Genomic DNA, 110,781 nt, shown 5'->3' on the forward strand with positions numbered 1-110,781 from the left:
TGCGGAAACGGCCAGGACTGGCTGCCGAAATACTGCAGGTTACCGACCTTCAGGCCGACCTCCTCATGGACCTCGCGGTGGATGGTCTGTTCGATGCTTTCGCCGGGCTCGACGAAACCGGCCAAGGCGGTATAGCGCGAGGTCGCGGTGGTGGTGTGGCGCGCCAGCAGGATGCTGTCGCCCTTGCGGATCAGCACCATCATGGCGGGCGAAATGCGCGGGTAGGCCGAGAAGCCGCAGGACGGGCAACGCAGACAGAATTCGGTGGACACCCGCTCTGCCGGCGTACCGCAGACGCCGCAGAACCGGTGCGTGCGCGCCCATTCGGCGATCTGGTAGGCGCGTCCGGCCAGCGCCATGCGCTCGTCATCCAGCACGCCAAAGAGCGAACGCAGCTTCCTGAAGGCGTAGCCCTGCGGCGGTTCCACGCCAGGTTCGACATGCACCGTGCGGCAGGGCGAGCCGGGCATGGCCCAGATCGGCTGCAAGGCCGCGGCCGCCACGCCTATCTGCACGCACAAGGCGGTGTCCGGCAATACGGCGGACGTCTCTTCAACCAGCAACTCATCACGACGGAAAACGAAATTCACACACGCCTCGGCACCATGCATTCGATACGCAATGTTAGAAGAAAAACCGCTGCCGCAATGCGTTTGCGCAAAGATTGAACCCTCAATGATCGACGCTGCGCACGCCTGTTAGGAATAACCCGTAAAGACGCGATTTCGCGCGCCCCGCCGCCGCATAGCAACATAGAATGGCACGGCTTTTCAGCTGCGCGTCATCGCCGCAGCGCTCTCTTTTTCGCAATGCCTATCGGGCACAACCCGGCTTCACCATTCGCAAAGAAGGACCACCCCATGCACAAGAAGATTTCCCTGTTGGCAGGCAGCATCGTCCTGGCGTTCAGCGCCGGCGCCCAGGCTCAAACGAAATGGGATCTGCCCACCGCCTATCCGGCCAGCAACTTCCACGTTGAAAACCTGACCACCTTCGTCAAGGACGTGGACACGCTGTCCGAAGGCAAGCTGAAGATCACGCTGCACAACAACGCCTCGCTGTACAAAGCGCCCGAGATCAAGCGCGCGGTGCAGGGCAACCAGGCGCAGATCGGCGAGATCCTGCTGACCAACTTTGCGAACGAAGATCCGATCTACGAACTGGACGGCCTGCCCTTCCTGGCCACCGGCTATGACGCGTCGTTCAAACTCTATCAAGCGCAGAAGCCCTTCCTCGAAAAGAAGCTCAACGCGCACGGCATGACGCTGCTGTACGCGGTGGCGTGGCCGCCCCAGGGCATCTTCGCCAACAAGGACATCAAGCAGATCAGCGACATGAAGGGCCTGAAGTGGCGCGCCTACAGCCCGGTGACGGCCAAGATCGCCGAACTGGTCGGCGCGCAGCCCGTTACCGTGCAGCAGGCTGAACTGGCCCAGGCCATGGCCACCGGCGTGATCGATTCCTATATGTCCTCGGCCTCCACCGGCTACGACACCAAGACCTACGAGTACATCAAGAAGTTCTACGACACCCAGGCCTGGCTGCCGAAGAACGCCATCATCGTCAACAAGAAGGCGTTCGACGCGCTTGACCCCGCGACCCAGGCCGCCTTGAAGAAGGCCGGCGCGCAAGCCGAAGAGCGCGGCTGGAAGCTGTCGCAGGAAAAGAACAAGTGGTATCAGGCGGAACTGGCCAAGAACGGCATGGAAACCATCCAGCCCACGGTCGAACTGAAGGAAGGCCTGTCCGTGATTGGCAAGCGCATGCTGGACGACTGGCTGAAGAAGGCTGGCGCCGATGGCCAGGCCATGATCGACGCCTACAAGAAGCAGTGATATTTCCATGCGCCGCTTTCTAGATGGTCTTTACGGCGCGGCCGGCCTGCTGGCCGGCCTGTGCACGATCGGCGTCCTGGTGTCGGTGCTGGCCGCGATCATCGCGCGCCAGCTCAGCATGAACATACCCGGCACGGACGCCTATGCCGGGTATTTCATGGCCGCCGCCGGGTTCCTCGCCCTTGCCAGTACGTTCAAGCACGGCGAACACATCCGCGTGACGCTGCTGCTCAATTCTCTCAAGCCCGCCGCAGGCCGCAAGCTGGATATCTTCGCCCTGGCGGTCGGCTGCCTGCTCGCGTCCGCCTTCGCGTTCTTCAGTGTCAAGCTGACCTACGACTCCTGGCAGTTCAACGACATCTCCACGTCCAACGACGCGACGCCGCTCTGGATACCGCAACTCAGCATGGCCGTGGGCACGGTGCTGTTCCTGGTCGCCCTGATCGACGAGCTGATCCGACGCTCACGCGGCCTGTCCGCCGCCACTTCGCAGCAAACCCATGAATGAACTACTCGTCATCACCCTATTGGTCGTCTCGATCTTCGCGCTCCTGGGCTGCGGGGTCTGGGTCGGCCTGACCCTGGCGGGGACCGCCTGGATCGGCATGGAGATCTTCTCCAGCCGGCCCGCGGGCGATGCCATGGCCGTCACCATCTGGGGCGCGTCCTCCAGCTGGACGCTGACCGCCCTGCCGCTTTTCCTGTGGATGGGCGAAATCCTGTTCCGCACGCGGCTGTCCGAAGACCTGTTCAAGGGACTCGCCCCCTGGCTCAACCGCCTGCCCGGGCGGCTGCTGCACACCAACGTGATCGGCTGCGCCATCTTCGCGGCGGTCTCGGGCTCGTCCGCGGCGACCTGCGCCACGGTCGGCAAGATGACCATCCCGGAACTGACGCGCCGCGGCTATCCCGAGGACAAGATCCTGGGTACGCTGTCGGGCGCCGGCACGCTGGGCCTGCTGATCCCGCCGTCCATCATCATGATCGTGTACGGCGTGGCGGCGGACGTGTCCATCGCCAAGCTGTTCATCGCGGGCATCGTGCCGGGCATCCTGCTGGCCCTGCTGTTCATGGGCTACATCGCCTGGTGGGCGATCCGCAATCCCGGCCAGGTGCCGGCGGCCGACCCCGGCCTGTCGCTGCTGGAAAAGCTGTCGCGTTCGCGCCATCTGATCCCGGTGATGCTGCTGATCGGCGCGGTGCTGGGCTCCATCTATACCGGCATCGCCACCGCCACGGAAGCGGCGGCGGTCGGCGTGGTGGGCGCGCTGATCCTGTCTGCGCTGCAGGGATCGCTGAACCGCTCCGCCTTCATGCAATCGCTGCTGGGCGCCACCCGGCTGTACTGCATGATTGCGCTGATCCTGGCGGGTGCGCAGTTCCTGACCCTGGCCATGGGCTATATCGGCCTGCCGCGCGCGCTGGCTGAATGGATCGGGGGGCTGGGCCTGTCGCAGTTCGGGCTCATCATGGCGCTGATGGTGTTCTTCATCGTCCTGGGCTGCTTCCTGGACGGCATCTCCATTGTCGTGCTGACCATGGGCGTGCTGTTGCCCACCGTGCAGGCCGCCGGCATCGATCTGATCTGGTTCGGCATCTTCATCGTGTTCGTTGTGGAAATGGCACAAATCACGCCGCCCGTGGGGTTCAACCTGTTCGTTCTGTCCGGCATGAGCGGCAGGGAACTGCCCTACATCGCGCGCGCCTCGCTGCCGATGTTCTTCCTGATGATCCTGGCGGTGCTGCTGCTCTATGCCGTGCCCGGCATAGCGACGTGGCTGCCGCTGCACATGACGCTATAGCGCGGCGCTGATATGAAAACCCCGTTTCTGAAACGGGGTTTTTTTTGGCCTCCGGTCTCGCCTCCCCCTGTTTTTTCGTGTTGTAAACCAGGGAAAACTCCAAAAAACAACAGGTGCCGCTCACGCCCCAGTTTTTCTAGAATTCCCTGGCGCTGCTACGTTGCAACATTACGGCGTATATGTGCATATGCGGCTATCGCCCGGACCCGCGCTTACCGTAAGCGTCGGTGCGACGGCCCAGCGCCTGACGATCCGCCAGGCGCGAACAGCCGGGCCAAAAGCCCGGCGCCACTAATAAATAGCGCTACCCAGGAGGAGCCCCCAGCATGAAACGCATTCCCCTATCCCTCGCCCTTGCAAGCCTGGGCCTGGCCGCCGGCGCGGCCCACGCCGAAACCAGCGTCACCCTGTACGGCATCGCCGACGTCAGCATCCGCTACCTGAGCACCAGCGCCGGCAGCGTCGGTCAAGACGGCAGCCGCGTGTCGATGGAGAACGGCGCCATATCCAACAGCCGTTGGGGCCTGCGCGGCTCCGAAGACCTGGGCGACGGCAACCGCGCCTTCTTCCGCCTGGAAAACGGCTTCAACATGCAGAACGGCCGCGGCTCGGATCCGTCCAAGACCTTCAGCCGCCTGGCCTACATCGGCCTGGACGGCGGCAACATCGGCGCGCTGACCCTGGGTCTGCAGAACACCCCGATGTTCGACCTGCTGGCCGACTACTTCGACCCGCTGACCGTCGGCAACTACGACCAGAACGCCTGGCTGCCCGCCGCCATGTCGCGCGTGCGCACCAACAACATGACCAAGTACTCCAACACCATTGGAGACCTGGCGTTCGTGCTGTCCTGGGCCAACGGCGACGACTACAAGGACCACAAGGCCGGCCAGCAGTACGGCGCCAGCCTGCGCTACACCGTCGGCAAGCTGGGCCTGGGCGCGGCCTACCAGCAGACTTACGATGGCACGGATTCCGATCTGCGCCAGCGCGTCTGGAACCTGAACGCCTCGTATCAGTTCGACGGCGCCAAGGTCTTCGCCGGCTACTACAACGGCCGCGACGAAACCGGCTGGGTCAACGCCGTGATGGGCGGCAACCAGGCGCCCGGCCTGGACCGCAAGGACAATGGCTACTTCGCCGGCGCCACCTGGCAGGCCACGCCGCGCTGGGCCATCACCGGCGCCGCCTACTACGACCAGAGCAAGAACGTGGTCGAAGACGGCGACAAGGGCAAGCGCTACGCGCTGGTCGCCGTGGCCGAGTACTCGCTGTCCAAGCGCTCGCAGATCTACGGCACGGTCGACTGGAACAAGGTCAACGACGCCGCCAGCGGCGAAATCGCCGGCAAGAGCAGCCAGCTCGGCGCCGCAGTGGGCTTCCGCCACATCTTCTGATGACTGTCCGCGCCAGACGCCTTGCGCGTCCGGCGCGGTTTCGTCACGCTCCCTTCCTTACATCCCCAGATAGGCCTTGCGCACCTCGTCCGAGGCTGCCAGCTCCGCCGCTTCGCCCGACAGCGCCACCCTGCCGCTTTGCATCACGTAGGCGCGCGCCGCGACTTCCAGCGCCTGGGCCATGTTCTGCTCCACCAGCAAGACCGACAGGCCGTCATCGCGGTTCAAGGCCGCCAACGCGTCGAATACCTGTTCCACCAGCAAGGGCGACAGGCCCAGGCTGGGCTCGTCGATCAAGAGCAGGCGCGGTCCGCTCATCAGCGCCCGGCCGATGGCCAGCATCTGGCGCTCGCCGCCCGACATGGTTCCGGCCAGTTGCGTGCGACGCTCCTTCAGGCGCGGGAACAGGGTGTAGACGCGCTCCAGGCGTTCCCCGTACACGCGCTCATCGCGCACGGTGTACGCGCCCAGGCGCAGATTCTGTTCCACGGGCTGGCGCGCGAACACGCGCGCGCCCTCGGGAATCATCGAGATACCCTGCGTCACCAGCCTGTCCGGCGGCGTGCCGGTGATATCCCGGCCTTCGAAAATCACCCGGCCGCTCTTGGGCTTGACGGAGCCGACGATCGCCATCAGGGTGCTGGACTTGCCCGCGCCGTTGGCGCCCAGCAGCGCAGCGATCTCGCCCGGCCTGACCTCCAGCGACAGGCCGCGCACCGCCTGCACGCCGCCGTAGGCCACGCTCAGGTCTTCCACTTTCAGCATCGCATCAGGCACGGTGCTTTCTCCCCAGATAGGCTTCGATCACGGCCGGATTGCGCACGATTTCCTGCGGCGCCCCCTCGGCGATCATCTGGCCGAAGTTCAACACCAGCACCCGGTGCGCCAGCCGCATGACCACCTCCAGCACATGCTCCACGATGATGAGCGTGACGCCCGACGCGTGGATGCCGCGCAGGATCTCGGCCAGGGCGATGGCCTCGGCCGGGTTCAGTCCGCCCGCCACTTCGTCCAGCAGCAGCATGCGCGGCTCGGTGGCCAGCGCCCGGGCCAGTTCGACCCGCTTCTGTCCCGCCACATTGAGCTCGGCCGCCCTGACGTCGGCGCGTTCGGCCAGGCCCACCAGTTCCAGCACGCGGGCCGATTCGCGGCGCGCGTCCTGCAGGCGCGGATGGCGCAGCAGCGCGCCGACCATGGCGTTCTCCAGCACCGTCATCTGCCCGAAGCTGCGCGGGATCTGGTAAGTGCGCACCAGACCCATGGCGGCCACCTGTTCGGGCCGCCGGCCTATCATCGACTGGCCGTCGAAAGTCACCGAGCCGGAGGTGGGCTCATGATGCCCGACCAGGCCGTTGAACAAGGTGCTCTTGCCCGCTCCGTTCGGGCCGATGATGGCGACGATCTCGCCCGCCTCGACCGACAGCGAGATGTCCTTGTTCGCGACCAGCCCGCCGAATTGCTTGGTCAGGTTCTTAACGTCCAGCAGAGCCACGGCGCCTCCTCAATGTCACCAGCCCACCCGGCAGGAACAGCGTGACCAGCAAGATGGCCAGGCCGAAAATCAGCAGATCCAGGCCCAGGCCCGAACTGCCCCACAACACGCGCGTGCCCTCGGACAGCGGTAGCAGCACCGCCGCGCCCAGCCACGGGCCGATCAGCGTGCCGACCCCGCCCAGGATGGTCACCAGCACGACCTGCACCGACATCGTCAGGTTGAACATGGATTCCGGGTCGATGAAGCCCACGTACATGGCAAAGAAGCCGCCCCATACGCCGGTCATGCCCGCCGACATCACGAATGCCAGCATCTTGTAGCGGTCCGCGGGCACGCCCAGGCTGCGCGAGGCCGCCTCGTCGCCGTTGATGGCACGCCAGTAGAAGCCGGTCTTGGAATGCACCAGGAAGAAGGTGGCGCAAAAGGTCAGGAAGGCCAGCCCCACCGCGATCCAGTAGTACGGCACCTTGCTGCGGAACAGCAGCATCCAGGCGGCGTCGCCGATGGGCGCCTCCAGGCCGACCGCGCCGCCCGCCCATTCCCAGTTGATCATCAGCAGCAGGCCGATCTGCAGCAGCGCGATGGTGGCCATGGCGAAGTAATGGCCGGACAGCCGCAGGGTGGGTCCGCCCACCAGCCACGCCAGCGCGGCGCTGATCACCCCGCCCAGCGGGATGCCCAAAAGCGGCGTGAGCTTCAGATGGTGCAGCAGCAGCAAGGTGGTGTAGCCCCCTACCCCCACGAACACGCTATGGCCGAAGGAGATCCGCCCGAGGAAGCCGCCCACCAGGTTCCAGCAGGCGCCCAGCGCGCCGAACATGATGGCCAGCAGCAGCACCTGCAGGGTGAAGGCATCCTTCACAACCAGCGGCACCAGGGCCATCAGGATGGCCGCGACGGCAGCGGCCAGGACCGGCCATTTGGGCACGCCGGCGGACACGGTATCGATCTTGTCTGTCTTGTTCATCTCACCACCGCCCGAACAGGCCGCGCGGCCGATACCAGAGAACCAGGATGAACAGGATGAAGACGCTCACGGTCTTCAACGCTGGGGCGACGAAGTAGCCGGTCATGGCCTCGATGATGCCGATCAGGATCCCCGCGATGAAGGCGCCAGGCAACGACCCGAAGCCGCCCATGCACACCGCCACGAAGGCCAGCAGGCCAAACACCGTGCCCACCGAGGGAAATACGTAGAAGAAGGTGGTCAGCAAGGCGCCGGCCAGGCCGACCGCCGCGCTGCCCAGCATCCAGACCTGGGCGTTGACCCGGTCGGGCGAAATGCCCACCAGCGCCGCCACCTGGCGGTCTTCCGCCACCGCCTGCAGGGCATGGCCCCAGCGCGTGCGGTACACCAGGATGAACAGCGCGACCACCACCACCAGCGCGATCAGGCCCGTCACCACCTGGGGTCGGCCCAGCGAGATGCCGGCAACCGTGACGCTGCCCGACACCAGCGTGTCCGGCAGGCTGCGGTAGTCGGGGCTGAAGGCGATGAAGGCAATCTGGCGCAGCACCAGCCCAAGGCCGAAGGTGGCCAGGATGACCGCCATCGCCGGCCCCTTCTGCAGGCGGCGGATAATGAGGGCATAAGTCAGGAAGCCGACGAAGGCGAGCAGGACCGCCACCAGCGGCGCCGACAGCGTGGGATCGATGTGGCCCAGCGTGTAGAGCCAATAGGCGGCATACATGCCCAGCATCAGGAACTCGCCATGGGCGAAGTTGATGACGTCGGTGATGCCCCAGATCAGCGCCAGCCCCACCGCCACCGCGGCATAGATCAGGCCGTTGAACAGGCCTGCCGAGAGAGCTTCAAACATGGAGTGCTCCTCGCGGCGGGCCCCGCGGCCCGCCGCGTCAGACTATGTTTACTTCCAGGTGAACGGCAGCGTGGGCAGGTTCTTGTCGGTACGGTATTTTTCCGGCCACACGGTCTGGTAGGCCGCGCCCTTGAGTTCCAGGATCAGGCCCGAACCCTTGGTGTTCTGGCCCTTGGCGTCGAACTGCACCCCGGCCCAGGGCATCGCGACCTGCGCCTCGCCCAGATCGGTGGCGGCCAGCGCCTTGCGGATCGCCTCGGGGTCGGTCGAACCGGCCCGGTTGATCGCGTCGGCCAGCACCAGCACGCCCTGCATCGAACGGGCGTTGTTGCCGTTCAGGTCCTTGCCCGTCTTGGCCTTGTACATGTCGTTGATCTTTTTCAGCCCGGCCTTGGATGCCGCCACGTCATTGCCCCAGACGTCGCGCGTCAGCACGCCCTGGACCTGCGGCCCCACCTCCTGCACGAAGCGCGAATCGATGAAGCCCGCGTCGTTGGCCAGGAACACCGGCGGCGCGTACTTGCTTTCGCGCATGGTGCGCACGAACAGCATGGCGTCCGAGGTATAGCTGGCGAAGATCGCCACATCGGGCTTGGCGGCCGCCAGTTTCTGCACTTCCGCCGTCACCGAGGCCGAGCCGGCGCTGTAGGCGATGTTGGCGACCAATTGGCGGTTGTATTGCTTGGCGAACTTTTCGACCGCCTTGTAGGTGTTCACGCCGAAGTCGGTGTTCTCGTACACCACGGCGATCTTGGCGGTCGGCACCGCCTTGATGCCATCCAGGAACTGCATCATGTTCTCGACGAAGGTATCGTCGTTGGGCGAGGTGCGGAAGAACCACTTATAGCCGCGCTCGGTCAGGTCCGGGCTGCTGGATTCGCCATTGACGTAGGGTATGCCGCGCTGCTCGGCGATGCGGCTGGCGGTCTTGGTCACGGCGGACTGGTAGGCGCCGGTCAAGGCCACTACCTTTTCCTGGTCGATCAGGCGTTGGGCGTCGGCCAGGCCCACTTCGGGCTTGCCCTGGGAATCTCCGAACACCACTTCGATCTTGGCGCCGCCCAGCGCCGGCAAGCCGCTGCCCGCTGCCAGCGGTATGCCTTCCAACTCGGGATGAGGATTGTTGATGATCTCGACCGCCAGTTCGACGGCCGCCTTGATTTCAGCCCCGGTGGACGCCAAGGCGCCCGATAGCGGATAGATTGCGCCGATGCGCACGGCCTGTTGCGCTTGCGCGGGAACGGCGCACATCAGCGCCAGGCTCGCGGCGACACCCGCGATGAGCTTCATCTTCATAACTGGACTCCTGGATTGGACCGGCTGGGTGTGAAAGCAATGCATGGCCGCGTTGGCGGCGGCACGAGACCCTCCGGCAAGCCGGAAGGCCCCAGATTCAAAGCGGTTGTCGCCATTTCCCCTTGTCCTTTAATGGATCGTTTTGGTGGCACAACTGGTACTGCAGCGCGAGTAGAGACTTCTAACCGCTACCCGCTTACGCGCTACTGAGAAAGCGGATGGTTGGCGGTCAGAACACCGCCATCCGGCTGTTGATGAGGTCCGTGACCAGCATATGGCCCGGCGCGTGGGTAATGCAGAATTCCGGCTTGACCGCTGCGACCACCGACTGCGGCGTTACGCCGCAAGCCCAGAACACGGGCATTTCCCCTTCACGGATTTCCACCGGATCACCATAGTCCGGGCGGTTGATGTCGGCAATCCCGATCAACGCGGGGTCGCCGATATGCACCGGCGCGCCGTGGACCGAGGGAAAACGCGAGGTGACCTGGATGGCGCGGATGGCGTCCGCCGCCTTCAGGGGACGCATGGACACGACCAACGGACCGCCGAACACGCCCGCGGCATGGGTCGGGACGCTGGTGCGATACATGGGCACGTTGCAGCCCTGCTCGATGTGGCGCACGGGCAAGCCGTTGTCCAGCATCGCTTCCTCGAAGGAGAACGAGCAGCCGATCAGGAACGACACCAGATCGTCGCGCCAGATATCGCGCACATCGGTAGGCTCGGCCACCAGCTCGCCGTTCTTCCATACCCGGTAACGCGGGATGTCGCTGCGGATGTCGATGTCCTGGCCCAGTTCCGGCAAGGCGGGATCGCCGGGTTCGGACATGGCCAGCAAGGGACAGGGCTTGGGATTGCGCTGGCAGAAATGCAGGAAGTCCGCGGCCAGCGCGCGCGGCAGAATGGCGAGGTTGGCCTGGACGTGGCCCGGCGCCAGATTGGCGGTCGGGCCGGTCAGCTTGCCGCTGCGCGCGTCCAGGCGCGCCTGCCGGGCCAATTCGACGCTGGCGCGCGCCGCGGGTTTGGATTGCATGCCTATCCCCTTGATGATGATGCAGGTATTGGGGCATTGCACAGGAACCGCGGGCCAGCGTCCAATCACAAGTTGCGATAGACCCCGATCAAAAATATTTATCAGGGTTATGCCGGATGGCGCAGCGCCTCTTCCCGCGCGATCTGCTGCGCCGCCTCAGCCACCGCGCGCGGAATCTGGCTGTCCGGCCCCTGCATCCAGCAAGCGGTGTAATGCAGCGGCGGCAAGGCCGGCGCCTTCACGTCCAGGATGCGCAATTCGCCCTGCGCCAGCTCCTTGTGCAGGATGACGGGCGCGATGACCGCGGTGCCGATGCCGTCCTGCGCCATCCGCACGATGACGCTGAGCGCGGAGCTGCCGTACATGCGCGGCGCCTCGACGCCCGCCTGCTGCAACAGCTGGCGCACGGCGCGATGCGGATCGGTGGTGGAGGGATAGGTGATCACCGGCCATTCGGCCAGGCGCTTGAGCGCGATCGGCTGGCGTCCGACCTTGAGCTTGGGGCTTGCCACCCAGGACAGCGGGTAATTGCAGAGGTAGAGGTTCTCGATGCGGGGCTCTTCCATCGGCCCCAGCAGAAATGCCAGGTCGATCTGGCGCGAGGCGAGCTGCGTCTTCAGCACCGTGGTCGTATCCACCTGGATCTCGACCATCAGCGCCGGATAGGCGTCGTGCAGATATTCCATCAGGGTTGGCAGCCAGGTATGGACGATGGTTTCCGATACCCCCAGCCGCAGCATGCCGCTCATCACGCTCTTGGCGCGCGCGGCCTCCTGCATGTCGCGCCGCATCTGCAGCATGCGCTCGGCATGCGACAGCAGCTCGCGCCCCTTGCCTGTCAGCTTGATGCCACGCGTGTCGCGGTCGAACAGGCGCACGCCCAGATCGGATTCCAGCGATGCGATGCGCTGGGAAATGGCCGGTTGGGTGGCATTGAGCTTCTCGGCCGCCGCCCGGAAACCGCCCAGGGTGGCGACCCAGAAGAACGTTTCGATATTGCGCAGATCGATCATGGCGGCGGCATCCGGCTATGCAGCCGCCATCTTAGCGCCCAGGACGGACCGGCGGCCACCGCCCGTCCCGGCTGCGCCTCACTGGCCGGCGTAGAGCGCTTCCACCGCCAGGCCGATGCTCAGGATACGGCGGTCCGCGCCGTTGCTGCCCGCGATCATCAGGCCCACAGGCGCCGTGCCGGCGGCATGGCAAGGCAGCGACAGCGCGCAGCCATCCAGGAAATTGATCAGCGTCGGGTTGCGCAGGATCAGGCCGTTGGCGGCGTAATAGGCATCATCGGAGGCCTGCAGGTCGGCCACCGCCGGCGCCACGATGGGCGTGGTCGGCATGATCAGGGCGTCGTAGCCGGCAATGCGGCGGTCCACCGCCGCGACCCAGGCTTCGCGCGCATCCAGCAAGTCCAGGTAGTCGGCCGCGCTCATGTCCTTGCCGCGCATGATGCGCGACACCACGCGCGGGTCATAGCGCTTGCCGGCGCGGGCGATCAGGTCGCGGTGCCAGGCCCAGGCTTCGGCGGCGGTAAAGCCGCCCTTGGCGTTGATGGCGGCCAGTTCGGCGAATTGCGGAATCGCGATCTCTTCGACCAGGGCGCCGGCGGCCTTCAGTCGGCTCACGGCGGCTGCGAAGCTGTCGGCAACATGCTTGTCCATGGCGTCCAGCGCCAGCGTGGTCGGGATGGCCAGGCGCAACCCGCGCAGCACGGCCGCCTCCGGCGCCGGGCCGCCGTCGCCGGACAGGATGGCGTCCAGTTCAGCGCAGCAGCGCACGCTGGCGGCGATGGGGCCGATGGAGTCCAGGTTGGCCGACAGCGGCAGCACGCCTTCCATGGAGACGCGCCAGGCGCTGGGCTTGAAGCCCGTCAGGCCGCAGAGCGCGGCCGGAATGCGCACGGAACCGCCAGTGTCCGAACCGATGGCCGCGGCCGACATGCCGTCGGCAACCGACACCGCGGCGCCCGAGGACGAGCCGCCCGGGATGCGGCCGGTGGCGCGGTCGTAGGGGTTCAGGGGCGTGCCGTAATGGGGATTGATGCCCAGGCCCGAATAGGCGAATTCGGTCATGTTGGTGCGGCCGATGATGACCGCGCCTGCCGCGATCAGACGGCGCACGACTTCAGCGTCGGCGTCGGCCGCCGGTTCGCCTTCACGGGCCACCGAGCCAGCCATCGTGGTTTCGCCTTCGATGTCGAAGAGATCCTTGATGCTGATCGGCAAGCCCTCGATCGCGGAGCGGACGATGCCGGCGGCGCGCAGCGTGTCGGAAGCTTGCGCCTGCGCCAACGCGGATTCGGCGTACAGGCGGGTGAACGCGCGCGCGCCCTCGCCCGCTTGGTCCTGTGCGCGGGCCAGCGCCGCCTGCGTCAGTTCCACGGAGGTGCTGCGGCCCTCTTGCAGGGCCTGGGTCAGATCGTTCAAAGTCGGAACCATAGTCATCCTAGTGCCGTCTTGCGGCTTGAGTGCAAACGGGCGCGCCCGCGGGCGCGCCTGGCGATCGGCGCCTGGGGCCAGAATCAGGCCACCACGGGCAGCGTCTCGACATGATAGCGGTGGCGCAGGCTGCGCTGGCGCCGCGGATCGTGCAATTCCATGGTGAAGTCGGCCGCGGCGCGGATGCCGCCGATCGCGCCCACCGTGCCGCAGGTCATACCCGCGCCGGCCGGCAGCACCGTGGCGCCGCCGGTATAGCCCGCGATCAGGTCCTGCGGCGTGCGCAACGACGCCAGCGGGCCTTCCTGGTACAGCACTTCCACGCCGTTCTCGACGATGTAGGAACGGATGACGAGCTCGTCCCAGTAGTCCGCCACGTCGGCCAGGCGCCAGGCGCTCGTGGCCACGGGCTTGACGCAGACCTGCTTGGACATCGCCACGCTGTAGGTTTCCAGCTTGCGGTCGGTATGGTCGGAGGCGATGCTGACGTACATTTCGCCGTCCACGGAGAACACGAAGGTCTCGACTTCGCCCGAGGAATCCTCGCCCAGGGCCTGCACGGTTTCCCTCTGCGTCAGTTGATTGTCGGCAATGCGGTAGTACAGCGGCACGCTGCTGGGACGCGGCACGCCGATGGCGGCCAGCTCTTCGATGTGATGCTCGATCGCGGCCATGTCGCGGCCGGCCCAGCCGGCGACGATCAGGGTGTTGAACTCCACTTCCACCTGGCGGGGTTGCGAGTCTTCGATCTGGAATACGGCTTTCATGTCTGTCCTGCTGAGAATTAGGGAGTGAAGGACGCGGCGGTTCGCCGCGCCCCGGAACGTCTAGGCAATAAAGGTCAGCCGAATACGCGCGGCAGCCACAGCGCCACGTCCGGCCAGAAGGCCAGCAGCGCCAGCATCACGAACATGGCGGCCACGAACGGCAGGCTGCCGACGATGACCGCGCTCATGGAACCGCTCTTGCGCAGGCTTTGCACCACGAACAGGTTCAGGCCCACCGGAGGCGTGATCAGGGCGGCTTCGACCAGGATGATGATGACGATGCCCAGCCAGATGGGATCGAAACCCAGGCCGATCATGATGGGCGCCACGATGGGGATGGTCGTGATCATCATGGACAGCGTTTCCATGAAGCAGCCCAGCACCAGGTAGAAGATCACCACGATCAGCAGCATCCAGCCGGGCGACAGGCCCAGGCCCGTGATCGACTTGGTCAGCGCATCGGTCAGGCCGGTCGCGGACATGACGAAGTTCAGGAAGCTGGCCGCCACCACGATCAGCATGATCATGGCCGTGGAGCGCATGGTGCCTTCCATGACCTCGCGCAGCATCGACCACGACAGGCGGCGGAACCAGGCCGCCAGGATGAAAGCGCCCAGCACGCCCAGCGCGGCGGCCTCGGTCGGCGTGGCCAGGCCGGCGTAGATGGAACCCACCACCAGGAAGAAGATCCCCATGGGCGGCGCCAGATGCACCAAGCTGGCGAAACGCTGGCCCCAGGTCGCCTGGCTCTTCTTGCCGCCCCAGGACGGCTTGGCGACGCAGGCGATGACCACCGTCAGCATGAACAGCGCGGCCATCGCGAAACCCGGGATGATGCCGGCCAGGTACAGCTTGGGCACCGAGGAGTTCGTCAGCACGCCGTAGATGACCAGGTTGATCGAGGGCGGGATCAGGATGCCCAGCGTGCCGCCGGCGGCCAGGCTGCCCAGGAACAACGGCTCGTTGTAGCCGTACTTGCGGATCTGCGGGATCGCCACGGTGCCCACCGTCGCGGCGGTCGCGACGCTGGAGCCGGAGGTGGCCGAGAACAGCGTCGAGGCGCCGATGTTGGCGTGCATCAGCCCGCCCGGCAGCCACGACAGCCACAGGCTCATCGCGCCATACATGCGTTCGGCGAATCCTGCGCGCAGCAGCACCTCGCCCAGCATGATGAACAGCGGAATCGCCACCAGCAGGAATTCGTTGTTGGTGCTCCAGGAAACTTCGCCGATCGCGCGCGTCAGCGGCAGCATGGAGAACAGCGGGTCCAGGATCAGGCCCAGCACGCCCAGCGCCGCACCCACCGGAATCGACAGGCCGATCAAAACCAGGAGCAGTATCAATGCGGTGGAAATCATGCGGCCTCTCCCTTCACCATGCGCTCGCCGGCGGCGGCTTCCTCGTCGGCCTCTTCCTGCGCCGAACGCACGCCGCAAATGCTTCTGACCAGTTCGATATCACCCGTGACCAGCGCGGCGGAAGCGCGCGCCAGCATCAGCGCGACCGTGACGCACATCCAGGCCAGGCCCAGCGCCCACAGGCCCTGCGGAATCCACAGAGGCGTGGCCAGCGGCGTATTGGCCGCGGACTTCTGCGCCCAGGAGGTCTGCACCACCTCGAACGCGTAATACGTCAGGTACACCATGAAGACCGCCAGGGCCACCATGGAGATCCAGTCCAGCACGGCGGCGACGCGCACCGGCATGTACTGGTAGACCACGTCCACGCGCACGTTGGCGCGCTGCAGCGTGGCGAATGCCAACGCCCAGGAGGTGCTGATGGCGAAGGCATAGCTGGACAGCTCGTCCGCGCCGCCAGTCGTGAAGCCCAGGAACTTGCGGGCCAGCACGTCAAACGAGATCAGCAACACGCTGGCCACCGTCAGCGCGCCGCCGGCCCACACGGCCAAGCGCGAAAAGCTCTCGGCGCGCCGCAATAGCCCGCCCAGCAGGCGGAAGTGTTCAGATTGAGTCATGAGTCAAACCTTTGCAGGGCCAGGCAAGCATCGCCACCCCTGCTATTAGCAAACGATCCCATGGGGATGCCACGAAGCCGGCTATGCCGATCTGCAACAACTCCCCCTATCGGGATGTACCGAAACCAGCTCCACCGGTCCGTAGCACACCGCCCCATCCGGATGCCGCGGATCCGGCTCCGCCGGTCCGCAGGCATGCCCCCCTGGGGGGGAAGCGCGCAGCGCTTCGGGGGGGGGGACTACTTCATAGCGGTCAGGCCCAGCGTCTTGCCGACGGTGGCGTTGAAGTCCTTCACGCACTGGGCCGAGCAGCGCGCGGCCCACTTCGGCAGCACGGCCTCTTCGGTGACCTTCTTCAGCAGCGCGCGGTCAGCGTCCGAGGGCTGGACCAGGACCATCTTGCCCTTGACCGGGAACGGGCAAGCGGCGGCGCCCGTGTTGCAGTCATAGCCTTCCTGGGTCTGGCGCGCGGCGGCGTCCCAGATGTTGTCGACCAGCGTCTTCACATTGGTCTGCAGGAAAGTGCGCACGTTGGGGTCCAGCTTGTCCCAGGCCTTCTGGTTGACGGCGTGGATCTGCTGGTTCCAGTTGATCGGCAGCGCAACCAGGTGGGTCGACACTTCGTACCACTTGGCCGAATAGCCGGACAGCGAACCCGTGATGGCGCAATCCACCACCTTGTTCTGCAGCGCGGGCACCACTTCGCCGAAGGCCATGGTCACGCTGGAGCCGCCCAGCGCTTCGACGAACTCGGCGGTGGTGCGGCTGCTGGTGCGGACCTTCTTGCCCTTGATGTCGGCCAGGCTCTTGATTTCGGCGTTGCAGAACAGCACCTGCGCGGGATACGTGGAAATGCCCAGCAGCTTGACGTTGCTGCCTTCGCCATAGAGCTTGGCGTAGACCGGTTCGAACGCGTCGGTGACGGCGCGCGCGGTCTTGACGTCGGGCGCCAGGCCGGCCAGGTCGATCGCTTCGTTGATGGGGTTGTCGCTGGCGAAGTAGGCGAGCGTGGCGGTGCCGAATTCGACCACGCCCTGAGACATCAGGCGCAGCAATTCGGGGCCCTTCAAGCCCATTTCGTTGAAGCCCTTGATGTCGGCCGTGACCTGGCCCTTGGACAGCTCGGGGATGGTCTTGGTCCAGAACGGCTTTTCGTAATCGTTGTAAGCAGTCAGGTTGCTCAGGCCGCCCACGACTTTCAACTGGGTCTTGGGGAGGTCCTGTGCCTGGACGGCGCCGGCCAACAGGCTGGCGGCGACGGCGGCGAAAACTAGCGACTTCTTCATGGACAAAACTCCTGGCTGGCGGGATGGTATGCCGCGCGCCGGATCCCGTTATCCTGGCGGCGCGCGGTGGCAATCAATGAGTCTGGAGATCAGCCGCGCAGCGGCGCGCATCGCGCCTGCGCGGCATGGCTTGCCGCCCGGTTCCGGGAATGGGACATACGCTGGTTCATGCTTTCCCCCCGCTCTAGCCCGCATTTCTCACAGATAGGAGGCGCATCGCGGCCGGAAATATGAGAAAGTTGTTTTGCGAGAACGACTTAACCATACTCCGGAGGAATCCGCGATGCCGACACAGTGTACCGGACGAAGTCCAGGTGCGGAGCGTATTGAGGGCCGCCAGGTGGCGGTTGATTTCGACGGAGGGCAGATCAGCTCGGATGCGGGCGCGCTGTTGCTGCGCGAGGTCGATCGCACGTTGCGACTGACCGAACGGGTGGCGGCCTGCTTCGAGGATGGGCGCGATCCGGAGCTGATCGAACACACCGTGCACACGCTGGTGATGCAACGGATCGTGGGGATCGCGCTCGGCTACGAGGACCTGAACGACCACGACCAGTTGCGCCGTGACCCGGTGCTGGCTACGCTGGCTGGCAAGCTCAGCGCTCGGCGCAAGGGCTGCGAGCCTCTGGCGGGCAAGTCGACCTTGAACCGGCTCGAACATGCCCCCGACACCAAGGACGGTTCGCGCTATCACAAGATTGCTCACGATCCGGCGGCCTTCGAGTCGCTGTTCGTCGCGTGCTTCATCGAGGCGCACGAGCAGGCACCTGACGAGATCATCCTCGATCTGGACGCCACCGACGACCCGCTGCACGGCCAGCAGGAAGGGCGCTTCTTCCATGGCTACTACGGCGGTTACTGCTACTTGCCGCTGTACATCTTCTGCGGCCGACATCTGCTCGCCGCCAAGCTGCGCCGGGCCAACACGGATGCCTCGGCGGGCAGCATCGATGAACTCGAACGCATCGTCACCCAGATCCGCCGCCACTGGCCGAAGGTGCGCATCGTGCTGCGTGCCGACTCGGGCTTTGCGCGCGATGCCTTGATGAGTTGGTGCGAGGAGACGCACATCGACTTCGTCTTCGGGCTGGCCAAGAACGACCGACTCAAGGCCCAGATCGACACCGAGATGAGCGAGGCGCAGGCCGAATGCACCCAGACCGGCAAGCCCGCACGGCGGTTTCGTGACTTCACCTACCGCACGCTGGACAGCTGGTCGTGCAGCCGACGAGTCGTCGGCAAGGCCGAGCAACTGCCGGGCAAGGCCAATCCGCGCTTCATCGTCACCACCCTGGACGCCCAGCGCTTGCCAGCACGCGAACTGTATGAGGCGCTGTACTGCGCCCGCGGCGAAATGGAGAACCGGATCAAGGAGTGCCAGCTTCATCTGTTCGCCGATCGCACCTCGACGGCGACGATGCGGGCCAATCAGCTGCGGCTGTGGTTCGCCTCCTTTGCCTACGTGATGCTCGAAGCGCTGCGTCGCATTGGGCTGGCCGGCACCGAACTGGCCGATGCCACCTGCGAGAGCCTGCGCCTGAAACTGCTCAAGATCGGCGCACGGGTCAAGATCAGCGTGCGCCGCATCCACGTCAGCATGGCCAGCAGTCATCCGTTCCAGACCACCTGGCGCCTGGCCCAGGCCAGACTCGCCCCCGGCTGATCCGCCACGCCACCATGGCCCTGCTGATCCGATCGCGCTCCCGTTCGCGCGAGGCGGTCTCATGCCCGAACAGCGCCGCTTGCCCCCTCAACGCACCTGGCCGCTCGCAGAACCTCACCCGCCTGCCCTCGATTGGCCGCTCGCGGGCCTGAACCCTCGCGGTCACGGCGACGCGTGAAGCAAAAAGCCGCGCCACCGGGGGCCGAACCGTGAGGGTGTGAGAAATGCGGGCTAGGCATCCAGGCGATCGTTATTGATGTGGCGCCATTGCAGCGTCAGGGGCGCGGAGCGTCCAATCGTATGTTGCGATACGGGGGTATAAATTTTTCTTTGGTCTCGTGCGCCACGCCCCCCGCGTTTCACGCAAACGACGCAATGGCGGGGCTTAGCGGGCAGCCGGGCGCGCCGCAACGCGACCGCGTCGCAAGGCCGCCACGGCCGGCGGCGCGGCCCCTGCTGGGGTAAACACCTAGAGCGGAGTCCCGTCCGCGGCCTGCTCGGCCACCTTCTGCGCCATCTGCGCGATAACGCGGACCGCGTGGCTATCCGGCCCCTGCACCCAGGTGGCCGTGAAGCTCAGTTCCGGCAGGGGATCAGCCTCCACCCGCAAGATGCGCAATTCGCCGCGCGCCAGCTCCTTGCCCAGGAACACCGGCGCGATGACGCTGGTGCCGATGGCGTCCTGCGTCATCCGCACCACCATCGACATCGAGGCGCTGCCGTACATGCGCGGCGAACTCACGCCGGCGCGCGTCAACATATCGCGCACCACGCGGTAAGGCGCGCTGTTGGAGGGATAGGTGATGATGGGCAGCTTGCCTATCCGCTCCAGCGTCAGCGGCTCCGGCCCCAGGTCCAACATCGGGCTCGCCACCCAGGCCAGCGGATAGGTGCATAGCGGCAGATTCTCGACCCGCGCTTCCAGCACCGGCCCCATCAGGAAGGCCAGATCGATCTGCCGCGACATCAGATGCGAGCGCAGCACGTGGGTCGTGTCGACCTCGATTTCCAGCACCAGCGCCGGATAGTTGGAATGGATCAGTTCGATCAGCGTGGGCAGCCAGGTCTGCACGATGGTCTCGGCCACGCCGATGCGCACCGTGCCGCTCATGACGTTTTGCTCGCGCGCGGCTTCGAACATGTCGCGCCGCACCTGCAGCATGCGCTCCGCATGCGACAGCAGTTCATGCCCCTTGGCGGTCAGCTTCACGCCGCGCGCTTCGCGCTCGAACAGGAGCACGCCCAGGTCGGCTTCCAGCGAGGCGATGCGCTGCGACACCGCTGGCTGCGTGGTGTTGAGTTTCTCCGACGCGGCGCGAAAACTGCCCAGCGTGGCCACCCAGAAAAAAGTTTCGATGTTGCGTAGTTCTATCATGAGCCTGTTCCCCCGGCGCGATGAGCGTATCATGGCAGCCGCCCGGTACCTGCAAACCGGCGTTTCAGCCACCAAAGGAGTTTATCGATGACCCCGGCCGATGACGGTCGCACGCGCCGCGCAGCGCCCGCTTCCAGCGGCCCGATGATGGGGGTGCTGTTGCTGGTGCTGTCGATGTGGACGCTGTCGTGCCTGGATGCCAGCGGCAAGTGGGTGATGAATGCGGGCGTGCCGCTGCTGGTGCTGTCGTGGTTCCGCTATGCCGTGCACCTGGCGCTGGTGCTGGCCCTGGTGCTGCCCGCGCGCGGCCTGGGCGTATTCCGCAGCAAGAAGCCGCGCGAACAGATCCTGCGCGGCGGCTCGATGTTCCTGGCCACGCTGATGTTCTTCACCACGCTGAGCTACATCCCGCAGGCCGAGGCCACCGCCATCAACTTCCTGGCGCCGCTGCTGGTGCTGTCGGCAGCGCCCTGGGTCCTGAAGGAACCCGCCCGCCTGTCTCGATTCGTGGCTGCGGGCATCGCCTTCATCGGCGTGATCATCGTGATCCGGCCGGGCGGCGGCCTGGATCCGGTGGGCACGGTGTTCGGCCTGCTCACGGCCTGTTGCTTCGCGGTGCAGTTCATCGCGACGCGGCGCGTGGCAGGCGACGATCCATTCACCTCGCTGATCTGGAGCGGCGCGGTCGGCACGATATGCCTGACCCTGGCCCTGCCCTTCATCCTGCCGCCCGCCCTGCCCGTCCTCGAGGCGCTGGCGCCGCTGGATTGGGTCGTACTGATCTCCACCGGCATCACCGGCGGGCTGGGCCATCTGTTCCAGATCGCCGCCTACCGCCGCGCGCCCGCTTCCACCCTGGCGCCCTTTGTCTACCTGCAGATCATCAGCGCCACCTCGGTCGGCTGGCTGGTCTGGGGCCACTTCCCCGACCCGTTGACCTGGCTGGGCATCGCCATCATCTGCGCCAGCGGCATCGGCATCGGTTTGATCGAATGGCGCCGCAGTCGCGCCCAGGCCGCGCCGCTGGCCCGGGCCGACGCACGCTGAGCCGGCAGCGCGCCGGCGCCTCCTCCCGTACAATGCGGGTCGCTTTTTGCGCTTTCGCGCATGGGCGATCCAGGCATTTCCCCGAATCGAGGCTCCCATGATCATCAAGCCCCGCGTGCGCGGTTTCATCTGCGTCACCACCCATCCGGCCGGCTGCGCCGCCAACGTCCGCAACCAGATCGCCTACACCCGCGCCCAGGGGCCGATAGCTGGCGGGCCGAAACGCGTGCTGGTGCTGGGCGCATCGACCGGCTATGGCCTCGCGGCGCGGATCAGCGCGGCCTTCGGCTGCGGCGCGCAGACGCTGGGCGTGTTCTTCGAGCGGCCGGGCGACGCGGCCAAGGCCGGCACGCCGGGCTGGTACAACACGGCGGAATTCCACGAACAGGCCCATGCCGCCGGCCTTTATGCCAAGAGCATCAACGGCGACGCCTTCTCCGACGAGATCAAGCGCAAGACCATAGACCTCATCAAGCAGGACCTGGGCCAGGTCGACCAGGTGATTTACAGCCTGGCCGCCCCGCGCCGCACGCACCCGAAGACCGGGGAAGTGTTCAATTCGACCCTCAAGCCCATCGGCCAGGCGGTCAACCTGCGCGGCCTGGACACCGACCGCGAAGTGGTCAAGGAATCCGTGCTGGAGCCCGCCACCCAGGCCGAGATCGACGCGACCGTCGCCGTCATGGGCGGCGAAGACTGGCAGATGTGGATCGACGCGCTGCTGGAAGCCGGCGTGCTGGCCGAAGGCGCCAGCACCACGGCGTTCACCTATCTGGGCGAGAAGATCACCCACGACATCTACTGGAACGGTTCCATCGGTGCAGCCAAGAAGGATCTGGACCAGAAGGTGCTGGAGATCCGCGCCAAGCTGGCCGCGCGCGGCGGCGACGCCCGCGTGTCGGTGCTGAAGGCGGTGGTGACGCAGGCCAGCTCGGCGATCCCCATGATGCCGCTGTACCTGTCGCTGCTGTTCAAGACCATGAAGGAAGCCGGCACGCACGAAGGCTGCATCGAACAGGTCTACGGCCTGTACCGCGACAGCCTCTGCGGCCAGACGCCCATCCTGGACCAGGACGGCCGCCTGCGCGCCGACTACAAGGAGCTGGATCCCGAGGTGCAGGCCCGCGTGCAGGCGCTGTGGGGCCAGGTCACCAACGACAACATCTACCAGCTGACCGATTTCGCGGGCTACAAGCAGGACTTCCTGCGCCTGTTCGGCTTCGAGATCGAAGGCGTCGACTATGAAGCCGACACCGATCCGGCCGTGGCAATCCGCGGCCTGGCCTAAGCCCCGGCACTAGCGCGCCATCAGTTCCAGCAGGCGGTCCAGGCCGCCTTCGTCGATCGCGACATTGACCTCCTCGCGCACGGCCGGCTTGGCGCGGTAGCCCACCGACAGGCCCGCCGCGCGCATCATCGGCAGGTCGTTGGCGCCGTCGCCCACGGCGATGGCGCGTTCCGGCCCCACACCCAGCGCCGCGCACACTTCCAGCAGCTTGCGGCGCTTTTCCTCGCCGTCGCAGATATCGCCCCACGCTTGCGGCAGCAGCCTGCCGGTCAAGCGGCCGTCAACGATTTCCAGCACGTTGGCGCGCACGTCGTCCAGCCCCAGACGCACCCGCAGCCGGTCGGTGAAGCAGGTGAAGCCGCCGGTCACCAGCAGGCAGGTCAGGCCCGCGTCCTTGCACGCCGCGATCAACGTTTGCGCGCCTGGATTGATGCGCACACGCTGCTCATAGACCTCGTCCAGCGCCGCTTCCGGCATCCCCGCCAGCAGCGCCACGCGCTCGCGCAGGCTCTGCTTGTAGTCCTTGATCTCGCCGCGCATGGCGGCTTCCGTCAGCGCCGCCACCTCGGCCTTCTTGCCCATCAGGTCCGCCATTTCGTCCAGCGTCTCGATCGAGATCAGCGTGGAATCCATGTCGAAGGCGATGAGCTTGTAGTCCGCGAGCGCAAGGGGAGGCGCAATGCCGCGCCAAAAGAGGCCGGGTATCGTGGAGCTGGAATGCATGAGGAATCCTTGGTCTATGCGGTATGTGAGGGGTCGCGCCTTTGCTCGCGCAACCACTCGATGAACAATAGCGCCGACGCGGCGGCCGGGCCATCCTGGCGGTATAGCGCGTGGATGCCGGCGTTCGGCAGCTGCGGGCCGTCGAACAGCGGGCGCAAGCGATCGGCGCGAATGTCGTCTTCCAGCAGGCACCAGGGCGCCAAGGCGATGCCGAGGTCGTTCATGGCGGCCTGCATGCACAGGAACTGGTGGTCGAACACCGGTCCCGGCAATTGCGCGGGCACGTCCACCTTGGCCAGCGCGAACCAACGCGGCCAGTGGTCCATGCCGCCCGCGATCTTCAGCAGCGGATGCCCCAGGCAATCCGCGGGCGCAGCCAGTCGGTTGCGCTCGATGAAGCGCGGCGACGCCACCGGCACGTGGAAATCGTCCAGGCAGTGCACGCAGGCCAGGTCGGAGTGCGCCATGTAGCCATGGCGGATCAGCACGTCGCTGCCGGTGTCGCCGCCGCGGTCCAGGAACGACCGCCCTTGCGTGGTGAGCTGCACGTCCACGCCCGGATGCCGGGCCTGGAACGCCGACAGGCGCGGAATCAGCCACTTCATGGTCAGGGACGGCGTGGCGCAGACACGCAGCACGCCGCCGTAGGCGGGCGATTTCAGCTTGGCGGTCGCGGCCGCGATGCGCTCCAGGCTGGCCTGGATTTCCGGGAAGTAGGCCTGGGCGCAAGGCAGCAGCGCCACGCCGCGCGCCTCGCGCGCGAACAGAGGCTGCCCCACGTACTCTTCGAGTATGCGGATCTGCTGGCTGACCGCGCTGTGCGTGATGCTCAGTTCGTCGGCGGCCGCGGTGAAGCTGCGCAGGCGCGCCGCGGCTTCGAACACGCGCAAGGCCTTGAGCGGCGGCAGGCTCTGCCCCGCCATTTCAGTTGCGGTCCGCCCGCGCGCCGGCCTGGCGCCGCGTAGTGCTGCTCTTTCCCACGGTTTCCCTTGTCGTCTATTTTCATTGGCGCGGCTTGCGCGCGCCTGTGTCATCCAGCCGCATTCTAGGTGATAGCCCGCGCGCCGACCTCTTAGAAAAACTAACGACTACCCTTAAAAAACACCGCTGGTCGGGCGCGCAGCGCGTTTCTATGATGCCGGCACCCTCAGGCAGGAAGCGAAACATGGCATCAATCACCGTAGACGGCATCGTCAAGACTTTCGGCGGGCAGCAAGTGCTGCGCAATCTGTCGCTGCACATCCCCGACGGCGCGTTCTACACGCTGCTGGGACCCAGCGGCTGCGGCAAGACCACGCTGCTGCGCTGCATTGCGGGCTTCTATGCCCCCGACGGCGGCCGCCTGTTGTTTGACCAGGACGACGTGACCCACGTGTCCGCGCACCGCCGCGACATCGGCATGGTGTTCCAGGACTATGCGCTGTTCCCGGACAAGACGGCTTTCGACAATGTGGCTTACGGCCTGCGCGCCCGCGGCGTGGCGCGCGCCGAGATCACGCGGCGCGTCAACGAAGCGCTGGACAAGGTCGGCCTGCTGGCGCTGGCCGACCGCTATCCCGCGCAGATGAGCGGCGGGCAGCGCCAGCGCGTGGCGCTGGCGCGCGCGCTGGTGATCCGGCCGCGCGTGCTGTTGATGGACGAGCCGCTATCCAACCTGGACGCCAAGATGCGCCTGCAGATGCGCGACGTGATCCTGGACCTGGTGCGCGAGGCCGGCATCACCACCGTATTCGTGACGCACGATCAGGAAGAAGCGCTGGCGATGTCCGACCGCATCGCCATCATGGACCGCGGCGACATCGCCCAGCTGGGCACCCCGGAAGAACTCTACGGCACGCCGGTAAACGCCTACGTGGCGGACTTCATCGGTTCGGCCAACGTGATCCCGGTGCCGGCCCGCAACGGCCAGGCCGGCGCCCCCGCCGGCCATGTGCGCTACGAGATCTGCGGGCTGGGCTTTGACGGCGTGCAAGGCAGCGACCAGCTGGACGGCAAAGGCGTGCTCATCGCCCGCCCTGAAGAGCTGGCCTTGATGGCGCCCGCCCCTTACGTGCCCAATACCTTGCCTGGCAAGGTGCTGCGCCGGCAATACCTGGGCTTCAAGACCGCCTACCGCATCGCGCTGGACAACGGCTCCGAGATCCGCGTCGAGCTGCATGCCGGCAACATGGTGGCGCAGTTCCAGCCCGGCGAAGCCGTACAGGTGCTGATTCCCGCCGACAGCCGCGTCGTCAACGCCTGAGGACGCGCCGATCATGAAAATCAAATGGTGGCCCTGGGGCATCCTGACGGCAATCAGCCTGGCTCTGCTGCTGTTCTTCGTGCTCTATCCGCTGGCCGTGCTGTTCAGCAACAGCGTCACCGGGCAGGATGGCGGCTTCACGCTGGAGGGCTTCAAGGCCCTGCTGGCCGACTCTCAATACATCGAGGCCTTCGGCAATACGCTGATCCTGGGCCTGGCGGTCACGGCATGCACCGTGCTGGTGGGCGTGCCCTTCGCCTACATGGTGGCGCGCTTCGACTTTCCGTTGAAGAACCTGGTGGCGATCCTGCCGGTGCTGACCATCGTGATCCCCGAGATCATCGTGGGCCAGTCCTGGCTGCTGATCCTGGGCAACAACGGCATCCTGACCAACCTGCTGGGCGACGCCGGCATTTCGCTGCCCTCGTTCTACGGCTGGACCGGCATGGTGTTCTCCATGACGCTGGTCTACTACACCTACATCTACCTGGGCGTGCTGGCGGCGCTGCGCGGCTTCGACGGCCAGCTCGAAGAAGCGGGCCTGAGCCTGGGTACGCCGCCGCTCCTGACCAAGCTGCGCGTGCTGGTGCCGGTGCTGCTGCCCGCGGTGCTGGTCAACGCGCTGGTGGTGTTCACGCTGGTGGTGGGCAACTTCGCGCTGGCCATGCTGCTGGGCAGCCGCGTGCCGCTGCTGTCGGTCATGACTTACAACACCTTCGTCAGCGAAATGGGCGGCAGCCCGACGCTGCAGAGCGCGATGTCGGTCGTGTCCATCGCCATCGTCGCCATCGTGCTGTTCTTCCAGAAGCGCGTGGTCGAACGCAAGGTCTACACCATGACGCAGGGACGCGCGCCGGCCGCTACCCGCGTGCGCTCGTGGACCGCCCTGCTCTATACCAGCGGCGTGGGCCTGATCATCTTCATTTCGCTGCTGCCGCTGATCGTGGTCTTCATCGCCGCCTTCACCAAGACCAGCGGCCCGGTCATGCAATGGGGCCAATGGTCGCTGGCCAGCATGCAGCGCGCGCTGCATGGCGCGCCGGAGCCCATCCTGAACTCGCTCAAGTTCGCCTCGCTGGCCACGGTGCTGGGCGTGGCCTTCGCGGTGCTGGTCAGCTACCTGACGATCAAGAAGCGCAGCGCGTCCACCCAGGTGCTGGACTACATCGTGGTGCTGCCCCTGACCATTTCGGGCACGGTGCTGGGCATCGCGCTGGTGCAGACCTTCAATACCGGCTGGCTGGTGCTGGCGGGTACGTCGGGGATCATGGTGCTGTGCTACACGGTGCGGCGCCTGCCCTTCGCGGTGCGCAACGCTTCGTCGGTGCTGTTCAACATTCCCGAGTCGATCGAGGAAGCCTCGATCAGCCTGGGCGTGTCGCCGCTCATGACCTTCTTCAAGGTGATCCTGCCCGCCATGAAGGCGTCCATCATCTCGGCAGCCATCCTGATGTGGCTCACCACCATCTCCGAGCTGTCGGCTTCCATCGTCGCCTACAGCGGCGGCCTGGAGACCATGCCCATCGCCATCTTCCGCCAGGTCGACGGCGGCAGGCTGGGCATGGCGTCGGCCTACGGCGCGGCGCTGGTCACGGTCATCGTGCTGCCCATCATCGTGTCGGTCAAGGCGTTCCGCATCAAGCTGTTCTCCGGTAAATAACCCACTCGCACAGAGGCTAACCATGCAATTCAAGCACCTACTTCAGTACAGCGTCCTGGCCGCCGCCCTGACCGCCGGCGCCGCCCAGGCCCAGAATGTCGTGCTCTATTCGTCCAACAACACGGAGACGATCGAAACCGCCCTGGACGCGGTGAAGCAGAAGTCGCCGAAATTGAACGTGCAGCCCGTCACCGGCGGCACCGGCACGATGATGAAGCGCATCGAGGCCGAAGCGCAGAACCCGCGCGGCGACCTGTTCTGGAGCGGCGGCTTCGGCACGCTGGGCGCTTACCGCCAGCACCTGCAGCCCTACCGTCCGGCCGACCTGGACAAGATCCCCACCGAATTCCGCGGTCCGGACGATCTGTGGGTGGGCACCAACGTGCACGTCATGGTGATGATGGTCAACGAGCGCCAGCTCAAGGGCCTGCCCGCGCCGGCCACCTGGTCCGACTTGATGCAGCCGCAATGGAAGAACAAGTTCGCCATCACCGACCCGTCCAAGAGCGGCACGGCCTACATGCTGGTGTACGGCCTCTTCAAGCAATTCGGCCAGGAAGGGCTGGACAAGATCGCCGCCAACGCGGTGGTCACCGCATCCTCCGGCACCACCTACAAGGGCGTGGCCGCGGGCGAGTATGCCGTGGGCATGACGCTGGAGTACGCCGCCCAGGAATACGTGGCCGGCGGCCAGAAGGAGATCAAGCTGGTCTACCCGACCGAGGGCAGCTACCTGGCGCCGGAAGGCATGTTCATCATCAAGGGCGCGAAGAACATGGATGCCGCCAAGGCACTGTACGACGGCCTCTTGAGCAAGGAGTCGCAAGAAGCCCAGCTAGTGAAGAACTTCCGCCGCCCGACGCGCACGGACGTGGCCGTGGCCAGCCTGACCACCCTGCCCGACCTGAAGACCATCAAGATCTTCCCGGTCAGTCAGGATGCCGCTGCGAAGGAATATGAGGCAGTGGTCGCCGCCTGGAACCAGGCCGTCGCGAAATCCAAGTAAGAGGGTAAGGCCCTCACGCCGCACCCCTCCGGGGCTCGCAACCCCCGAAGGTGCTGGTCCAACTTGGGAAGCCCGGCGGTGGGCCGGCGGCGTCAGACGCCGTTGACCATCCGCCCCGCCGCCAGCACCAGCTGACGCCCGCAACGGGCGGCCAGCTGCGGATCGTGGGTCACCAGCACCAGCGTGGTGCCGTGCTCGCGATGCAGGTCGAACATCAGATCGATGACCGTCACGCCGGTGGCAGCGTCCAGACTGCCGGTGGGCTCGTCCGCGAACAGCAGGTCCGGCTGCACCACGAAGGCCCGCGCGAGCGATACGCGCTGCTGCTCGCCGCCCGACAAGGTGCGCGGATAGTGATGCAGGCGCTTGCCCAGCCCCACCCGTTCCAGCATGGCCTGCGCCGCGTCGCGGGCGGATTGCCCGGCCAGTTCCAGCGGCAGCATCACGTTTTCCAGCGCCGTCAGGTTGGGCAGCAGCTGGAATGACTGGAACACGAAACCCACATGATTGGCGCGCAGGCGGGCGCGGCCATCCTCGTCCAGCGAGAACAGGTCCTGCCCGGCCAGGCGCACGCTGCCCGCGCTGGGAACATCCAGGCCCGCCAGCAGTCCCAACAGGGTGGACTTGCCCGACCCCGAACTGCCAGTGATGGCCACGGCGCTGCCCGCCTCGACCGTAAAATCGATACCTTCCAGGATGGAGAGCGTGCCGCCGGCATCGGCCACCTGCTTGCCCAGCCCTTTCACCTCGATCGAATTCTTGTTATCCATGCGCCTATTTTCCCGTCTGCTACTCATGACCGCCATGGCGACCGCCGTCGTGGCGCCCGCCCACGCTCAGACCGCCGCCGCGGCCCAGGGTTCCGCGCCCCGCACGGTGTTGGTCCTGGGCGACAGCCTGTCGGCCGAATACGGCATCAAGCGCGGCACCGGCTGGGTGCCGCTGCTTTCAGCCCGCGTAGCGGAACAATACCCCAAGTACCAGGTCGTCAATGCCAGCATCAGCGGCGACACCACCAGCGGCGGCGTGGCCCGCCTGCCTGCATTGCTGCGCCAGCACGCGCCGGCCGTGGTGGTGCTGGAGCTGGGTTCGAACGACGCGCTGCGGGGCCTGCCCCTGAACATGACCGAGCAGAACCTGCGCACCATGGCCCAGGCCGCCCGCAAGGCCGACGCGCAGGTCCTGATCGTCGGCATGCAGATCCCGCCGAATTACGGCCGGGACTACACCCAGCGCTTCGCGCAGGTCTTCCCCACGGTCGCCAAAGACGAAAACGCCCGGCTCGTGCCCTTCCTGATGGAAGGTATCGCAACGAACCGGGCGATGTTCCAGGCTGACGGCATCCATCCAAACGAGGATGCCCAACCTTTGCTACTGGACAACGTGTGGCCGACGCTGCGGCCACTGTTGAACTGACGCTGTTGAGCCGAGTCTGGCTGATCAGCCGGCTGCCGGCTGATCGCCGCGGATGACCGCGGCGGCGGCGGGCAGCACCTGCACCTTGTACTCTTCGCGCAGCATGCGCAGCATGGCTTCGTTTTCGGCCTGGCCCCAAGCGCCGGACAACTGCTGCGCCAGGCGCTCCTTGTCGGCCGGATCGACCGTGCCGGCCTCGACCTTTTCCAGGCGCGCCAGCGTGTAGTCCGAACCCGATTGCACACCGGCGTAGGCCGGCAGCGTGGCGGCGGGCAGGCGCATGACGGCGTCCAGTACCGGACGCGGCAGATCCTTGGGATCCTGGCGCGACACGACCACCGGCGCGCCGAAACCTTCCGGCGCGGCCGCGGGGTTGGCGCGGTCGGCGGCCAGCGCGGCTTCGCCGGCCTTCTTGGCGGCTTCGGCCGAACGCTCGTCCAGCAGCTTGGCGCGGATGGTGTCCGAGACCTTGTCCAGCGGCGGCACGTGGGCCGGCTCGACGGCGGCCACGCGCAGGGCCAGCATGGTGTCGGGCGAGAGTTCGATCACGCCGGAGTTCTGCTTTTCACGCAGCACGTCGGGCGAAAACAGCACCTGGCGCACGCGCGGGTTGTCCAGCAGCGCGGCGTCGGGGCCGGCTGCGGCCGAGCCCGGGCCGGCCTTGTCGGCGGGCAGCAGGCCTTCGCGGGTCACGCCGGAAGCGGTGCGCAGCTTCAGGCCGACGGTGTCGGCGGCGGGCTGCAGGCTGTCGCGCTGGTCATAGACCTGCTTGTTCAGCTGGCTGGCCATTTCCGAGAAACGCACGGCGGCGAGCTGCTTGCGGACTTCGGCGGTGATCTGGTCCTTGACCTCGGCCAGCGGCTTGATGGCGGCGGGCTGGATTTCGGTGACCTTGACCACGTGCAGGCCGGACGGGGTTTCGATCACGCCAGACACCTGGTCCTTGGCTTGGCCGAAGATTGCCTTTTCCAGCGGACCGGTCAGCATGCCGGGCGCGAGCCAGCCCAGGTCGCCGCCATTGGAAACCGAGCCCGCGTCCTGCGAGTTCTTGCGCGCGAGTTCGGCGAACTGCGCCGGATCGGCGGCGGCCTGCTTGGCGAGGTCTTCGGCCTTGGCACGGGCAGCCTTGCGGGCGTCTTCCGACGCGCCGGGAGCCAGGTTGATCATGATGTGGCTGGCGCGGCGGCGTTCAGGCTGGCCGAAGCGGTTCTTGTTCTGCTCGTAGTAGGACGCGAGATCCTCGTCCTTGACCTGCACGCCTTGCGTGGCGGCGGCCTCGTCCAGCACCAGGTACTGGACCTGGACCTGTTCGGGAATCTGCAGCTGCTGCTTGTTGGCGTCGTACCAGGCCTGGATATCGGCCGGGCTGACGGTGACTTGCGAGCGGTAGTCGGCGGCGGCGAAGCGGCGCAGTTGCACCGTGCGCTGCTGCGTCAACGCCGTTTCCAGCGCGGCCACGACCTCGCCGGGCGCGCGGGCCGACTGGCCAACGGGCTCCAGCACGCGCGCGACCGCCAGGTCGCGGCGCAGGCCGGCTTCGAACGAGGTCGGCGACATGCCTTGCGCAGCCAGCACCTGGCGATAGCGCTCGGGCGAGAAGCGGCCGTTGTCCTGGACTTCCGGAATCGCGGCAATGGTGTTGCGCAGCGTTTCGTCGGACACCGAGAAACGGTTGTCGACCGCGACGTTGGCCAGCAGACGCTGATTGATCAGCTGGTTGAGCAGGCCTTCGCGCAGTGCCGGCGTGTCGATGACGGCCGGATCGAACTGGGCGCCCAGGCGCTGGCGGAACTGCTCCAGCTGGTTGCGGTGCGCTTGATCGAACTCGGCCCGCGACACGGGCTGGCCATTGACCGTGGCCAATTCAGGCTCGGCGCGCATGAAGCTGTCATAGCCTTGAATACCGACCAGGAAGAAGGACGGCACAATCAGAAGCAGCAGGATGAACTGCATCCAGCGCCGATGGCTGCGAATAAATTCGAACATGGAATCCCTGTTGCCGCACCCCAGGCGCACGCCCGAAGCCGCAAGAAAACGCATAAAAAAAGGCGAACCAGATTCGCCCTGTTCCCATACCGGTCAATACCGGATCAGCGGGCGGATTTTACCATTTCTCACTCGCCGCGCAGCCTAGGGATCTTTCGAATGCCATCCGTGGCTGCCCTCCGGGTTCGGCGGCACGAAACCGGGGACCGAGTCAACCCGGGGAAGCACCATTTCCAGCCCCTTGCGTCCCTCGTATCGTGGCCTGTCAGGGTAAGCCCGCATTACCGCTGACGCCGCGTCCCCAAAGGATGTGGCCCCTTCCACGCACGCTCAGAGGTACACACTGATGCCGTACACATCTCCCCGCCTGCAACTCCTGCGCACCTGCATCACCCTGGCCTTCGTCGGCGCCGCCCCCGCCGCGCTGGCCGCGCCCGTCGCCGCTGTCCACGAAGCCGCCCAAGCCCAGCAGCAAGGCATGCTGGACACCATGCGCGACCTGGTCGGCATCGAGTCGGGCAGCAAGGACGTCGAAGGCGTTGAGCGCATCGCCGTCCTGATCCGCGACCGGCTCAAGGCGCTGGGCGGGACCGTCGAGATCATCCAGCCCGCCGACGTGTTCCGCCTGGACGACACGCCGGAAAAGGTCGGCCCCATGGTCCATGCGGAATTCAAGGGCAAAGGCCAGAAGAAGATCATGCTGATCGCCCACATGGACACCGTCTACCGCAACGGCATGCTCAAGGACCAGCCCTTCCGCATCGACGGCGACAAGGCCTACGGCCTGGGCATCGCCGACGACAAGCATGGCGTGGCCGCCATCATCCATACCCTGACCCTGCTGCAGAAGCTGGGCTTCGAGGACTACGGCACCATTACCGTGCTGATCAACGGCGACGAGGAAATCAGCTCGCCCGGCGCGCGCAGCACCATCACCCGCCTGGGCGCCGACCAGGACGCGGTGTTCTCGTTCGAAGGCGGCGGCGCGGAAGCGCGCCTGACGCTGGCCACCAGCGGCATCGGCGCGGCCTACCTGACCGTGCAGGGCAAGACCTCGCATGCGGGCGCGCGCCCCGAAGGCGGCGTCAACGCCCTGTATGAACTGGCCCATCAGCTGCTGCAATTGGACAAGCTGTCCAAGCCCGAGGAAGGCTTGAAGCTGAACTGGACCGTGGCCCAGGCCGGCACCAACCGCAACGTCATTCCGGGCCAGGCCTCCGCCCAGGCCGACGCCCGCGCGCTGCGCGTCTCCGACTTCGACGCGCTGTCGCGCACCCTGGAAGAGCGCATACAGAAGAAGCTGTTGCCCGAATCCAAGGTCAGCGTGAAATTCGAGGTGCGCCGCCCGCCCCTGGAAGCCACGCCCGCCTCGCGCGCCCTGGCCCAGCACGGCGTGCAGATCTATAAGGAAATGGACCTGCCCATGAAGGTCGTGGACCGCGCCAGCGGCGGCGGCACCGACGCCGCCTTTGCAGCGCTGAAGGCGCGCGGCCCGGTGATCGAAGGCATGGGCCTGAGCGGCTTCGGCGCGCATTCCAACGACGCCGAGTACATCCAGATCAACAGCATCGTGCCGCGCCTGTACCTCGCGGCGCGGATGATCATGGACGTGTCGCAGGACAAGGCGCCCATGAAATAGGCCTATGGACCCGCCGCGGCGTTCTCGCGCGCCGCGGCATGGCCGAAACCGGCGTGCAGAAGGAGTATCCTTGCAACCCTGACCAAAAGAACCCGAAGCAACACCCAAATGAGCGCAAAACTCCCCTCCTGGCCCTACTCCCGTTACATCGCGCACCGCGGCGGCGGCCGTCTGGCCCCGGAGAACACCCTGGCCGCCATGCGCGTGGGCGCCGAGCACGGCTTCACGATGTTCGAATACGACGTCAAGCTAAGCAGCGACAACGTGCTGGTGCTGATGCACGACGACGACGTGGATCGCACTTCCAACGGCCGGGGCCCCGCTGCCACCAAGACCTACGCCGAGCTTGCCCAGCTGGATTTCGGCAGCTGGCATTCAGCCGCCTACGCTGGCGAGCCGCTGCCCACCTTCGCCGCCGTCGCCCGCTACACGGTGGCCAACGGCATCGCCAGCAATGTCGAGATCAAGCCCTGCCCGGGCCGCGAAGCCGAGACCGGCCGCGCCGTGGCGCTGGCTGCGCGCCAGCTGTGGCAAGGCGCGGCCGAACCGCCGCTCCTGTCCTCGTTCGCGGAAGAAGCGCTGCAGGCCGCCCTGGAGACCGCGCCCGAATTGCCGCGCGCGCTGCTGGTGGAGAAGGTGCCCGCCGACTGGCGCGAACGCCTGGCCAAGTACGAGTGCGTGGCCCTGAACATCAATCAGAAGGACGCCACCCCTGAGCTGATCGATGCCGTGCATGCCGCCGGCTACCGTATCGCCGCCTGGACCGTCAACGACCCGGAGCGCGCCCGCCTGCTGCTCGACTGGGGCATCGACGGCATTTTCACCGACGAGCTGGCCGCGATCCGGCCCGCCGCCTGAGGCAGAACGCCCGTGTTCAGTTACCGCCACGCCTTTCACGCCGGCAACCACGCCGACGTGCTCAAGCACGCCATCCTGATCCACACCCTGGATTACTTCAATAAAAAGGACGCGCCCTACTGGGTCATCGATACCCACGCCGGCGCCGGGCTCTACAGCCTGGATAGCGATTGGGCCGCCAAGACCTCCGAGTTCGCCGACGGCATCGGCCGCCTCTGGGAAGCCGAAGACCTGCCTCCCATCCTGGCCGAGTACGTCGCCCGGATCCGCGGCTACAACACCAACGGCCGCCTCAGGCGCTATCCCGGCTCGCCCTGGCTGGCGCTGGACGCAATGCGTCCGTCCGACCGCCTGCGCCTGTTCGAGATGCACCCGACCGAGATCGACACGCTGGTCGGCAACCTGGAACACCAGGGGCGCGCCGCGCAGCGCCAGACCACGATCTACGGCGACGACGGTTTCGAAGGCGTCAAGGCGCTGCTGCCGCCGCCCACGCGCCGCGGCATGGTGCTGATCGATCCTTCGTACGAAGACAAGAACGACTACCGCCGCACGTTCGTCACCATCAAGGAATGCATCAAGCGCTTCGCCACCGGCACCTATGCCGTCTGGTACCCGCTGGTGCAACGCCGTGAAGCTGGCGAAATGGCCCGCCACCTGGAAAACCTCAAGGTCAAGAGCTGGCTGCATGCGACGCTGACCGTCAAGAAGGCGACCATCGACGGCTACGGCCTGCATGGCAGCGGCATGTTCCTGATCAATCCGCCCTGGACGCTGCACGACGCACTGAAGCAGGCCATGCCGTATCTGGCCCGCACGCTGGGGCAGGACGAGCGGGCTGGATTCACGCTGCAGTTCCGCGAGAATCCGTTCCCGGTGCCGAAGAAGCAGTCGGACGACTGATCCGGCGCACAAGCAAAAAGGCCACGATGTTTCGTGGCCTTTTTGTTGGGGTCGCGCAGGATGCCTGGGGCGTTCAGGCGGTCTCGCTCTGCGGCTCTTCGCGCTGCAGCGCTTCCTGCGCCCGGGCCAGCTTGGCCGCCGCATCGCGCAGCGCGGTGCGCAGGCCTTCCTCGATCACGGGATGATAGAACGGCATTTCCAGCATGCGCGCCACGGTCAGCTCCTGCTGCACGGCCCAGGCCAGCAGGTGGCCGATGTGCTCGGCGCTGGGACCGACCATTTCGGCGCCCAGGAAGCGGCCCGTTTCGATGTCGGCATAGACGTGCAGCATGCCGCGGTTCTTCAGCATGACGCGCGAGCGGCCCTGGTCGCTGAAGTCCACTTCGCCGATCACGAAGGTGCCCGGCACCAGCCGTGCGTGGCCCTGCCCGGCCATGGCGATCTGCGGGTCCGAGAACACCACCGCCAGCGGCGCGCGGCGCAGGCCCTTGCGCACTTCGGGGTAGCGGGCCGCGTTTTCGCCGGCGATGCGGCCTTCGTCGGCGGCCTCGTGCAGCAGCGGCGCGTCGGCGTTGGCGTCGCCCGCGATGAAGATGGGCGCATTGCCCGCCTGCATGGTTTCGCGGTCGAATACCGGCACGCCATGCTTATCCAGTTGCAGCGAGGTGTTTTCCAGGCCCAGTCCGTCCACGTTGGCGCGGCGGCCGGTAGCCACCAGCGCGTAGTCGAAGCGTTCGGTGCGTTCGGTATTGTCCAGCGCCACGTAGCGCACTTCCACTTCGTCGCCGACCCGGGTCGTTTCCAGCACGCGGGCGTCCGGATCCAGATAGAACTCGCGCTGGAAGATCTTGCGCGCCGTATTGCGCACCTGCGGATCGCTGATGCCGGCCAGGCTGCCGCTGACGCCGAACACGCGCACCTCCACGCCCAGGCGCGCCAGCGCCTGGCCCAGCTCCAGGCCAATCACGCCGGGACCGAACACGGCGACGCGGCCTGGCAGATCATCCCAGGCGAACACGTCGTCGTTCAGCACCAGTCGGTCGCCCAGCGCACGGAACGGCGGCGGCACCGAGGGCCGCGACCCGGTGGCGATCACCACGCGGGATGCATGCACCTCGGTATGCTCGTCCACCTGCAGCACCGTGTCCGACACGAAGCGCGCATAGCCGCGCAGCTTGTCTTCGGCGGGAATGCTCTCCACGCCTTCCAGCACAAAGCCGACAAAGCGGTCGCGCTCGCGCTTGACGCGGTCCATCACTTCGGCGCCATCGACCGTGATCTCGCCGCCCACGTGCACGCCGAACGGCTCGGTGTGAGCCGCGTTGTGGGCCGCTTCGGCGGCAGCGATCAGCAGCTTGGACGGCATGCAGCCGACGCGGGCGCAGGTCGTGCCGTACGGGCCGCCTTCGATCAGCACCGCGCGCAGCCCCGCGGCGCGGGCGGCGCGGTAGGCGGCCAGGCCGGCCGTGCCGGCGCCGATGACAGCAATATCGGTATGCAGAGTTTTCATGACTGGGTATCCCCCGATGTGGCGTGGAGCAGGAATTCAAAGGCGGGTTCCGCCTTTTTTCGCACCCTCTGGACGTGGGCAGTCCCGCAGCGCCCGAGGGGCCGCGCGCAAAGGTGCGTAAAAAGGGAAACTTGTGACGGGAGCAGCAGGCGGCGGACCGCCGCTGCGCCCTGCCCGGCCCCAGGGCAGACCCGGGGCCGGTAGCGTTGCAGACGCTTAGGCGAAGTGCGCCTTCAGGTCTTCCAGGCCGCCGATCAGCGCGCCGTTGATGAACACCTGCGGGGCGGTACCCTTGCCCGAGACGGCGCCGATCACGCGGCCACGGACCTTGTTTTCCAGCGGGATCTCGATCGGGGCGTAACCCTTGGCATCCAGCAGCGCCTTGGCTTCCACGCAGAACGGGCAGCCCGGCTTGGAGAACACGACCACCTGGTCGGGCTTCTTGGCCGACGGGGCGAAGTGCGCCAGCATGGTGTCGGCGTCCGACACTTCAAACGGGTCGCCTTCCTTTTCCGGCTCGATGAACATCTTCTGGACCACGCCGTCCTTGACCAGCATGGAGTAGCGCCAGCTGCGCTTGCCGAAGCCCAGGTCGCTCTTGTCGACCAGCATGCCCATGCCTTCGGTGAACTCGCCGTTGCCGTCGGGCAGCAGCGTGATGTTGGCCGATTCCTGATCCTTGGCCCATTCGTTCATGACGAAGGTGTCGTTGACCGACACGCAGACGATGCTGTCCACGCCGGCGGCGAAGAAGGCGGGAGCCAGTTCGTTGTAGCGCGGCAGGTGGGTCGACGAGCAGGTCGGCGTGAAGGCGCCGGGCAGGGAAAAGACCACGACGGTCTTGTTCTTGAACAGGTCGTCGGACGTGACCTTCTTCCAGGTGTTGTCCTCACGGACCGGGAACGTTACGTTCGGAACACGTTGGCCTTCGCGGTTTTGCAGCATTCAAATCTCTCCTTGGGGTAGCGGGGTTGTTTGATTAACCACCATGGAAAGAATGATAAATCCTTACTATCAATTATTCAAATTTAATAAATTCAATGAATCAATAGATTTTGGCAATGAATAAATAGCTAGCGCGAGGTCGAACCTATCATAGCCCGGCCTCGCGCCTGGAGGCATTACACCGGCAGCGGCTGGTAGCCGGCGTCGCGGATCGCGTCCTCGATCTTGCCGGCGTCATCGGCCCCGGTCACGGTCACGCGGTGGGTGGGCAAATCGATTGTGACAGTCGCGCCCGGCGCCGCCTGGTTCACCGCCGCCGTGATGGTCTTGGCGCAATGGCCGCAGGTCATGTCAGCCACTTGGAACTCGATGCTCATAGTTATCTCCATAGGATTCAAGGGTGATGGACTGCGTTTCGTCCACCATGGAAAACAGCTTAAACCTTCCTATGATGGCAAGGTCAAGCGTAGAATCGCACTCAGGCTACACAGGAGCAGAGCAATGAATATCGGAGAGGCATCCAAGAGTTCGGGCATTTCCGCCAAGATGATCCGTTACTACGAAAGCATCGGCCTGATCAGCCCTGCCGGACGCACGGATTCCGGCTACCGCGTGTACAGCGAACACGATCTGCATACGCTGCACTTTGTGCGCCGCGCGCGCGACCTGGGTTTCTCGGTGGAACAGATGAACGAGCTGCTGGCGCTGTGGAAGGACCGCAGCCGCGCCAGCGCCGACGTCAAGCGCATCGCGCTGGAACACGTGCAGGAACTGGAGCGCAAGGCCGAGGCGCTGCGCGACATGGCGGCGACCCTGAAGCATCTGGCCGAGCACTGCCAGGGCAATGATCGGCCGGACTGCCCGATACTGGAAGGCCTGGGCTGCAAGCACTGAAGCGGCCCAGGCCTCGCGGCCATCAGTCCTGGGCTTCGGCCGCGACCTTGGCGTGATAGGCGTCGGTGGCCGCCTGCTTGGCGGCCGCCTTCTCGGCGGCGGCCGCGGCCTTGGCCTCTTCCGCGGCGGCCGCTTCCGCCGCCGCCTGGATGGCGCGCTGGCGGGCCCGTTCCCGCACGACCTGGATGCCCTCGGCGTCCAGCGATTCGAACACCGCGATGGACTCCACATGGCCCGTGTGCGGGAACATGTTGATCACGCCCGCGCTCTTCAACACGTAGCCGCCTTCATGCACCATGATGGCCGCGTCGCGCGCCAGCGTGGCCGGGTTACAGGACACGTAGACAATGCGCACGGGACGCTCGTGCGCCTCCAGCTGCGACAGGGCCTGCGCCACGGCATGCGCGCCTTCGCGCGGCGGATCGATCAGCATACGGTCGAAATAGCCCAGGCCGCGCAGCCATTCCACGTCCACCTCGAACAGGTTCAGGGTGGCGAAGCTGGTGCGATCGCCCAGGCCATGGCGCGATGCCGCGTCGAAAGCGCGGTCGGTCAGCGCCTTGCTGCCTTCCACGCCCACGGCTTCCCTGCCCTGCGTCGCCAGCGGCAGCGTGAAGTTGCCCAGCCCGCAGAACAGATCCGCCACGCGGTCGGTCGGCTGCACTTCAAGCAGCTTCAGGGCGCGCGACACCATGGCGCGGTTGATGGCGTGGTTGACCTGAGTGAAATCGGTGGGCCGGTACGGCATGCGCAGGCCGAATTCCGGCATGGTGTAGGCCAGCGTGTCGCCGTGCTCGCGCTCCAGCGGGTGCACGGTTTCCGGACCCTTGGACTGCAGCCACCATTGCACGTTGTGCTTGGCGGCGAAGGCGCGCAGGATGGCGATGTCGCCGTCGGTCAACGGCAGCAAATGGCGCAGGACCAGCGCGGTGACGCCCTCGCCCAGCGACACTTCGATCTGCGGCATGCGGTCCGGCGCGGACATGGAACCGATCATTTCGCGCAGGGGGATCAGCAGGTCGCTCACGTGGCGCGGCAGCACATGGCATTCGCGCATGTCGGCCACGTAGCTGCTCTTGCGCTCATGGAAGCCGACCAGCACGCCGCCCTTCTTGGGCACCACGCGCACCGACAGGCGGGCGCGGTAACGGTAGCCCCAGGTCGGGCCTTGCAGCGGCGCCAGGATGCGCGCCGGACGCAATTTGCCGACGTGCCAGAAAGTATCTTCCAGCGAACGCTGCTTGATCGCCACCTGCGTGCTGGGCTCCAGATGCTGCATGGCGCAGCCGCCACAGACGCCGAAATGCGGGCAACGCGGCGTCACCCGCTGCGACGAGGGCCGCAGCACCTCGTCCACGCGCGCGATCTCGTAGGACGGCTTGCGGCGCAGCGTAACCGTGGTGACCCGTTCGCCCGGCAAGGCGCCTTCCACGAAGACGACTTTCCCGTCGCGGCGGGCGATACCCCTGGCTTCCAGGTCCAGGGATTCAATACTCAAAACGTCAGACATCTCACGCAGTCCAGAAGAATTACACGCAACCCGCTATTGTAAAAGGACTGCGGCCATTCCTGGAAATGGCCATGCGGGGCCGGAACGGCCTTCCGATGAAAAAAGGGCTTGCCGCGGACGGCGGACGCCGCCAATCCTTGGCAAGCCCAAAAGCCGGCGCTGCCAGGCGCCGCCACGGATATCGGTCAGAAGGAACGCGCCACCGAGAAAACCGCGCCCAGGCGGCCCGAGGGATGGCCGTACTTGGTCGGCAGCCAGTTGTCCTTGGTCGCGCCCACCGCGGCCAGGCCCAGGATCCAGCCCTTCAGGTCCTTGGTCACGCCGAGCTTGTAGTCGACGTAATGGCCGATGGAATCGCCGTCCATATTGGTCTGGTTCTTGAGCTTCTGGTAGCCCAGGTGGCCGACCAGGCCCCAACCGTCGCCCAGATCGAAATTGGCCGTGCCGTCCAGATACCAGGTGCCCTTGCTGTCCGGCGTGCTGAAGAAGTCGCTGGGCGTGTAGGAGTACTTGAGGCTGTAGTTGCCGTAGGACGCGCCCAGATAGAGGTCGGTGTTGTTGTAGTTTCCGCCCTTCGGCGAGCTGGAACCGGGGTAGTAGTAATGCAGCACGCCCGCGTCCAGCGTGAAGCCGCCGCCCACGTCGCCCTTCCAGCCGCCATAGAAATCCATTTCCAGGTTGCCGTCGGTGAAGACGAAATCGGACACGTTCGAGTTCCAGTTGCCCAGATAGAAGCCGGAACTGTGGGTCAGGTCAAAGCCCAGCTGCACGGCAGGCCGGAAGTCGGTCTGCGAGTAGCCGCGGAAACGGTAGTCGCTGACGATGGCGGCGTTGCCGCTGAGCGAGAATCCGCCGCCCAGATCGGTGGGTTCGGCCTGCGCCGTCGCGGCGAAACAAGCGGCGAGCGCAAAGGGCACGGCTAGCAACGTCTTCTTCATGGTGCGGAGTCCTGATCGGATTTGTCGAGTGGGCGGATGGCCGAGGCGCATCCCAAGGACCGGCGGTGCAGCGTTTGAAACCGGTTCCTACTCCACAAAGCAATGTCCGTGCCAGGTCTGGCGCAGGCCGATACGGCGGCGCATGCGGCGCTGGCGGCACCCGCCCCGCACCAGAACAGTGCGGACGCGAGCGCCGGCGCACGCCCCTATGCGTCAAAACGGGGAACCCGCTGCGGATCGGCTCGCATGGCGGGCCGCCGCTAGCCACCATCCGGGACGCCAAATGAAAAACCCCGGCACGCGGTCGCGTGTCCGGGGTTGCTGGCGTGGGTCGGCCAGGACGGCCGGCCACACGGCTTAGTTGGCGGCAGGCTTGGCCGGTGCGGCGGCGGCAGGCGCTTCAGCCTTGCCCTTGCCGTGGCGTCCTTCCATGCGGGCATGGCGCTCCTGCATGCGATCCTGGCGTTCCTTGACGAACTTGGTCACCTGGCCGCGCTGGGTGTCATTCAGGCTGTCCCAGACCGCAAGCCATTGGTCGCGCACCTGCTTGGCCTGGGGGCCGAAGGCATCACGCGATTTTTCGGACTGCTCGACCAGCGCGCGGGGATCCAGCTTGCCGCTGTCCAGCTGCGCCTTCAGCAGGTCATGACGCTTGTCGCCAGAGGCGCGCATGGCTTCGTGCAGGCTGCGTTGGCCGTCCTGCGCGCTCTTGAACAAGGCCTGCTGCTTGTCGTCCAGCTTCAGCTCGGCGACCTGGGCCTTGGTCACGGGACCCAGGCCGGGAATGAAGAGGCCGTCGCGCATGCCTTTGTGGAAGCCGCCACGCTGGCCATCGTGCATGGCGGCGGGACCGCCGTCAGCGGGAGGAGGAGGCGCAGCCATGACGGAGCCGGCCACCAGGCCGCCCGTCGCGGCGACAAATGCAAGAGCGGCCAAATTGGAGCGGATAGCGAATCGGGACATGTAGGTCTCCTGAAAGTGAAGAAAGCGAGGCCATTGTGCGACTGGCCCGGTTTCATCCAGGTTTCGCTGGCGCAAGCAATGTTTCAGTCGATTGCGCAGGCGCCAGACGCAAGAACGGGGCCGCACGGGCCCCGTTCGATCCTGTCCGCCGGGAGGACGGATCCTCCGGCCAAGACACCGCTCAGTTGGCGTCCCAGGCCGCCATGTATTCCTTCCAGTGCGGCGCATCGCTGGCGCTGAGGGTGTCCCGCACCAAGGCGATTTCCGTTTCGTAGGAAGTGCGGTCGAGCTCGCCGCGCAGGAAGCGGAAACGGCAATACACCAGCCAGGTGTTGACCACGTCGGTTTCGCAATAGGCCCGCACCTCGTCGGCGCGGCCCTGGCTCCAGGCTTCCCACACCTTGCTGCCGTCCATGCCCAGCTTGCCCGGAAAACCGCAAAGCTTGGCGAGTTCGTCCAGCGGCGCGTTGGCGCGGCCGTTGTACTTGGCCAGCAGGTCCATCAGGTCGAGGTGCCGGGAGTGATAGCGCGAGATGTAGTTGTTGAACTTGAAGTCGCGGTCTTCCTCGCCCATGTCCCAGTAACGCGGCGCGGGTACGCCCTGGATCAGGCTACGGTAATGCAGCACCGGCAGGTCGAAGCCGGAACCGTTCCAGCTCACGAGCTTGGGCGTGTAGCGCTCGATGGTCTTGAAGAAACCCGCCAGCAAGGCTGCCTCGGGATCGTCGGGCTGGCCCAGGGTCTTGACGCGAAAGCCCTGGTCGTCGCGGAACACGCAGCCCACCACCGCCACCTTGTGCAGATGCAGCGGCAGGAAATCATGGCCCACGGCCTCGCGGCGCGCGGTCAGGGCGCGTTCGACCACTTCCTGGTCGGGAACGTCAGCCCCCCAGCCGTTGAGCTTGCGCAGCCCCTCGGCGTCGGGGATGGTTTCCAGGTCGAAGACGAGAGTCGGCGTCATCGGGCGGGCAGATACTGCATGGGATCCACCGGCTGGCCTTGGCGGCGGATTTCGAAGTGCAGGCGCGGCGAGGTGGTATCGCTTTGGCCGAGTTCGGCGATCTTGGCGCCGCGCTTGACGTTCTGGCCCGTCTTCACCAGCACCGCGCGGTTGTGCGCGTAGGCGGTGATGAAACCGTTCTGGTGCTCGACGATGATCAGGTTGCCCAGGCCGCGCACACCGTTGCCGCTGTACTTGACCAGCCCGTCCGCGGCGGCGGTGACCGGATCGCCCAGCGCGCCGGCGATGTCGATGCCCTTGCTGCTGTTGTTGAAGCCCTGCACGATCTGGCCGCTGGCAGGCCAGGCCCAATTGATGACGGCCGCGTCGGCCGCGCGCGTGGCGGGCTTGGTTTCGACCGGCGCCGTGGGTGGCGGCGTGGTGGTTTCAGTGGTGGGCGGCGGCAGGGTTTCCGGCTGGTCCAGCGGACGCGGCTGCGGCTTGGTGCCCGCGACCGGCGCGGTCTGCGCCCCGCCGCTGGCGCTGCCGGACATCTTCAGGACCTGGCCGACCGAGATCTGGTTGGGATCGCTGAGGTTGTTCCAACGCTTGACGTTCTCGACATCCACATTGTTGGCGCGGGCGATCTTGTAGAGCGTGTCGCCCGGTTTCACCACATAGGTGCCGCCGGTCTGGGTGGCCGGCGCGGGTTGCCCGCCGGTCATGTCGACCACCGGAGCGCGAGTACCTTTGGAAGCGCAGCCAGCCAGGATGGACAGGCTGAGAGCCCCCGCGATGAAGAGCGGGCGGCGCAGGCGCGTCATGGACGCGCCCAGGGTGATATCGGTCAGTTGCAACTGCCCGTTGAGCATACGTTTCTCCTGTTTGCTCAAGATTGTATTCCGGCCCGTAGCGGCACAAAGCGCACGGCCTCTAATTCAGTGCGTTTCCAGCTGGCCGCGCCTGTGCGTTCGATAAGAACCAGGCGCTGGTTGGCGCCCCCTTCCGGAGCGATCAGGCGGCCACCCGGCGCGAGCTGCGAGAGCAGCGCCTGCGGGATGGCAAGGCCAGCGGCAGCCACAACGATAGCATCGAACGGCGCCACGCCGGGCAGACCCAGCATGCCGTCGCCGTAGATCAAGCGGATCCTGGTGGTGAGCCGCAAGGCGCGCAGATGTTCGCGCGCAAGTTCATACAGTCCGCGGATGCGTTCGATGGAGTGAACCTCGCGCACGAACTGCGCGAGTACCGCCGCCTGGTAGCCGCAACCCGCGCCGACTTCCAGCACGCGGGTGGGCGTGCGGTCGTCGCAGGCGGCGGCGATCATGCGCGCCACCACCCAGGGCTGGGAGATGGTTTGCGAATGGCCGATGGGCAGCGCGGCGTCTTCGTAAGCGCGGCTGGCCAGCGCCTCGTCGACGAACAGATGACGCGGCACCGCGCCCATGGCGTTGAGCACGCGTTCGTCGGTGATGCCCTGCGCGCGCAGGCGCTCGACCATGGCCTGGCGCAGGCGGTCCGAGTTCAGGCCCAGATTGCTGCCCGATGCGGGCGTGGGCGCCTGGGTCTGGCGTTGCAGCGTGGCTGCAGAAATGCGGGTGTTGCTGTTGGCGGGCGTGACGCCGGGACTGAGCCGGCCCGAGTCGTAGCGCACCGGACCGGTACGCCCGGGTACGGGCTGGGTCACGTCCGGCTGGCTTACGCGTTTACGCATAGCGGCTCCGCCCAGGTCCGGATCTCGTCGAGCTGGCTGTGCTGGGTCAGGTCCAGGCGCAGCGGCGTGACCGACACCGTGCCCTGCTCGACGGCATGAAAGTCCGTACCCGGCGTGGCGTCGGCAGCCAGGCCCACGGGTCCGATCCAATAGACCGTATCGCCATATGGCGTGGTGGTGCGCACCACCGGCTGCGAAGGATGGCGCTTGCCCAGGCGCGTGACCGCGAAGCCGTGCATGTCTTCGAAGCGGCGGCTGGGGATATTGACGTTCAGCAGCACCGGCGCGGCCAGCGGCTGGGCCAGGTGGCGCTCGACCACCAGGCGCGCGGCGCGCGCGGCGGAATCGATGTGCGCCCAGCCCTTCTCGGCCAGCGAGAACGCGATGGCCGGGATGCCGAACAGATAGCCTTCGCTGGCGGCCGCCACGGTGCCCGAATACAGGGTGTCGTCGCCCATGTTGGCGCCGTTGTTGATGCCGGACACGACCAGGTCGGGCCGGGTATCCATCAGGCCGGTGAGCGCCACGTGCACGCAGTCGGACGGGGTGCCGTTGACGGCGATGAAGCCGTTGGAGGCGGTGCGCACCGACAGAGGCCGGTTCAGCGTCAGCGAGTTGGACGCGCCGCTATGGTTGGTCTCGGGCGCGACAACGGTGAGATCGCCCAGGCCTTGCAGCGCGTCAACCAGCGCCTCGAGCCCAGGGGCCGAATAACCATCATCGTTCGAAACCAGAATTCGCATTGTGCATCCGAAAGAAAATAAAACGCGGGTGAACGCGTCGGATTGTACCGTCCGCGGCCGGCATCCGTGCGATCGGCTGGCAGACGGGGGCCGCCGCCCCGCTCGATAACCCGTAGCCGGACCCGGCCCCGGGCGCGGTAGAATCCGCAGCCATTACGGCAACAACACAACAACAACGGACCCTCTCTCCATGGCGATAAACGACCCCTCCCTGGTCTTCAGCGCTGCGCTCATCCTGCTGGCCTACCTGATCGGCTCCGTGCCGTTCGCGGTGGTCGTCAGCAAGCTCATGGGCCTGCAAGACCCCCGCAGCTACGGCTCCAAGAACCCGGGCGCCACCAACGTGCTGCGCACCGGGAACAAGACCGCCGCCGCGCTGACGCTGCTGGGCGACGCCGCCAAGGGATGGTTCGCAATCTGGCTGGCCGAAAAGCTGGCTCCCGGGATCTCCCCCGTCGCGCTGGCGCTGGTGGCGCTGGCCGCCTTCCTGGGCCATCTGTACCCGATATTCCTGCGCTTCAAGGGCGGCAAGGGCGTGGCCACCGCGCTGGGCGTGCTGGTGGCGATCCAGCCCTGGCTGGCGGTCGCCACGGCGGCCACCTGGCTCATCGTCGCGGTATTCTTCCGCTATTCGTCCCTGGCTTCGCTGGTGGCGGCCTTCTTCGCCCCTGTCTACTACGTGTTCGGCTCTGGCCTGGCCTGGTATGCGCAGCCGTCCATGGGCGTGGCGCTGGCGGCCATCGGCGTGCTGTTGTTCTACCGCCACCGCGCCAATATCACGCGCCTGGTCCAGGGCACGGAAAGCCGCATCGGCGGCGGCAAGAAGAAATAAGCGCGAAACGAATGCGCTTCGGGGCGGCCGGCAAGGCCGCCCTTTTCATTTTCAGGCGATGTCGGCCAGGTCCCAGCGCGGCTTCACAGTGAAGCTGTGCGCGTCCGGATCCAGGGTCGCCAGGCCCGCCTTGACCCGCTCGGCGGCCGCAAAGGCGATCATGGCGCCGTTGTCGGTGCACAGTTCCAGGGGCGGGAAATAGGCGCGCGCCTTGAGCGGCTTGAGCGCCGCGTCCAGCTTGGCGCGCAGCAGCTGGTTGGCGCCCACGCCCCCGGCCACCACCAGGCGCTTCAGGCCAGTCTGCTTCAGCGCCTTGATGGCCTTGGCCGCCAGCACTTCCACGATCGCCGCCTGCGTGGCCGCGGCCAGGTCGGCGCGGGTCTGTTCGTCCAGACCGCCCGCGGCCTCGGCGGCCTTGACGCGGGTCAGCACCGCCGTCTTCAGGCCACTGAAACTGAAATCCAGGTCGCCGCTGTGCAGCATGGGCCGCGGCAGATCGAAACGCGCGGCATCGCCGCTGGCGGCCAGCCGGGACAGCGCCGGCCCGCCCGGATAGCCCAGGCCCATCAGCTTGGCGGACTTGTCGAAGGCCTCGCCCGCGGCGTCGTCCAGCGTTTCGCCCAGCAATTCATAGCGTCCCACCCCGTCCACGCGCATCAGCTGCGTGTGTCCGCCGGACACCAGCAAGGCCACGAAGGGAAATTCCGGTCGCGGATCCGCCAGCATCGGCGACAGCAGATGGCCTTCCAGGTGATGGATGCCGATGGCGGGCAGATGGCGCGACCAGGCGAATGACTGCGCGACGCTGGCGCCCACCAGCAAGGCGCCGGCCAGGCCGGGGCCGGCCGTATAGGCCACGGCGCCGACATCCGACATTTGCAGGCCCGCGTCCTCGAGGACCTGGCGGGTCAGCGGCACGACGCGGCGGATATGGTCGCGCGAGGCGAGTTCCGGCACCACGCCCCCGTATTCCTGGTGCATGGCGATCTGGGTATGCAGCGCGTGCGCGAGCAGGCCCCGTTCCGTACAGACGGCTGCGACGCCGGTTTCGTCGCAGGAGCTTTCAAAGCCGAGAATAATCATGGCGGCAGAGTTTACAACTGATGCGAAAATACGCCCTTTCATGAAAAACCGGCGGGCAACCCGGCCCGCCCACAACAACCCGCAATCCTGCAAACACATTGGGGACTCGAATGCTCGAGAAGCTATTCAAGCTGCGTGAACACGGCACGACAGCGCGTACGGAACTGGTCGCCGGCCTGACGACCTTCCTGACGATGTCGTACATCATCTTCGTCAATCCGGACATCCTGTCGTCGACGGGCATGGACCGCGATGCCGTGTTCGTCGCCACCTGCCTGGCCGCCGCGCTGGGCTCGCTGGTGATGGCGCTGATCGCCAACTGGCCGATCGGCATGGCGCCGGGCATGGGCCTGAACGCCTTCTTCGCATTCACCGTGGTCAAGACCATGGGCTACACCTGGGAGCAGGCGCTGGGCGCCGTGTTCATCTCGGGCGTGATCTTCCTGTTCCTGACGTTCTCGGGCATCCGGGTCTGGCTGGTCAAGGGCATTCCGCATTCGCTGCGCAGCGCCATCGCCGCCGGCATCGGGCTGTTCCTTGCCATTATCGCGCTATCCAGCGCCAACATCGTGGTCGCGCATCCCGCCACCAAGGTCACGCTGGGCGACCTGACCCAGCCGGGCCCGCTGTTCGCCATCCTGGGCTTTTTCATCATCGCCGCGCTGGATGCGCTGCGCGTGCGCGGCGCGATCCTGATCGGCATCCTGGTGGTCACGGTGCTGTCGATGGCGCTGGGCTACAACGAATTCAAGGGCATCTTCGCCGCCCCGCCCAGCCTGGCGCCCACGCTGATGAAGCTGGACATCCTGGGCGCGCTGCACAGCGGCTTCGTGCACGTGATCCTGGTGTTCGTGCTGGTCGAAGTGTTCGACGCCACCGGCACGCTGGTGGGCGTGGCCAAGCGCGCGGGCCTGATGCCCGAGAACCGCCCCAACCGCCTGGGCCGCGCGCTCTTTGCCGACAGCAGCGCCATCGTGGCCGGTTCGATGCTGGGCACCAGCAGCACCACCGCCTACGTGGAAAGCGCCTCGGGCGTGCAGGCCGGCGGCCGTACCGGCATGACCGCCCTGGTCGTCGCGGTGCTGTTCCTGGCTGCGCTGTTCATTTCGCCGCTGGCCGGCGCCGTGCCGGCCTACGCCACCGCGCCCGCCCTGCTCTACGTGGCCGGCCTGATGATGCGCGAACTGATCGACATCGACTGGAACGACGTCTGCGAAGCCACGCCGGCAGCGCTGACCGCGCTGGTCATGCCGTTCACGTACTCGATCGCCAACGGCATCGCCTTCGGCTTCATCAGCTACGTGGTGCTGAAGACGGCCACCGGCAAGATCCGCGACGTGCATCCCGCGACCTGGCTGGTCGCCGCGCTGTTCGTGATCCGCTACGCCTTCTTCCCAGGCTAGGCCAGGCCGCCAAAGCCGCCCTACAGAGCGGGCCAATCGCAGGAATAGCGGAAATCAATCAACCCGCCGCACCATAAGGTTGCTGGCGGGTCCGCTTGATTTCACCGATACACTCCCCATGTATAACGGCATATGGAGTCCGCCTTGCGCCTTACCCGCTTTGTTTCCGCCCCGCTGTCCTGTTCCACCGTGTACACGGAGGTTTCCGCATGAGCAGCCTGGCACGCATCCCTTTTTCCGTACTGGACCTGGCCCCGATTGTGCAGGGCCGCGACGCGGCTGACGCCTTCCGCAACACGGTTGCGGTCGCGCAGCACGTGGAACGCCTGGGCTACAAACGCTTCTGGCTGGCGGAACACCACAACATCAACGGCGTGGCCAGCAGCGCCACGGCGGTGCTGATCGGCCACGTGGCCTCGCACACCAGCACCCTGCGCGTGGGCTCGGGCGGCGTCATGCTGCCCAACCATGCTCCGCTGATCATCGCCGAGCAGTTCGGCACGCTGGAAACGCTTTACCCTGGCCGCATCGACCTGGGTCTGGGCCGCGCACCCGGCAGCGACGGCGCCACGCAGCACGCCTTGCGCCGCGGTCCGCGCAGCGGCTTGGAATTCCCTGCGCTGGTCGAAGAATTGCGCGGCTTCCTGGCGCCTTCGCGCCCCGGGCAACCGGTGCGCGCGATTCCCGGCGAAGGCCTGGACATTCCGATCTGGCTGCTGGGTTCCAGCGATTTCAGCGCGCGGCTCGCCGCGGAGCTGGGGCTGCCCTTCTCCTTCGCGGGGCATTTCTCGCCTGAAGGCATGGCCGCCATGCGCCTGTACCGCCATTTGTTCAAGCCGTCGGCAACGCTGGCGCGGCCCTACGCCATGATAGGCGTGCCGGTCGTGGCCGCCGAAACCGATGAGGCCGCCAGGCGCCAGGCCACCACCCAGCAGCTGAAATTCCTGTCGCTGGTGCGCGGCAACCGCCTGCAGCTGCAGCCGCCCGTCGACAGCATGGACGGCCTGTGGAACGAATGGGAGCGCGAGGCGGTCCATCAAAGACTGGGCGCCGCGATCGTGGGCGGCCCGGATACCGTCCGGCGCGAACTGGAAGCGCTGGTCGCCGAGACCGAGGCCGACGAAGTCATGATCGTCTCGGATTTCTACGATATCGCCGACCGCCTGCGCTCCTTCGAGATCGTCGCGTCGTTGAAAAACGGCGCCCCGGCAAGCACCGCGGCCTGAGGGCCGCAGCCCGCGCCCCTGGCGCCAACCATTGCGACGCGGCCATTACCCGCTCTACTATCGTTCTAAAGCACCGAACGCCGCCGCAACGCCCCATCGGGTCCGGGACGGGCATACCCCGGGCCTCTGAGACCGCTTTTTACGCCGCTCGCCGGCAAGGATTCAAAATGAGTATTGTTGAACTCACCAAAGACAGCTTCCAGGAAGCCATCACCCCCGACGGTACGCTGATCGTCGATTTCTGGGCGCCGTGGTGCGGCCCCTGCCGCGGTTTCGCGCCGGTCTTCGAGCAGGCCGCCACCGAGCATCCCGACGTCACCTTCGCCAAGGTCAATACCGACGTGGAACAGGAACTGGCCGGCGCACTGGGCATCCGCTCGATCCCGACCCTGATGGTCTTCCGCGAGAAGGTCCTGCTGTTCTCGCAACCGGGCGCCCTGTCGGGCGGCCAGCTCAATGAGCTGCTCGCCAAGATCAAGGAAGTGGACATGGAAAAGGTCCATCAGGAAATCGCGGCTGCCCAGAACGGACAGGACGCCTGAAAACTCTACGCTGGCCCGTGCCCCCTGGGATCAGGACTCGACTTCCCAGGCCGCACGGCCGCGCGTGATGTTGGCGGCGGTCACTTCCAGGTCCGCCACCGCTGCGCGCGGCACGGTGAACCGTAGCGCAACCCCTTCTTCGTTGAAATCTTCTTGCAGGATGGCCGCGCCGGCCTGAGCCAGGCGCGACTTCAGCAACGCCAGTTCGCCAAAGCCGCAAGCGCAGGCGACGGTTGCAAGATCCACGATCTCGGTCCGGTCCCCAAGCCGCAGGCAGTTGGCCGCGCAGCCCCCGTAGGCGCGCACCAGTCCGCCTGCGCCGAGCTTGATGCCCCCGTACCAGCGCACTACCAGCACCGCCACGCGATCCATGTCCTGGCCTTCAATGGCTTGCAGGATGGGACGGCCAGCCGTGCCTCCCGGTTCGCCGTCGTCATTGAAGCGGTATTCCTGGCCGATGCGGTAGGCCCAGCAGTTGTGGGTCGCTTCCGCGTCGCTGTGCTGGGCAAAGAAGCGCATGGCTTCGTCCACGCCGGACACAGGCGCCGCATACGCGACGAAGCGGCTTTTCTTGATGTCTTCCTGGTAGGTGCAAGGGGCGGTCAGCGTGTGCGTCATGACCGGCATTGTATGTGCCGGCAGCCCCTAGCCGTGGCAGTCAGGGACTTCCTGATCGAGGTACACGTCGAAGGCCACATCGCGCGCCCACTTCGCGGTCATGGCCTTCCAGGCGCCCGCGTGATCCCAGGCGCGCATTTCCTGGCTCAGCCAGTTGCGGCCGGCGGAGTCGGCGGCCGGCAGCAGCCACACGCGTTCGCGCCGGGCGCCATCGGCCGCCAGCGTCGAGGAAAATTTCTTCCATTCCGGAAAGCGCACCAGCGGCTCCCAGACCGCGTCGTCGACCAGGCCAATGTCGCAGCTGCCTTCGCGCACGGCGACCAGCGCATCGGACGGCACGCGGTAGGTGCGCACCACGGCGCCCCAGCTTTCGGCCAAGGCGCGGGAAGCGGTTGCGGCCTCGGCCATGCAGACGCTGCGGCCGCGCACGTCGGCGGGCCGGCGCAGGCTGGTATCGCTGCGGATCACGGCCTTGGGACGCGCGGCATAGCCCGTGGCTTGCGTCGCGACGGTGTCCGGTTGGGCCGACTCGCCGTCGGCCAGGACCAGATCGACCTGTCCCGCCGCCAGCGCGGCAGCGGCCTGCTCCTGCGGCAATTGCACCAGGCGCACCGGCAGTCCGAGGCTCTGCCCCACTCTGTCCGTCATTGCCGCGTCCAGGCCGTCCGGCGTGCGGATCTTGGCGCCGGCCGCAGGCGGCGGCGCCAGGTAAGGCACGCCCACCACCAGCTCGCCGCGCGCCCGAGCCGCCGCGAAGGCGTCGGACTGCGCCTGTGCGAAACCCGATGCAACCAGGCAAGCGCCGAGGACCAACAGACGGATGCGGCCGATCATGCGGAACTCCTGTCGCCCTTAAACGTACTGATAGCGCAGCAGGCGGTGCTTGAGGTTTTCAAGCACGAACTGATCGATCAGCGCGGCCAGCACGGCAATGACCAGGATGTTGGTCATGACGCCGGTCATGTCGGCGATTTCGCCAGAATAGGCCAGCGAACGGCCCAGCCCCTTGCCGAAGCCGATCAGCATTTCCGCCGAGATCAGCGCGCGCCAGGCATTGCCGAAGGCGAGCTGCGCACCGGTGATGAGCTCGGGCATGACGGCCGGCAGGTAGACCCGCTTGACCAGGCCCCAGCGCGTGGCGCCCATCACGCGCGCCGCCGACACGTGCACGCGCTGCACGGATTCGGTGGCGTTCATGACGCTGAGCGCGGCCGGGAAGAAGGCCGACAGGGCCACCACCACGATGATCGGCGTATTGCCGAAGCCCATCACGATCAGGAACAGCGGCACCCAGGCGATCGACGGAATCGACTGCAGGATGACGATGGCGCTGCGCAGCACTTCGCGAAAGAAGAACAGCACCGCCGCCACCAGGCCGAAGCCGATGCCGGCCGCCAGCGCCAGGCCGTAGCCCGCGCCCAGCCGTCCCAGCGTGCCCAAGAGGCTCTGGTGGAAGGACTGCTTGCCCAGGTCTTCGACCAAGCGCTCGACCACGGCGGGCACGCCCGGCATCAGGAAGTCCGGCAGCGCGAACGCCGCCAGTTGCCACAAGGCCAGGATGAACAACACGCCCAGAACACCCGCGAAGTGTTTGCGGGCGCCGGTGACTCGGGTAGATGCGCTCAAAGCTTGCGAGCCTCTTGCCAGGACAGGTCGACGATGCTGGAGACGTCATACGGCTTGCCGTCGCGCGTCTTCAGCGAACCCTGGGCCTGCAGGATGTCGGCGATTTCCTGCATGCGGCGGGTGTCCTTGTCGGTCAGCTTGGGCGTGAAGACCTGCGTGCCGATGGCCTCGGCGATGACGGTTTCGCGCGGCAGCTCGCCACGGGTCAAGGTCTTCAAGGTGGGCTCGGCGATGAAGTACGACGCGATCAGCTTGGAAGCCTGCGCGGGTTCCTTCTGCAGCAGCTGGATGGCCTGGTTCTGCGCATCCAGCGCCTTCCAGACGTCGTCCTTGCGCTTGGCCAGCGTTTCGCCGGAGGTGATCACCACCATGCACGGGAACGGCCAGGCCTGACCGACTTCATAGATCTGCTTGACCGGCGCCACCAGCTGCGCAATGCGGTCGTAGGGTTCGAACAGGAAGGCCGCGTCCACGCGCTTGCCCACCAGCGACTGGACCGCCACGGCCGGGCTTACGCCCATGACGTTGACGTCGTCCGCGCCCAGGTTGCCCTGCTTGAGCACCACTCCCTTCAGGACCACGTCGGCGGTGCTGCCTTCGGCCTGGGAAGCCAGGGTCTTGCCCTTCAGCCCCGCGATGTCCTTGATGCCGGAGTCTTCACGCACGATCAGCGAGTGGTAGCCCTGCTGCGCACCGCCCACCACCTTCAGGTCCGCGCCCTTGGAAGCCCAGGCCACCGCGTTGGTGAAGCCCAGCACGCCAATGTCCAGCTGGCCGCCGACAATCGCCTTGATCAGGTCGGTGCCCGACTTGAACTCGATCAGTTCGGAATCCAGGCCGGCCTTTTTGTAATAGCCGCCCTCTTGCGCGACGATGGCTTGCGCATCGTCCATCACGCGCAGATAGCCCACGCGGAATTTCTCGGCCGCCATCGCGGGGGCCGCCGCCAGCAGCGCCGCGGCCAGCGGCAGGGACAGCCATTGCTTCAGTTTCATGGGAAGTGCTCCAAGGTATGCAGAGCCGGCCGGCGCGCACGCGCCGCCAGCAAGAATCCAGAGATCCGGGGGGTCAGGCCGCCAGGGCCAGGTCGGCGTGTTCGCCGGAACCGTCCACCGCGATGCCGAGCAGGCGCAGGATCTCGCGCTTCTCGGCCGCCAGGCCGGACAGGTCATGGGTCTTTTCGCGGTGCGCGAGATTGAACTCGCGCAGCACGCGGGCCGGGCGCGGGCTGAAGACGATGATGCGGTCGGCCAGGAACAAGGCCTCGTCCACGTCGTGGGTCACCAGCAGCACGGTGGGCTTTTCCTGGGCGATGAGCTGGCGCAGCACATCCTGCAGGCTCAGGCGGGTCAGCGCGTCCAGCGCGCCGAAGGGCTCGTCCATCAGCATGGTCTGCGGCTGCGCGATGAAGGCACGCGCCAGGGCGGCGCGTTGGCGCATGCCGCCGGACACCTGATGGGGGTAATAGTGTTCGAAGCCGGCCAGGCTGACGCGCGCCAGCCACTGGCGCGCGGCTTCGCGGGCGCGGGATTTGGGCGTGTTCTGGAATTCCAGCGCCAGCGCCACGTTGTCCTCCAGCGTCAGCCAGGGGTACAGCGCGTGCTCCTGGAACACCAGGGTACGGCTGGGATGGGGGCCGGCGACCGCCTTGCCGTCGGCCAGGACGCTGCCTTCGGTGGGCTTTTCCAGGCCGGCCGCCAGATGCAGCAAGGTCGACTTGCCGCAGCCCGACGGGCCTACCAGGGCGACCAGTTCACCGGTCTTGATTTCGCTGGTAAAGCCGTCCACCACCGGCAGTTCGCCGAAGTGCTTGTGGACATGGTCGAAGGTCAGATTCATGGAACGTATCGTGGCAGGCCAAAAACGAGCCTCCAATCTAACAATTCGTTATATGAATCCAAACTATCAATATTGAATGTCTTAACTTCTTTTCGTAATAAAGAACCCATCCACGGCATTCTGCCGCGACTGGCTACAAGCGCTAAACGGCCGCCCTGATTCCGCCGACGATACTCAATTCGAATCGATAACGCGAAAAACGATATTGGACCCACGCCCCTCCGGTCATTAAGGTGGATCCCGGACATAACGGGGCCCACCCCGATCGGAGCGACATGGAGCGAGACAACACCGCCGCCGCGCAACCGCGCGGCGCGCTATCCCATCTGAAGATCCTGGACCTGACGCGCGTGCTGGCCGGCCCATGGGCGACGCAGACGCTGGCCGACATGGGCGCGGACGTCATCAAGGTGGAGCGTCCCGCGCACGGCGACGACACGCGCGGCTGGGGGCCTCCATTCCTGACCGGCGCCGACGGCGCGGAGACCCGGGACTCGTCCTACTTCCTGAGCGCCAATCGCGGCAAGCGGTCCATTACCGTGGACATCGCCACGGCCGAAGGCCAGGCGCTCATCGCGGAACTGGCGAAGGACTCCGACGTGCTGGTCGAGAACTACAAGGTCGGCACGCTGGCGCGCTATGGACTGGACTACGACAGCCTGCGCGCCATCAATCCGCGCCTGATCTATTGCTCGATCACCGGCTTCGGCCAGGACGGACCCTACGCGCCGCTGCCGGGTTACGACTTCGTGTTCCAGGGCATGGGTGGGTTGATGAGCATCACCGGCGACCCCGCCGGCGAGCCGATGAAATCCGGCATCGCCATCACGGATCTGCTGACCGGCGTCTACGCCAGCACGGCGATTCTTGCCGCGGTCGAGCACCGCCACGTCAGCGGCGTCGGGCAGTACATCGACATGTCGCTGCTGGACTGCGTGATCACGATCTCGTCCTACCAGGCCATCAATTATTTCCTGTCCGGGCGGGTGCCCCAGCGCATGGGCAATGCCCATTCCAACATGGTTCCGTACCAGGTGTTCGCCTGCAAGGAAGGCTCGGTCATCGTCGCGGTCGGCAACGACGGCCAGTACCGCGCTCTCTGCGGCGCCATCGGCCGCGCCGACCTGGCCGCCGACGAACGCTACGCCACGGCCGGCGGGCGCAACCGGAACCGCGACACGCTGATACCCCCGATCGCCGAGGCGATGCTGGCGCGCACCATGCAGGAATGGGTGCAGATACTGCAGGCGGCGAACGTGCCCTGCGGGCCCATCTACAACATCGAACAGGTATTCCAGGATCCGCACGTGCGCCATCGCGGCATGCGGCTCTCGCTGCCCCATGCCGCCGGCGTGGACACCCCGGCCGTGGCCAATCCCATCCGCATGCGCGACACGCCCATCCGCTACGGCCGCGCCGCCCCCACCCTGGGCCAGCACACCGACGACGTGCTAAGCGAACGGCTAGGCCTGGACCAGACCCGCATCGCGGAGCTGAAAGGCCGCGGAATCATCTGACCCAGCCGCCGGGCAGGCGGCCACGACAACAACCCAGGAGACACCACCATGCGCATCACCACCGCCGCAGTCTGCGGCGCCTTGACCCTGGCTGCCCTTGTGGCCGCCCCCGCATCGGCCCAGGATGCGCCCGTCCGCTTCATCGTGCCTTACCCGCCGGGCGGCGCCGCCGACCAGATCGCGCGCCTGGTGGCGCAGGAAATGAGCAAGGGCGGCGGCGCGACCATCATCGTGGAGAACAAGCCCGGCGCGGCCGGCATGATCGCCGCCGATTACGTCGCCCGCGCCAAGCCCGACGGCAAGACCTTCTTCGTCGGCTCCAACGCCCCGCTGGTGGTGAACCAGGCGCTCTACGCGAAGATGACCTACGACCCGGCCAAGGACTTCGTCCCGGTCTCGGGCATGGCCAAATCACCGCTCTTGCTGGTGGTCCGTCATGACCTGCCGGCGCGCGACGTCAAGGCCTTGATAGCCCTGGGCAAGCAATCCCCCGGCAAGCTGACCATGGGCTCCGCCGGCACCGGCAATATCACCTATCTTGCCGGCGAATACGCCGTCAGCAAGTTGGGCTTCCAGGTCACGCACGTGCCGTACCAGGGCAGCGCGCCCGCCATCGTCGGCCTGATGGGCAGCAGCACCGACATGATGTTCGACGCCCTGCCCTCCAGCATGACGCAGGCGCAGGCTGGCAAGATCCGCCCCTTCGCCGTGCTCGACGACAAGCGCTTCGCCGGCCTGCCCGACGTGCCTACCGCCGGCGAACTGGGCTATCCCGGCATCGATGCCAGCGCCTGGTTCGGCCTGGTTGCGCCCGCCGGCACGCAGGCCGCCGTGGTCGACCAGATGAACCGCGGCGTCAACCAGGCGCTCGCGCAGCCGGAACTGCAGCGCAAGCTCACCAGTATTGGAGCCGTGGCCATGCCGGGCAACGCCCAGGTGTTCGCCGCCTTCGTCCAGGCCGAGCGCGACCGCTGGCTGCCGGTCGCCCGCGACCTGGGCCTGAAGGCCCAGTAAAGAGGCCGCCATGATCACCTTGGACTCCATCGAGGCGCTGCGCGCCTTCTCCGGACAGCCTCCCGCGCTGACTCCCTGGCAGACGGTCGACCAGGACACCATCAACCGCTTCGGCCTGGCCACCGGCGACACGCAGTGGATCCATATGGACCCGCAGCGCGCGCAGGCCGAATCGCCCTACGGCGCGGCCATCGCCCACGGCTTGCTGACGCTCTCGCTGCTGCCCAGCCTGTATGCGTCGGCGATGCGCTTTCCGAACCGCAGGCTGGCGGTGAACTACGGTTTTGACCGCGTGCGCTTCACCCAGGCGGTCAAGGCCGGCGCTCGCGTGCGCGGCGCGTTTGCGCTGACTTCCGTCGACGAACTGCCGGACGGCCAGGCCCGGCTGGCGTGGGACGTGCGCATCGATATCGACGGCGAGCAAAGGCCCGCGCTGGTCGCGCGCTGGCTCACGCAGATCGCCTATCACACAGGCAAGGAGCAGGCATGACACTGAAGATCACCCGCCACGGCGCCACCGCCGTGCTGGCCATGGACCGCCCCGACCAGCGCAACGCGCTCAGCCTGGAAATGCGCGAGGCGTTCGCGCGCGCCCTCCCGGAACTGCGCGAGGATGACGGCATCAAGGCCGTCATCCTGACGGGATCGGGCGGGCATTTCTGCGCCGGCGGCGACATCAAGTCCATCGCGCAGGCGCACGCCCAGAGCCTGGACGCCTTCGAGGGGCGCGCGCGCATCCGCAAGATCCACCAGTGGTACGACGCGTTGGTGGACCTGGAAAAACCCGTCATCAGCGCGGTGGAGGGCGTGGCTTTCGGCGCCGGCTTGTCACTGGCGCTGTGCGCGGACTACGCCATCGCGCGGCGCGGCGCCACTTTCTGCGCGGTGTTCGCCCGCCTCGGCTATGTGCCCGACATGCTGGGCATGTATCTGTTGCCGCGCGCCGTCGGCCTGGCGCGCGCCAAGGAGCTGGTGTTCACGGCCCGGGTCTGCGACGCCGAGGAAGCGCTGGAACTGGGACTGGTGCAAGCGCTTTGCGACGGCGATCCGCTGGAACAGGCGCTGGCCATGGCCGAACGCTTTCACAACGCTCCGACGCAGGCGCTGGGCCTGGCCAAGACCATCATGAACCGGACCTTCGAGTCCAGCCGCGAAGACATCTACACGCAGGAAGCCATGGCCCAGGCCATCTGCCGCGACAGCGCCTTCCACCGCGAAGCCGCCCGGCGTTTCGTGGAAAAACTGCCCCCCGCCTACAAATGGGACTGAACGACATGCCCACGCCAACCCAAACCGCCGAACCGGGCCCGCAGGCCCGCTACGAGGCCTATCTGAATGAAGGCCGTTTCATGCTGCAGCGCGACCGCGCCAGCGGCGAATTTTTCTTCTATCCGCGCGTGGCCGCGCCGCGCAGCGGCTCGCGCGATCTGGAATGGGCCGCCCCGAGCGGCCTGGGGCGCATCTACGCCGCCACCGTCATCCATCCCCGGCCGCCCGAAGCGCCCTACGGCGTGGTGCTGGTAGACCTGGACGAAGGGCCGCGGCTGATGTCACGGGTGGACGGCATTCCGGCGCAGGAGGTGCGCGTCGGCGCCCGGGTGCGCGCCCGCGTCGTCCAGGAGGCCGGATGCGGCGTGCTGGTGTTCGAACCCGTGGCGGAGCAAGCATGACCCAAGATCGTTTCCCGCGCGGCAAGTCCGCCATCGTCGCCGCCGCCACCTATGGCATCGGCCAGACCCCGGGCATGAGTTCGATGGACCTGGCGGTCCAGGCCAGTCTTGCGGCACTGGACCAGGCGGGGCTGCGCCCGGACCAGGTCGATGGCCTCTTCATCGGCCTGCCCGATGACTTCATGTCCGGCCTGGGCTTTGCCGAGTACCTGGGCATCTCGCCGCGCCTGACCGAGAACAACCGCACCGGCGGATCGTCTTTCCTGACGCACGCCATGTGGGCCGCGCTGGCCCTGGAAGCGGGGCAATGCGACGTGGCGCTGATCGCCTACGGCAGCAATCAGCGCAGCGGCGCGGGCAAGCTGGTGAGCTCCATGCGCCCTGCCCCCAACGAAGCGCCCTACCGGCTGGCGCGTCCGGTGGGCGCGTATGCGCTGGCGGCTTCGCGCTACGGCCACCAATACGGCCTGAAGCGCGAACAGCTGGGCGCGGTGGCCATCGCCGCCCGCCAATGGGCCATGCTCAATCCCGAAGCCTACATGCGCGAACCCCTGGACATGGCGCAGTACCTGTCGGCCCGCATGGTGGCCGAACCCTTGAGCGTGCGCGACTGCTGCCTGGTCACCGACGGCGCCGCCGCCGTGGTGATGACCCGCGCCGACCGGGCCCGCGACCACTGCGCCCGGCCCGCCTACCTGCTGGGCGCGGCCGCGGCCACCGACCACCGCGAGATCACCAACATGCCCGACCTAACGGTGACGGCCGCCACGCGCAGCGGCGCGCGCGCCTTCGCCCAGGCCGGCGTGCGCCCGCAGGACATCGATGTACTGGAGCTGTACGACGCCTTCACCATCAACCCCATCCTGTTCCTCGAGGACCTGGGCTTCTGCGCCAAGGGCGAAGGCGCGGCCTTCGTCGAAGGCGGCCGCATCGCGCCGGGCGGCGAGCTGCCCGTCAATACCAACGGCGGCGGCCTGTCCTGCGTGCATCCCGGCATGTACGGCCTGTTCACCATGGTCGAAGCCTACGTGCAGCTGGCCGGCCTGGGCGGCGCGCGCCAGGTGCCGGGAGCCAGCCTGGCGCTGGCGCACGGCAACGGCGGCGAACTCTCCAGCCAGGCCACGCTGATCCTGGGCACGGCCGAAACGCTTTGAACTCCACAAGGAAAACCATGAACCACACTGCTTTTCTGCTGGACCAGCGCAGCATCATCGTAACGGGCGCCGCCCAGGGCATAGGGCGCGCCATCAGCGAATTGGCCATGCAATTGGGCGCGCGCGTGACCGCCGTCGACATGAACGCCGACGCGCTCGCCGCGTTTGAGCGCGAGGCGCCGCAAGGCCAGCTGCTGACCCTGGCCGGCGACGTGTCGGACCCGGCATTCGCGGCCTTGGCGGTCGAGCGCGCGGCGCAGCATTACGGCGCGGTCGACGGCCTGGTAAACAACGCGGGCGTCACGCGCACTGCAATGATAGAAAAAATGACCCAGGAAGCCTGGCAAAAGGTGATCGACGTGCACCTGACCGGATCCTTCCAGTTCCTGCAGGCCGTCGGCCGCCACATGCTGGCGGCGGCGCGCGAAACGGGCAAGCCGGGCGGCTCCATCGTCAACATCACCTCGGACGCGGGCCGCCGCGGCACCATAGGCCAGATCAACTACGCCGCGGCCAAGTCGGGCGTGCTGGGCCTGACGATGAGCGCGGCGCGCGAATGGGGCAAGTATGGGATACGCGTCAACACCATCGGCTTCGGCGTGGTGGAAACGCCCATGACGGAGACCATACGGGGGGACAAGTTCCGCGACACCTATCTGTCGCAGATCCCGCTGGGCCGCTTTGGCCAGCCTGGGGAGGTGGCGTGGCCGGTGTGCTTCCTGCTGTCGGATGCCGCCTCGTACATGACGGGACAGCACCTCTATGCCAATGGCGGCATGACCATAGGCATGTAAGGCGGATGCGGAACCGCGGCCAGGGTCTTCCGGCCGCGGTCTGCACCGGCCTCAGCCGTCGATGCCGCGCGAGCTCAGGTAGTCGTCGTAGCCGCCGCGGTAGTCGACGATCTCGCCCGAGGGCAGGATCTCGATCACGCGCGTGGCCAGGCCGGACACGAACTCGCGGTCGTGCGACACGAACACCAGCGTGCCTTCGTACTTTTCCAGCGCGAACTGCAGCGACTCGATCGATTCCATGTCCAGGTGGTTGGTGGGCTCGTCGAGCAGCATGACGTTGTGCCGGCCCAGCATCAGGCGGCCGAAGGTCATGCGGTTCTTTTCGCCGCCGGACAGCACCTTGGGCGCCTTGGGCAGATCGTCCGCCGAGAACAGCAGGCGGCCCAGCACGGAGCGGATCGACTGGTCGTCGTCGCCCGGCTGGCGATGGTCGCCCATCCAGTCCAGCAGGTTGATGTCGGTCTGCAGGAACTGGTCGGACACGTCCTGCGCCATGTAGCCCAGGTCGGCGTTTTCGGACCACTTCACTTCGCCCGAATCCGGCTGCAGATCGGTTGCCAGCAGGCGCAGCAGGGTCGTCTTACCCACGCCGTTGGCGCCGATGATGGCGATCTTTTCGCCCGCGTCGACCATGGCCGAGAACTTGCGGATGACGGGCGCGTCGTAGGCCTTGGACAGGTTTTCGACGGTAACCGCCAGGCGGTGCATGACCTTGTTCTGCTCGAAGCGGATGTACGGGTTCTGGCGCGACGAGGGCTTGACCACGACCTGGTCGGCCTTGATGCGGTCGATCTGTTTCAGGCGCGAGGTGGCCTGGCGCGACTTGGACTTGTTGGCGGCGAAGCGGCGCACGAAGTCCTGCAATTCGGCGACGCGTTCCTTGGCCTTGGCGTTGTTGGCCACCAGGCGCTCGCGGGCCTGGGTCGAGGCCAGCATGTAGTCGTCGTAGTTGCCCGGATAAATGCGGATCTCGCCGTAGTCCACGTCGGCCATGTGCGTGCACACCTGGTTCAGGAAGTGGCGGTCGTGGCTGATGATGATCATCGTGCTCTGGTAGCTGTTGAGCACGTTCTCCAGCCAACGGATGGTATTGATGTCCAGGTTGTTGGTCGGTTCGTCCAGCAGCAGCACGTCCGGGTTCGAGAACAGGGCCTGCGCCAGCAGCACGCGCAGCTTCCAGCCCGGCGCCACTTCGCGCATGGGCAGGTTGTGCTGGTCGACGGCGATTTCCAGGCCCAGCAGCAGTTCGCCGGCGCGGGCTTCGGCGGTGTAGCCGTCGTACTCGGCGAACTTGGCCTCCAGGTCGGCCGCGCGCATGTAGTCGTCTTCGGTCGCTTCCGGATTGGCGTAGATGGCGTCGCGCTCGGACATGGCGGCCCACATCTCGGTGTGGCCCATCATGACCACGTCCAGCACGCGCAGGTCTTCAAACGCGAACTGATCCTGGCGCAACTTGCCCAGGCGCACGCCCGGCTCCAGCGACACGTTGCCCGCCGAGGGTTCCAGGTCGCCGCCGATGATCTTCATGAAGGTCGACTTGCCGGAACCATTGGCCCCGATCAACCCGTAGCGGTTGCCTTCCCCGAACTTGACGCTGACGTTCTCGAAAAGGGGTTTGGGACCGAACTGGATGGTGAGATTGGCGGTGGAGATCACGGTATGTTTGAGTCTTTTGGCGTCCGGGGACGCATGCGGAGAAACCCGATAGTGTACCAAGCATCCGTGAATCGCATCCAGGCGCGGCAGAGCGCCGCCTGAAGCATCTGGAAATGCAGCATGCCATTTAATGTCATAACGTAAACATTTGTATTAATTGGGGTACTATTGCGGGTGACTCAGCGCCTACCGCCGCCAGGCCCGTCAGGCGGTTGCAACCCAGCTCCCCCGCTACGTGGCAGACGCCAACCACTCCTCCGAGAAAGTCGAGCTTTCCTATGGCCGGTCGCTGATCGTGGCGGCCATCGTGGCGATCGTGATGCTGTGGGCGACGCCCCGGCTCACCCCCAGTTCCGACCTGCTCACCTATGCGGCGGCCCGGCTCCAGGCCCGGCTGGTCGGGGGCCATTACGACATTGCGCGCCGCAACGACACCACGGTCGTCCTGATCGACGACGATTCCCTGGACCAGCAGAAAGGCGCCTGGCCCGTGCCTTACCGGACCCATGCGCGCTGGCTGCGCAACATCGGCCTGATCCACAAGCCCAAGGCCATCTTCCTGGACATCACCTTCGGGCGCGAGCGCGACGATCCGACCCTGCCCGAGCTGGCCGCCGCCCTGTGCGAACTGCGCGACGCCAACATCCCGGTGTTTCTGGCCGCGCTGCCCGATGCGCAGGGCGACCTGCGCCTGCGTTCGGGCCTGGAGGCGCCCGCGGGCGAGAAGCCGTGCTTCACCATGGTCGACGTGCGCTACACCCCCAGCAAGGTGGACCGGCTGGTATGGAGCTACCCGCTCTGGTCGGGCGAACATGCGCGCAGCGCGGCGCTGGCCATCGCCCAGGACGCGGCCGGCGTATCCATCACGCCCACCCGCGACGCCATGGCCTTGACCTGGGGCGTCGACAACCTGAACCAGCGCCGCTTCAGCATGGAATGCCGGCAGGCCCGCGGCGGTTATGTGGAAATGCTGCCGTCCTATGTGCGCAGCCTGCTGGGCGACCCGAACGCCGCCCAGCCCATCTGCCCGTACACGCGCGCGCTGACCCTGTCCGAATTGCGCGCGCCGGATGCCGACGGCGCCCGTCTGGCCGACATGCTCACGGGCCGCTACGTCATGATCGGCGCCGCGCTCAGCGGCTTCAACGACACCGTGCTGTCGCCGGTGCATGACGCCATTCCCGGCGTATTCATGCACGCCATGGCCCTCGACAATCTGCTGACCTATCAGGACGACTACAAGCGCGCCCTCGAATGGGAGATCTGGCCGCCCAATGTCCTGTGGCTGCTGGGCATCCCCGTCGTCATGCTGGCCCATTTCCTGCATTGGCTGGCGCAATGGCTGCGCGGCAATACGCGGCTGGGCGGCCGGCTGCTGGCCCCGCCCGCCGAATGGCGGCTGTTTGCCGACGCGCCGACCCTGCCGTTGCCGCCCGCCGCGCACGCTGGCGGCGGCTGGAAGGCCAAGGCCGGGCGCCTGTCCGCCCTGCTGCGCGACCGCGCCGCGCGCCTGTGGCTGGCGCGCTGGCTGGCATCCAAGCTCTGCGTCGCAACGTTGTTGCTGCTGCGCAAGGCTGCCGCCATCGTCCTGTCCTCGCTCATCGTGCTGTACATCGTGCTGCTTGCGCAGCGCTGGCTAAACGTGGGCACTCTGCCCATCGTCGACCTGGCGATCATGGCCCTGGCCGCGCACTGGCTCGGCTGGACCAATCGCGCCACCGCCTTTCTTTTTGGCAAACCGGATGCCGCTTCCGCGCCGGCGTCCCCGACACCCGCGCGGGAGCCATCGGCTACCCGCCCGCAACAGGAGTAGAAACGCATGCCCAAGCCCTCCTCCCTGATCACCGCGCTGGCCGCGGCCGCCCTGGCGCTGACTGGCGCAAGCGCCGCGGCGGCCGACGCCATCGTCGGCCTGAACCTCAAGCCCGTGCCGCTGTACGCCAAGTCGGACGGCGGCGCGCCCGCGGCCAAGTCCGACGGCCAGGGCATGCCCTGGCCCGTGCTCGAAGAAGCCAATGAGTTCTACCACGTCAAGATCGACGGCAAGGACTACTGGGTGGACAGCATGCACGTGCGCATCGCGCGCGGTTCCGCCGCGCAATGCGGGCCGGTGATCAAGGGCGTGCCGCCGCCCACCGGCTCGACCGCGGGTGCGGGCGAGAACGTCTGCCGCTGAGCCGCCCATGCGATCCTCCCACATCCTGCGCATGGCCGCCGTCTCTGGCGCGCTGCTGCTGAGCGCCTGCTCCACGCTTCCCGGAGGCAAGGGTTTTTCGGTCACGGCCGGCCAATTGCCCCCGCCCCCCGCCGACCGCCAATGGCCCGACGCCAGCCTGGACGCGCGCAACCAGCGCGCCCAGGGCATGGGCCTGGTCGCCATGCCGGAGATGGAAACCTACCTGAACGGCCTGCTTGGCCGGATCAAGAACGCCGCGGGCGTGCCCGGCTGGCCGGGCGCGGTCCACGTGACCTCGTCATCGGCGCTGGAAGCCTACAGCACCGGCGCGGGCAACATCTACCTGTCCATGGGCTGGCTGGCCTCGGCGGAATCCGAGGACGAGATCGTCGCCATCCTGTCCCATGAATTCGGCCACATCTACCTCGACTACCACCAGATGGAATCGGTCAATGCCGCGGGCGACCAGGTCGCGACGCTGGCGGCCGTGGGCGTGGCGCTGGCTCGCAAGGCCGGCAGCGCCACTGGCTGGAGCCCCGTGGACAGCGTGATCGCTTCGTATACGCTGGGCAAGAACATGCTGGTGCCGGCCTGGGGCCGGCAGCAGGAGGAAAACGCCGACCGCTTCGGCGCCACCGTCAGCCTGGAACTGGGCTACTCATATACCCAAGGCTTCAAGGCGTTCCTGGAACGCCAGGCCACCTGGGAAGCCGAGAACGCCAAGGTCCAGGCCGAAGCGCGCCAGCGCATGCTCGAGCAGATCAAACAGGCGGCGGCCGACAACACCCGCAAGCAAGAGGCGGCCAAGGGCAACAACATCGCCCCCCTGACCGAGATGCAGGCCTCGCTGAATTCTGGAGTGGCCGGGGCCAGCGAAGGTTTGCGCACCGGCCTGGACGACATCTGGAAGAAGCTGACCGTCAGCCATCCCGACACCGGCGCGCGCCTGGCTGCGTTGACCGAACAGGTCATGCCCTTGATGGCGGGCAAGCCTCGGCCCCCGGCGGCAGCGGCGCCCTGGAACAAGGCCCGCGCGCAACGCCGCACGGCCGCGCTGCTGAAGAACTACCAGACCGCGGCCGAGGCGCAGCAGGCCTTGCAGGCCCAGGACTACCCGCGCGCCCGCAAGCTCGCGGCCCAGGCCGCATCTGGCCCCAGCGCCACGCACGCCCTGCCCTTGCTGACCTTGAGCATGGCGCAGGCGGAATCCGGCGCGCGCGGGTCCGCCCTGCTGGACCGCAATCTGGCGTCGGAACAGGACCGCGCCTGGCAGGTGTATGTGTTGCGCGCCAACAATCTGCTGGGCGCGGGTCAATCCGGGCCGGCCGCCAGGATCATGGGCCAGGGCTTCGAGTACTTCCGCGGTTCGGCGCTGGCATGGCCTGAAGCCATCCGTTTCTACGGCCAGACCCAGGGCTGGGATCAGGCGCGCAAGCTGGCGCAGGAATGCGCGTCGCGCTTCGCAAGCTATGCCGGGGAATGCAGCAAGGCGGCCCAGTCGCCCGCCGAGCAGGCCGAGGCCAAACGGCGCAGCGAGCAGAAAGCGCAATCGCTGGTCGACAGGCTGTTCAAGTAGCAATGAGAAAGGGGCGCTCGGCGCCCCTTTTCTTTTTTAATGCGTGTGTTCGTCCAGCACCAGGTGCGCCATGCCCTTTTCGGTGGCCAGGCCCACCTTCTGCCCGATGGGCAGCGTCGCCTTGGTGGCGACATGGCCATATGGCAGCCCCGTCACCACCGGCACCTTGACCGTCTTGCGCAGCCAAGCCACCACTTCGTGCAGGTCGTAGCCGTTGTCGTGCGGCGCCAGTTTGTAGTCCGTGAAGCGGCCCAGCACGATGGCTTTTTGCTTGCCCAGGATGCCGGCCTGCGCCAGCTGGATCAGCATGCGTTCGATGCGGTAAGGATGCTCGGCCACGTCTTCCAGGAACAGGATGCCGCCGCGCACCTTGGGCATGTAGGGCGTGCCCAGCAAGGACGTCAGCATGGCCAGGTTGCCGCCCCACAGGATGCCGCGGCAATCCACCGCATCGGCGTCCTGGGTTTCGAAGCTGAGGATTTCCAGCTCGCCGCGCATGATCTCGCCGAACAGGGCTTCGGTCAGGTCGTCGACCTTCTTGCCGCCGAAGTCGTAGACCGCCGAGGCGCCGGTATAGCTGACCGCGCCGGTCTGCGCCAGCAGGCCCAGGTTGAAGGCGGTGAAGTCGCTCATGCCGACGAAACGCTTGCCGCTGTCGGCCATGGCCTTCCAGTCGATGGCAGGCAGCAGCCGGCCCATGCCGTAGCCGCCGCGCGTCACCATGACGATGGGCAGCTTCTGCTTGGCGGCGCGCGTCAGGCTGGCCAGGCGCTGCGCATCGGTGCCGGCAAAGCGCTGGTGCTGCGCGTAGGCGGTACGGTCCACGGCGGTCTTGAAGCCCTGCTGCTGCAGCCTTTCGCGCGCCAGCTCGACGGCGGCCGGATCGCGCACCGCGGAAGACGGCGAGATCAGGTAGATGCCGCGGGCGTCGGGCAGCGCGTGGGCGTGGCTGTGGTCATGGCCACAGTCTTCATCACATTCGTGGCCTGCATGACCATGATCGTGGTTATGGTCATGGTCGTGCGCGGCGGCCGCTTTCGCGCCGCGCGCCTTGGCGCCTTGGGATTTGCTCATGCTGCGGATTCCTTGCTGCGGCGTTCGCGGAAGAACCGGCGCAGCAGATCGCCGCAAGGTTCCGCCAGCACGCCGCCGGTGACTGAGGTGTGATGATTGAGTTTGGGGACCGAGCCCACGTCCAGCACGCTGCCGCAGGCGCCGGTCTTGGGGTCGTAGGCGCCGAACACGACGCGCGCGAGCCGCGCATGCAGCATCGCGCCGATGCACATGACGCAAGGCTCCAGCGTGACGTACACGGTGATGCCCGGCAGACGGTAGTTTTCCAGCGCGCGCGCGGCGCCGCGCAAGGCGACGATCTCGGCGTGGGCGGTGGGATCGTGGTCGATGATGGTGCGGTTGTAGCCGCGTCCCAGGATGTCGCCCTGTGCCGACACCACCAGCGCGCCCACCGGCACCTCGCCGATGTCATAGGCGGCCTGGGCCTCTTGCAGCGCGAGTTCCATGAAGCTGGCGTCCTGCGCGGTCCAGGGTTGGACCGCCGCCATCGGGATAGCCTCAACCACGGTACACCCGGGACTTCAGTGCGATGCGGCCGGCCAGGCTGGTCACGGCCTCTTCCAGCCACTGGTAGAGTTCGGCGTGCTCGTCGTAGCGGGCCTGGTTCAGGTTGGACACCCGGCCCTCTTCGATGAAGCCCCAGGCCCGACTGCGCTTGTCGCGATGCTTGGGGTCCCACACGCCGAAGGCGAAGCCGCCGGCGCGGCGGATCAGCGAAAAGCACGGGATGTCGGTGTAGCCGTCGCCGACGAACACCATCTGGTCGAACGGCACCCGCAAGCGGTCCTCGGGCACCTTGCGGTTGACCTCGAAGGGCTTGTTGCGGAAATCGCGGCCGATGATGCCTTTCTGGATGTGGAACAGGTAGCGGGTCTTGTCGGTAAAGCTGACGATGCGGCGCGGAAACGCGATGCCGCCATCCGCGCCGTAAATGAATTCGGACGCCCAGATCTCGGTGAACTCGTGCGCGATGGGAGTGGACCGGACCACGTCGCCGATACCGCTGGAAATCAGGTAGAACTCCAGCTGCACTTGCGGCTGTTCGGCCCGCACCGCGGCGCGCAGCCGCTGGAACAGCGTGGGCACGCCGTCGTGCAGTTCCAGCCGGGCGCCCCAGTCCTTCAGGCGCTGCTGCGTGATGAGGCCGTGCTTGCCCGATTGCGACAGCTGGATCATCTGGTACAGGTAGGCGGGCACGGGGTCCCAGTCCTGCTGCGAGAGCAGCGGATCGACCTCATCCTTCCAGAAGGATGCCGTGTCCACGCCCATGCTTTCCAGGAAGCCGGACGTGCTGTCCGAGGCCAGCGTGTCGTCGAAGTCGAAAATCAGGGCGATGACGTCGGACATGTATATGCGTGAAAAAGGGGCGACAGCCGCCATTTTGCCTGAATGTGGCGGCGGCTGCGCCCCTGGAGGTCCGAGCGGGGCCGCCCTGGCGGCCCTTGTTCCGGCTGTCGCTTACTGGCGTACCGGCGAGGTCATGGGCGCCCCGGGCGCCGGCGCCATGCCCGGCGCGCCGGCCGCGGGCGGCACGGTGTCGGCCGGCACCTGGATCACGGTTTCACGCAGCACGCCCCCGCCCTGCACGCTGCCGCGCACATTGGTGGGCGAGGTCATCTGCGTCACGCAGTCCTGGCGCGATGCGGCTGGCAGGCGGTTGCAGCGGTCCAGCATGTTCTGCTGCAGCTGGTCGTTGCTGCCGTCCTTGAGGTTGTTGCGGCCGCTTTCCTGGCGCGCCGCGCCGGCTTCGCGCATGCAGGCGGCCTGGTCCTGGCCGGTGGCGCCGCTCTTGCATGCCGCCACATCCTGCTGATACTGGGACTGAGCTGAGCCGCGGCCGGTCGCATCAGCCGCGTGGACCGCTCCCGCGGCCAACATCAGGCCAGCGGCACAAAGCGTCGCCGCGAGGCGTTTGACATGCATGGGTCGTGTAGTCATGGTCAGCTCCTTGAAGTTGATTGAACCGTTACCCACTATCCCACGATGACGCTTCCGCTACATGTCCAGCGACGTGAAATCGTAAGACTACGTTTCAATTGACGCGACGCAACATACCCTGCCTGTCGCCTTAGCTAGCGTCGCGCTCGGCGTCGGCCTTGCTGAGGCGATTGCGGTAGGTTGCGGCGCGCATGAGCAGCATGGCGGTCACGGGCGAAGACACGATCAGCAGCAGCGTGATGATGACTTCATGAAACACAGGCCGCGACGACAGCGCCGAAAACACCAGGATCGACGCCGCCAGCACGCAACCGCAACCCATGGTGTTGCCCAAGGTAGGCGCATGGATGCGGGCATAAAAGGTACGGAAGCGCAGCAGGCCGGCCGAACCGGTCAGGGCAAGCAGGCCGCCGAACACCAGCAGGACGCTGGCCGGTATGGTGGCCCACAGCGGGATCTGGGCGTCGATCATGGCTCGATCACCTCGCCGCGCAGCAGGAAGCGCGCCATGGCGGTGGAGCCCACGAAGCCGAACAAGGCGATCAGCAGCGCAATGTCGAAATACACGGAGGTGCCGGAGCGGATGCCGAACACCAGCATGGTCAGCATGCCGTTGATGTACAGCGTGTCCAGGGCCAGCACGCGGTCCTGCGCGGTGGGACCGCGCAGCAGCCGGATGGCGGCGAAGACCATGCCCAGCGCAAAGCAGAGCAAGGCGAAGGACGCCGCCCAATAAAGTATGTTGTTCATTCGAAAATCTCCTTCAGCGGGCGCTCGTAGCGTTCCTGGACCAGCTTGATCCAGTCGCCTTCGTTCTGCAGGTCCAGCACGTGCAGCTTCAGGCAATGGTCGTCGGTCAGGTCCACCCAGACGGTGCCCGGCGTGTACGTGACGATGCAGGCCAGCATCGCCAGGCCGTGCGGGTCGCGCATGGTCAGCGGGATCATGATGAACCCGGGCGAAAAGTCATTGCGGCGCGGATTCAGGATCAGCCGCGCCACGGCGATATTGGATTTGATGATGTCCGCGGTCACGTGCAGGAACAGCGGGACCGCCTTCCACAGGCGGCGCGGCTTGGCCTTCAGCGGCCGCAGGCGGGAGGCGGCCCAGGTGAACCAGAGCGCCAGCGCGATGCCCAGCGCGATCTGGCCCGCGGACGCGCTCTGGTTGAGCACCAGCCACAGGACGAACAGGTAGACGGGCAGGAACAGGAAGTAGAGACGGCGCATCAGCTTCCTCCCTTGAGGCCGCGCACGGTCTGCGCGGACATGACGGCGTCGATGTAGGACTTGGGCTGGTCCAGCGACCGCGCCGCATCGTCCAGATAGGCCGACACGGGGCCGGCGCCGGCCGCCAGGCCCACGCACAGCAGCAACAGCACCGCCACGGGCCCGGCTTCGATCAAGCGCAGGCGCGGCGTGCTGCGGTCATCGCTGGCCCAGAACACCCGGATGCCGGTGCGGCCCAGGCCGATGAGGCCGGCCAGCCCCGACAGCAGCACCGCGGCCACCAATATCCATGCGTCCATGGGCACGGCCGACTCGTTGGCGGCCGACACCGCCGCTGACAGCAGCGACAGCTTGGCGACGAAGCCCGACAGCGGCGGCAGGCCGGTCACCAGCAAGGCGCAGGAAATGAAGGCCAGGCCCAGGAAGGCCATGGCCGCGGGAATGGCCACGCCCACCACGTCGTCGGAACGGTTGAGCGAGGCCGGATCGTCCAGGTCGAACGCGTCCAGGGTCACCGCCAGCACGTTGGCGCCGAAGCTGCGGGTGCGCTCGATGAGTTCGGCCAAGAGGAAGAACGCGCCCGTGGTCAGCACGGAGCTGAGCAGGTAGAACAGCGCCGGTCCCGTCAGCGTCACGCCCGGCATGCCCAGCGCGGTCAGCAGCGTGCCAGCCGATACGATCACGCAGTAACCGACCATCTTTTCCAGCTGCTGGGTCGCCAGGAGTCCCAGGGCGCCGAACAGCAGCGTGGCCAGCCCCGCCGCGAACATCCAGTCCAGGCTGAAGGCCGCCGGCGCGCCGGTGGGCAGCAGCAAGGAGCCGATGCGCAGCAGTGCGTAGATGCCGACCTTGGTCATGATGGAGAACATGGCCGCGATCGGCGCGCCGGCCGAGCCGTAGCCCTTGACCAGCCAGAAGTTCAGCGGCCAGGCGCCCGCCTTGACCAGGAAGGCCACGCCCAGGATGGCTGCGCCCGCCTCGAACAGCATGCGGTCCGCGCCCGCCAGGTTGCCGGCGCGCACCGCCAGGTCCGCCATGTTCAGCGTGCCGGTCACGCCGTAGATCAGCGCGATGCTGATCAGCAGCAGGAACGAGGCCACCAGGTTGACCGCGATGTACTGCAGGCCGGCGCTGACGCGCGCCACGCCCGAGCCGTGCAGCAACAGGCCATAGGACGCGGCCAGCAGCACCTCGAAGAATACGAAGAGGTTGAACAGGTCGCCCGTCAGGAACGCGCCGTTCAGGCCCATCAGCAGGAACTGGAACAACGAATGGAAATGCACACCGGCGCGGTCCCAGCGCGCCAGCGCATAGACCAAGGTAGCCAGTCCCAGCACCGCGGTCAGGGTCAGCATCACCGCGGCCAGGCGGTCGACCACCAGCACGATGCCGAAAGGCGCGGGCCAGTCGCCCACCAGATAGACCCCGACCCCATCGGGCCAGACGCCGGGGACGCCGCCGCCCGCCACCACCAGCAGCGCGATGGCGGCGGCCAGTTGGCCCAGGGTCGAAACCAGCGCAATGGCGCCGCGGGTATAGCGGCGGGTATCCGCCAGCAGAAGCATCGCCGCGCCCGCCGCGAGCGGCGTGATGATGGGCAATACGGGCAGGTGTTGCAGCCAAAAATTCAAGATTGGGACTCCCGTCCATCAACGTGGTCGGTACCCGTGAGGCCACGCGAGGCCAGCAGCACAACCAGGAACAGCGCGGTGGTGGCGAAGCCGATCACGATGGCCGTCAGCACCAGCGCCTGCGGCAGCGGATCCGCATACCAGGAAGGATCATGGGCCACCGCCGGATCGACCACGGGCGGACGGCCCGAGGTCAGCCGGCCCATGCCGAAGATGAACAGGTTCACCGCATAGGAAACCAGCGACAGGCCCATGATGAACTGGAAGGTCCGCGGCCGCAGCAGCAGCCAGACGCCCGAGCCAGCCAAGATACCGATAGCGATGGCGTATATCAATTCCATCAGGCTTCCCCTGTTTGTGCGGCGGCCGCCTGGATTTCGGCGGCGGCCTTGCGTTGCGCGCGCAGCGATTGGTGAGCCAGCGCCACCAGCACCAGCACGGTGGATCCCACGACCAGCATGTAGACGCCCAGGTCGAACAGCAGCACGCTGGACAGGTGCACGTGGCCGATCAGCGGCAACGCCAGATCCCAGGACAGCGCCGCCAGGAAGGGCTTGTAGGCCAGCCACGCGGTCACCGCCGCGGCGCCGGCGAACAATAGGCCCAGGCCGATCCAATGCTGCGGGTTGAGCCGGCTGCGCGACTCCACCCAGTACACGCCGCCGACCATGTATTGCAGGATGACCGCGGTGGCGAAGATCAATCCGCCGACGAAGCCGCCGCCCGGCTCGTTGTGGCCGCGCAGCAGGAAGTACACGGAAATCAGCGCGGCGGTGGGCAGCAAGAGGCGCACCAGCACGGTGGGCACCATCATGGAACCGGCGGGCACCAGCGACTTGATGTCCGGCGCGTCGGGCACGCCGCCATCCTGGTCGAGCTGCTGGCGCGGCAGGTCCGCGCTTTCGGCGGCCGGACGGAAGCGGCGCAGCAGCGCGTAGACGGTCAGCGCCACGATGCCGAGCACCGTGATTTCGCCAAAGGTATCGAAGCCGCGGAAGTCCACCAGGATCACGTTGACCACATTGGTGCCGCCGCCGTCCGGCAGCGCGCGGTCGACGAAGTACGAAGAAATGGTGTCGCCCTGCGGCCGCACCAGCACCGCGTAGGCCAGCGCGGCCATGCCGGTGCCGGCGGCGCCCGCCAGCAGCAGGTCGCGCAGGCGGCGTCCGCGGGCCCGCAGCGTGACCTTCAGGCTTTCGTCTTCATCCTGCGCGATGCGCCGCGGCAGCCAGCGCAGGCCCAGCAGCAACAGCACCAGGGTCACGACTTCGACCGACAACTGGGTCAGCGCCAGGTCGGGCGCCGAGAACCAGACGAAGGTCAGGCAGGTGATCAGCCCCGCGCCGCCGGCCAGCGCCAGCGACGCCAGGCGGTGATACTTGGCCTGGAAGGCGGCGGCCAGCGCGCAGCCCGCGCCCACCAGCCACAGCAGCGCGAAGGCCGGATCGATCGGCGTCATGCGGCCGGCGCCATCCAGCCAGCCGCCCGCGCGCAGCGGCAGCCAGGCCACGAACAGCGTGCCCAGCACGATCAGCAGCATCTGCACCTGCAGGCGCGACGACGCCAGCCAGCGCAGCAGCCAGGCAGCGGCCACGCTGGAGCCGTCCAGCAGCGCCTCGAAGCTGCGGCGGCCGTCCAGGCGGTAGATGAACGGCACCCGGCCCGGATTGGCGCGCTGGTGGGCGCGCAGGGCCAGATAGAGCAGGATGCCGGCCGTGGTCGCAACCAGGCTCATGACCAGGGGCAGGTTCAGGCCGTGCCAGACGGCCAGGCTGTACTCGGGCATGTCCTGCCCCAGGATGCTCTGGGCCGCGGTCGCCAGGAACGGGCCGACCGTCAGGCCTGGCACCACGCCCACCAGCAGGCAGATCGCCACCAGCAGCGCGCTGGGGAACAGCATCCAGCGCGGCGGCTCGTGCGGGGCGCGCGGCAGGTCGGTGGCCGGCGGGCCGAAGAACACTTGCAGGATGAAGCGCAGCGAATAGGCCACGCTGAACGCACCCGCGATGGTGGCCACCAGCGGCAGGCCGATCTCGGTGATGCGGTCGCCGCTGACGAAGGTGGTCTCGGCGAAGAACATTTCCTTGGACAGGAAGCCATTGAGCAGCGGCACCCCCGCCATCGAGGCGGCCGCCACCATGGCCAGCGTGGCGGTGATCGGCATGGCCTTGTAGAGGCCGGACAAACGGCTCAGGTCGCGCGTGCCGGTCTCGTGATCCACAATGCCCGCCGCCATGAACAGCGAGGCCTTGAAGGTGGCGTGGTTGATCATGTGGAAGATGGCGGCCACCAGGGCCAGCGTGCTGTTCAGGCCCAGCAGCAGCGTGATCAGCCCCAGATGGCTGATGGTGGAGTACGCCAGCACCCCTTTCATGTCCTGCTGGAAGATGGCGGCATAGGCGCCCAGCACCAGCGTGATCAGCCCCGCCCCGCCGATGATCCAGAACCATTCGTCGGTGCCCGACAGCACCGGCCAGAAACGCGCCAGCAGGAACACCCCGGCCTTCACCATGGTGGCCGAGTGCAGGTACGCGGATACCGGCGTGGGCGCCGCCATGGCATTGGGCAGCCAGAAATGGAAGGGAAACTGGGCGCTCTTGGTCAGCGCGCCCAGCGCCACCAGGATCAGGACGGCCGGATACCAGGGATCGGCCCGCACCAGGTCGCCCGCGGCCAGCACCCGGTCCAGGTCATAGCTGCCGACGATATGGCCCAGGATGAGCACCCCGGCCAGGAGGCACAGCCCGCCCCCGCCCGTGACCGTCAACGCCATGCGCGCGCCGCGGCGCGCGTCCAGGCGGTGATGCCAGTAGGCGATCAGCATGAAGGACGCCAGGCTGGTCATTTCCCAGAACATGACCAGCTGGATCAGGTTGCCCGACAGCACCACGCCCAGCATGGCGGCCATGAAGGCCTGGAAGAAGGAGAAAAAGCGCGGCACCGGATCTTCCGGCGACATGTAATAGCGCGCATACAGCACCACCAGCGCGCCCATGCCGGAGACGATCAGCGCGAACAGCCAGGCGTAGCCGTCCATGCGCAGGGTGAACTGCAGGCCCAGCGCGGGCGCCCAGGGCATGTCGAAGCGGACCACGCCGCCGTTGGCGACGTCCGGATAGAGGCTGATGACCAGCACCACACAGACCAGTGCGATGAGGCCCGCCAGCCACGCCTCGGCATTGCGGGCGTTGGATGGCAGAAGCGCGGCGCACAGGCTGCCGGCGAACGGCAGAGCGAGGATCAGGATCAGCGACATGGCGTTCCGAGAGTGTCCGGGCCCCCTCCCGCCAGCGCAAGGCAGCGAAAGACGAACAGACCGGGGATTGAAAAACGGACGGAACCCTGGCCCGGTGCGTCGCTGCACTACACGTTGCCCCGCGGGGGACATCAACCAACGCCATTGAACGGCGCAGACAGAAACAAACGCAATAGCTTTCTTGCAAGACCGGCCAAGAATCTCATACGAAAAATATCAGATTCTTGTAAGTTATGCAGAGATTTATGTGTTTACGATGCGGATGACGGCAAGATCGATGCGCAATCCTTGCGCAATTGAAATATTCCCGAAGCTGTTCATATCTTTGTCAGCATTGGATTTTTTGGTCTATTCCCGTCTTCTTCGGGCAACGGCGCCATAAAAAAATAACCCTGGACAAGCCAGGGTCTATCCGGGTTGACCGGCGGAAATTTACTGTGTGGAATGGCGCCCACGAGGCTCCGCCAAGCCAGCATCCCGGCGCGGCAGGCTTCACCGACGCCGGCCCAAGAAGCCGGCCGGGTCGGAAATTCAAATAATCTGGAGAAGACTCTTGACCATGCTGTCCCAAGCCAAGGCCGTCCTGGCCGCCGCCATCGCCGGCCTCTGCCTCACCACCGCCGCGCAAGCAGCCGACCCCTACCCCAACAAGCCCATCCGCCTGATCGTACCTTTCGCCGCGGGCGGCACTACCGACATCGTGGCGCGCATCGTCGCCGAAGGCCTGACCCGTGAGCTCGGCCAGGCCGTGGTGGTCGAAAACCGCGGCGGCGGCGGCGGCTCGATCGGCGCCGACGCCGTGGCGCGCTCCACGCCTGACGGCTACACCCTGGGCGTGGCCACCGTCAGCACCATGGCCACCAACCCGGCCACCAACCCCAAGAACCCGTACAACCCGTTGAAGGACTTCGTCCCCATCACCAATATGGTGAACGTCCCCAACGTGCTGACGGTGAACCCGGCGGTGCCGGCCAAGACCCTGGCCGAATTCATCGCCCTGCTCAAGGCCAATCCCGGCAAGTACGCTTACGCATCCTCGGGCGCGGGCGGCATCGGCCACCTGGACGGCGAACTCTTCAAGTCGCTGACCAAGACGGATATGGTGCATGTGCCTTACCGCGGTTCGGGCCCGGCCCTCAACGACGTGATCGCCGGCCAGGTCAACGCCCAGTTCGACAACCTGCCCTCGTCCATGCCCCACATCCAGGCCGGCAAGCTGCGCGCCCTGGCCGTGGCCGCGCCCAAGCGCCTGCCGGCGCTTCCGGACGTGCCGACCTTCTCCGAAGGCGGCCTGCCGGAAATGGATAACATGGCCTGGTACGGCCTGGTCGCGCCCGCCGGCACGCCGCAGGCCGTGATCGACCGCATCCATGACGCCACCGTCAAGGCGCTCAAGGATCCGAAGATCGTGCAGCGCCTGGCCGACGGCGGCTCGCTGGTGGACGGCAACACGCCCGCCGAATACGCCGCCCAGATCAAGCGCGAGCTGGAACTGCGCCAGCGCATCGCCAAGGAACGCAACATCCAGTCGACCAACTGATCGTTAGCGGACAACGCGCCGGCCCAGTCCGGCGCCCCGAGGCCGGCCTGTTTCCCAGGCCGGTTTTTTTTCGCTTCTTCCACCGCCATCGTTCCAAGGGCCGCGCTTGACTGCAATCGTCCCGGTGGTAGCATGTGCGACCGTGCGATCCCATCTTTCTCCCCCTCCCTGCGCCGCCTGCGCGCTTTGCGCCCTGCGCTCGACCCTGTTGAGCTCGCAGGAAGTCGCCGCGCGCTCCGCCTACGCCCGCTCCAAGCCCGGCTAATCGCCCGCTTTCCCCCTTTCTGATTCCTGCACCGGCCCGCCGCCGGCTGCCTGCGCACATCCGCGCATCCGGCAGCCTTGCTGCCGGCCGGCGGACGCCCTGCCGCGTGGCCGGGCTCCGCGTCTCGTCCCTCTATCCGCAACGCCAACGGAGGCTTGCGGCCAGGCCACGCACCGACCTATTCCAAGCGCCATGCAACTCACCAAGAACTTCGTCAAAGCCAAGAACCCCTGCGCGGGCGGCTACAAATGGTTCATCCGCGACCACAACGGCCAGGGAGACTACCAGGCCGTGCTTGACGCCTTGGTCGCTGACGGCCGCGTCAGCGACGCCTGCTGGCTGCTGGACCAGTTCGGCCCCACCGACGCGGTGCTGCGGCTGGATTCGGTCGATGCCAATGCCATCGTCTTCGCCGGCACGCTGGAAGTGCGCATGGGCATCAACGTGGACAGCGTGGTGCGCGCCGGCCGCAGCATCGTCACCGGCGGCGGCATCCGCGCCGGCGAAACCATCCAGGCGGGCGAAAACATCACCGCCAGCGCCAACATCGCCTGCGGCGGCAATCTGCGCGCGGGCGGCGACGTCAGCGCCGACTGGGGCATCGAAACCGCGACGCGCCTGGATTGCGGCGGCAACGTGCGCGCCAAATGGGACATCTGCGCCGGCCAGGACCTGGCCGTGACCGGCCACCTGCATGCCGGACAGGACATCCAGACGCAAGGCTCCATCAAATGCGGCCAGGGCATCAAGGCCGGCGGCGACGTGCGCGCCGAAAAGGAAATCGACGCCGCCTGCGGCATCCAGGCCGGCGGCTCCATCCAGTGCGGCGAGCACCTTGCTTCCGGCTGGGGCCTGATCGCCGGCGAGGACATCCGCGCCGAAGGCGCGATCCGGGCAGGCGAAGGCGTACAGGCCGAAGGCGTGATCGAAGCCGGCGCGGGCCACGGCATCTACGCCGGCCTGAGCGTCCGCCTGGACGCCTGGGCCGCCTGCGCGCGGGTCGTCGCGCAGAGCCGGCCCGAGCAATTGGTCAGCGGGCATTGGGACGGCCAGGACAGCGCCGTCTACGCATAGCGGCAGCCCCGGCGCAGCCAGGGCGCAATGCCGCCTATTCCGGCTTGATGTTCGCTTCCTGCATGCGGCGGCCCCAGGTGCCCAGCTGCGCCTCGACGAACGCCTGCTGTTGCGCCTGCGTGTTCGGCGCGGCCGTCATGCCCAGGGTGGCGAACTTCTGCTGTACCTCGGGACGCGCCAGCGCCTCGTTCACCGCCTTGTTCAAGCGCTCCAGGATCGGCTGGGGGATGCCGGCGGGACCGGCCAGGCCCACCCACACCACCAGGTCGAAATCCTGATATCCCGTTTCGGCAAAGGTCGGCACATCCGGCAGGTCCGCCAGCCGGCGCTCGGTGCTGATGGCCAGCGCCCGCAGCTTGCCGCCGCGCAGCAGCGGCGTCGCGACCGACAGGTCCGCCATCACGTAATCGACCTGCCCGCCCGCCAGGTCCGTCAGCGCCGGGGGCTGGCTCTTGTACGGCACGCCTTCCGCGCGCACGCCGGCAATGCGGTTGAACGCCGCCGCGCCGACCTGCCCGCCCGGGGAACCGTAGCCGTAGTTCAAGGAGCCCGAGGCCGCTTTCTTCACGAACGTGGCCAAGTCCTTGTACGGACCATCCGCGCGAACCAGCAGCAGCATGGGCATGGTGGTCAAGCGCGACACGTGGCTGAAGTCCTTCTGCGCATCGTAGGGCAGCTTCTTGAACAGCCCCGGATTGATCGAGTTCAACGAACTGCTGGAGATCGTCAGCGTGTAGCCATCGCCCGGAGAACGCACCGCGTATTCGGTGCCTATCAGGCCTTGGGCGCCGGGCTTGTTCTCGACGATGACGTTGGCGTTCAAATCGCGGCGCAGTTCTTCCGCGATGATGCGGGCGCTGGTGTCGGTGGCGCTTCCCGGCGAGAAGGCCGCGACGATCTTGATGGGTTTGTCGCCCGGATAGGGTTCGGCCTGCGCCGCGCCCTGCGCGGACAGGCTCAGCAAGGCGCACGTCAACAGCGCGAATCGAATCGTTTTCATGGGTGTAGTCTCCTGGTTTTATGGGTACTGCCTGGTTTGCCTTACCGCTCTGACGGCGGTGTCGTGGCATTCATTTCGCCCAGGCGCGGCGGGCCTCGGTGTATGGCCGCCGGCGTGCCGGACAGCTTTATCGGTATGCCCGGGCCGTGATAATCGTCGCGTCGGACCACCATCTCGCGATGTTCGGTATGGGCGGCCGCGGCCACCGATGCCATGTCCAGGATCGGTGCGGCGGGCACGTTCTGCGCCAGCAACTGCTTGCCGAACGCCTCGCCATCGACCTGCGCGAACGCCTGGGCCAGCGCCGCATCCACGGCTTCGCGGTTGACGACTCTTTGCCCGTTGGACTTATAGCGCTCGTCCTGCGCCATGCCGGCAATGCCCAGCTGCGCGCACAGCTTGGTGAAGAGGCGATCGTTGGCGACCGCGATGAACAAGGGGCAGGTCCGGGTCTGGTAGACGTTGTAGGGCACGATGTTGGGATGCCCGTTGCCGCTGGGCCGCGGCGTATTGCCCGACGCCAGGTAATTGGCCAGGAACGGATGCGCCACCGACACGGCGGAATCGTAGAGGCACACGTCCGCCATCTGCCCGCGCCCCGTGCGGTGCCGGGCCTGCAGGGCCAACAGCACGGCAATCGCGGCGTTCATGCCGGTAGTGAGGTCCACCACCGGCACGCCCAGCCTCAGGGGTTCGCCGCCCGCCTCGCCGTTGATGCTGAGCAGGCCGGCCATGGATTGCACGGCGGCGTCGTAGCCTGGCAATTCGCCCAGCGGGCCATCGTCGCCGAAACCCGTGATGCGGCAATGCACCAGCCGCGGAAAGCGCTCGGTGATGGCGGATGGTTCGGCCACGCCCCAACTGCGCAGCGTGCTGGCCTTGAAGTTTTCGATCAGCACGTCGGCCGTTTCCAGCAATTGCCAGAACGTCTCCCGTCCGGCCTCGCTGTTCAAGTCCAGCACCATGCTGCGCTTGTTGCGGTTCACGGCGCGGAAATAGGCCGAACTGCCATCCACGAACGGCGGGCCGAAGCCGCGGCATTCGTCGCCTTCCGGCGACTCGATCTTGATCACGTCGGCGCCGTGGTCGCCCAGCATCTGGCCGCAGAATGGCCCTGCCAGGACGCGCGACGCGTCGATGACGCGCAGGCCGGCGAGCGCGCCGCCGGCATCGCTGCTATGCATAGTCTGTCTCCTTCGAATCCAAGGTCAGGCCGAAGCGCGGGCGATCAGCCAGTTGAATTCCCTGCCCTGCGCGCCCGCCTGCGTGCTCATGCGCAGCGCAAGCCGGTGGTTGTGCGCATCCAGCGCGCCTTCCAGCAGGCCGTTCCAGGCTTGCGCCACGCAAGGGTGCGCATCGGCCACGGCGTCCATCAGGTTCCAGCCTTTTTGCGTCACGCGCACGCCTTCCGGCGTTTCGCTCAACTCGCACGCGTCGCCCTGCGCTTGCGCCAGCGCCGCCATGAAGCGCCCGAACTGCAGCGCGGAGCCATCCTGCTCCACGCCCAGCGCCCGCGCCGTCTCGTGATAGAACTGCATGCCTATCATTCGTCCGGTCAGGTGCAATAGCCCGGTCGCTTCCTCCGGCCCCCACAGGTTCACCGCCACGGGCAAGGCGCTGCGCACGTACTCCATGGCGTAGTTGCGGCCGGCCTTGGCCAGGCGCGTCGCGGGCCAATCCACGGTGGGCAGCGTCGGCGCGGCCGCGGCGTCGAAATCGGGCGCGTCCTCATTGCGGCTAAAGCGCAGGCGTTCGTGCGGCTGCAGGTCGCGGTCGTATTCGTAGTAGTAGCCCTCCAGTCCCGACTGGCCGTCGACCGCCTGCTTGGTACACACGAAACCCAGCCGCGGATTGTTGAGCGACACGCCGTTCTGCGCATGCCAGCCCGCCAGCATGGCGCGCGACACCTCCGACGGTATCGCGCACAGCGCGGTGCCCGACCAGATCCAGCGCGGCGCGGAATAGCGTATCCAGGCCTTGCGGTCGGACTCGTGCATGTACTGCACCGCCACGCCGCCGATATGGTTGGACAGATAGTGGTACTGAGCCGCCGCGACCGCGGGCGGCAGATGTGCGATGCCCAGCTTCTTCAGGCCTGGCAGGAAGCGCTCGTTGCGCTGGCGGCAGAAGATCTCGTAGACCAGTTCAGCCGCGCGCGCCGTGCCGCGGCGCGTCACGGCCGACAGGACGATGCCGGTGAAGAACGCGTGATACCACTCGGAAACCGCGCGCCAGCCGCGTTCCTCGGATTGCATTTCATGCATGGCCATTCACTCCAGTAGGAACCGCCACGGAACCGGGCAGCAGGGATTGCATGGACGCGACGGCGAAATCCGCAATGTCGCGCGCAATGGCCTCGCGATCCGCGTCGGATTCCCCGGCCCTGGGGCGATACCACATGGTGGTCCAGTTCAAGGCGCCCAGCAGCGGCTTGACCTGCAAGGCCGGCGGGCCTCGCCGGAAGTCTCCGGTCGCCATGCCCGCCTCGACCACACTGCGGAACAGCGACTCGTAGCGGTCGCGCTGCCGCACCAGTTCTTCCAGTTCGGCGCGCTGGCCCGCCGTGGTGCGTCCGGCCAGGTGCAGTTCGACGCCCTGCACGGTGACGCGCTGGTATGGCAGATGCGCCATCATCAGATGCGTGTGGGCATGGGCCATGTTCCAGAGCCGCTGGGGCGGCGACGCGGCGGCGTCCTCGGCCAGCGGCGTCACCGTGTCCAGGTTCAACTGCATCGCGCGCCGGTGCACGGCGAAGAACAGGTCGGTCTTGCTGCGGTAGTAGTAATAGACGCTGCCTTTCGTGACGCCGATCAGGTCGGCGACCGAATCGATCGTCGTCGCCGCGAATCCCATCTCGGTGAAGGCATGCGCGGCCGCGTCCAGCAACTCCACTTGCCGCAGCGGCATCTCGTCATAAGGAATGGCAGTCTTGGCTTTCATGCGAACTCCCGGCGCTGCGCCGCGGCGCCTGCGCTTTTCTTGATGGCGCGGGCCAGGACCACGCGCTGGATTTCGGAGGTGCCTTCGTAGATTTCGGTGATGCGCTGGTCCCGGTAGCAGCGTTCCACCGCGCTCGGCTTCACGTAGCCGCGCCCGGCCAGGATCTGCATCGCGTCGTCCACCACGCTGTGCGAGGTTTCGCTGGCCAGCAGCTTGGCCATCGCGCCCAGCGTGCCGATGTCCTGCCCGGCGTCGTAGGCTCGCGCCGCCTCGTAGGTCATCATCCGCGACGACGACAACGCGGTGGCGGCGTCGGCCAACTTGAAGCCCACGCCCTGGTGGTCGATGATGCTGCGCCCGAAAGTCTGGCGCCCCACCGCGAAGTCCCGCGCCTCGGCATAGCTGCACAGGGCGATGCCATTGGCCTGGGCAGCCACCACCACGCGGCCGATGCTCAGGGTCGCCAAGGCGAGCTTCAGCCCTTCTCCCAGCGTTCCGACCACGCTCTCCGCGCCGACCCAGGTGTCCAGTTTCAGGTTGGTGGTGGTGGTGCCGCGTATGCCCATCTTGTCTTCGTAGTGGTCCACCACCACGCCGCTGGCATCGCGGTCGACCACGAACGCGCTGATGTTGTTGCGCGCGCCAGGCTCGCCTGTACGGGCGAACACGATGAAATGGCGCGAATGCCCGCCATTGCCCAGCCAGCATTTTTCACCCCGGATGCGCCACCCGTCGCCTTCAGGCACGGCAGTGGTCAACAGGGCTGCCGCATCCGAACCCGCGCCGCGCTCGCTCAGGGCAAAGTTGACCGCGTGGCCGTCCCGCGCCAAGCCGCCCAGCAGCACCATCTTCTGTTCGGCGGAGCCTCCCAGGATGACCGGAAACGCGCCCAGCGACAGCGCCGCCAGGATGGCGGCCGTGGAGGCGCAGCCCTGCGCCACGGCTTCCACCACCGCCACCAGCGAGGTCAGCGATGCCCCTGCGCCACCGTATTCGGCCGGGATGAAGAGTCCCGAGATTCCGCTTTCCCGCAACGGCGCCAGATGCTCCACGGGATAGCGCTGTTCCCGGTCTATGGCGGCGGCGGCCGGCGCAAACGCCTGCGCGGTCAAGTCTGCGGCCTTGTCGCGCCAGGCGCTTGCTTGCGGGTCGAGCGAGGGATTCCAGATCACGGACATCATTGTCTCCAGCAACATACTAACGAGTATTTAATCGACTGAATGAGAACATACTACTTGGTATTTTTCTCCGATACCCAGGGAAAACCCGCAACACGAGGAGTTGTCCCGCGGGTGCACCGAAGTCCGCCCGCGGGGTCATGCCTCAATAGGCAACAGTCAGGTCTGCGCCGCTTTCGCCGCCGGCGCCGGACTGCGCAACACCAGCATCAGCCCAAGCAGGATCGCCGCCATCCCGCCCAGACTCAACGCCGACAACCGGTTGCCCAGGATGACGTAATCCAGCGCCGCCGTGCCGGCCGGAACCAGATAGAACAAGCTGGTGACGTTGACCAGGTTGCCGGCCTGGATCATGCGGTAGAACAGCAGGGTCGCGCCCACCGAAATCACCAGGCCCATCCAGATCAGCGGCAGGATGAAGCCTGTCACCCACTCCACCCGGATGGGCTGGAACGGCACGAACAGCAGGCACAGCGCCAGGCTGACCAGGTACTGCAGCGGCATGACGTCCATGGGCGTCTGGCGCACGCGCTTCTGCAGCATGGCGCCGCTGGTCATGCAGAGCAGCGCGGCCAGCGCGTAGACCATGCCGGCCGCGGAGAAGCGCGCCATGCCTATGCTCTGGTAGACCACCATCACCAGCCCGCACAAGGCTAGGCCGAGGCCCGCCAGGCGCGGCAATGAATAGCGCCTTTCCATCACGGCCAGCGTCAGGATGGGCTGCGCGCCCAGCAGCGTGGCCAGCACGCCGGGCGTGATGCCGTGGTCCAGCGCCAGCAGATAGCAGATGGAATAGCCGCCGATGAGCAGCAGGCCCGTGGCCGCCACCGTCAGGCGCGTGCCCGGCGCTGGCAGCCAACGCCGCCGCCACGCGCACAACAGCAGCAGCACGGCCAACGCCAGGATGAAACGCAACAGCAGGAAGCCGAAGGCGGAGGCATGGGACAGCCCCCATTTGGCGAAAATCGCGCCGCCGCTCCACAGCAGCACGAACAAGGAAGTGGAGCCATAGGAGGTCCACGCGGATCTATCGAAAGACATGAGGTTTCTACCTGTCGGGGTATGAACAGGCTCCAGCCCCGCCCGCGCGAGCGGGCATAGGCATGCGCTAGACGGATGCAATACGCATCAGGACGTCTGGCGCAGCTTTATTGAAAAGAGGACTGGAGTCGCGTTGCGGACGGCGTCAGCCGACGACGACCGCGCAAGGCGGGTAAGCGCCCGAGACCACGCCGCAAGGCGGCGCGACCGGCGGCGATACCACCGTGGACACGACAGGAGAAAAACCGGGGGAAACTGCGGAGCGCCGGGACAGCACACGCGCACGCGTATCCGCTGCGCAGGCAGCGGATGCGAAATCGGCGAAGGACGTGTGGTCAGGCATGGGGCGTAGCCTACCGGCTGCGCGCGGCGCGGTCAAGCGATGCGCCGCTGCTCCACGCCCATGTCGCGCCATGCTTCGCCATGGCAGGTGAACATCAGGATCTGATGCCGCGTGGCCGCGTCGAATAGCGCGCGCTTCATGAAGTCGCGCCGCATGTCGTCCGTGTGGACCAGCGCGTCGTCGAGCAGCAGCAGCGTCGGCCGCCCTGCTTCGCGCAGCAGGTCGGCATAGGCGAAGCGGGCCAGGATGCCCAGCTGTTCACGCGTGCCGAAGCTGAGCGCGGACAGCTGGTCCTCGCCACCGGCGCGGCGTAACGCCATGGGCAACAAGGCATCGTCCAGCCGCAGGTCGGCTTCGGGGAACAGCAGCGCCAGGTAGTGGTTCAACCGGCGCGCCAGCGGCGCCTGCAGGCGTTGCGTGGCCGCGGCGCGCTTGTCCGCCAGCAGCTTTTGCAGGAGTTCCAGCGCAGCGGCGCGGCGAGCGAAGTCGGCGCGCCGCCGTTCCAGGCGTTCGCAGGCGGCCTCGGCCTCGGACAGGCGTTCGCCCAGCCCCTGGGCGCCCGCCTGGTCCAGTTTGCCTTGCAACTGCAGGATTTCGCCGTGGCGCTTGTGCTGCGCCTCGCGCTCGATGGCGGCGGACTTCTCGTAGCGCTGCACATCCTGTTCGACCAGTTCGGGGCGGTGGCCAGCCAATGCCGCCTGCGCGTCGCGCACGCGGCGCTCCAGCTCGTCGTGGCTGCTGCGCGCTTCGGCAAGCCGGCCCGCGCGGGCCTGCCGTTGCGCTGCGCGCTCCGGTGATTGAAGCTCGGCATTGCGCGCCGCCGCCTGGTTTTCCAGCAATTGGGCGCGCGCGCCGTCGGTATCCATGGCGCGCTGCGCGGCGGCCAGCGCGGTTTCGGCCTGCGCCGCAACCGTCTCGGCTTCACGCAGGGACTGCAGCGCCGCGGGCAAATCGCCGCCGTCCGCTGCGGGCGCAGCCGGCAGCTTGTCCAGTCGTTCCTGCAATTGCGCGCGGCGCGCCAGCGCGTCATCACGCTGGCCCCGCAACACGTCCACGCCCTTGGGCGCATGGATGCCCAGCGTCTTGCGCATGCCTTCCAGTTCGCGCAGCAAGGCGCCGTAGCGGGCATGGCGTTGCTCGGCCTGCGCCAGGCTTTCGACGTCCAGGCGTTGCAGCAAGGCCGCGCTGGCCGCCCGGGCCGCGTCGATTTCGCGCTTGAGCGCGGGCAGGTCCTTGCCGCCCGGTTCGATGCGCAAGCGCCCGACGCCCGGCAGTTCCAGTTCGGCGGCTGCCGTCAGCAAGACCTCGTCGGCGCCGCTCAGCATCCGGCCGTCCAACAGCGCCCGGCCGCCCGCTTCCAGCTGATAGGACAGGCGCGTGGCGCTGGCCTGCTGCTGCAATTGCAGATTGGCCAGTTCGCGTTCGCGCTTGCGCAAGGCTTCCATGTCGGCGTCGGCGATTTCGAGACGCATGGTCTCGGCCTTGAGCGCGGAACCCTGCTCGATCAATGCGGTGACTTCATTCAATGCGCCGTCCAGGCGTTCGATCTCCGCGCCCAGCTGGACCAGTTGATGCTCCAGGTCGCGCCGGTCGGCCACGGCCTGCACCGCGGTGACGCGCTGGCGCGCTGCGTCCATCGCGGCGGCATGCGCCTGGCGCTGCTGTTGGGCTCGCGCCAGCGGTTCGCGCGCGGCCTCGACCCGGGCGCGCGCGGCGCGGGCCTCGTGGACCAGGGCTTGCAGTTCGGCCTCGTCCTGCTGGTCGCGCCGGACCTGGTCCTGCAACAGCGCCAGCGTCTGCGCGGCCTGCGCCTGTTCGCGGCGCAGACCGTCGAAGGCTTCGCGCTCCTTGGCCAGCGCGGCCAGGCGCGCGCGCGCTTCGGCCGCCTTGGCCTCGAAGTCCTTCCAGGGTTCGCCGGCCTGGGCGCGCTCGTGGTCGCGACGCAATTCGGCCAGGCGGTCCACGTCGGCGTTCAGTTGCGCCATGGCCTGCGCGCATTCGTCGCGTTCGGCCGCGGCGCGCGCCAGCGCGTCCTCCGCTTCCTTGTAGGCGCCCTTGGGGCGGCCATTGCGCGCGTCCAGCAGCGCGCCGCGCTCAGCGGCCACGCGCTCGTAGAGGCGGTCGCCATCGCCCGAAGCCAGTTCGCCGGACAGTTGCGTCAGAGCTTCGCGCAGATGCGCGCCCGCATGGCCGGCCGCTTCCTGCAGGTTCTGGCCGTCGCCCTGCTGGATCCACAACAGGCCGGGTATGCCCGCCAGGTCCGGCTTGCTCTGGCCGCGTCCCGGCAATTCAAAGCCCAGCAAGGCGGCCAGCGCGTTTTCGGCTTCTTCGCCGTCCAGGCGCTGCGCGCCGCCATCGATCAGCAGTTCGCAGCGGGCGCGCGACAGGAATTGCTTCTTCAGGACGTAGCTGTGCCCGGCATGCGTGAATTCCAGTTCCACGCTGGGCCGCGCGCCGGACTCGCCGTGCGGCGCCAGGTCGGCGACCTTGCTGGTGCTGTAGCGTTCGAGAAAGGCGGAACGGATGGCCGCGGCCACGGTGCTCTTGCCGGCTTCGTTCGGGCCCACGAACAGGTTCAGGCCATCCTGCAGACCCTCCAGCGCCATGGGCTGGCGGAACTTGCGGAATTCTTCCAGGGCGATGCGCGACAGCTTCATTTGGCGGCTCCCGGCGCGGCGCTTTCGCGTTGGAACCGCAGCAGCAGCCGCAATGCCTCGCCAGCGACCGCGGATTGGTCCGGATCGGCCTGCAGCGCCTGCAATTGCGCCGCGACTTCACCCACGTAGCCGCTGGCGCGCAGTTCAGCCAGGTCGGCTTCGTCCGGTTCCAGCATGAGGCCGGACAGGTCCGGCAACAGCGCGCGCACTTGCGCTGCGGCCTGGTCCACGGCGCGTTGCAGCGCCTCCCAGGTTTCCATGTTGACGTGCCCCTGCACTTCCAGCCGCAGGACATCTTCCGCACGCAGCGCTGCCATGCGCGCCGCCAGCGCCTGCGCGTCCGAGGGCAGGCTCAGCGTTTCCGTCCAGGCCGACCAGCGGTACTTGCCCGTGGCCAGCCGCTCGACGGCGGGCGTGGCGCCCGGCGCCTCGATGCGCACATGCAGCGCGTACCCGGGCTCGTTGCCGCGAAAGCGGTCCTGCTCCGGCGTGCCGGCATACCAGGTACGCTCGTCAATGGACAGGCAGCCGTGCCAGTCGCCCAGCGCCAGGTAGTCCAGGCGCGCGCACGCCGCACGGTCCGGGGCGATGGGATTGGTGGCGTCTATGGTGTCCGGCAGGCGGCCCGCCACGCTGCCGTGCGCCAGGCCCACGCGGATGCGGCCGGCTTCGGTTTCCAGCGCGTCGAAGGCCTGGGTCACGTCGTCGTAGGTATGGCGTTGCGTCAGGGGCGCGGCCAGCACGGCGAGATTGATCGCCGCCAGATCGACCACGCCAGTGCGCAGCGGCACATGCACGTTGGATGGAATGCAGCCCAGCTGCATCGCCCGGCTCCAGACGCTGTCGGCCAGCGCGGCGTCATGGTTGCCGGCGATCATGACCCAAGGCCCGGCGTAAGCGGCCATGGCCGCGAACAGCCGGCGTATCGTGCGGTCCGACACGCCCTGCGTGTCGAACACGTCGCCCGCCACCAGCACGGCGTCCACGCCGCGTTCGGCCGCCAGCGCGGCGATGCGGGCCACGACGTCGAAGCGCGCCTCGGCCAGCATGGCGGCGTCGTCGGTTTCAAACTGGCCGTATTGTCGGCCGATCTGCCAGTCGGCGGTGTGCAGGAAATGGGTCATGCGCGGAATTGTAAGAGCAAGACCCCTGCCGCGGCTCCTCTCAGGATGACAAAGCCAGCACCGGCAGAACCTGCGCCAGCGTCAAGGGCTCGGTTTGCAGCATCAGCCTGTCTCCCTGCGTCTCTGCGTCCGCCTCGGCGTCGCGCAGGGGATCGGCGGGCAGCAGATAGTGGCGCAGCACCGCGTCGGCAAGCAGCAGGCGGCGCGCATCCACCCCGGGCTGGCAGCTCTCCCAGGCCATGAACACCGCCGCCGATGCGTAATAGAGTGCGGATGCCGCGCGGCGCACCTGCGCCTCATGCTGTTCGTCCGTCCCGACGGCCTGGGCCAGGCTGACGGCGCGGCGCAGGCAGTCCCGCGCCGTTGCGCGCCAGGCGCGGGGCAAGGCGGACGCCTCCTCCAGCTTGCTCTCCAGCAAGGCCGACAAGGCCTCGTGCGCCCGATCCTTGCGCACGGCGCGCTGGATCGCGTCGAGCGCGTTGATGTTGCTGGTTCCCTCCCATAGCACGCCTATGTGCGCGTCTCGCACCAGCCGGGCATTGACGAAGTCTTCGATGTAGCCGTTGCCACCGCGTATCTCCATCGCGCCCGTTGCCACGGCGATGTTGTCCCGGCACGTGCGCAGCTTGAGCAGCGGCGTCAGCAGCCGCAGCGCCTGGGCGGCGTGCGCAGCGCCCTCCTGCGCCCGCCGCATGATGTCGGCCGTGGCCATGACCATGGACAACGCCGCTTCCGTCGGCGTCAGCAGTTTCAACAACTGGCGGCGCAGCAGCGGATAGCCGATGACATCGCGTCCGAACGCCCGCCGATGGCGCGCGGCCAGCATGGCCTCGTTGAGGCAGCGCCGCATCATTGCCGCCGCGCACACGCCGTGCGACAAACGCGACAGGTTGACCTGCTCCATCATGTGCTTGAGTCCCTGGTCCGCCTCCCCCACCAGGTACGCCTGGGCGCCTTCCAGGCGAATCTCGCCGCTGGCCATCGAGCGCGTGCCCAGCTTGTCCTTCAGCCGGACGATGCGATAGGCATTGCGGCTGCCGTCTTCCAGGCGCCGCGGCATCGCAAACAGAGCCAAGCCGCGCGTGCCCGCCGACGCGCCTTCGGGACGGGCCAACAGCAAGGCGATGTCCGCGTCGGTGTGCGAGCAGAACCATTTTTCCCCGTACAGGCGCCAGATCCCGTCAGTCTGGCGGGCCACGGTTTCCAGGGCACCCACGTCGGACCCCCCAGTCTTCTCCGTCATGAATTGCGTTCCCTTCCAGAGCGCGGCCGGGTCGCTGGACAGCATGCGCGGCAGCAGCTTTTCCTTCAGGGCGGGGCTGCCGAATTTCCTGATCAGATGGATCGAGGTATCGGATACGCTGATCGGACACATCTGGCCGAACTCGGCCTGGACAAACAAGTATTGCAGCGCATACTTCGCCACCGGCGGCAGCGGCGCATCACAGCCCAGCACGCCGGCGCGATGGCTCATGGCATGGAACTGGAAATCCGCGAACGCGATATGTTCCATCTCCTGGTAGGCCGGGTGGTACTCGATCCAGTCTTCGTCCTCGCCCCAGCGCGTGCGCGCGTGCAGCACTGGCGGATACTTGTCCGCCACGGTTGCCAAGGCATTGAGGCGCCCCCCCGCCAATTGCCCCATGCGCTGGAACTGCGGCAGGAGCTGCGCATGCGCGGCAGCGGGCAGGTACAGCCTCAGCAGGTCCTGCAGACCCCGATCCAGCGCGTAGAAATCCAGGCCTGCGCAGTCGGGCGCGAGGAAATGGGAGCTCTGCGAAGAGCGCTCTGGACGCGGGCGTACGTATTCATCGTATCTGGCTGAAAATGACATGGACAGCTCCTGAAGGTCGTGGACGGACGCCGCGCCTGATGCGGCGCGCGGGCATGCGTCGGCAATGGAAAATCAGATGACGCCGGCAGCGCGCAAATGCGTCAGCGCGGCATCCGAGTAGCCAAGACGCTGCGTCAGCACGTCTCTTGTGTGCTCGCCCAACACGGGCGGACCCGCGGCATGGTCCAGCGGCGTCGCCGAAAACCGCATGGGGCTGGCGATGCCCGGGCAGGTGCCGCCCGTCGACAAGGGCAAATCCACGCGCAGGCCGCGGTGCACGACCTGCGGATCGGTGAAGGTCTCGGAGTAGGTGTTGATCGGTCCGCTGGGCACCCCCGCAAGTTCCAGCCGCTGCTGCCACGCCTCGCTGGTATCCGTCTTCATGATTTCAGCCAGCAGGGGCAACAGCGTGTCGCGATGGGTCAGACGCCCGCTGACCTTGGCATAGCGCGGGTCTTGCGCCAGGTCCGGCCGCTGGATCTCCTGGCAATAGGCCGCGAACTGGCTGTCGTTGCCCACGGCCACGATCAAGCGTCCATCCCGTGTGTCGAACACCTGGTATGGCACTGCGTTGGCGTGCGCGTTGCCATAGCGCTTGGGCGCCTTGCCGGACACCAGGTAGTTCACGGCGGGGTTGCTGCCGAACGCCAGCACGCAGTCCAGCAAGGCCATGTCTATGTGCTGCCCCTGCCCGCTGCGTTCGCGCCAGGCCAAGGCGGCCGCAATCGCCAGGCTGGCGTACATGCCCGTGGTGATGTCCGCCACGGCAACCCCTACTTTCTGCGGCCCTGCGCCGGGCAGGCCATCGGCCTCGCCGGTGACGCTCATCAAGCCGCCCATGCCCTGAAAAATGAAGTCGTACCCCGGCCGGTGACGATACGGCCCGGTCTGCCCGAATCCCGTGATCGAGCAATAGACCAGCGCGGGGTTGTCGGCGCGCAGGTCTTCATAACTCAATCCATAGCGCGCCAGGGTGCCGACCTTGTAGTTTTCCACCAGCACGTCCGAGTCCGCCGCCAGCCGGCGGACGATGTCCTGGCCTTCGGCGGTGGAAATGTCCACCGTCACGGATTTCTTGCCGCGATTGGTCGACGCGTAGTAGCCCGAATCCTCGCGCGGCCGCTCTCCCGCATCAGGCATCCAGGGCGGCCCCCAGCCGCGGGTATCGTCGCCAGCGCCAGGGCGTTCGATCTTGATCACGTCCGCGCCCAGGTCGGCAAGGTTCTGCGTGCACCAGGGCCCTGCCAGCACGCGGGTCAGGTCGAGCACGCGAATATGGGATAAAGGTTTGATTGCCATGTGTCTTGAGCCTCGATGCCGATGCGGCGCTTTAATCGATGCGGATGTCCGCGTCCTTGATGACCTGCCCATAGCGCGCGCTTTCCTCGCGCATGTAGGCGCTGAAGGCGTCGCCGAAGTACCCCACCGGCTCTCCCCCGGTGCGCAGCAGGGCTTCGCGCACGTCGGCCTGGGTCATGATCTGTTCGATGGCGCCGCTCAGCGACTTGACGATGGCCGGCGGCGTGCCCGATGGCGCCAGGATGCCGACCCACGCGGACATCCTCATATCCGGGTAGCCCAGTTCCGCCGTGGTCGGCAATTGCGGCAGCACCGCGGAGCGCTTGTCGCTCATGACGGCCAGCGCGGTCAGCTTGCCGGCCTGGATCTGCGGCAAGCCCGTGAATGCGGGTTCGAACGTGACGGAGACTTCGCCGCCCATCACCGCCGCCTTGGCAGGCGCGCTGCCCTTGTACGGCACATGCAGGAGATTGACGCTGGCCCGGGATCGCAGCATCTCGCCGGCCAGGTGCGCCGTCGAGCCAGCGCCGTACGAGGCATAACTGAACTCGCCCGGCTTGGCCTGGGCCAGGCCCACAAACTGCGCCAGCGTCTGCGCCGGGACCTTCGGGTTGACGACGATGACGCTGGGCGTGCTGGCCACCAGCGCAATCGGCGCAAAGCTCTTGACCGCGTCATACGGCAATTTCGGGTACAGCCAGGGATTGATTGTCAGCGTGGTGTTGGTTGCCGCCAGCAAGGTGTAGCCGTCGGGCTTGGCGTTGGCCACCATCTCCGCGCCGATGATGGTGGCGGCGCCCGCGCGGTTTTCCACGATCACCGGCTGGCCCAGCCGTTCGCCAAGCTTCTGGCCGATGACGCGCGCCACTACGTCGGTCATGCCGCCGGCCGAGTACGGCACGATCAGACGGATGGGCATGCGGGGATAGTCCTGCGCTTTTGCGGCGCTGGCGGCAAGCAATGCGCTGGCGGCCAGCGCGATGAGGCTAGGGATACGCACGAGAGTCTCCTTGGGGGATCGATCGCGGGTCTGTGCCCGGATTCATTGCCGCATGTCGCCGCGGTGAAACCCATTATTGGCAACGTGATTATTCTCGTCCAATATATTTTTTTGTGCTATTCATACAGATATTGGATCAATCTTTTCCAGCCTGTCAGAGTCCCCTAGTCCGCGAGCCTCTCCATGGATCTGCGTCAACTCCGCTACTTCGTGGCCGTCGCCGAGGAGCTGCATTTCGGCAGGGCCGCCAAGCGCCTGTCCATCAGCCAGCCTCCCCTCAGCTTCAACATCCGCCAGCTGGAATCCTCGCTAGGCATGGAACTGCTGCGGCGCACCACGCGCGAAGTGGCGCTGACCGAGGCCGGCAAGGTGATCTATAGGGAAGCGTTGAAACTGCTGGCGCTGGCGCGCGACGCCGAGGAACAGGCGCGCCGCGCCGCCAATGGCGAAGCCGGCGCCGTGCATATCGGATTCGTGGGCTCGTCGTTCCTGACACGGCTGGCGTCCGACGTCCGGGCCTTCTGCGTGGCGCGGCCGGACGTCGAGGTGGTGCTGTACGAACTCAGCAGCTACGAACAAATCGACGCGCTGCTGCGCGGCCAGATCGATATCGGGATCGTGCATCCCCGGGTGATGCCATCCGGCGTCGCGTCACGCGTACTGCACCGCGAGGACTTCGTCTGCCTGCTGCCGGCAACGCATCCCCTGGCCGGACTCCAGACGATAGCCGCGCAGCAGTTGCAACACGACGACTTCGTGCTGTTTCCCCGGGATTTCTCGCCGGGCTACTACGACAAGATACTGGCGCTTTGCCTGCAGGCCGGCTTCACGCCGCATATCCGCCACAAGGTCCGCAACATGCTGACGATCGCCACCCTGGTATCGCATGAATTCGGCGTGTCGCTGGTTCCAGCTTCGCTGGGAAAGGTGCAATTGCCGAATCTGGTTTGCCGTCCCCTGACGCATGCGTCGACCCCGTCGGATCTGCGCGGCATCTGGCGTCACGATGAAACGCAGCCCGCCGTGCTGGCCATGCTGGAGCAATTGGCGCAAGCGCAGCAGCCGTGAAGACAGCGGCCCCGCCGGCGTTCTGCGCTGGCGGGGCCGCTGCAGGCCAGGCTTGCGGCCTGGGCCGAGGTGAGGAAACAGTAATCAGGCGCTCTTGCCGTCCAGCACCAGCGACTGGCTGGGCGCCGCCTTGCGGTCGTAGCGCGACAGGTCCAGGCCATCGGTGCGGATGGCGGGACGCTGGCCCATGACCTGGTCGGCCACCAGCTTGCCCGAGCCGCAGGCCATGGTCCAGCCCAGCGTGCCGTGGCCGGTGTTCAGGTACAGGTTGCCGTAGCGGGTCGCGCCGACCACCGGGGTGCCGTCCGGCGTCATGGGACGCAGGCCAGTCCAGAACTCGGCCTGGGCCACGTGGCCGCTGCCCGGGAACAGGTCGTTGACGACCAGCTCCAGCGTCTTGCGGCGGGCCTCCTTCAGGCGCAGATCGAAGCCCGCGATCTCGGCCATGCCGCCCACGCGGATGCGCTGGTCGAAACGCGTCACGGCGATCTTGTAGGTTTCATCCAGGATGGTCGAAACCGGCGCGGCCGATTCGTCCGCCATGGGGATGGTCAGCGAATAACCCTTGAGCGGATACACCGGCAGGTCCAGGTCCAGCGGCTTGAGGAAATCGCGCGTGTAGCTGCCGAAGGCGGCGACATAGCGGTCGGCGGTCAGCACTTCATTGCCCACGCGCACGCCGGTGATCTGGCCGCCGGCCGTGTTCAGGCCCGACACCGTCTGGCCGAAACGGAACTCCACGCCCAGACCCTTGGCCAATTCGGCCAGGCGCGTCGTGAACAGCTGGCAGTCGCCGGTTTCGTCATTGGGCAGGCGCAGGCCGCCGCTCAGCTTGTGCAGCGAGCGCGCCAGGGCGGGTTCGGCCGTCACCAGGCGATTGCGGTCCAGCAGTTCGTAGGGCACGCCCACTTCTTCCAGCACCGCGATGTCGCGGCGGGCGGCTTCCAGCTGGGCCTCGGTGCGGAACAGCTGCAGCGTGCCGCGGGTGCGCTCTTCGTAGTGGATGCCGGTGGACTGGCGCAGTTCGCGCAGGCAATCGCGGCTGTACTCGGACAGGCGCAGCATGCGCTCCTTGTTCACCGCGTAGCGTTCGGCCGAACAGTTGGCCAGCATGGACGCCATCCATTTCAGCTGGAACAGGCTGCCGTCCAGGCGGATCGCCAGCGGGGCATGCTTCTGGAACAGCCACTTGATGGCCTTCAGCGGAATGCCGGGCGCGGCCCAGGGCGTGGAATAACCCGGCGAAACCTGTCCGGCGTTGGCGTAGCTGGTCTCCTGCGCCGCCGAAGGCTGGCGGTCCAGCACCGTGACTTTGGCGCCCTGGAGGGCCAGATAATAGGCGGTGGTGGTGCCGATGACGCCGCTGCCGAGGACGATGACGTGCATGATTCTTTCCGGTGATTGGTTTTGTTCAGGAATTTCGGTAGTCTATGGGCCTCTTAGCAGTGAAAAGCACTGAAGATTTTGCTTTGCCAGTGCTTTTTCCCGGCCACCTCCTATTTTTCGATCGCCAAAAGTGAAATGCGCGAGCTAGACCGTATCGACCTGAAAATCCTGGATATCCTGCAGCGGGAAGGCCGCATTTCCGTGACCGAACTGGCCGACCGGATCAGCCTGTCCGCCACCCCCTGCTCCGACCGCGTCAAGCGCATGGAGCGCGAAGGCGTCATCACGGGTTACCATGCGCGCGTCAATCCGGCTGCGCTGGGCAAGAACCTGCTGGTCTTCCTGGAGATCAAACTGTCGGCCAAGTCCGGCGACGTGTTCGACAAGGTCAAGAAAGAACTGCTGTACGTGCCCGAAGTCATGGAATGCCATCTGGTATCCGGCGACTTCGACTATCTGGTCAAGGCCCGCCTGACCGAAATGAACGAATACCGCCGTCTCCTCGGCGAAATCCTCAAGCGCCTACCCGCGTCCGCCGAATCTCGCAGCTACGTGGTCATGGAGGAGATCAAGGAGACGCTGTACCTGCCCGTGGACCGCTAGGCGCGCGCCGCTTCCGCTGGCCGCACGCCGATTGTTACCGGTCGGGTCCGCGCTGGCTGCTATGCTGGCGGCCCCTCGGCGCGTGCCTTTGCCGCATAATCCGACCCTAATTTATTTGCCTATGTCTATGACCCGTCTCTACAAGTACTTCTTCCGCGGACTGATCACGGTCCTGCCGCTGGCCCTGACGATCTACCTGCTCTACATCTTCCTGGCGTGGACCGAAGCCGTGGCGCTGACCTTCCTGCGCCCCTTCATCGGCGGGTTCTACGTGCCGGGCATGGGCCTGGCGCTGGGCATCCTCGGCATCCTGGCCATCGGCTACCTCGTATCCAAGGAACGCGTGCAGCGCGTGCTGGTGCTGCTGGAAATGCCGTTCACCAACCTGCCGGTGGTCAAGAGCATCTATTCGTCGCTGAAGAGTTTCGCGGACTATTTCTCCCCCAGTTCCAAGAACACCGCCCAGCAGGTCGTGATCCTGCGCGTGCCTGGCCAACAGCTGGAGCTGGTCGGCCTGGTCACGCGCCGCAACATGGAAGGCTTGCCCGAAGGCTTCAGCCAGGGCGAGCGCGTGGCCGTGTACCTGCCGATGGGCTACATGATCGGCGGCTATACCGTGTTCGTGCCGCAGGAATGGGTCCAGCCCATCCAGATGTCGGTCGAGGAAGCCATGCGTTCGTCCCTGATCGCCTGGATGGCTCGCGCCGAAACCACCAACAACCGTCCCGCCGTGCAGGAGCCTCCCGCCCCCGCGCAGGACGGCGCCAACGGCGGCGGCCAGGCCTGAGCGCCCCGCCCTCACCTCTCTACCAAACTCTCGCTATGCCCATCATCGAATTCACGCTGGCCGAAGGCAGCCCCTATATTGAAGTGAACCAGCTGCTCAAGGCCACCGGCGTGTGCGACAGCGGCGGCGCGGGCAAGATGCTGGTGGCCGAAGGCCACGTCAGCGTGGGCGGCGTGGTCGAAAGCCGCAAGACGGCCAAGATCCGCGCCGGCCAGATCGTGACCTGCGGCGACGTGCGCATCGTCGTGCGCGGCCCCGACGCTGGCGGCCAGGACGCCTGAAGCCATTACAACCCGCCCGACCGCGAGCCGCCATGAAACTCAAGATGTCCCAGAACTCCATTTTTGCCGTGCTGCTGCGTTCGCCCTGGTGGATGAGCGCCGGCGTGGCCGTGCTGCTGTCGGCCGCCGGCTTTGCCGCGCTGCCGCTGGAGTACGCCGCGATGGGCGTGTTCGCGGCGGTGCCGTTCGCGGTCATCGCCATCATGGCGGCCTACAAGCAATTGCGCGCGCCCTCGGGCGCGCGGGTGCAGGCCGTGGCCGAAGCCGCCGCCGGCATGTCCTGGGCGGATTTTTCCAAAACCGTCGAAGCGGGCTTTCGCCGCGACGGCTGTGAAGTGCAACGCCTGCAACTGCCCGGCGCCGATTTCGCGCTGACCAAGGACGGCCACGTCGCGCTGGTCAGCGCCAAGCGCTGGAAAGCCGCGCGCGTCGGCGTCGAACCGCTGCGCGAGCTGCAGGCCGCGCGCGAAAAGCGCGGGGCGCGCGAAGCGATATACATCGCGCTTGGCGAGGTCTCGGACAATGCGCTGCAATACGCCAAGTCGCAGGGCGTGTCGCTGATGACGGCGCCCGAACTGGCCAAGCTGCTGCGCGACCTCAAGCCCTGAGCCGGGTGCGGCCATGAGCTACCGCGTGCTTGCAGACCTTGTGCTGGCCGTGCATGGCCTCTTTGTTGCCTTCGTGGTGTTCGGCGGACTGCTGGCGCTGTGGAAGCGCTGGATCGCCTACCTGCACCTGCCGGCGCTGGCCTGGGGCGCGCTGGTGATAGGCATGGGCTGGATCTGCCCGCTGACGCCGCTGGAGATTTCGCTGCGCCAGCAGGCCGGCCAGCAAGGCTATGGCGGCGGCTTCATCGAACACTACGTACTGGCGCTGATCTACCCCGAAGGCATCACTCGCGGCACGCAGATCGTGCTGGCGGCCTTGCTGATCGTGGGCAACGTCATCGTCTACGCGCTGTGGGCGCGGTGCGGCCGGCGCCAGCCGGCCTAGTCTACCGTTTACAAGGCCCGGGCGATCACCAGGCGCTGGATGTCGCTGGTGCCCTCGTAGATCTGGCAGACGCGCACGTCGCGATAGATGCGCTCGACCGGAAAATCCTTCAGATAGCCGTAGCCGCCCAGCGTCTGGATGGCGGCGGAGCAGACCTTTTCGGCCATCTCGGAGGCGAACAGCTTGGCCATGGACGCTTCCGTCAGCGCCGGCCTGCCGGCTTCGCGCAAGGCTGCCGCATGCAGCACCATCTGGCGCGCCGCATGGATCTGCGTGGCCATGTCGGCCAGGCGGAACGCGACCGCCTGATGCTCCATGATGGGTTTGCCGAAGGCCTGCCGGTCGCGCGCATAGTCACGCGCGCACTCGTAGGCCGCGCGCGCCATGCCCACGGATTGGGACGCGATGCCGATGCGCCCGCCCTCCAGGTTGGACAGGGCGATCTTGTAGCCCTCGCCCTCCGCGCCCAGCCGGCAGGCCGCCGGAATGCGCATGTCCTCGAACGCGATCTGGCAGGTGTCGGAAGCATGCTGGCCCAGCTTGTCTTCCACCCTCAGCACCTTGTAGCCCGGAGTATCGGTAGGCACGATGAAGGCCGAGATGCCGCGCTTGCCGGCATCCGGGTCGGTCACGGCGAACACGATCACGACCTGGCCGCTGCGCCCCGACGTGATGAACTGCTTGGCGCCATTCAGGATGTAGTCGTCGCCATCGCGGCGCGCCCGGGTGTGCAGGCTGCTGGCGTCCGAGCCCGCCTGCGGCTCGGTCAGCGCAAATCCGCCGATATGCTCGCCCGTTGCCAGCGGACGCAGGAACTGTTCTTTCTGCGCGTCGGTGCCGAACTTCAGGATGGGCATGCAGGCGACCGAATTGTGCACGCTCATGATGGTGGAGCAGGCGCCATTGCCAGCCGCGATTTCCTCCAGCGCGACGGCGTACGAGATATACCCGCTGTCGTTGCCGTCCCAGGCTTCGGGCACCAGCATGCCGAAAAAGCCCAGCTGCGCCATTTCGGCGATGGCGTCGGCGGGATAGTGATGCTCGCGGTCCCAGCGTTCCGAGTTGGGCGCCAGGCGCTCCTGCGCGAAGCGGCGCGCCATTTCCTGGACGCTGAGCTGTTCTTCCGTCAAAAGCATGCTTGTCTCTCCTGGATGCGGTGGCGGCCGACGCGCGGCCTGCTCTGCTCTGTTCTGCGGTTCGGCCCACCTTGGGGCGACCGTTAGATCGCCAGAATACACCGGGCCGGCAAACGCGGGACGCCGCTGCGCGGCCTATTCCCGCGGCGCGTCCTGCTCGGAACGCTGACGCGCCGGACCGCTGGCGCGGCTCAGGTTGTAGGCGGTATTGACCAGCCCGATGTGCGAGAACCCTTGCGGGAAGTTGCCCACCAGGCGGCGCCGGGCCACGTCGTATTCCTCGGCCAGCAGGCCCAGGTCGTTGCGCAGCCCCAGCAGCCGCTCGAACAGGCGTTCGGCGTCATCGATGCGCCCCTGCATGACGTAGGCGTCGGCCAGCCAGAAGCTGCAGGCCAGGAACACCCCTTCGTCGCCCGGCAAGCCGTCGCTGGCATGCTGGTTGGAATAGCGCAGCAGCAGGCCGTCGCGCAGCAGTTCGCGCTCGATAGCGCGCACCGTGCCAGTGACGCGCGGATCGTCCGCGGGCAGGAAACCCACCTGGGGGATGAGCAGCAGGCTGGCATCCAGCTCGTCCGACCCATAGCTCTGCACGAAGCTGCCGCGGGCCTGGTTGTAGCCATGCTTGCAGATGTCCGCCCGGATGCGGTCGGCCAGGCGCTGCCATTCATCGCGCGGCCCGCGCAGGCCGAAGCGATCGCAGGATTGCACCGCGCGGTCGAAGGCCACCCAGCACATCAAGCGCGAATGCGTGAAGGCGCGGCGCTCGCCCCGCACTTCCCAGATGCCGTGGTCCAGATCCTGCCAACGGCGCTTCAACGGCTCCAGCAGCACGTTCTGCAGGCGCCAGGCCTCGGCCAGCGGCGCCAGGTCCGCGGCGCGCGCCGCATACAGGGTTTCGATCAGCTCGCCATAGACGTCCAGCTGGCTCTGGCCGGCGGCGCCGTTGCCGCGGCGCACCGGCAGGCTGCCCTCATAGCCCGGCAGCCAGGGGATTTCAAGTTCGGGCAGCCAGCGTTCGCCGGCGATGCCGTACATGATCTGCAACTGGTCGGGATGCCCGGCCACTGCGCGCAACAGCCATTGGCGCCAGGCCTCGGCCTCCTCTCGGTAGCCTGCATTGAGCAAGGCGTACAAGGTCAGCGCCGAATCGCGCAGCCAGCAGTGCCGGTAGTCCCAGTTGCGGCTGCCGCCCAGGGCTTCCGGCAGCGAGGTCGTGGGCGCGGCGATGATGCCGCCGGTCGGGTGAAAGGTCAGCAGCTTCAAGGTAATCAGCGAGCGCACCACGGCGTCGCGGCCTTCCTCGCTGCCCTCCCAGCGGCAGCGCTTGGCCCATTCCTGCCACCAGGAAATGGTGCGGTCCATGCTTTCCACGCGGTCCGGCACGAAATGCGGGGTGCGGTGCGAACGGTGGTAAGACAGCGTGAACGGCACCACCCGGCCCGGATGCACGGTGAAGCGCGCCGTGGTGGTGAGTTCGTGCCCGGCCAGGTCCACCGGCGTGTGCAGCTCGACCGCGTCGGGGCCCGCGATGGCGCTCAGGCCATAGTCACGCCGGCGCACCCAGGGCACGGCCTGCCCATAGTTGAAGCGTAGCTCCATCTCCATGTCCATCTGCACGTGTCCGGATTCGCCGCGCACGATGCGCACCACGTCGGCGCGCTCGTCGTCGTCGCTCAAGGGCATGAAGTCGTACAGCAGCGCCGTGCCCGAGCCGGTTTCGTAGCGCGTTTCCAGCACCGCGGTATCCGGCACGTAGCGGCGCGATACCGTGCAGTTCCGTGCGTGCGGCGCGATGCGCCAGCGTCCATGCCGTTCATCGCCCAGCAGCGCCGCGAAGCAGGCGGGCGAATCGAAATGCGGCAGGCACAGCCAATCGATGGAGCCGTCGCGCGCCACCAGCGCGGCGGACAGCATATTGCCGATCAGGCCATAGTCTTCCAGGGGCTTGGACATGGCCTAGCCCGCGCCACGGAATTCGGGATACAGCGTCATGCCGCCGTCGACGAACAGGGTCGTGCCGGTGACGTAATCGGACGCGTCGCTGGCCAGCCACACGGCGGCCTGCGCCACGTCTTCGGGTTCGCCGATGCGGCCGTAGGGAATCAGCTGCAACAGCCTGGCCAGGCTTTCCGGCGTATCCCAGGCCGGCTGGTTGATGGCTGTGCGTATGGCGCCCGGCGCAATCGAATTGACGCGTATCCGGGCCGGCGCCAGCTCCTGCGCCAGCGATTTCATCAGCATCGACACGCCACCCTTGGATGCCGCGTAGTTCACCTGGAAGGCCCAGGGTATGGCCTCGTGCACGGAACTGATGAAAACGATGTTGCCCGCCGCCAGCCTCTGCCGCGCCGGGTCGACCGGTTGCGACTGGAACTGCCGCGCAGCGGCGCGCGCACATAGGAACTGTCCCGTCAGGTTCACGTCGATGACGCGCTGCCAGTCGGCCAGCGTCATGTCCGCAATCGGCGCGGGATGTTCTATGCCCGCGTTGTTGACCAGGATGTCCAGCCGCCCGTAATGCTGCAGCGCCTGCGCAAACAGGTGCTCCACCTCGGACTCCTTGCTGATGTCGGCGGCCGCGGTGACGGCCGAACCGCCCTGCCGCTGGATCGCTTCGGCGACGGCCGCGGCCCGCCCCTGCGAATCGCCGCCCGCGCGATGATTCACCACCACCTGCGCGCCAGCAGCCGCCAGCCCGATCGCGATGGCCCGGCCGATGCCGGAGGATGCGCCTGTCACCACGGCCACCCGGCCGCGCAGTTCGCTCGCGTGATGCATGCCTGCCTCCCTGGCGGCCGCTACCCGTCGAGCCCGGCCGCCGCGTGTGGAAAGTCCAGGGTAGTCCTGCGCGACGGTTCCATGCAAGCCGCTGCGCAGCGTGCATAATGCCCACCCATATGCCCATGCTTCCTGGAGACGCCGTGCTGGATCCGATACTTGCAGAACTGTCGACCACCCTGCCCGAGGCCAAGTCGGTCGAACAGCTGACGCGCCCGCTGCTGGACATGCTGGGCGCGGTGACCGGGCTGGAATCCACCTACCTCACGTCCATCGACCTGAAGGCCGATCTCCAGCGCATCCGCTACGCGCGCAACGCCGGAACACTGCAAATCCCCGAAGGCCTGTCCGTGCCCTGGGACGACACGCTGTGCAAACGCGCGCTGGACGAAGGCCGCATGTGCACCAGCGACGTCTCCAGCTGCTGGCCGGATTCCGACGCCGCCCGGCAACTGGGCATCCAAACCTATCTGAGCGCGCCGGTGCGCACGGATGAGGGCGTGCTGTTCGGCACCCTGTGCGCCGCCAGCGCCACGCAGCACCGGATCGAGCCGCAGGCCGAATCGGTGCTGAAACTGTTCTCCAGCGTGATCGCCCGCTTCCTGGAACGCGAAATGCTGATGGAACAGCTGCATGCCGCCAACGTCCAGCTCATGTCGTATGCGCTGACCGACGCGCTGACCGGCCTGCCCAACCGCCGCGCGCTCTACGAGGCGCTGGACCGTCTGCAGGCGCGCGCCATCCGCGAAGGCGGCAGCGTGCTGGTGGGCGTGATCGACCTGGACGGTTTCAAGGGCATCAACGACGTCTATGGCCACCAGCAAGGCGATGTGTTCCTGCAGGAAGTGTCGCGCCGCATCTCCGCGGCGCTGCGCGGTTCGGACATGCTGGGTCGCATGGGCGGCGACGAATTCGTGCTGATCGGCCCCGGCCCGGCCCTGGCTGCGGGCGACGGCCCCCATGGCGTGCACGCGCCGCGCGGCGATGCCGAGGAAGCCGCCCGTTCCCTGGAAGAGCGCGCCACCGCCGCCACCGTGGGCCGCTACCAGCTCGGCGACGCAACCGTCCCGTACGAAGGCGCCAGCGTCGGCGTGGTGGCGCTGGACCCGCGCGGCCTGGACGCCGAAGCCGCCGTGCGCCTGGCCGACACTCGCATGTATGAAGTCAAGCGCGCGCGCAAGGCGGCGCGGGTCATACACTGACGGGCAAAAAAAGGACCCGGCGCATTGCCGGGTCCGGGCCGTCTGCGGCGTTCGGCCGGCTTACCTCACCTTGCCCTGCTTCCACGCATCGAGCAGCTTCTCATAGGCGATCGTCTCGCCCTTGGGCTTTTCGTTGGCCAGTTTCTTCCACGGCGCATGCTGGTCCGACAGCCACTTGCTGGGGTCGCTCTTGGGGTTGAGCTTGGGCGCGCACTGCGCCATGCCGGCCCGCTCCAGCCGCGCCATGACCTGATCCATTTCATTGGCCAGGTTGTCCATGGCGGCCTGCGGGGTCTTTTCGCCGGTGACCGCGGTGGCGACGTTCTTCCACCACAGCTGCGCCAGCTTGGGATAGTCAGGCACGTTGTTGCCGGTGGGCGTCCACGCCACGCGCGCCGGGCTGCGGTAGAACTCGATCAGGCCGCCGTAGTTCGCCGCGTTCTTGGTGAAGAACTCGCTGTTGATGTCGCTGTCGCGGATGAAGGTCAGGCCGGTGATGGACTTCTTCAGCGACACCGACTTGGACGTGACGAACTGCGCGTACAGCCAGGCCGCCGCCATCTTGTCCGGGTTGGTGGACTTGAAGAAGGTCCACGAGCCCACGTCCTGGTAGCCGTTCTGCATGCCGTCCTTCCAGTACGGGCCGTAGGGCGACGGGGCCATGCGCCACTTCGGCGTGCCATCATCGTTGACCACCGGCAGGCCCTTCTTGGTCATGTCGGCGGTGAAGGCCGTGTACCAGAAGATCTGCTGCGCGATCTGTCCCTGGGCGGGCACCGGGCCGGATTCCGAGAAGGTCATGCCCATGGCCTGCTGCGGCGCATACTTCTTCATCCAGTCCACGTACTTGGTCAGGGCATAGACCGCGGCCGGACTGTTGGTGGCGCCGCCGCGCGCCACCGACGCGCCGACCGGCGTGCACTTGTCGTCCGCCACGCGGATGCCCCACTCGTCCACCGGCATGCCGTTGGGCAGGCCCTTGTCGGCGGCGCCGGCCATGGACAGCCACGCGTCGGTGAAGCGCCAGCCCAGCGACGGGTCCTTCTTGCCGTAGTCCATGTGGCCATAGACCTTCTTGCCGTCCAGTTCCTTGACGTCGTTGGAGAAGAAGTCGGCGATGTCTTCATAGGCGGACCAATTGGTGGGCACGCCCAGCTCGTAGCCGTACTTGGCCTTGAACTTGTCCTTCAGGTCCTGCCGCGCGAACCAGTCGGCGCGGAACCAGTAGACGTTGGCGAACTGCTGGTCCGGCAGCTGGTAGAGCTTGCCGTCTGGCGCGGTGGTGAACTTGGTGCCGATGAAGTCCTTCAGGTCCAGGTTGGGATTGGTCCATTCCTTGCCCGCGCCGGCCATGTAGTCGGACAGGGGCAGGATGGCGCCGTAGCGGTAGTGCGTGCCGATCAGGTCGGAATCCGAAATCCAGCCGTCGTAGATGGATTTTCCGGACTGCATCGAGGTCTGCAGCTTCTCGACCACGTCGCCTTCCTGGATCAGGTCGTGGTTGACCTTGATGCCGGTGATCTCCGAAAAAGCCTTGGCCAGCGTCTTGGACTCGTACTCGTGCGTGGTGATGGTTTCCGACACCACGCTGATCTCGTTCACTCCCTTGGCCTTGAGCTTGGCGGCGGCCTCGATGAACCATTTCATCTCGGCCATCTGCTGGTCCTTGGACAGCGATGAAGGTTGGAACTCCGAATCGACCCACTTCTTCGCTTCCGGTTCGCCAGCCCAGGCCGCCGAAGTCCCGATCAGGGCGATGGCGGCTGCCATGGCGTGCATGCGCAATTTCATGACCTGTCTCCTCGATAAGTCTTCCCCATCGTTTGCTGCGGACCGCTGGCCGGGGAAGACGCTGGCCGATAGTCCTTACCAACCGCTTGAATACGCGAAGGGTCTGACGCCCCTCTTCAGCCTTTCCTCATGACGAATGCCAGCAGCAGCATGGACGCGATGAAACTGATCCAAACCGATGGCGGCTCGTCCAGCGAAAACCATTCCGCTGCCTTTTGGCCTAACCCCAGGAACGCCAGATTGAGCCAGGCCGCGGCCATCAGGCCGATGAAAAGCCGGTCGCCGCGCGTGGTGCGCAGGGGCAGGAAGCCCTTGCGCTCGGCCGTGGGCGATTTCAGTTCCCACACCGTCATGCCGACCAGCATCAGCACGATGCAGGAAAAGAACACGGCGACGGGAGTGGTCCATACCATCCAGCTGAACATGAGCGCGCTCTCCTTGCCTCTACACCCGGCCCATCGCGAAGCCCTTCGCGATGTAATGCCGCACGAACCAGATGACGATGCCGCCCGGCACGATGGTCAGCACGCCCGCCGCGGCCAGCACGCCCCAGTCCATGCCGGAAGCCGACACGGTGCGGGTCATGGTGGCGACGATGGGCTTGGCGTTGACCGAGGTCAGCGTGCGCGCCAGCAGCAGCTCCACCCAGCTGAACATGAAGCAGAAAAATGCCGCCACGCCCACGCCCGACTTGATCAGCGGCAGGAAGATCGTCAGGAAAAAGCGCGGGAAGGAATAGCCGTCGACATAGGCGGTCTCGTCGATCTCGCGCGGCACGCCGGACATGAAGCCCTCCAGGATCCAGACCGCCAGCGGCACGTTGAACACCAGGTGCGCAAGCGCCACGGCCAGGTGCGTGTCCATCAGGCCGAAGGAGCTATAGAGCTGGAAGAACGGCAGCAGGAACACCGCGGGCGGCGTCATGCGGTTGGTCAGCAGCCAGAAGAACACGTGCTTGTCGCCGATGAAGCGGTAGCGCGAAAAGGCGTAGGCCGCCGGCAGCGCCACGGCCAGGGAAATCACCGTGTTGATGACCACGTAGATCAGCGAATTGATGTAGCCGGAGTACCAGGCCGGGTCGGTGAAGATGGTTCGATAGTGCTCGAAGGTGAAGTCGCGCGGCCACAGCGTCAGGGTGCTGACGATCTCCGTGTTCGTCTTGAACGACATGTTCAGCATCCAGTACAGCGGCAGGATGGCGAAGATCAGGTACAGGGTCAGGAAGACGCCGCGCCAGCGGGAATTTTTCTCACGCATTTGCGCGCTCCTCGTCAAAGCCGCCAGTGGTTCCGGCGCGCTGCATCCAGTTGTAGAGGATGAAGCACAAGAGCAGGATGATCAGGAAATAGATGATGGAGAACGCGGCCGCCGGCCCCAGGTCGAACTGGCCCACCGCCTTCTGCGTCAGGTACTGCGACAGGAAGGTGGTGGCGTTGCCCGGCCCGCCGCCCGTCAGTACGAAGGGCTCGGTGTAGATCATGAAGCTGTCCATGAAGCGCAGCAGCACCGCGATCATGAGTACGCCGCGCATCTTGGGCAGCTGGATGTAGCGGAACACCGCCAGGCGCGAGGCGCCGTCGATGCGGGCAGCCTGGTAATAGGCGTCCGGTATGGCGCGCAAGCCCGCGTAGCACAGCAGCGCCACCAGCGGCGTCCAGTGCCATACGTCCATGATCAGCACCGTGACCCAGGCGTCGAAGTCGTTGCCGGTGTAGTTGTAGTCCACGCCCAACCACGACAGCGTGGCCCCCAGCAGGCCGATGTCGGTGCGCCCGAACACCTGCCAGATGGTGCCCACCACGTTCCAGGGGATCAGCAGCGACAGCGCGATGATCACCAGCACCGCGGAAGCGCGCCAACCGCTGGCGGGCATGGACAGGGCCAGCAGTATGCCCAGCGGGATCTCGATGGCCAGCACGGCCAGAGAAAAGCCGATCTGGCGGAACAGCGCGCCATGCAGTTCTTCATCCTGCAGCACGGCGGCGTACCACTCGGTGCCGACGAAGACGCGGCGCTCGGGCGAGATGATGTCCTGCACCGAATAGTTGACGATGGTCATCAGCGGCAGGATGGCCGAGAACGCCACGCACAGCACCACGGGCAAGACCAGGAACCAGGCCCGGTGATCTATGGGTTTCATCGGATCAGCTCCTCGTCGCGGTAAAAGCAGGTGTGCGGATTCAGTACCGACAGCCAGACCGTGCCGCCGGCCGCGGCCGGGACGATGTTGCTGGCCAGCCGGGCGCGCACCGGCGCGCCCTCGAAGTCCGCCACCAGCAGCGTGTAGGTGCCCACGTCCTGCACCCGCTCCACGCGCATGGCCACGGCGCCGGGCGCGCCCGGCTCGGTGATGCGCAAGTATTCCGGCCGCACGCCCAGCTTCACGGGACCCGCGCCGTCCAGCTTTGCCGCCATCTCCGCCGGCAGCCCGGCGACGCGGCTCTTGCCCACTTCCAACCCGCCGTCGCGCCATTGCGCCGGCAGGAAGTTCATGCCCGGCGAGCCGATGAAATGGCCCACGAAGGTATGCGCCGGCCGCTGGAACAAGTCATCCGCGGTCCCGACCTGCACCGCCCTGCCGCGCGCCATCACCATGACCTCGTCGGCAAAGGTCAGCGCCTCGGTCTGGTCGTGCGTCACGTAGATCAGCGTCAGCTTGAACTCGTGGTGGATTTCCTTGAGCTTGCGCCGCAACTCCCACTTGAGCTGCGGGTCGATCACGGTCAGCGGCTCGTCGAACAGGATGGCCGACACGTCGCTGCGCACCAGACCGCGCCCCAGCGAAATCTTCTGCTTGGCGTCGGCGGTCAGGCCGCTGGCGCGCCGGTCCAGCACATGCGACATCTCCAGCATCTCGGCGATGCGCCCGACGCGTTCGCCGATGAGCTTGGGCGCCATGCCGCGGTTGCGCAGCGGAAACGCCAGGTTCTCGGCCACGGTCATGGTGTCGTACACCACCGGAAACTGGAATACCTGGGCGATGTTGCGCGCCTGCGGGGTCTTGTCCGTGACGTCCTGGCCGTCGAACAGGATGCGCCCGTGCGACGGCCGCAGCAGGCCCGACACGCAATTGAGCAGCGTGGTCTTGCCGCAACCGGACGGCCCCAGCAAGGCGTAGGCCCCGCCGTCCTTGAAGGTGAAGGAAAGCGGCAGCAGCGCATAGTCCTCGTCGGTCTTGGGGTCTGCAACGTAGGAATGGGACAGGTCCAGCTCGATCTGCGCCATCAGGCCGCCTCCCCCGCGCCCGCCGGCTGCCGCGGCGCCGCCAGCAGCGCGCCGCCCGCGCCGAAGGCGTAGGTCTGCGCCGGATCGAAATAGAACTGCACGCGGTGGTCCAGCGTATAGCGGTGGACCCCGGGCAATTGCGCCACCACGTCGCCCGCCTCCGTCTGGGCGTGCACGAAGGTGTCGGACCCGGAGATCTCGGCCAGCTTCACCACCCCGGGCAGCACGATGTGGCCAGGCCGCGGCTCGACATCGAGGGCGCCGGCGCGCAGGCCGGCGGTAATCTCCGTATCGGCGCCTTGCGGCAGCGCCCGTTCCACCGCCAGGTCTCCGTGCAGCACGAAGCCGGACGCCGTGCGGCGCGCGGCAAACAGATTCATGGGCGGATCGCTGAAGGCGCGGGCCACGCGGATGGAATTGGGGCGGTGAAAGACCTCGGCCGTGGGACCGTATTGCAGCAGTTCGCCCGCATCCAGCACCGCGGTGTGGCCGCCCAGCAACAGGGCCTCGCCCGGCTCGGTAGTGGCATAGACCACCGTGGAGCGTCCTTCGGCGAACAACTCGGAAAGTTCGTCGCGCAGTTCCTCGCGCAGCTTGTAGTCCAGGTTCACCAGGGGCTCGTCCAGCAGGATGAGCGGCGCGTCCTTGGCCAGCGCCCGGGCCAGCGCCACCCGCTGCTGCTGCCCGCCGGACAGCTCCGAGGGATAGCGTTCCAGCAGATGATCGATGTGCAGCCGCGCCGCCATGGCGCGGACTTTTTCGCCGATGTCCGCCGCCCCGCGCAGCTTGAGCGGCGAAGCGATGTTGTCGTAGACCGACATGGAGGGGTAATTGATGAACTGCTGGTAGACCATGGCGACATTGCGCTGGCGCACTGGCACGCCGGTCACGTCGGCGCCGTCGACCAGCACGCGGCCTTCGGTGGGCCGGTCCAGCCCGGCCATGATGCGCATCAGCGAGGTCTTGCCCGCCAGGGTGGCCCCCAGCAATACCGTCATGGCGCCCTCGACGGGGGCCAGGCTCATGGGATACAGGTGCGTCTGCGAGCCGGCCCGCAAACCTACCCTGTCCAAGTTCAGCTGCATCTGGTCTCCTCTACCTACTTATACGTCCCTGTTTTTTACGGCGGACTTCGGTATTCGGTACAGCGGCTCGGCCTGCATTCAAGCGAACAGCAGGATGAGCATACTCTTTCAGATAGCTTTCGTTTATTGTGCGTTTTACTCAAGAAGCGAACAAAAAACAATCTTGCGGCGCGGCATTATTTTTCGCTTTTGTTGTTTTACTATACGAACATGACACTGAACCCCAGACAGAGCGCCTTGATCGAAATGGTGCGGGCCCAAGGCTCGGCCTCGATCGAGGAGCTCGCCAAACGCTTTGACGTCACGCTGCAGACCGTGCGGCGCGACGTCAATATTCTTTCCGAAGCGGGCCTGCTGTCGCGCTTTCACGGCGGCGTGCGCATCGAAGCGTCCACCATCGAGAACATCGCCTACCGCAAACGCCAGGGCCTGCACGCCGCCGGCAAGCAGCGCATCGCCGAGGCCGTGGCGCGCGCCGTGCCCGACGGCTGTTCGCTGATCCTGAACATCGGCACCACCACCGAAGCGATTGCGCGCGCCCTGCTGCGCCATCGCGGCCTGCGCGTCATCACCAACAACCTGCACGTCGCCGACATCCTCTCGGACAACCCGGATTGCGAAGTCATCGTGGCCGGCGGCGTGGTGCGTTCGCGCGACCGCGGCATCGTCGGCGAAGCCACCATGGACTTCATCCGCCAGTTCAAGGTCGACATCGGCCTGATCGGCATCTCCGGCATCGAGGCCGACGGCACGCTGCGCGATTACGACTTCCGCGAAGTGCGCGTGGCGCGGACCATCATCGAACAGTCCCGCGAAGTCTGGCTTGCCGCCGACAGCAGCAAATTCAAGCGCCAGGCCATGGTGGAACTGGCGCACATCTCGCAAATCGACCGCTTCTTCACCGACGCGCATCCGCAAGAGCCGCTGGCGCAAGTCCTGCTGGACGCGGGCGTGCGCTGCGACGTCGCGGCCGCCCCGAATACCTTGAAGCAAACACCTTGAATCCCATGAACCAACCGCTAGCCTCCGTCGCCCCGCCCGACCGCAACCGCCTCCTGAACACGCTGGACAACACGCACTCCTGGGACGTGATCGTCATTGGCGGCGGCGCCACCGGCCTGGGCACGGCCGTCGATGCCGCCTCGCGCGGCTATCGCACCCTGCTGATCGAAGGCGCGGACTTCGCCAAGGGCACGTCCAGCAAGGCCACCAAGCTGGTGCACGGCGGCGTCCGCTATCTGGCGCAGGGCAACGTCAGCCTGGTGCGCGAAGCGCTGCACGAACGCGGCCTGCTCAACCGCAACGCGCCGCACCTGGTGTGGCCGCTGGGATTCGTGGTGCCGGCCTACAACCTGTTCGACCAGCCCTTCTACGGCATCGGCCTGAAGATGTACGACATGCTGGCCGGCAAGCTGAACCTGGCGCCCAGCCGCTGGCTGTCGCGCCGCGACACGCTGGCCAACGCGCCGACGCTGGCCGAGAACGTGCAGGGCAAGAATCTCAAAGGCGGCGTGCTGTATTACGACGGCCAGTTCGACGATGCGCGCCTGGCGATGAGCCTGATGCGCACGCTGTTCGACCTGGGCGGCACCGCGGTGAACTACATGCGCGCCACCGGCCTGACCATGACGGGCGGCAAGGTCGACGGCGTTACCGTGCAGGATGCGATCGGCGGCGCCAGCTTCACGCTGCGCGCGCGCTGCGTGGTCAACGCCACCGGCGTATGGGTGGACGCGGTGCGGCGCATGGAAGACAAGAACGCGCAGACCATGGTCGCGCCCAGCCAGGGCGTGCACCTGACCTTGCCGCAGGATTTCCTGCCGGGCAAGCGCGCCATCCTGATTCCCAAGACCGACGACGGCCGCGTGCTGTTCGTGGTGCCATGGAACGGCCACACCATCGTCGGCACCACCGATACGCCGCGCGACGATCTGCCGCTGGATCCGCAAGCGGGCGCGCAGGACGTGGATTTCATCCTGAGCACCGCGGCGCGCTATCTCAGCCGCAAGCCTACGCGCGACGACGTCACCAGCGTCTGGGCCGGACTGCGTCCGCTGGTCAAGGCCACCGGCGAAGCCTCCACCAAGTCCTTGTCGCGCGAGCACACCATCCTGGTATCCAAGGCCGGACTGGTAACCGTCACCGGCGGCAAGTGGACCACCTACCGCCGCATGGCGCAGGACG

106 protein-coding genes (2 of these 106 only partly in view) are annotated in these 110,781 nt (G+C 66.7%); 40 read left to right on the forward strand and 66 right to left on the reverse strand.

What is annotated here, in order from left to right; translation table 11 throughout:
- On the reverse strand, positions 1-590 hold the 5' portion of the coding sequence (gene nudC / locus ACM1PE_RS12600) for an NAD(+) diphosphatase (protein WP_059376162.1). 181 nt of this gene lie to the left of the window's left edge; the window shows 590 of its 771 coding nt (coding positions 1-590); it begins with the start codon at positions 588-590; the stop codon falls past the left edge of the window.
- Positions 591-860: 270 nt separating this feature from the next.
- On the opposite strand from nudC, the gene ACM1PE_RS12605 reads away from it, so the two are divergent.
- From ACM1PE_RS12605 to ACM1PE_RS12620, 4 genes are all read left to right on the forward strand, one after another.
- Positions 861-1,835, forward strand: coding sequence for a TRAP transporter substrate-binding protein (locus ACM1PE_RS12605; protein WP_059375768.1), 975 nt, complete (start codon positions 861-863; stop codon positions 1,833-1,835).
- A gap of 7 nt (positions 1,836-1,842) precedes the next feature.
- Complete coding sequence (locus ACM1PE_RS12610) at positions 1,843-2,343, forward strand: TRAP transporter small permease (RefSeq protein ID WP_013394009.1); 501 nt, start codon at positions 1,843-1,845, stop codon at positions 2,341-2,343.
- Positions 2,336-3,637, forward strand: a complete 1,302-nt coding sequence (locus tag ACM1PE_RS12615; protein WP_059375756.1) for a TRAP transporter large permease — start codon at positions 2,336-2,338, stop codon at positions 3,635-3,637. Before ACM1PE_RS12610 ends, ACM1PE_RS12615 begins: the two co-directional genes overlap by 8 nt.
- Before the next feature lie 326 nt (positions 3,638-3,963).
- Complete coding sequence (locus ACM1PE_RS12620) at positions 3,964-5,034, forward strand: porin (RefSeq protein WP_059375752.1); 1,071 nt, start codon at positions 3,964-3,966, stop codon at positions 5,032-5,034.
- A 57-nt stretch (positions 5,035-5,091) separates the two neighbouring features.
- Here the strand turns inward: ACM1PE_RS12620 and ACM1PE_RS12625 are convergent, their stop codons facing one another.
- The 12 genes from ACM1PE_RS12625 to ACM1PE_RS12680 form a co-directional block, all read right to left on the reverse strand.
- The gene (locus ACM1PE_RS12625; protein WP_059375749.1) at positions 5,092-5,799 is read right to left on the reverse strand and encodes an ABC transporter ATP-binding protein; all 708 of its coding nucleotides are present in this window, start codon (positions 5,797-5,799) and stop codon (positions 5,092-5,094) included.
- 4 nt (positions 5,800-5,803) lie between these two features.
- Positions 5,804-6,526 (reverse strand): ABC transporter ATP-binding protein, encoded by a 723-nt coding sequence (locus tag ACM1PE_RS12630; RefSeq protein ID WP_306632595.1) that lies wholly within the window; start codon positions 6,524-6,526, stop codon positions 5,804-5,806.
- Positions 6,507-7,496, reverse strand: a complete 990-nt coding sequence (locus tag ACM1PE_RS12635; protein ID WP_118932040.1) for a branched-chain amino acid ABC transporter permease — start codon at positions 7,494-7,496, stop codon at positions 6,507-6,509. Before ACM1PE_RS12635 ends, ACM1PE_RS12630 begins: the two co-directional genes overlap by 20 nt.
- A 1-nt stretch (position 7,497) precedes the next feature.
- Positions 7,498-8,349, reverse strand: coding sequence for a branched-chain amino acid ABC transporter permease (locus ACM1PE_RS12640; RefSeq protein WP_054454041.1), 852 nt, complete (start codon positions 8,347-8,349; stop codon positions 7,498-7,500).
- 48 nt (positions 8,350-8,397) lie between these two features.
- Positions 8,398-9,645 carry an ABC transporter substrate-binding protein gene (locus ACM1PE_RS12645; RefSeq protein WP_059375741.1) on the reverse strand — a complete coding sequence of 416 codons (1,248 nt, stop codon included), beginning with the start codon at positions 9,643-9,645 and terminating at the stop codon, positions 8,398-8,400.
- Positions 9,646-9,874: 229 nt separating this feature from the next.
- Positions 9,875-10,681 (reverse strand): putative hydro-lyase, encoded by an 807-nt coding sequence (locus tag ACM1PE_RS12650; protein ID WP_059376159.1) that lies wholly within the window; start codon positions 10,679-10,681, stop codon positions 9,875-9,877.
- A 107-nt stretch (positions 10,682-10,788) separates the two neighbouring features.
- Positions 10,789-11,694 (reverse strand): LysR family transcriptional regulator, encoded by a 906-nt coding sequence (locus ACM1PE_RS12655; protein WP_059375739.1) that lies wholly within the window; start codon positions 11,692-11,694, stop codon positions 10,789-10,791.
- A gap of 78 nt (positions 11,695-11,772) precedes the next feature.
- On the reverse strand, positions 11,773-13,122 hold the full coding sequence (locus ACM1PE_RS12660; RefSeq protein ID WP_419343465.1) for an amidase: 1,350 nt from the start codon (positions 13,120-13,122) through the stop codon (positions 11,773-11,775).
- An 83-nt stretch (positions 13,123-13,205) separates the two neighbouring features.
- Positions 13,206-13,889, reverse strand: a complete 684-nt coding sequence (locus tag ACM1PE_RS12665) for a DUF2848 domain-containing protein (RefSeq protein ID WP_419343466.1) — start codon at positions 13,887-13,889, stop codon at positions 13,206-13,208.
- A gap of 74 nt (positions 13,890-13,963) precedes the next feature.
- Positions 13,964-15,247 carry a TRAP transporter large permease gene (locus ACM1PE_RS12670; protein ID WP_419343467.1) on the reverse strand — a complete coding sequence of 428 codons (1,284 nt, stop codon included), beginning with the start codon at positions 15,245-15,247 and terminating at the stop codon, positions 13,964-13,966.
- Positions 15,244-15,864 (reverse strand): TRAP transporter small permease subunit, encoded by a 621-nt coding sequence (locus ACM1PE_RS12675; protein WP_059375734.1) that lies wholly within the window; start codon positions 15,862-15,864, stop codon positions 15,244-15,246. The genes ACM1PE_RS12670 and ACM1PE_RS12675 overlap by 4 nt, the downstream gene beginning before the upstream one ends.
- A gap of 239 nt (positions 15,865-16,103) precedes the next feature.
- On the reverse strand, positions 16,104-17,150 hold the full coding sequence (locus ACM1PE_RS12680) for a TRAP transporter substrate-binding protein (RefSeq protein ID WP_059375731.1): 1,047 nt from the start codon (positions 17,148-17,150) through the stop codon (positions 16,104-16,106).
- Between the two features lie 283 nt (positions 17,151-17,433).
- On the opposite strand from ACM1PE_RS12680, the gene ACM1PE_RS12685 reads away from it, so the two are divergent.
- Positions 17,434-18,813 carry an IS1380 family transposase gene (locus tag ACM1PE_RS12685; protein ID WP_419341329.1) on the forward strand — a complete coding sequence of 460 codons (1,380 nt, stop codon included), beginning with the start codon at positions 17,434-17,436 and terminating at the stop codon, positions 18,811-18,813.
- A 469-nt stretch (positions 18,814-19,282) separates the two neighbouring features.
- On the opposite strand, the gene ACM1PE_RS12690 is transcribed toward ACM1PE_RS12685, so the two are convergent.
- The gene (locus ACM1PE_RS12690) at positions 19,283-20,188 is read right to left on the reverse strand and encodes a LysR family transcriptional regulator (protein ID WP_419343468.1); all 906 of its coding nucleotides are present in this window, start codon (positions 20,186-20,188) and stop codon (positions 19,283-19,285) included.
- A gap of 87 nt (positions 20,189-20,275) precedes the next feature.
- Here ACM1PE_RS12690 and ACM1PE_RS12695 point away from each other — a divergent pair, with 87 nt between their 5' ends.
- Together ACM1PE_RS12695 and fabV are read left to right on the forward strand one after the other, a co-directional pair.
- The gene (locus ACM1PE_RS12695; protein ID WP_419343469.1) at positions 20,276-21,235 is read left to right on the forward strand and encodes a DMT family transporter; all 960 of its coding nucleotides are present in this window, start codon (positions 20,276-20,278) and stop codon (positions 21,233-21,235) included.
- A 97-nt stretch (positions 21,236-21,332) separates the two neighbouring features.
- Entirely contained in the window at positions 21,333-22,523 is a 1,191-nt protein-coding gene (gene fabV / locus ACM1PE_RS12700) for an enoyl-ACP reductase FabV (protein ID WP_059375722.1), read from the forward strand.
- Between the two features lie 9 nt (positions 22,524-22,532).
- Here the strand turns inward: fabV and serB are convergent, their stop codons facing one another.
- Positions 22,533-23,246 (reverse strand): phosphoserine phosphatase SerB, encoded by a 714-nt coding sequence (serB, locus tag ACM1PE_RS12705; RefSeq protein WP_419343470.1) that lies wholly within the window; start codon positions 23,244-23,246, stop codon positions 22,533-22,535.
- Between the two features lie 14 nt (positions 23,247-23,260).
- A complete protein-coding gene (locus ACM1PE_RS12710; RefSeq protein WP_059375717.1) occupies positions 23,261-24,169 on the reverse strand; it encodes a LysR substrate-binding domain-containing protein in 909 nt (302 codons plus the stop codon).
- A 242-nt stretch (positions 24,170-24,411) separates the two neighbouring features.
- On the opposite strand from ACM1PE_RS12710, the gene ACM1PE_RS12715 reads away from it, so the two are divergent.
- The 3 genes from ACM1PE_RS12715 to ACM1PE_RS12725 are packed head-to-tail and all read left to right on the forward strand — an operon-like array spanning position 24,412 to position 28,154.
- A complete protein-coding gene (locus ACM1PE_RS12715; RefSeq protein WP_059375714.1) occupies positions 24,412-25,488 on the forward strand; it encodes an ABC transporter ATP-binding protein in 1,077 nt (358 codons plus the stop codon).
- A 13-nt stretch (positions 25,489-25,501) separates the two neighbouring features.
- Positions 25,502-27,148: an ABC transporter permease gene (locus tag ACM1PE_RS12720; protein WP_059375712.1), complete on the forward strand. Its 1,647-nt coding sequence runs from the start codon at positions 25,502-25,504 to the stop codon at positions 27,146-27,148.
- Positions 27,149-27,170: 22 nt separating this feature from the next.
- Positions 27,171-28,154 (forward strand): ABC transporter substrate-binding protein, encoded by a 984-nt coding sequence (locus tag ACM1PE_RS12725; RefSeq protein WP_118932045.1) that lies wholly within the window; start codon positions 27,171-27,173, stop codon positions 28,152-28,154.
- 92 nt (positions 28,155-28,246) lie between these two features.
- Here the strand turns inward: ACM1PE_RS12725 and ACM1PE_RS12730 are convergent, their stop codons facing one another.
- A complete protein-coding gene (locus tag ACM1PE_RS12730; RefSeq protein WP_165867800.1) occupies positions 28,247-28,924 on the reverse strand; it encodes an ABC transporter ATP-binding protein in 678 nt (225 codons plus the stop codon).
- Here ACM1PE_RS12730 and ACM1PE_RS12735 point away from each other — a divergent pair.
- Positions 28,923-29,570, forward strand: a complete 648-nt coding sequence (locus tag ACM1PE_RS12735; protein WP_059375705.1) for an arylesterase — start codon at positions 28,923-28,925, stop codon at positions 29,568-29,570. The genes ACM1PE_RS12730 and ACM1PE_RS12735 overlap by 2 nt on opposite strands.
- Before the next feature lie 24 nt (positions 29,571-29,594).
- Here ACM1PE_RS12735 and ACM1PE_RS12740 read toward each other — a convergent pair whose 3' ends face one another.
- The gene (locus tag ACM1PE_RS12740; protein WP_419343472.1) at positions 29,595-31,556 is read right to left on the reverse strand and encodes a SurA N-terminal domain-containing protein; all 1,962 of its coding nucleotides are present in this window, start codon (positions 31,554-31,556) and stop codon (positions 29,595-29,597) included.
- 346 nt (positions 31,557-31,902) lie between these two features.
- Here ACM1PE_RS12740 and ACM1PE_RS12745 point away from each other — a divergent pair, with 346 nt between their 5' ends.
- The 3 genes from ACM1PE_RS12745 to ACM1PE_RS12755 all read left to right on the forward strand — a co-directional run bounded on the left by ACM1PE_RS12745 (position 31,903) and on the right by ACM1PE_RS12755 (position 34,956).
- Positions 31,903-33,195: a M20/M25/M40 family metallo-hydrolase gene (locus ACM1PE_RS12745; RefSeq protein WP_419343473.1), complete on the forward strand. Its 1,293-nt coding sequence runs from the start codon at positions 31,903-31,905 to the stop codon at positions 33,193-33,195.
- A 108-nt stretch (positions 33,196-33,303) separates the two neighbouring features.
- Positions 33,304-34,053, forward strand: coding sequence for a glycerophosphodiester phosphodiesterase (gene ugpQ, locus ACM1PE_RS12750; RefSeq protein WP_419343474.1), 750 nt, complete (start codon positions 33,304-33,306; stop codon positions 34,051-34,053).
- A gap of 12 nt (positions 34,054-34,065) precedes the next feature.
- Positions 34,066-34,956, forward strand: a complete 891-nt coding sequence (locus ACM1PE_RS12755; RefSeq protein ID WP_059375695.1) for a 23S rRNA (adenine(2030)-N(6))-methyltransferase RlmJ — start codon at positions 34,066-34,068, stop codon at positions 34,954-34,956.
- Between the two features lie 73 nt (positions 34,957-35,029).
- On the opposite strand, the gene ACM1PE_RS12760 is transcribed toward ACM1PE_RS12755, so the two are convergent.
- The 3 genes from ACM1PE_RS12760 to ACM1PE_RS12770 all read right to left on the reverse strand — a co-directional run bounded on the left by ACM1PE_RS12760 (position 35,030) and on the right by ACM1PE_RS12770 (position 37,788).
- Positions 35,030-36,466, reverse strand: coding sequence for a dihydrolipoyl dehydrogenase (locus tag ACM1PE_RS12760; protein ID WP_419343475.1), 1,437 nt, complete (start codon positions 36,464-36,466; stop codon positions 35,030-35,032).
- Between the two features lie 216 nt (positions 36,467-36,682).
- A complete protein-coding gene (locus ACM1PE_RS12765) occupies positions 36,683-37,411 on the reverse strand; it encodes a glutathione peroxidase (RefSeq protein WP_054453993.1) in 729 nt (242 codons plus the stop codon).
- Positions 37,412-37,587: 176 nt separating this feature from the next.
- Positions 37,588-37,788: a heavy-metal-associated domain-containing protein gene (locus tag ACM1PE_RS12770; RefSeq protein WP_059375690.1), complete on the reverse strand. Its 201-nt coding sequence runs from the start codon at positions 37,786-37,788 to the stop codon at positions 37,588-37,590.
- A 124-nt stretch (positions 37,789-37,912) separates the two neighbouring features.
- Here ACM1PE_RS12770 and cueR point away from each other — a divergent pair, with 124 nt between their 5' ends.
- On the forward strand, positions 37,913-38,305 hold the full coding sequence (cueR, locus tag ACM1PE_RS12775; RefSeq protein WP_059375687.1) for a Cu(I)-responsive transcriptional regulator: 393 nt from the start codon (positions 37,913-37,915) through the stop codon (positions 38,303-38,305).
- Positions 38,306-38,327: 22 nt separating this feature from the next.
- Here cueR and rlmD read toward each other — a convergent pair whose 3' ends face one another.
- From rlmD to surE, 7 genes are all read right to left on the reverse strand, one after another.
- A complete protein-coding gene (rlmD, locus tag ACM1PE_RS12780; RefSeq protein ID WP_251879954.1) occupies positions 38,328-39,815 on the reverse strand; it encodes a 23S rRNA (uracil(1939)-C(5))-methyltransferase RlmD in 1,488 nt (495 codons plus the stop codon).
- 185 nt (positions 39,816-40,000) lie between these two features.
- Positions 40,001-40,753 (reverse strand): TorF family putative porin, encoded by a 753-nt coding sequence (locus tag ACM1PE_RS12785; RefSeq protein ID WP_059375682.1) that lies wholly within the window; start codon positions 40,751-40,753, stop codon positions 40,001-40,003.
- 357 nt (positions 40,754-41,110) lie between these two features.
- Positions 41,111-41,716: a hypothetical protein gene (locus tag ACM1PE_RS12790; RefSeq protein ID WP_419343478.1), complete on the reverse strand. Its 606-nt coding sequence runs from the start codon at positions 41,714-41,716 to the stop codon at positions 41,111-41,113.
- Between the two features lie 181 nt (positions 41,717-41,897).
- Positions 41,898-42,677 carry a 3'-5' exonuclease gene (locus ACM1PE_RS12795; RefSeq protein ID WP_118932050.1) on the reverse strand — a complete coding sequence of 260 codons (780 nt, stop codon included), beginning with the start codon at positions 42,675-42,677 and terminating at the stop codon, positions 41,898-41,900.
- Positions 42,674-43,528 (reverse strand): peptidoglycan DD-metalloendopeptidase family protein, encoded by an 855-nt coding sequence (locus ACM1PE_RS12800; protein ID WP_118932051.1) that lies wholly within the window; start codon positions 43,526-43,528, stop codon positions 42,674-42,676. Before ACM1PE_RS12800 ends, ACM1PE_RS12795 begins: the two co-directional genes overlap by 4 nt.
- 17 nt (positions 43,529-43,545) lie before the next feature.
- Positions 43,546-44,370 (reverse strand): protein-L-isoaspartate(D-aspartate) O-methyltransferase, encoded by an 825-nt coding sequence (locus ACM1PE_RS12805; RefSeq protein ID WP_059380091.1) that lies wholly within the window; start codon positions 44,368-44,370, stop codon positions 43,546-43,548.
- Positions 44,355-45,113 carry a 5'/3'-nucleotidase SurE gene (gene surE / locus ACM1PE_RS12810; RefSeq protein WP_059380090.1) on the reverse strand — a complete coding sequence of 253 codons (759 nt, stop codon included), beginning with the start codon at positions 45,111-45,113 and terminating at the stop codon, positions 44,355-44,357. Before surE ends, ACM1PE_RS12805 begins: the two co-directional genes overlap by 16 nt.
- 190 nt (positions 45,114-45,303) lie before the next feature.
- Between surE and plsY the strand changes: the two genes are divergently transcribed.
- The gene (plsY, locus tag ACM1PE_RS12815) at positions 45,304-45,945 is read left to right on the forward strand and encodes a glycerol-3-phosphate 1-O-acyltransferase PlsY (protein ID WP_059380089.1); all 642 of its coding nucleotides are present in this window, start codon (positions 45,304-45,306) and stop codon (positions 45,943-45,945) included.
- A 51-nt stretch (positions 45,946-45,996) separates the two neighbouring features.
- On the opposite strand, the gene tsaD is transcribed toward plsY, so the two are convergent.
- Positions 45,997-47,028, reverse strand: a complete 1,032-nt coding sequence (tsaD, locus tag ACM1PE_RS12820) for a tRNA (adenosine(37)-N6)-threonylcarbamoyltransferase complex transferase subunit TsaD (protein WP_118932052.1) — start codon at positions 47,026-47,028, stop codon at positions 45,997-45,999.
- Between the two features lie 110 nt (positions 47,029-47,138).
- Here tsaD and ACM1PE_RS12825 point away from each other — a divergent pair, with 110 nt between their 5' ends.
- The 3 genes from ACM1PE_RS12825 (at position 47,139) to ACM1PE_RS12835 (ending at position 50,199) form a co-directional block, all read left to right on the forward strand.
- Positions 47,139-48,431, forward strand: a complete 1,293-nt coding sequence (locus ACM1PE_RS12825; RefSeq protein WP_059380087.1) for an NCS2 family permease — start codon at positions 47,139-47,141, stop codon at positions 48,429-48,431.
- Between the two features lie 209 nt (positions 48,432-48,640).
- On the forward strand, positions 48,641-49,657 hold the full coding sequence (locus ACM1PE_RS12830; protein ID WP_054453967.1) for an LLM class flavin-dependent oxidoreductase: 1,017 nt from the start codon (positions 48,641-48,643) through the stop codon (positions 49,655-49,657).
- A gap of 167 nt (positions 49,658-49,824) precedes the next feature.
- Complete coding sequence (locus ACM1PE_RS12835; RefSeq protein ID WP_013394055.1) at positions 49,825-50,199, forward strand: thioredoxin family protein; 375 nt, start codon at positions 49,825-49,827, stop codon at positions 50,197-50,199.
- Positions 50,200-50,229: 30 nt separating this feature from the next.
- Here the strand turns inward: ACM1PE_RS12835 and ACM1PE_RS12840 are convergent, their stop codons facing one another.
- The 5 genes from ACM1PE_RS12840 to ACM1PE_RS12860 form a co-directional block, all read right to left on the reverse strand.
- Complete coding sequence (locus ACM1PE_RS12840) at positions 50,230-50,817, reverse strand: IMPACT family protein (protein WP_059380102.1); 588 nt, start codon at positions 50,815-50,817, stop codon at positions 50,230-50,232.
- 27 nt (positions 50,818-50,844) lie between these two features.
- Positions 50,845-51,651, reverse strand: coding sequence for a transporter substrate-binding domain-containing protein (locus tag ACM1PE_RS12845; protein ID WP_419343480.1), 807 nt, complete (start codon positions 51,649-51,651; stop codon positions 50,845-50,847).
- A gap of 18 nt (positions 51,652-51,669) precedes the next feature.
- Positions 51,670-52,443: an ABC transporter permease gene (locus ACM1PE_RS12850; RefSeq protein ID WP_054453964.1), complete on the reverse strand. Its 774-nt coding sequence runs from the start codon at positions 52,441-52,443 to the stop codon at positions 51,670-51,672.
- Entirely contained in the window at positions 52,440-53,438 is a 999-nt protein-coding gene (locus ACM1PE_RS12855; RefSeq protein WP_059380084.1) for an ABC transporter substrate-binding protein, read from the reverse strand. Before ACM1PE_RS12855 ends, ACM1PE_RS12850 begins: the two co-directional genes overlap by 4 nt.
- A 73-nt stretch (positions 53,439-53,511) precedes the next feature.
- Positions 53,512-54,282, reverse strand: a complete 771-nt coding sequence (locus tag ACM1PE_RS12860; RefSeq protein ID WP_059380083.1) for an ABC transporter ATP-binding protein — start codon at positions 54,280-54,282, stop codon at positions 53,512-53,514.
- A 275-nt stretch (positions 54,283-54,557) separates the two neighbouring features.
- Here ACM1PE_RS12860 and ACM1PE_RS12865 point away from each other — a divergent pair, with 275 nt between their 5' ends.
- Genes ACM1PE_RS12865 through ACM1PE_RS12895 form a run of 7 tightly spaced genes read left to right on the forward strand, consistent with a single transcriptional unit; the run spans position 54,558 to position 60,431 of the window.
- Positions 54,558-55,799, forward strand: a complete 1,242-nt coding sequence (locus tag ACM1PE_RS12865; protein ID WP_419343481.1) for a CaiB/BaiF CoA transferase family protein — start codon at positions 54,558-54,560, stop codon at positions 55,797-55,799.
- A 48-nt stretch (positions 55,800-55,847) separates the two neighbouring features.
- A complete protein-coding gene (locus tag ACM1PE_RS12870) occupies positions 55,848-56,813 on the forward strand; it encodes a Bug family tripartite tricarboxylate transporter substrate binding protein (RefSeq protein WP_059380081.1) in 966 nt (321 codons plus the stop codon).
- A 10-nt stretch (positions 56,814-56,823) separates the two neighbouring features.
- Positions 56,824-57,303 (forward strand): MaoC family dehydratase, encoded by a 480-nt coding sequence (locus ACM1PE_RS12875; RefSeq protein WP_059380080.1) that lies wholly within the window; start codon positions 56,824-56,826, stop codon positions 57,301-57,303.
- Positions 57,300-58,082, forward strand: coding sequence for an enoyl-CoA hydratase/isomerase family protein (locus tag ACM1PE_RS12880; RefSeq protein ID WP_419343482.1), 783 nt, complete (start codon positions 57,300-57,302; stop codon positions 58,080-58,082). The genes ACM1PE_RS12875 and ACM1PE_RS12880 overlap by 4 nt, the downstream gene beginning before the upstream one ends.
- Before the next feature lie 5 nt (positions 58,083-58,087).
- Positions 58,088-58,483, forward strand: a complete 396-nt coding sequence (locus ACM1PE_RS12885) for a Zn-ribbon domain-containing OB-fold protein (RefSeq protein WP_280016292.1) — start codon at positions 58,088-58,090, stop codon at positions 58,481-58,483.
- The gene (locus ACM1PE_RS12890) at positions 58,480-59,637 is read left to right on the forward strand and encodes a thiolase (protein WP_419343483.1); all 1,158 of its coding nucleotides are present in this window, start codon (positions 58,480-58,482) and stop codon (positions 59,635-59,637) included. Before ACM1PE_RS12885 ends, ACM1PE_RS12890 begins: the two co-directional genes overlap by 4 nt.
- A gap of 17 nt (positions 59,638-59,654) precedes the next feature.
- Positions 59,655-60,431 carry an SDR family NAD(P)-dependent oxidoreductase gene (locus tag ACM1PE_RS12895; RefSeq protein WP_059380077.1) on the forward strand — a complete coding sequence of 259 codons (777 nt, stop codon included), beginning with the start codon at positions 59,655-59,657 and terminating at the stop codon, positions 60,429-60,431.
- Between the two features lie 51 nt (positions 60,432-60,482).
- On the opposite strand, the gene ACM1PE_RS12900 is transcribed toward ACM1PE_RS12895, so the two are convergent.
- Positions 60,483-62,087: an ABC-F family ATPase gene (locus tag ACM1PE_RS12900; protein WP_059380076.1), complete on the reverse strand. Its 1,605-nt coding sequence runs from the start codon at positions 62,085-62,087 to the stop codon at positions 60,483-60,485.
- Between the two features lie 235 nt (positions 62,088-62,322).
- Between ACM1PE_RS12900 and ACM1PE_RS12905 the strand changes: the two genes are divergently transcribed.
- The 3 genes from ACM1PE_RS12905 to ACM1PE_RS12915 are packed head-to-tail and all read left to right on the forward strand — an operon-like array spanning position 62,323 to position 65,839.
- A complete protein-coding gene (locus tag ACM1PE_RS12905; protein WP_419343485.1) occupies positions 62,323-63,900 on the forward strand; it encodes a CHASE2 domain-containing protein in 1,578 nt (525 codons plus the stop codon).
- 6 nt (positions 63,901-63,906) lie between these two features.
- On the forward strand, positions 63,907-64,263 hold the full coding sequence (locus ACM1PE_RS12910; RefSeq protein ID WP_059380074.1) for a hypothetical protein: 357 nt from the start codon (positions 63,907-63,909) through the stop codon (positions 64,261-64,263).
- Between the two features lie 7 nt (positions 64,264-64,270).
- Entirely contained in the window at positions 64,271-65,839 is a 1,569-nt protein-coding gene (locus tag ACM1PE_RS12915; protein ID WP_059380073.1) for a M48 family metalloprotease, read from the forward strand.
- Positions 65,840-65,875: 36 nt separating this feature from the next.
- On the opposite strand, the gene ACM1PE_RS12920 is transcribed toward ACM1PE_RS12915, so the two are convergent.
- The 10 genes from ACM1PE_RS12920 to ACM1PE_RS12965 all read right to left on the reverse strand — a co-directional run bounded on the left by ACM1PE_RS12920 (position 65,876) and on the right by ACM1PE_RS12965 (position 74,967).
- A complete protein-coding gene (locus ACM1PE_RS12920; RefSeq protein WP_419343486.1) occupies positions 65,876-66,913 on the reverse strand; it encodes an LD-carboxypeptidase in 1,038 nt (345 codons plus the stop codon).
- The gene (gene tadA, locus ACM1PE_RS12925) at positions 66,910-67,401 is read right to left on the reverse strand and encodes a tRNA adenosine(34) deaminase TadA (RefSeq protein WP_059380071.1); all 492 of its coding nucleotides are present in this window, start codon (positions 67,399-67,401) and stop codon (positions 66,910-66,912) included. Before tadA ends, ACM1PE_RS12920 begins: the two co-directional genes overlap by 4 nt.
- Positions 67,402-67,411: 10 nt before the next feature.
- A complete protein-coding gene (locus tag ACM1PE_RS12930) occupies positions 67,412-68,260 on the reverse strand; it encodes an HAD family hydrolase (protein WP_059380070.1) in 849 nt (282 codons plus the stop codon).
- Between the two features lie 111 nt (positions 68,261-68,371).
- Positions 68,372-68,851 carry a hypothetical protein gene (locus ACM1PE_RS12935; protein ID WP_118932060.1) on the reverse strand — a complete coding sequence of 160 codons (480 nt, stop codon included), beginning with the start codon at positions 68,849-68,851 and terminating at the stop codon, positions 68,372-68,374.
- 130 nt (positions 68,852-68,981) lie between these two features.
- Positions 68,982-69,323: a monovalent cation/H(+) antiporter subunit G gene (mnhG, locus tag ACM1PE_RS12940; protein ID WP_419343488.1), complete on the reverse strand. Its 342-nt coding sequence runs from the start codon at positions 69,321-69,323 to the stop codon at positions 68,982-68,984.
- Complete coding sequence (locus ACM1PE_RS12945) at positions 69,320-69,601, reverse strand: K+/H+ antiporter subunit F (RefSeq protein WP_013394078.1); 282 nt, start codon at positions 69,599-69,601, stop codon at positions 69,320-69,322. Before ACM1PE_RS12945 ends, mnhG begins: the two co-directional genes overlap by 4 nt.
- On the reverse strand, positions 69,598-70,080 hold the full coding sequence (locus ACM1PE_RS12950; protein ID WP_059380067.1) for a Na+/H+ antiporter subunit E: 483 nt from the start codon (positions 70,078-70,080) through the stop codon (positions 69,598-69,600). The genes ACM1PE_RS12945 and ACM1PE_RS12950 overlap by 4 nt, the downstream gene beginning before the upstream one ends.
- Complete coding sequence (locus ACM1PE_RS12955; protein ID WP_419343489.1) at positions 70,080-71,711, reverse strand: monovalent cation/H+ antiporter subunit D; 1,632 nt, start codon at positions 71,709-71,711, stop codon at positions 70,080-70,082. Before ACM1PE_RS12955 ends, ACM1PE_RS12950 begins: the two co-directional genes overlap by 1 nt.
- The gene (locus ACM1PE_RS12960) at positions 71,708-72,052 is read right to left on the reverse strand and encodes a Na+/H+ antiporter subunit C (RefSeq protein ID WP_175205528.1); all 345 of its coding nucleotides are present in this window, start codon (positions 72,050-72,052) and stop codon (positions 71,708-71,710) included. Before ACM1PE_RS12960 ends, ACM1PE_RS12955 begins: the two co-directional genes overlap by 4 nt.
- Positions 72,052-74,967, reverse strand: coding sequence for a monovalent cation/H+ antiporter subunit A (locus tag ACM1PE_RS12965; protein WP_059380065.1), 2,916 nt, complete (start codon positions 74,965-74,967; stop codon positions 72,052-72,054). The genes ACM1PE_RS12960 and ACM1PE_RS12965 overlap by 1 nt, the downstream gene beginning before the upstream one ends.
- Before the next feature lie 559 nt (positions 74,968-75,526).
- Between ACM1PE_RS12965 and ACM1PE_RS12970 the strand changes: the two genes are divergently transcribed.
- Positions 75,527-76,507, forward strand: a complete 981-nt coding sequence (locus ACM1PE_RS12970) for a Bug family tripartite tricarboxylate transporter substrate binding protein (protein ID WP_059380100.1) — start codon at positions 75,527-75,529, stop codon at positions 76,505-76,507.
- 457 nt (positions 76,508-76,964) lie between these two features.
- Complete coding sequence (locus ACM1PE_RS12975) at positions 76,965-77,846, forward strand: hypothetical protein (RefSeq protein ID WP_419343490.1); 882 nt, start codon at positions 76,965-76,967, stop codon at positions 77,844-77,846.
- Between the two features lie 34 nt (positions 77,847-77,880).
- Here ACM1PE_RS12975 and ACM1PE_RS12980 read toward each other — a convergent pair whose 3' ends face one another.
- The 11 genes from ACM1PE_RS12980 to ACM1PE_RS13030 all read right to left on the reverse strand — a co-directional run bounded on the left by ACM1PE_RS12980 (position 77,881) and on the right by ACM1PE_RS13030 (position 92,262).
- The gene (locus ACM1PE_RS12980) at positions 77,881-78,846 is read right to left on the reverse strand and encodes a Bug family tripartite tricarboxylate transporter substrate binding protein (protein WP_419343491.1); all 966 of its coding nucleotides are present in this window, start codon (positions 78,844-78,846) and stop codon (positions 77,881-77,883) included.
- Positions 78,847-78,887: 41 nt separating this feature from the next.
- Positions 78,888-80,030, reverse strand: a complete 1,143-nt coding sequence (locus ACM1PE_RS12985) for a CaiB/BaiF CoA transferase family protein (protein WP_419343493.1) — start codon at positions 80,028-80,030, stop codon at positions 78,888-78,890.
- Between the two features lie 24 nt (positions 80,031-80,054).
- On the reverse strand, positions 80,055-81,110 hold the full coding sequence (locus ACM1PE_RS12990) for a hypothetical protein (protein ID WP_419343494.1): 1,056 nt from the start codon (positions 81,108-81,110) through the stop codon (positions 80,055-80,057).
- Positions 81,103-81,786 (reverse strand): TetR/AcrR family transcriptional regulator, encoded by a 684-nt coding sequence (locus tag ACM1PE_RS12995; RefSeq protein WP_059380060.1) that lies wholly within the window; start codon positions 81,784-81,786, stop codon positions 81,103-81,105. Before ACM1PE_RS12995 ends, ACM1PE_RS12990 begins: the two co-directional genes overlap by 8 nt.
- The gene (locus tag ACM1PE_RS13000; protein WP_059380059.1) at positions 81,783-82,964 is read right to left on the reverse strand and encodes an acyl-CoA dehydrogenase family protein; all 1,182 of its coding nucleotides are present in this window, start codon (positions 82,962-82,964) and stop codon (positions 81,783-81,785) included. Before ACM1PE_RS13000 ends, ACM1PE_RS12995 begins: the two co-directional genes overlap by 4 nt.
- A gap of 159 nt (positions 82,965-83,123) precedes the next feature.
- On the reverse strand, positions 83,124-84,005 hold the full coding sequence (locus ACM1PE_RS13005) for a DMT family transporter (RefSeq protein WP_419343495.1): 882 nt from the start codon (positions 84,003-84,005) through the stop codon (positions 83,124-83,126).
- Positions 84,006-84,380: 375 nt separating this feature from the next.
- The gene (locus ACM1PE_RS13010; protein ID WP_419343496.1) at positions 84,381-87,005 is read right to left on the reverse strand and encodes an AAA family ATPase; all 2,625 of its coding nucleotides are present in this window, start codon (positions 87,003-87,005) and stop codon (positions 84,381-84,383) included.
- On the reverse strand, positions 87,002-88,129 hold the full coding sequence (locus tag ACM1PE_RS13015) for a metallophosphoesterase family protein (RefSeq protein ID WP_419343497.1): 1,128 nt from the start codon (positions 88,127-88,129) through the stop codon (positions 87,002-87,004). The genes ACM1PE_RS13010 and ACM1PE_RS13015 overlap by 4 nt, the downstream gene beginning before the upstream one ends.
- A 40-nt stretch (positions 88,130-88,169) precedes the next feature.
- Complete coding sequence (locus tag ACM1PE_RS13020; protein ID WP_419343498.1) at positions 88,170-89,963, reverse strand: acyl-CoA dehydrogenase family protein; 1,794 nt, start codon at positions 89,961-89,963, stop codon at positions 88,170-88,172.
- Between the two features lie 72 nt (positions 89,964-90,035).
- Positions 90,036-91,262, reverse strand: a complete 1,227-nt coding sequence (locus ACM1PE_RS13025; protein WP_419343500.1) for a CaiB/BaiF CoA transferase family protein — start codon at positions 91,260-91,262, stop codon at positions 90,036-90,038.
- 31 nt (positions 91,263-91,293) lie between these two features.
- Positions 91,294-92,262 carry a Bug family tripartite tricarboxylate transporter substrate binding protein gene (locus ACM1PE_RS13030; protein WP_059380053.1) on the reverse strand — a complete coding sequence of 323 codons (969 nt, stop codon included), beginning with the start codon at positions 92,260-92,262 and terminating at the stop codon, positions 91,294-91,296.
- Positions 92,263-92,445: 183 nt separating this feature from the next.
- On the opposite strand from ACM1PE_RS13030, the gene ACM1PE_RS13035 reads away from it, so the two are divergent.
- Positions 92,446-93,330: a LysR family transcriptional regulator gene (locus ACM1PE_RS13035; protein WP_059380052.1), complete on the forward strand. Its 885-nt coding sequence runs from the start codon at positions 92,446-92,448 to the stop codon at positions 93,328-93,330.
- An 84-nt stretch (positions 93,331-93,414) separates the two neighbouring features.
- Here the strand turns inward: ACM1PE_RS13035 and ACM1PE_RS13040 are convergent, their stop codons facing one another.
- The gene (locus ACM1PE_RS13040; protein WP_059380051.1) at positions 93,415-94,716 is read right to left on the reverse strand and encodes a D-amino acid dehydrogenase; all 1,302 of its coding nucleotides are present in this window, start codon (positions 94,714-94,716) and stop codon (positions 93,415-93,417) included.
- Between the two features lie 135 nt (positions 94,717-94,851).
- Here ACM1PE_RS13040 and ACM1PE_RS13045 point away from each other — a divergent pair, with 135 nt between their 5' ends.
- From ACM1PE_RS13045 to ACM1PE_RS13065, 5 genes are all read left to right on the forward strand, one after another.
- The gene (locus ACM1PE_RS13045; RefSeq protein ID WP_013394098.1) at positions 94,852-95,319 is read left to right on the forward strand and encodes a winged helix-turn-helix transcriptional regulator; all 468 of its coding nucleotides are present in this window, start codon (positions 94,852-94,854) and stop codon (positions 95,317-95,319) included.
- A 127-nt stretch (positions 95,320-95,446) separates the two neighbouring features.
- Positions 95,447-96,106, forward strand: coding sequence for a DUF502 domain-containing protein (locus ACM1PE_RS13050; protein WP_419343836.1), 660 nt, complete (start codon positions 95,447-95,449; stop codon positions 96,104-96,106).
- A gap of 35 nt (positions 96,107-96,141) precedes the next feature.
- Positions 96,142-96,387, forward strand: coding sequence for an RNA-binding S4 domain-containing protein (locus tag ACM1PE_RS13055; RefSeq protein ID WP_059380049.1), 246 nt, complete (start codon positions 96,142-96,144; stop codon positions 96,385-96,387).
- Between the two features lie 32 nt (positions 96,388-96,419).
- Complete coding sequence (locus tag ACM1PE_RS13060; protein WP_059380048.1) at positions 96,420-96,995, forward strand: restriction endonuclease; 576 nt, start codon at positions 96,420-96,422, stop codon at positions 96,993-96,995.
- A 13-nt stretch (positions 96,996-97,008) separates the two neighbouring features.
- Positions 97,009-97,380, forward strand: coding sequence for a DUF2784 domain-containing protein (locus ACM1PE_RS13065; protein WP_419343501.1), 372 nt, complete (start codon positions 97,009-97,011; stop codon positions 97,378-97,380).
- Between the two features lie 8 nt (positions 97,381-97,388).
- On the opposite strand, the gene ACM1PE_RS13070 is transcribed toward ACM1PE_RS13065, so the two are convergent.
- From ACM1PE_RS13070 to ACM1PE_RS13080, 3 genes are all read right to left on the reverse strand, one after another.
- Complete coding sequence (locus tag ACM1PE_RS13070; RefSeq protein WP_059380046.1) at positions 97,389-98,516, reverse strand: acyl-CoA dehydrogenase family protein; 1,128 nt, start codon at positions 98,514-98,516, stop codon at positions 97,389-97,391.
- Between the two features lie 135 nt (positions 98,517-98,651).
- On the reverse strand, positions 98,652-100,469 hold the full coding sequence (locus tag ACM1PE_RS13075; protein WP_059380045.1) for a glycoside hydrolase family 15 protein: 1,818 nt from the start codon (positions 100,467-100,469) through the stop codon (positions 98,652-98,654).
- Between the two features lie 3 nt (positions 100,470-100,472).
- Entirely contained in the window at positions 100,473-101,294 is an 822-nt protein-coding gene (locus ACM1PE_RS13080; protein WP_118932068.1) for a glucose 1-dehydrogenase, read from the reverse strand.
- Between the two features lie 125 nt (positions 101,295-101,419).
- Between ACM1PE_RS13080 and ACM1PE_RS13085 the strand changes: the two genes are divergently transcribed.
- Entirely contained in the window at positions 101,420-102,496 is a 1,077-nt protein-coding gene (locus ACM1PE_RS13085; protein WP_223283339.1) for a sensor domain-containing diguanylate cyclase, read from the forward strand.
- Positions 102,497-102,556: 60 nt separating this feature from the next.
- On the opposite strand, the gene ACM1PE_RS13090 is transcribed toward ACM1PE_RS13085, so the two are convergent.
- The 6 genes from ACM1PE_RS13090 to ACM1PE_RS13115 all read right to left on the reverse strand — a co-directional run bounded on the left by ACM1PE_RS13090 (position 102,557) and on the right by ACM1PE_RS13115 (position 108,597).
- On the reverse strand, positions 102,557-104,287 hold the full coding sequence (locus ACM1PE_RS13090; protein ID WP_054453885.1) for an ABC transporter substrate-binding protein: 1,731 nt from the start codon (positions 104,285-104,287) through the stop codon (positions 102,557-102,559).
- 116 nt (positions 104,288-104,403) lie between these two features.
- A complete protein-coding gene (locus ACM1PE_RS13095; protein WP_059380042.1) occupies positions 104,404-104,712 on the reverse strand; it encodes a DUF2160 domain-containing protein in 309 nt (102 codons plus the stop codon).
- A 19-nt stretch (positions 104,713-104,731) separates the two neighbouring features.
- Entirely contained in the window at positions 104,732-105,544 is an 813-nt protein-coding gene (locus ACM1PE_RS13100; protein WP_059380041.1) for a carbohydrate ABC transporter permease, read from the reverse strand.
- Positions 105,537-106,427: a carbohydrate ABC transporter permease gene (locus ACM1PE_RS13105; RefSeq protein ID WP_118932070.1), complete on the reverse strand. Its 891-nt coding sequence runs from the start codon at positions 106,425-106,427 to the stop codon at positions 105,537-105,539. Before ACM1PE_RS13105 ends, ACM1PE_RS13100 begins: the two co-directional genes overlap by 8 nt.
- A complete protein-coding gene (locus tag ACM1PE_RS13110) occupies positions 106,424-107,512 on the reverse strand; it encodes an ABC transporter ATP-binding protein (RefSeq protein ID WP_059380039.1) in 1,089 nt (362 codons plus the stop codon). Before ACM1PE_RS13110 ends, ACM1PE_RS13105 begins: the two co-directional genes overlap by 4 nt.
- Positions 107,512-108,597 carry an ABC transporter ATP-binding protein gene (locus tag ACM1PE_RS13115; protein WP_059380038.1) on the reverse strand — a complete coding sequence of 362 codons (1,086 nt, stop codon included), beginning with the start codon at positions 108,595-108,597 and terminating at the stop codon, positions 107,512-107,514. Before ACM1PE_RS13115 ends, ACM1PE_RS13110 begins: the two co-directional genes overlap by 1 nt.
- 210 nt (positions 108,598-108,807) lie before the next feature.
- On the opposite strand from ACM1PE_RS13115, the gene ACM1PE_RS13120 reads away from it, so the two are divergent.
- Positions 108,808-109,599 carry a DeoR/GlpR family DNA-binding transcription regulator gene (locus ACM1PE_RS13120; protein WP_013394120.1) on the forward strand — a complete coding sequence of 264 codons (792 nt, stop codon included), beginning with the start codon at positions 108,808-108,810 and terminating at the stop codon, positions 109,597-109,599.
- Between the two features lie 5 nt (positions 109,600-109,604).
- On the forward strand, positions 109,605-110,781 hold the 5' portion of the coding sequence (locus ACM1PE_RS13125; protein ID WP_419343503.1) for a glycerol-3-phosphate dehydrogenase/oxidase. It continues 422 nt past the right edge of the window; the window shows 1,177 of its 1,599 coding nt (coding positions 1-1,177); it begins with the start codon at positions 109,605-109,607; the stop codon falls past the right edge of the window.

The organism is Achromobacter sp. PD1 (genome assembly GCF_048541815.1).
Taxonomy (GTDB): domain Bacteria; phylum Pseudomonadota; class Gammaproteobacteria; order Burkholderiales; family Burkholderiaceae_B; genus Achromobacter; species Achromobacter bronchisepticus_A.

Excerpts from the sequence above, each read along its gene's own strand:
- ACM1PE_RS12740 (WP_419343472.1), bottom strand. The coding sequence starts at position 31,556 with ATGTTCGAATTTATTCGCAGCCATCGGCGCTGGATGCAGTTCATCCTG.
- surE (WP_059380090.1), bottom strand. The coding sequence starts at position 45,113 with ATGCGAATTCTGGTTTCGAACGATGATGGTTATTCGGCCCCTGGGCTC.
- ACM1PE_RS12995 (WP_059380060.1), bottom strand. The coding sequence starts at position 81,786 with ATGAAAGCCAAGACTGCCATTCCTTATGACGAGATGCCGCTGCGGCAA.
- ACM1PE_RS12800 (WP_118932051.1), bottom strand. The coding sequence starts at position 43,528 with ATGCTCAACGGGCAGTTGCAACTGACCGATATCACCCTGGGCGCGTCC.
- ACM1PE_RS12655 (WP_059375739.1), bottom strand. The coding sequence starts at position 11,694 with ATGATCGATCTGCGCAATATCGAAACGTTCTTCTGGGTCGCCACCCTG.
- ACM1PE_RS12870 (WP_059380081.1), top strand. The coding sequence starts at position 55,848 with ATGCGCATCACCACCGCCGCAGTCTGCGGCGCCTTGACCCTGGCTGCC.
- ACM1PE_RS13105 (WP_118932070.1), bottom strand. The coding sequence starts at position 106,427 with ATGAAACCCATAGATCACCGGGCCTGGTTCCTGGTCTTGCCCGTGGTG.
- ACM1PE_RS12675 (WP_059375734.1), bottom strand. The coding sequence starts at position 15,864 with ATGACTCAATCTGAACACTTCCGCCTGCTGGGCGGGCTATTGCGGCGC.
- ACM1PE_RS12625 (WP_059375749.1), bottom strand. The coding sequence starts at position 5,799 with ATGCTGAAAGTGGAAGACCTGAGCGTGGCCTACGGCGGCGTGCAGGCG.
- ACM1PE_RS12910 (WP_059380074.1), top strand. The coding sequence starts at position 63,907 with ATGCCCAAGCCCTCCTCCCTGATCACCGCGCTGGCCGCGGCCGCCCTG.
- ACM1PE_RS12930 (WP_059380070.1), bottom strand. The coding sequence starts at position 68,260 with ATGTCCGACGTCATCGCCCTGATTTTCGACTTCGACGACACGCTGGCC.
- fabV (WP_059375722.1), top strand. The coding sequence starts at position 21,333 with ATGATCATCAAGCCCCGCGTGCGCGGTTTCATCTGCGTCACCACCCAT.
- mnhG (WP_419343488.1), bottom strand. The coding sequence starts at position 69,323 with ATGATCGACGCCCAGATCCCGCTGTGGGCCACCATACCGGCCAGCGTC.
- ACM1PE_RS12770 (WP_059375690.1), bottom strand. The coding sequence starts at position 37,788 with ATGAGCATCGAGTTCCAAGTGGCTGACATGACCTGCGGCCATTGCGCC.
- ACM1PE_RS13000 (WP_059380059.1), bottom strand. The coding sequence starts at position 82,964 with ATGTCCGTGATCTGGAATCCCTCGCTCGACCCGCAAGCAAGCGCCTGG.
- ACM1PE_RS12985 (WP_419343493.1), bottom strand. The coding sequence starts at position 80,030 with ATGCATAGCAGCGATGCCGGCGGCGCGCTCGCCGGCCTGCGCGTCATC.
- ACM1PE_RS12615 (WP_059375756.1), top strand. The coding sequence starts at position 2,336 with ATGAATGAACTACTCGTCATCACCCTATTGGTCGTCTCGATCTTCGCG.
- ACM1PE_RS12965 (WP_059380065.1), bottom strand. The coding sequence starts at position 74,967 with ATGTCGCTGATCCTGATCCTCGCTCTGCCGTTCGCCGGCAGCCTGTGC.
- ACM1PE_RS12695 (WP_419343469.1), top strand. The coding sequence starts at position 20,276 with ATGACCCCGGCCGATGACGGTCGCACGCGCCGCGCAGCGCCCGCTTCC.
- ACM1PE_RS13035 (WP_059380052.1), top strand. The coding sequence starts at position 92,446 with ATGGATCTGCGTCAACTCCGCTACTTCGTGGCCGTCGCCGAGGAGCTG.
- ACM1PE_RS12670 (WP_419343467.1), bottom strand. The coding sequence starts at position 15,247 with ATGATTTCCACCGCATTGATACTGCTCCTGGTTTTGATCGGCCTGTCG.
- ACM1PE_RS12650 (WP_059376159.1), bottom strand. The coding sequence starts at position 10,681 with ATGCAATCCAAACCCGCGGCGCGCGCCAGCGTCGAATTGGCCCGGCAG.
- ACM1PE_RS13080 (WP_118932068.1), bottom strand. The coding sequence starts at position 101,294 with ATGCATCACGCGAGCGAACTGCGCGGCCGGGTGGCCGTGGTGACAGGC.
- ACM1PE_RS12980 (WP_419343491.1), bottom strand. The coding sequence starts at position 78,846 with ATGAAAACGATTCGATTCGCGCTGTTGACGTGCGCCTTGCTGAGCCTG.
- ACM1PE_RS12805 (WP_059380091.1), bottom strand. The coding sequence starts at position 44,370 with ATGCGTAAACGCGTAAGCCAGCCGGACGTGACCCAGCCCGTACCCGGG.
- ACM1PE_RS12880 (WP_419343482.1), top strand. The coding sequence starts at position 57,300 with ATGACACTGAAGATCACCCGCCACGGCGCCACCGCCGTGCTGGCCATG.
- ACM1PE_RS12690 (WP_419343468.1), bottom strand. The coding sequence starts at position 20,188 with ATGATAGAACTACGCAACATCGAAACTTTTTTCTGGGTGGCCACGCTG.
- plsY (WP_059380089.1), top strand. The coding sequence starts at position 45,304 with ATGGCGATAAACGACCCCTCCCTGGTCTTCAGCGCTGCGCTCATCCTG.
- ACM1PE_RS12795 (WP_118932050.1), bottom strand. The coding sequence starts at position 42,677 with ATGACGCCGACTCTCGTCTTCGACCTGGAAACCATCCCCGACGCCGAG.
- ACM1PE_RS12860 (WP_059380083.1), bottom strand. The coding sequence starts at position 54,282 with ATGAATCTGACCTTCGACCATGTCCACAAGCACTTCGGCGAACTGCCG.
- ACM1PE_RS13090 (WP_054453885.1), bottom strand. The coding sequence starts at position 104,287 with ATGAAATTGCGCATGCACGCCATGGCAGCCGCCATCGCCCTGATCGGG.
- cueR (WP_059375687.1), top strand. The coding sequence starts at position 37,913 with ATGAATATCGGAGAGGCATCCAAGAGTTCGGGCATTTCCGCCAAGATG.
- ACM1PE_RS13045 (WP_013394098.1), top strand. The coding sequence starts at position 94,852 with ATGCGCGAGCTAGACCGTATCGACCTGAAAATCCTGGATATCCTGCAG.
- ACM1PE_RS13020 (WP_419343498.1), bottom strand. The coding sequence starts at position 89,963 with ATGTCATTTTCAGCCAGATACGATGAATACGTACGCCCGCGTCCAGAG.
- ACM1PE_RS12835 (WP_013394055.1), top strand. The coding sequence starts at position 49,825 with ATGAGTATTGTTGAACTCACCAAAGACAGCTTCCAGGAAGCCATCACC.
- ACM1PE_RS13110 (WP_059380039.1), bottom strand. The coding sequence starts at position 107,512 with ATGGCGCAGATCGAGCTGGACCTGTCCCATTCCTACGTTGCAGACCCC.
- ACM1PE_RS12710 (WP_059375717.1), bottom strand. The coding sequence starts at position 24,169 with ATGGCGGGGCAGAGCCTGCCGCCGCTCAAGGCCTTGCGCGTGTTCGAA.
- ACM1PE_RS13060 (WP_059380048.1), top strand. The coding sequence starts at position 96,420 with ATGAAACTCAAGATGTCCCAGAACTCCATTTTTGCCGTGCTGCTGCGT.
- ACM1PE_RS12950 (WP_059380067.1), bottom strand. The coding sequence starts at position 70,080 with ATGCGCCGTCTCTACTTCCTGTTCCTGCCCGTCTACCTGTTCGTCCTG.
- ACM1PE_RS13120 (WP_013394120.1), top strand. The coding sequence starts at position 108,808 with ATGACACTGAACCCCAGACAGAGCGCCTTGATCGAAATGGTGCGGGCC.
- ACM1PE_RS13005 (WP_419343495.1), bottom strand. The coding sequence starts at position 84,005 with ATGTCTTTCGATAGATCCGCGTGGACCTCCTATGGCTCCACTTCCTTG.
- ACM1PE_RS12640 (WP_054454041.1), bottom strand. The coding sequence starts at position 8,349 with ATGTTTGAAGCTCTCTCGGCAGGCCTGTTCAACGGCCTGATCTATGCC.
- ACM1PE_RS12865 (WP_419343481.1), top strand. The coding sequence starts at position 54,558 with ATGGAGCGAGACAACACCGCCGCCGCGCAACCGCGCGGCGCGCTATCC.
- ACM1PE_RS12730 (WP_165867800.1), bottom strand. The coding sequence starts at position 28,924 with ATGGATAACAAGAATTCGATCGAGGTGAAAGGGCTGGGCAAGCAGGTG.
- ACM1PE_RS12990 (WP_419343494.1), bottom strand. The coding sequence starts at position 81,110 with ATGCATGAAATGCAATCCGAGGAACGCGGCTGGCGCGCGGTTTCCGAG.
- ACM1PE_RS13100 (WP_059380041.1), bottom strand. The coding sequence starts at position 105,544 with ATGCGTGAGAAAAATTCCCGCTGGCGCGGCGTCTTCCTGACCCTGTAC.
- ACM1PE_RS12760 (WP_419343475.1), bottom strand. The coding sequence starts at position 36,466 with ATGAAAACTCTGCATACCGATATTGCTGTCATCGGCGCCGGCACGGCC.
- ACM1PE_RS12620 (WP_059375752.1), top strand. The coding sequence starts at position 3,964 with ATGAAACGCATTCCCCTATCCCTCGCCCTTGCAAGCCTGGGCCTGGCC.
- ACM1PE_RS13065 (WP_419343501.1), top strand. The coding sequence starts at position 97,009 with ATGAGCTACCGCGTGCTTGCAGACCTTGTGCTGGCCGTGCATGGCCTC.
- serB (WP_419343470.1), bottom strand. The coding sequence starts at position 23,246 with ATGCATTCCAGCTCCACGATACCCGGCCTCTTTTGGCGCGGCATTGCG.
- ACM1PE_RS13010 (WP_419343496.1), bottom strand. The coding sequence starts at position 87,005 with ATGAAGCTGTCGCGCATCGCCCTGGAAGAATTCCGCAAGTTCCGCCAG.
- ugpQ (WP_419343474.1), top strand. The coding sequence starts at position 33,304 with ATGAGCGCAAAACTCCCCTCCTGGCCCTACTCCCGTTACATCGCGCAC.
- ACM1PE_RS12915 (WP_059380073.1), top strand. The coding sequence starts at position 64,271 with ATGCGATCCTCCCACATCCTGCGCATGGCCGCCGTCTCTGGCGCGCTG.
- ACM1PE_RS12840 (WP_059380102.1), bottom strand. The coding sequence starts at position 50,817 with ATGACGCACACGCTGACCGCCCCTTGCACCTACCAGGAAGACATCAAG.
- ACM1PE_RS13115 (WP_059380038.1), bottom strand. The coding sequence starts at position 108,597 with ATGCAGCTGAACTTGGACAGGGTAGGTTTGCGGGCCGGCTCGCAGACG.
- ACM1PE_RS12790 (WP_419343478.1), bottom strand. The coding sequence starts at position 41,716 with ATGTCCCGATTCGCTATCCGCTCCAATTTGGCCGCTCTTGCATTTGTC.
- ACM1PE_RS12945 (WP_013394078.1), bottom strand. The coding sequence starts at position 69,601 with ATGAACAACATACTTTATTGGGCGGCGTCCTTCGCCTTGCTCTGCTTT.
- ACM1PE_RS12660 (WP_419343465.1), bottom strand. The coding sequence starts at position 13,122 with ATGGTTCCGACTTTGAACGATCTGACCCAGGCCCTGCAAGAGGGCCGC.
- tadA (WP_059380071.1), bottom strand. The coding sequence starts at position 67,401 with ATGGCGGCGGTCCAACCCTGGACCGCGCAGGACGCCAGCTTCATGGAA.
- ACM1PE_RS12715 (WP_059375714.1), top strand. The coding sequence starts at position 24,412 with ATGGCATCAATCACCGTAGACGGCATCGTCAAGACTTTCGGCGGGCAG.
- ACM1PE_RS12635 (WP_118932040.1), bottom strand. The coding sequence starts at position 7,496 with ATGAACAAGACAGACAAGATCGATACCGTGTCCGCCGGCGTGCCCAAA.
- ACM1PE_RS12855 (WP_059380084.1), bottom strand. The coding sequence starts at position 53,438 with ATGAAACTGAAGCAATGGCTGTCCCTGCCGCTGGCCGCGGCGCTGCTG.
- ACM1PE_RS12765 (WP_054453993.1), bottom strand. The coding sequence starts at position 37,411 with ATGCTGCAAAACCGCGAAGGCCAACGTGTTCCGAACGTAACGTTCCCG.
- ACM1PE_RS13050 (WP_419343836.1), top strand. The coding sequence starts at position 95,447 with ATGACCCGTCTCTACAAGTACTTCTTCCGCGGACTGATCACGGTCCTG.
- ACM1PE_RS12960 (WP_175205528.1), bottom strand. The coding sequence starts at position 72,052 with ATGGAATTGATATACGCCATCGCTATCGGTATCTTGGCTGGCTCGGGC.
- ACM1PE_RS12720 (WP_059375712.1), top strand. The coding sequence starts at position 25,502 with ATGAAAATCAAATGGTGGCCCTGGGGCATCCTGACGGCAATCAGCCTG.
- ACM1PE_RS13040 (WP_059380051.1), bottom strand. The coding sequence starts at position 94,716 with ATGCACGTCATCGTCCTCGGCAGCGGCGTCATCGGCACCACCACCGCC.
- ACM1PE_RS12745 (WP_419343473.1), top strand. The coding sequence starts at position 31,903 with ATGCCGTACACATCTCCCCGCCTGCAACTCCTGCGCACCTGCATCACC.
- ACM1PE_RS13085 (WP_223283339.1), top strand. The coding sequence starts at position 101,420 with ATGCTTCCTGGAGACGCCGTGCTGGATCCGATACTTGCAGAACTGTCG.
- ACM1PE_RS13055 (WP_059380049.1), top strand. The coding sequence starts at position 96,142 with ATGCCCATCATCGAATTCACGCTGGCCGAAGGCAGCCCCTATATTGAA.
- ACM1PE_RS13095 (WP_059380042.1), bottom strand. The coding sequence starts at position 104,712 with ATGTTCAGCTGGATGGTATGGACCACTCCCGTCGCCGTGTTCTTTTCC.
- ACM1PE_RS12785 (WP_059375682.1), bottom strand. The coding sequence starts at position 40,753 with ATGAAGAAGACGTTGCTAGCCGTGCCCTTTGCGCTCGCCGCTTGTTTC.
- ACM1PE_RS12645 (WP_059375741.1), bottom strand. The coding sequence starts at position 9,645 with ATGAAGATGAAGCTCATCGCGGGTGTCGCCGCGAGCCTGGCGCTGATG.
- ACM1PE_RS12680 (WP_059375731.1), bottom strand. The coding sequence starts at position 17,150 with ATGAAGAAGTCGCTAGTTTTCGCCGCCGTCGCCGCCAGCCTGTTGGCC.
- ACM1PE_RS12610 (WP_013394009.1), top strand. The coding sequence starts at position 1,843 with ATGCGCCGCTTTCTAGATGGTCTTTACGGCGCGGCCGGCCTGCTGGCC.
- ACM1PE_RS12970 (WP_059380100.1), top strand. The coding sequence starts at position 75,527 with ATGCTGTCCCAAGCCAAGGCCGTCCTGGCCGCCGCCATCGCCGGCCTC.
- ACM1PE_RS13070 (WP_059380046.1), bottom strand. The coding sequence starts at position 98,516 with ATGCTTTTGACGGAAGAACAGCTCAGCGTCCAGGAAATGGCGCGCCGC.
- ACM1PE_RS12975 (WP_419343490.1), top strand. The coding sequence starts at position 76,965 with ATGCAACTCACCAAGAACTTCGTCAAAGCCAAGAACCCCTGCGCGGGC.
- ACM1PE_RS12685 (WP_419341329.1), top strand. The coding sequence starts at position 17,434 with ATGCCGACACAGTGTACCGGACGAAGTCCAGGTGCGGAGCGTATTGAG.
- rlmD (WP_251879954.1), bottom strand. The coding sequence starts at position 39,815 with ATGTCTGACGTTTTGAGTATTGAATCCCTGGACCTGGAAGCCAGGGGT.
- ACM1PE_RS12825 (WP_059380087.1), top strand. The coding sequence starts at position 47,139 with ATGCTCGAGAAGCTATTCAAGCTGCGTGAACACGGCACGACAGCGCGT.
- ACM1PE_RS12875 (WP_059380080.1), top strand. The coding sequence starts at position 56,824 with ATGATCACCTTGGACTCCATCGAGGCGCTGCGCGCCTTCTCCGGACAG.
- ACM1PE_RS12725 (WP_118932045.1), top strand. The coding sequence starts at position 27,171 with ATGCAATTCAAGCACCTACTTCAGTACAGCGTCCTGGCCGCCGCCCTG.
- ACM1PE_RS13075 (WP_059380045.1), bottom strand. The coding sequence starts at position 100,469 with ATGTCCAAGCCCCTGGAAGACTATGGCCTGATCGGCAATATGCTGTCC.
- tsaD (WP_118932052.1), bottom strand. The coding sequence starts at position 47,028 with ATGATTATTCTCGGCTTTGAAAGCTCCTGCGACGAAACCGGCGTCGCA.
- ACM1PE_RS12885 (WP_280016292.1), top strand. The coding sequence starts at position 58,088 with ATGCCCACGCCAACCCAAACCGCCGAACCGGGCCCGCAGGCCCGCTAC.
- ACM1PE_RS12735 (WP_059375705.1), top strand. The coding sequence starts at position 28,923 with ATGCGCCTATTTTCCCGTCTGCTACTCATGACCGCCATGGCGACCGCC.
- ACM1PE_RS13015 (WP_419343497.1), bottom strand. The coding sequence starts at position 88,129 with ATGACCCATTTCCTGCACACCGCCGACTGGCAGATCGGCCGACAATAC.
- ACM1PE_RS12890 (WP_419343483.1), top strand. The coding sequence starts at position 58,480 with ATGACCCAAGATCGTTTCCCGCGCGGCAAGTCCGCCATCGTCGCCGCC.
- ACM1PE_RS12830 (WP_054453967.1), top strand. The coding sequence starts at position 48,641 with ATGAGCAGCCTGGCACGCATCCCTTTTTCCGTACTGGACCTGGCCCCG.
- ACM1PE_RS12895 (WP_059380077.1), top strand. The coding sequence starts at position 59,655 with ATGAACCACACTGCTTTTCTGCTGGACCAGCGCAGCATCATCGTAACG.
- ACM1PE_RS13025 (WP_419343500.1), bottom strand. The coding sequence starts at position 91,262 with ATGGCAATCAAACCTTTATCCCATATTCGCGTGCTCGACCTGACCCGC.
- ACM1PE_RS12665 (WP_419343466.1), bottom strand. The coding sequence starts at position 13,889 with ATGAAAGCCGTATTCCAGATCGAAGACTCGCAACCCCGCCAGGTGGAA.
- ACM1PE_RS12605 (WP_059375768.1), top strand. The coding sequence starts at position 861 with ATGCACAAGAAGATTTCCCTGTTGGCAGGCAGCATCGTCCTGGCGTTC.
- ACM1PE_RS12920 (WP_419343486.1), bottom strand. The coding sequence starts at position 66,913 with ATGAGCAAATCCCAAGGCGCCAAGGCGCGCGGCGCGAAAGCGGCCGCC.
- ACM1PE_RS12935 (WP_118932060.1), bottom strand. The coding sequence starts at position 68,851 with ATGACTACACGACCCATGCATGTCAAACGCCTCGCGGCGACGCTTTGT.
- ACM1PE_RS12845 (WP_419343480.1), bottom strand. The coding sequence starts at position 51,651 with ATGATCGGCCGCATCCGTCTGTTGGTCCTCGGCGCTTGCCTGGTTGCA.